We start from the raw sequence: 115,343 nt of genomic DNA, 5'->3' as shown, positions 1-115,343 counted from the left end.
TTTGGTTTTAAAATAAATGGTTTCATTGTTCCAAAGAATTCGACTTCTACTTCATCATTATCAATGGCTTTTAATGCGTCCATCATATATTTTGAGTTGAATGATATTTTCAAGTTGCCACCTTCAACATCACTTGCTTCTACTTCTTCTTTCACCGTACCAATTTCTGGTGATGTTGATGATAATTCTACTAATTCATTACCCGTACTTAGTTTAATAACGTTATTACCACCTTCACGTGCTAATAATGACGCACGATCAATAGCATGATAAAAATCACCGTTGTTAATGCCTAATTTTATTTCGTAGTTTTCAGGGAACAAACGTGATGTGTCTGGATAATGCCCTTCTAATAGACGTGAAATAAAGTTGACATTGCCGACTTTAAATAACACTTGGTTAGACGCAAAGAAAATATCAATATCTTCATCGCTGTCACTCATGATCTTATTTAATTCTGATAATGCTTTACCAGGAATGATGACATTTTTGTTTTCACAATCATCTTCTAAACCAACTTTTCTTACAGCCAAGCGGTGTGAGTCAGTTGCTGTGCATATTAATTCATTTTCTTGTATAAGCCAGTTTACACCAGTAAGTACCGGGCGTGTTTCTGAGGTGGACACTGCAAAGTTTGTTTGCGCAATAATGTTTTTCAATACTTTTACCGATAATTGAATTGCATCATCACGGGACACTTCTGGTAATAATGGATATTGATCTGAATCTAAACCACTCAAATTAAATTCAGAATGACCTGATGTAATAAGTGTTTGGAATTGATCATTTGTAGATAATTTAACTTCTTTACCTGGAAGTTTTTTAATTATATCAACAAAGAAACGACCAGGGAGTACAACTGAACCTGTTTCAGATATCGTAACTATGTCTTCACCATCTACTTGTTTGGGAATAGTGATTTCGATAGATATTTCTGAGTCAGAACCTGTTAGTATCACTTCGTTGTCTTTAGCATCAATTTTTATACCTGTAAGTATAGGTAATGTTGTTCTTGGGGAGATGGCTTTTAAAGTGTCATTTAATTGATTTATAAAATAATCTCTTCTAATTGTGAATTCCATCTGTAATTTAAACTCCTTCCAGTCGTTTATATATAAATTATATATGTTTTAAAACCGTAGTAATAGTAGTAGGGCCTGTGAATTAGTGGATAACACGGAAAATGCTACTGTTGCCAAGTTTTTAATGGTGTGGATAACTTGTGCACTGTGTGTATTACTTTTACACATTATCCACAATTAACTATTTTTTCCACATTGTACTATTCCTCAAATTTACTACTTTCAATCTGTTATAACACAGTTTTTTTAAGGATTACGAATTTCTTTTTCTAAGTTTTCTACTTCTTGTTTAAATGTTGGATCATTTTTTATATCAGTACTAATTTTTTCATGAGCGTGAATGACAGTTGTATGATCACGGCCACCGAATTCTTCACCGATTTTTGGTAATGAAAAATCCGTTAATTCTCTGGATAAATACATAGCGATTTGACGTGGATATGCGATAGATTTAGTACGTTTCTTCGCACTAAAGTCCTCGATACGCACACTATAATATTCGCCTACAACTTTTTGAATATCTTGGATTGTAATTTTTTTCGATTTTGGTGCTTGTATAATATCTTTTAAAGCTGCAGCCGTCAGTTCAGTAGTAATAGGCTGCCCTTGTAGTTTTGAAAATGCAAGCACACGCGTAAGTGCGCCTTCTAATTCACGAATGTTTGATTGAATTTGATTCGCAATATAAGTTAAAGCTTCGATTGGAATATCTAAATTCTCTTCTTCAATTTTCTTTTGCAAAATTGCCATTCGTGTTTCATAGTCAGGAGGCGTAATATCAACGATTAAGCCCCATTCGAAGCGTGAACGTAAACGGTCTTCTAACTTAGCGATTTCCTTCGGTGGACGATCACTTGAAATAACAATTTGCTTATTAGCTTGATGTAATTCATTGAACGTATGGAAAAACTCTTCTTGTGTTTGTTCTTTATTTTGAATGAATTGTATATCATCAATCAATAAAATATCGATGCTGCGGTATTTCTCTCGGAATTGTTCCCCTTTATTATCACGAATTGATTTAATAAATTCATTCGTGAATTTTTCACTAGAAGTATAAATGACTTTGGCGTCGGGTTTATTGGCTAACACATAATGACCAATAGCATGCATAAGATGCGTTTTTCCTAATCCTACACCACCATAAATAAATAGTGGATTATAAGCTTGGGCTGGTGCTTCAGCTACGGCAAGGCTTGCTGCATGAGGGAATCTATTGCCCGGCCCAATTACGAAAGTATCAAATGTATTATGCGTATTGAATTGTTCTCCATTCACTTCAGCTACATTCGTACTTGATTCATCAAGTGCCTTTGTTGGTTCTGGTTCACTCTGCGTTTGGAGATTTTCAAGTTGATCCTCTGAGTAAAATACAGGTGTAATTTCATGGCCAATAGCTTTATATAATAAGGATTCGATAATTTGAGCATAATGCGTTTTCAACCAATCGGCAACAAACGGATTATCGGTAATTACTATGGCTTCATTGTTTCGTAATGAATAAAGTTTGGTATCTTTTAGAAAAGTTTTATAACTTACTTCACTAATTTCTTCTTGAGCTAGCGTAAGTACTTTTTCCCAGATTTCTTGTTCTGACATATTAACTACTCCATCTTTCACTAAAATTTTTGACTTATACACAAAAATAACACATGTGAATAACTATAATCACAGGGTGTTAATAATTATCCACAAGTTAATAACAATCAGTGGATAACTTAGATTAATTTCATTGTTATACACAGCATTTTTCGGTAAATCTACTAAATGCAACCCTTTATGTATCAATAATTAGCTGACTTATCCACATAATTATACGTTTTAACAGGTTAAGATGTCAAATGACTGTGAATATGTTTGTAAATCTGCGAATGGGTTGTGAATATAGATAATATTATCCACAATTTTGAACAAATAAACTGTGTATAAGTGGATAAGTTGCGAAGTTTTTAATTATAACAGAAAAAAGGCATTTTGGGGAGTTGGGAAATAATTTATATGAATTGTATGGAAAATGTATAATGATGTTCGTCTTTTGAATTGCTAGTAAAATCGGAGGCATATTGTTCGGATTTGGCGCCAATTACATAATAAGAAAGTCAAATAAATTTCATATTTCTTCACTATATGAGTAAATTGGTGCTTGCTTTATAAATTAGAATTTGTTATATTTTAGTAGTTGCTTGAATTATGACTAGAAAATAATTGAGTTAAATCAAGACTTATTAGCAGAAACGTATACTAAAATTTATCTATATAATCGTTTAGATAACTGAATAAAGATGGAGGTGTTTTTGCATGGTAAAACGTACTTATCAACCAAATAAACGTAAACATAGTAAAGTTCATGGTTTCAGAAAACGCATGAGCACTAGCAATGGCCGCAAAGTTCTAGCGCGTCGTCGTCGTAAAGGCCGTAAAGTTTTATCTGCATAAGATCACTGACTCATCAGTGGTCTTTTTTTTGGTTTTAAATCACTTTTTGGAGACGTAAAGTTAATTGTAATGTTAAACAATCTTAATGATTTGAAGCTGATAGCAATACACATTAAAATTAACCATTATATAGAAGAAATACGTCTGGATGAGGAAATGGATAACAGATAGGCGAGTGATATGACGTGGAGAAACAGTACCGCATTAAAAAAAATAAAGATTTTCAATTTGTTTATAAAAAAGGTAAATCAGTGGCAAACAGACAGTTTGTTGTTTATACCAAACCGAATAAAACATTAACGCATTTTAGATTAGGGATAAGCGTATCTAAGAAAATTGGTAATGCCGTCGTTAGAAATCGAATTAAGCGTGGCGTTAGAGAAACGTTTAAAGTACATAAAGACGATATTATAGCAACAGAAATTATTGTTATCGCGAGGCAACCTGCCAAAGATATGTCAGCACTGCAAATTCAAGCAAGTTTGGAACACGTCTTAAAAATTGCGAAAGTATTCAATAAGCGTATTCGATAGGGTAGGGGAAGGTAATATTTAGACGTACGTTAGCCTTACCTCAGACAAACGGAAGACTGAATTGTGAAAAATGTAATACAAGATGTTAGCTTTTTCAGCTCAAAGTCTTTACAATATTATAATGATAATTTTAGTTACAAGGAGGCGAGATGGATGATGGAATTAGACACGATTACTAGTATATCAACCCCAATGGGGGAAGGTGCGATTGGTATTGTGCGCTTATCAGGTGCACAAGCTGTAGACATTGCGGATAAATTATATAAAGGTAAGCGTCCATTAGCTGAAGTCCAATCACATACAATTAATTATGGTCATATCATTGATCCAGAAACAAATGAAGTAGTAGAAGAAGTTATGGTATCTGTATTACGTGCACCTAAGACATTTACACGTGAAGATATTATTGAAATCAACTGTCATGGCGGTATTTTAACCATTAACCGTGTCTTAGAATTAACGATGACACATGGTGCACGCATGGCAGAGCCTGGTGAATTCACGAAGCGTGCATTTTTAAATGGGCGTATTGATTTATCTCAAGCAGAAGCAGTAATGGACTTTATTCGTTCTAAAACTGATCGTGCTTCGAAAGTTGCGATGAATCAAATAGAAGGTCGCTTAAGTGATATGATTAAACGACAGCGTCAATCCATTCTCGAAATCCTTGCACAAGTAGAAGTAAATATTGATTACCCGGAATATGATGATGTAGAAGATGCTACGACTGAATTTTTATTAAAACAGTCAACAGACATTAAGGCTGAAATTAATAAATTACTGGATACAGGGACACAAGGTAAAATTATGCGTGAAGGTCTATCCACAGTAATAGTAGGTAAACCAAATGTTGGTAAGTCATCGATGTTAAATAATTTAATTCAAGATAATAAAGCTATTGTCACGGAAGTTGCGGGTACGACACGTGATACTTTAGAAGAGTACGTCAATGTAAGAGGCGTCCCATTACGCCTAGTGGATACTGCAGGTATTAGAGATACCGAAGACATCGTGGAGCGTATTGGTGTTGAACGTTCTCGTAAAGCATTGAGCGAAGCGGATTTAGTATTATTCGTCTTAAACTATAACGAAGCTTTAACTGAAGAAGATAGAAAGCTTTATGAAGTCATTAAAAATGAAGATGCGGTTGTCATCGTGAATAAGATGGACTTGGAACAACATTTAGATTTAAGCGAAGTTCAAGCTATGATTGGTGATATGCCACTGATTCAAACATCAATGTTAAAACAAGAAGGTATTGATCAGTTGGAAATCCAAATTAGAGATTTATTCTTTGGTGGCGACGTACAAAACCAAGATATGACGTATGTATCTAACTCACGACATATCTCACTGTTAAAGCAGGCTAGAAATGCCATTCAAGATGCAATAGATGCAGCAGAGTCTGGTGTGCCAATGGATATGGTACAGATTGATTTAACACGCACATGGGAAATTTTAGGTGAAATTATCGGAGAATCCGCTAGTGATGAACTTATAGATCAACTATTTAGTCAGTTCTGTTTAGGAAAATAAAAGGAGGAAATAATTATGGCTCAAAAATATGATGTCATTGTAATCGGAGCCGGACATGCTGGAATTGAAGCTGGTTTAGCTTCTGCAAGACGTGGTGCTAAAACGTTAATGTTAACAATTAACTTGGATAATATTGCATTTATGCCTTGTAATCCATCTGTAGGTGGTCCTGCGAAAGGGATTGTAGTTCGTGAAATAGATGCTTTAGGTGGTCAAATGGCTAAAGCAATCGATAAAACACACATTCAAATGCGTATGTTAAATACAGGTAAAGGACCTGCAGTAAGAGCGTTAAGAGCACAAGCAGATAAAGTATTGTATCAACAAGAAATGAAACGTGTTTTAGAAGAAGAAGATAACTTAGACGTTATGCAAGGCATGGTCGATGAATTAATTATCGAAGACGACGTAATTAAGGGTGTACGTACGAATATTCAATCGGAATATTATGCAGAAGCAGTTATTGTTACGACAGGTACATTTTTACGTGGCGAAATCATTTTAGGAAACATGAAATATTCAAGTGGTCCAAACCATCAATTACCATCTGTCACACTTGCAGATAATTTAAGAGGTCTTGGCTTTGACGTTGTGAGATTCAAAACAGGAACACCACCACGTGTTAACGCTAAAACTATAGATTATGACAAAACAGAAATCCAACCCGGTGATGACGTTGGCAGAGCGTTCAGTTTCGAAACTACAGAATATATTTTAGATCAACTTCCATGTTGGTTAACATATACTAATGAATCCACGCATAAAGTTATCGATGACAACTTACATTTATCAGCGATGTACTCAGGTATGATTAAAGGTACAGGTCCAAGATATTGTCCATCTATTGAAGATAAATTCGTACGTTTTAACGATAAACCACGCCATCAATTATTCTTAGAACCAGAAGGACGCAATACCAATGAAGTTTACGTGCAAGGCTTATCTACAAGCTTACCAGAACACGTACAACGTCAAATGTTAGAAACAATTCCTGGTTTAGAAAAAGCAGATATGATGCGTGCGGGTTATGCGATTGAATATGATGCGATTGTGCCAACACAGTTATGGCCGACATTAGAAACTAAAAAAATTAAAAACCTATATACTGCAGGTCAAATCAACGGTACTTCAGGTTATGAAGAAGCGGCTGGTCAAGGTATTATGGCTGGTATTAACGCTGCAGGACGTGTCTTAGGTAAAGAGGAAACAATTTTAAGCCGTTCAGATGCCTACATCGGTGTATTAATTGATGACCTTGTAACTAAAGGTACTAATGAACCTTACCGTCTATTAACATCACGTGCTGAATATCGTTTGTTGTTACGTCACGATAACGCGGACTTACGTCTTACAGATTTAGGTCATGAATTAGGTATGGTGTCAGAAGAACGCTATGCACGATTTAATGAAAAACGTGATTTAATTAAAGCAGAACAAGAGCGTTTAGCTAATATTCGTATTAAACCACATCAACGTGTGCAAGACATTATCGAAGCACAAGGTGGTTCTATTCTTAAAGATGGTATTCTCGCAATAGAATTATTACGTCGTCCTGAAATGACATATGATATTATCTTAGACATTTTGGAAGAAAGTCACAAATTACCTGAAGATGTATCAGAACAAGTGGAAATTCAAACGAAATATGAAGGTTATATCAATAAATCATTACAACAAGTTGAAAAAGTAAAACGTATGGAAGAAAAGAAAATACCTGAGGATCTAGATTATACTAAGGTAGACAGTCTTGCTACAGAAGCACGTGAAAAATTAATTGAAGTTAAGCCTTTAAATATTGCGCAAGCTTCACGTATTTCTGGTGTTAATCCAGCAGATATTTCCATCTTGTTAGTATATTTAGAGCAAGGGAAAATCCAAAAGGTGGAGCAATAATATGAGTGTGACATGGTTAACTGAGCAGCTAAGTGAACATGGCATTACCTTAACAGCTAAGCAACAACAACAATTTCAAACGTATTATGATATGCTAGTGTCTTGGAATGACAAAATGAATTTAACAAGTATTACTGAAGAACATGATGTGTATTTAAAGCATTTCTATGACTCCATAGCACCAAGTTTTTATGCAGACTTTCAACAAGATTATAGTATTTGTGATGTCGGTGCAGGTGCAGGTTTTCCAAGTATTCCATTAAAAATTATCTATCCAGAATTACAAGTAACAATTGTCGATTCATTGAATAAACGTATTCAGTTTTTAAATCAATTAGCTGATAATTTAGGATTGGAAAACGTAAGCTTTGTTCACGACCGTGCGGAAACGTTTGGCAAGGGAGACTACAGGGAGTCATATGACATTGTGACGGCACGTGCCGTTGCGCGTTTATCTGTCCTTAGTGAACTATGTATACCACTAGTGAAAAAAGGCGGTCGATTTATCGCTTTAAAATCGGCTAAAGGTGATGAAGAATTAGAAGACGCTAAATTTGGCATCGGTGTATTTGGTGGAAAATTAGAACAGCTAATTTCTTATGAATTGCCCGAAGAAGCGGGCGAACGCCAAATGATGATTATTGAAAAGCGTAGCTTAACACCGAAAAAATATCCAAGAAAACCAGGGACACCAAATAAAGCACCGTTACTTGAAAAGTAAAAACAGACAATTAATTTAGAGGGAGCGCATGAATCATGAAAAAACCTTTTTCTAAATTATTTGGTTTAAAGAATAAAGACGACATCATTGGTTATATCGAAGAAGATTATAATAATAGCGTAGAATCAATCCACGTGGAGCGTATCGTACCTAACCGTTATCAACCAAGACAAGTATTTGAGCCAAATAAGATAAAAGAACTTGCAGAATCAATAGAAGAGCACGGGTTACTTCAACCAATCGTAGTACGTCCAATCGAAGAAGATATGTTTGAAATTATTGCAGGTGAGCGTCGTTTTAGAGCGCTCCAGTCATTGCAACAAACGCATGCAGATGTGATTATTCGTGCATTGGATGATGAAGAAACAGCAGTAGTAGCACTTATCGAAAATATCCAACGTGAAAACTTATCGGTGATTGAAGAAGCGGAAGCCTATAAAAAATTGTTAGATATTGGTGATACTACGCAAAGTGAACTTGCAAAAAGTGTAGGAAAAAGCCAAAGCTTTGTTGCTAATAAATTACGTTTATTAAAATTGGCGCCTCAAGTCATTGTACGCTTACGCGAAGGCAAAATTACAGAACGTCATGCACGTGCTATGCTAAGTTTATCAGAGGCTGAACAAGAAGAATTGGTTGAAATCGTTATTGCGCAACAACTTAATGTCAAACAGACAGAAGCACGTGTGAAACAGCAAATGGGTCCAGAAAAAGTCAAAGCTCAAACTTTCCAATTTGCTAAAGATTTAACACAGGCACGTGAAGAAGTTGGGAAAAGTATTGAAGCCATCGAGCAAACAGGAATCCACGTGGAACAAAAAACAAAAGATCATGACGATTATTACGAAATAAAAATTAAACTTTATAAAAGGTAACGGTTAAAAGAGTATGGAGGATAAACACTCCTCGCTCAAAATAAGAGGTTGGAACGAATCGATCGTGTCCCAACCTCTTATTTTATATTTGGCTGTTTTTATACACGCTTTCCGCGGGCACTGCCTTAGCCTGTAGTTTGTGGCTAGTGCTTTTTCCTCAGGAGTCGCTCCAAATCACTGCCAATCGTATATAAAAAATTTTGTGATATATGTTAAATAGTGGTTATAATATTGAATCAATTGATAAGCGAACTGGAATTTTGATCGTGCATGCTTGCCTGGGGTATGGTTCGAACATATAGTCTCTCACTCATATGATTCCCCCGGGCGTCAGCACGTTACAAAATCGGTACAACATGTATTTAGTTATTCAAAAACAATGTCGATTCGTATAATTGATCAATGAACTTGTTAACGATAAAATCATACTTGTATGTTGGAATTGCACTACAGACAATATGGTTCACTATGTTCGTTATCCAATAACCTTTCATGTACAATGCCAAAGCAGACAACGGATTATTTTCTGGGAAATAATTTTAATGGTGTGGTGTTCAAATACATTGAGGTTTTTAAGTCATGACCTTTGAGCTGTTGTACCAATTCGTTTGTTACATAACATAGCAGGATGCATATTTTTAACTACTGTTGCAATTTCAATAAATTATCATTGGTTATCTTAGGTTTTATATAATATTAAAATATAATTTACATAGAATATATCAACTTAATATAGGATTAATTTAATGTTGCTAGAATGGTGATGTGAGACCTAATACGATTTCTTGGAGGAGAATATAGATGATACAGAAAAAGCACCAATCGACTGCATTACGTGCTGCAACGAGTTTTGTTTTATTATTTAGTCTTATTATTAGCCCTGAAACATCAACAGCAAATGCGTCAGCAAACACAGAACCCAATGCTACATCGCAGCAACAAAGCAATAATAAAATCAAATTATTAGATAGTAAACCTGAGGTTGCGGACATACCAAAACATAATAAACCCAACCGTATTATTACTAATATTAATGGTAATCCACAATCAGAAATGGGATTTAGTTGGTATACATCAGATAAATTTGAAGATGCTAAAGTATGGGTATCAGAATCGAAAAACTTTAAAGATGCTAAAACAGTTGATGCCAAAGCTAAAAAAGTAAATTCTAAATATCTTGAAAGAGATAAACATGGTAACATCATTTTCAAAGATATTGCCAAAAATGATGAAGGCGAACCAATTAAAAATAAAGACGGCAAAGAAAAGGTTAACGGCTATTATACTGATAAGCATGCTAGTGGTCCGGAATGGTTGAGTGGCGATAAACATGGTAAAACAGATTTAATAAGCGAACCGGAATATACATATAAAGCACAAGCCAAGGACTTAAAACCGAATACAAAATACTACTATAAAGTAGGTAGCGAGTCGGGTAAACAAAGTCAAATCGGACAATTTAAAACTGCAGGAGATAAAGGTGACCCATTTAGCTTCGTGCAATATACAGATACACAAAATGCCTTTTGGAATGAAAATGTAAGAAATGAAGCAATGTTTGGAGCAGACACATTAAAAAATGCGATTAAGACTGCTGGCGAGCCTAGTTTTGCACTGCACACAGGAGATTTTGTAGAAACAGCAGAAGTTGAAGATGAATGGAAAGATTTATATAAACAATCACGTCCATCGTTTATGTCATTGCCAGTAGTTGCTACAGCAGGTAACCATGATGAATATGCATTAAGCGAAGAGGATGAAAAATTATTAACTAAATTCAATGAGCATGTAAACGTACCGAAAGAAAATGATGCTATCAATGGAGGATCTTATTATTCATTTGATTATAACGGTGCGCACATGGTAGTTGCCAACACAAATGACAACAAGAAATCAAAAGATAATCCAGATGAAAAAGCAATTGGTAAGGAACAAATGGAATGGATTAAGAAAGATATCAAAAAAGCAAGAGAGAATGGAGCAAACTGGGTAGTGTTAAACTTACACAAACCAATGTACTCTAAATCATATCACGCATTATCAGATGAAGATGTGAAAAAGATTAGAGCAGAATTAACAAAACAAATAGATGACTTAGATATTGATTTAGTGTTACAAGGTCATGACCACGTCTTATCACGTACACATCCGCTAGAACATACATCGACTAAGAATAGCTTTGTTAACGCGAAAAAAGAAGATACTAAACAAGTAGTTGGTGAAGACAACGTGCCTTATTATGATAATCCGAAAGGCTCAGTTTATGTATTACCAAATACAGGTGGTACGAAAGAATATGACAGTATTTATGATCGTTCACTAGAACATATTAAAAAGGTAAGACCAGAACTAAGTTGGTTAACTGAAAAAGATTTAGAACACTATAATAGTTTATTCAAAGTAGGTAAACAGCCACAAGAATCAGAAGCCTTTAATGATAGTCACTCAAATAATCGTGATTCATCTGCTCAAAACTTCTCTGTTTATGAAGTAGAAGATAATACATTAAAAGTTAAAATATATCAATTGAGTGGTGACATTAGTAAAGGTGAGCAACGGAATATTGAATTAGTAGATGAATTTGGTATTCAAAAAGACGATAAATAATTAAACCAAATGAGGCTAGGACAAATTAACTATGTCCCAGCCTCTGATTGGTTTCTTTGGAAAAAGAGGTGTGATATAAAATGAAACAGACAATTAAAGGTGTCATACTGATCACACTAACTGGCATGTTGTTGGCGAGCTGTAGTAATGACAAGCAAGCAACTGAACAATCAACCGATAAAGTTGCCCATTCACAATCCACGCAACAAGATAAAAAAGCTAATGATTCCGTTAGTGATGAAGATAAACAAGCAATAAAAAAACAACTATTAACATGGCTCTCTGAACATGAAAAGGACAACGGAAAAGCCGTATCTAACCGTTATTTTGGTAGTGGTAGCATGTCAGACGGAGATTGGTATGCAGGAACTGAAGATGGTGAGATTCAAGTGAGTAATAGAGGTGAACCAGGACCTAAAGCTTTTGATGTGCATACAGTGACTGGAGCAGTAACGTATACTTCTAACGAAGGTACAACAGGCAAAGATACAGCTGCTAACAATTTATCAAATATCGAAGGCTATAACACAGTAGCGGATACCGACAAACCAATAACAAAATACCTATTTGCAGATAATGGTAAAGTCTATAAATATCAGTTTACAGGTGCTGAGGATGTCACATTATCATCAGGCTTTGCCCCTAAAGACCATACTGATAAAGACCCGAACTTAAGCCCAAATCAAATGTTCAAAGTTAGTGAAGATAAAGCACTTAACAACTATTACAAAAAGTTATTAACTAAATATAACAATGAATAAATAAAACAATAGCGCTAAAATAAAGATATAAAACTTTAGTTTTAGCGCTATTTATTGTTGAATGTGTAAGCAACATCAATAGTGACATGTATTATTTAACAGTAGCAATATTATAATTATTGATGTTCTAAATTCCATTGTTTGATAAAATTATAAAATGCTTTAACTACTGTATTATTTAAATACTGCTCTTTTAAAATCATATCAGTATTCCTGATAATGTAATGTCCCTGGTGATCCAAACAAGGAATAGTGAACAAGTCATCATGAGCGTCTAACAAGATATCAGGAAGTATAGTAAAACCTAATCCATTGAGTACAAACTGTTTACTGGTTTCCATGTTATCTACTTTAATTGTGACAGTAGAAGGTTCGATAAAATGCCCCATCCACCAGTCATCTATCAATCTATTTAGAGAAGTATCGGTATTATAGTAAACACGTGGTAAATTGGGTAAATCCTCCAAATCAATAGGGTATTTAGATACAACATAAAGCTTATCCGTCATCAGATGTATCTTTTTGGATGAAAAGCTGTAATCCCCCCGTAAAATGCCAACTTGTGAAGTATCATTATGTACGGAACGGAAGACTTCTTCACTCCACCCTGTATTAACATCGAACTCAACTAAAGGGAATTGACGACTAAATTCTGATAGTATCTCCGGTAAGCGATAGCGTGAAAAGATGCTAGATGCGCTTAAGCGCAAGACACCTTGAACTTTATTTTCTTGATTGAGTAAATCTTCTTTAATTTGCTGATTTTTTTTAAGCATTGAAGCGGCATAATTCACTAGCATTTCACCCGGAGAAGTGAAAACGACACCTTTTTTATTTCGATGAATAATCTTGACGTTAAACTCCTCTTCCAATTTATTAATTCGATAAGTAACTGCCGGTTGAGAGGTTCTCAGCACTTTACTCGTTTTCGTGATATTTTTATATTTAAATAACTCACATAATATTTCCCAATCTATACTATCCATAGTGATACACCTCATTATTAATTATTCATAAAATAAATTTATGCTTCAACATAAAAAAACAATATTTTATTTATCGTTTGTTCACTTATATACTCTATATAAGTTATCTGAATATTTCAACAAAATAGAGGAGGGGCTATGAGTGGACAAAGACAATGTAAGAATACCTTGTGTACTTATGAGAGGTGGTACTAGTAGAGGGTTAATCTTCAAAGACATAGATTTACCTGTAGATCAATACACACGAGAACAAGTGATTTTAAAAGTATATGGTAGTTCAGCAAATGGTCAAATTGATGGTATTGGTGGAGGTACATCAGTTACTAGTAAAGTAGCGATTGTTGGTAAAAGTGATACGCAAAATTGTGATATCTATTATACTTTTGGGCAAGTAAGTATTAATGAACAAGAAATAGATTATAATGTTACGTGTGGCAATATGGCTTCAGCAGTTGGTTTATATGCAGTAGAAGAAGGTTTAGTTGAGCGCCATGAAGGTGAAACAACAGTGAAAATATTTAATACTAATACGAATAAATTAATGGAAGTAGATATACCAGTAGTAGAAGGTGCAGTAGAACATAAGGGTGATTTTGCTATTGCAGGTGTAGAGGGTACGGGTGCTAAAATAACGGTCAGCTTTTTAGATTCAACAGGTGCTTTTACGGGTCATTTATTTCCAACAGGTAACTTAGTTGATAAAATTGAAGCGAATGACACCGTATATGAAGTCAGTATATTAGATACAGGTAATATTGTAGCATTTGTGAAAGCTAGTGATTTTGGGCTTCGGGGATGTGAATTAGCAGCAACTATTAATAAACCGACAATTTCCCAAAAAATTGAAGCATTGCGTGTGCAAGTAGGTATTTTACTAGGTATGTTTCACGAAGAACAACAGATTAATCCTCAAGTGTCAGCATTACCTAAAATTACTCTAATTAGTGAACCTCAAAACTACGAAACTGAATTAGGGACATATAATAATAAAGAAGATGTAGATATTGTTGGAAGATATATGTCGATGGGGAAACTACATCCATCATTTGCGGTAAGTGGTTCAATTTGTTTAGCCACTGCAACGAAAATTTCAGGGACAATTCCACATGCAGTCGCGAGATCAACACAAGCGAATACCATAAGAATTGGGCATCCTAGTGGTAGCATTTCAGCTGAAGTTTTTTTAGAAAAAAATGAAAGCGATTACAAATTGATTAAAGGCGGTACTGGACGCACGGCGCGTAGAATTATGGAAGGCACAGTAGTTATCCCAGCGTATTTAATTAGGTAGGAGTGAAGATATGATTAAAAAGAGTCCAATTTTACTTATTATTTTAACGATAATACTAGCAGGATGCAGTGCAAAAGGAGAGTCACAAAATGAGCAACAATCGATTGCTGATTTTCCTAATCAAACGGTTAATGTAGTTATTCCATTTGGTGAAGGAAGTGCCAGTGATGCATTTGTTAGGCAATATGCAAAGATTATGACAGAGCATTCTGATGCGAACTTCCAACCCATTAATAAAAATGGCAGTGGTGGGTTGTTAGGTATGTTGTATAGCTACCAGCAAAAAAATGATGGTTACACTATTTTAGAAGTTACACCGTCACAAATTATTTCAGATACATTAGATAAAAGTAAAGACGTTAAATTGTTAGATGACTTCGAACCATTGGCTCAAATTCAAAGCGATATTTATGTTTTATCTGTGGCGGAAAATAGTTCTATTAAAGATTACGACGACTTAATTGCTAAAGGAAAATCAGGCACATTGTCAATAGGTGGCGTAAGTCCAGCAGGGTTAGATGATTTTGCTATTAGTGATTTTGAACAAAAAGCTAATATTGATACAGAATTTATTCCGTATAGTTCTGGATCAGAAGTTAAAGCTGCGGCATTAGGTGGGGAAGTAGATGTGTATTTAGACAAGGTAGGTAATGTAGTAGATTATGTTAAATCGAAAAAAGTACGACCACTCGTTATTTTTAATAACAAGAGAATCTCTGAAATAGAAGAATTTAAACAAGTGCCATCAACTAAAGAAAAAGGCTTAGACGTCAATATAGGTTCTTGGAGAGGTTTTGTTATTAAAAAAGGTGCTCCAGACGAAGTGAAACAAAAATTAAGCAAACAATTAAAAGATGCCTATGAAACTGATGATTATAAAACATATGCCAAAAATAATTTAGTTGATATTGGAGAAGGTTACCTTGGACCAGACGAATTCGGTAAAAAGTTAGAAACTGAATACGATAAGTTCGAAACAATTTCCAAAGATTTAAATATTAATTAAGTTTGGCAAGGGGGGATTACATGGGAAGCATTTTATTTAGTTTAGCGTTATTGATAATTTGTTTATATTTTTTACTTAACTCAATTAGTTTGGAAGATTTAAGAGCAGTAGATCCAATAGGGGCAGCAGGGATACCTACTTTTATCTTATTTTTCTTAGTAGTGTTACTAACATATTCTTTAATAGCAGAAATTGTGAAGTATCGAAAACATAGTGAACAAGCTGATGATAAACCTATAATAAACAAAGCAACCCTTAAAATTGCAGGTCTGATTGTAGGAATTGTAATTTTTATTTTAGTACTTAATAAAGCAGGTTTTTTATTATCAAGTTTGTTTTTAACACCAATATTACTGTTGATTTTAGGCGCACAAGGCAAAATACAAATTATTAGTTTTTCATTGATTATTCCAATATTCTTCGCGTTTTTATTCGGTAATGTATTAAGTATTCCACTGCCTAAAGGGATAGGGTTATTTTTCGAAATTAGTAATTTTTTTTATTAAAGAATTGAGGTGATTAGATGCATTTAGATTTATTAAAAGATTCGTTTTTGACAATATTAGAACCAACTAATTTAATGTTAGTGATTTTAGGATTACTTGTAGGTATTTTCTTAGGAGCGCTACCAGGTATAGGGTCTTCTATGGCAATAGTCTTGGCATTACCTTTTACTTATTTTTTAGATGTGGTACCTGCTATAGCGTTATTGGCTACCATTTATGTAGGTTCCGCTTATGGTGGTTCTATTACAGCTATACTGTTTAATACACCAGGTACTCCGGAAGCTGTGGCTACTACATTTGATGGTTATCCGATGACTCAAAAAGGACAGTCTAAAAAGGCACTTGGTTTAGCTATTAGTGCATCAGCTTTTGGAGGCATTTTCGCTGTATTAATAATGATGTTTTTATCGCCAGTTTTATCACAATTAGCATTTAAGATTCACTCATCAGAATACTTTGCACTTGCCTTATTAGGGATGACTGTAATTTCGTCATTAGGAACTAACAATAAAGTTAAAGCTATTGCTTCAGGTTTATTAGGTATTTTCATCTCAACAGTCGGTATTGATCCATTAACAGCGACCGATAGATTTACCTTTAATACGATAGAATTGATGAATGGGATAGATTATATACCTATCATGATTGGAGCATTTGCTTTAGGTGAAGTCTTTTCTCAGTTAACAGCTAAAGATCCACACAATATTGAGAATACATCAACTAAATCAACTGGTGTCTTCAAAATTAAAGAATTCTTTGTTTATAAGTGGGCAGCGGCAAAATCAGCTGTAATCGGCACTTTGATAGGTATATTACCTGGAACAGGTGGCGCTATTGCCTCTTTTGTTAGTTATGGTGTCACTATGAAAACTGACAAAAATCCAGCTGAATTTGGTAAAGGGAAGCCGGAAGGGGTAGTAGCCCCAGAAACAGCAAATAATGCAGCTGCAGCTGGTTCGATGATTCCCACTTTAATACTCGGTATTCCAGGTAGTGCAACAACAGCTGTTATTTTAGCAGCTTTAGTATTACAAGGTGTTCAACCAGGACCACAATTATTATCGGATCAACCAATATTATTATACGCTATCTTATTAGCAATGTTATTTGCGAGTATTATGACTTTTATCGCTGGTCGTGCAGGTATTCAAATATTTTCATTATTATTAAAAGCACCATACAGTATTATTGCAACATTTATAATTATGTTGTCTTTAATAGGTGCTTATGCAACAAATAATGACTTACTCAACATTTGGATTATGTTATTATTTGGTGTAGTAGGATACTTGATGAAAGTATATAATTTTTCTATCGCTTCTTTAATTTTAGGTATTGTATTAGGACCACTTATGGAGACTTCATTAAGAAGACATTTACTATTAAATAATGGAGATTATTTCTCATTATTACATTCACCTATTACAGTAGTGATTTTACTTATTAGTGTCTTAGTTATTGTAGTGCCTATCATAACGAATAAAATTCAAACAAAACCTTAAAAAATAAACATACAACACAATAGGGCAAACTCATCTTAAGAGGTTGTCCTATTGTTATTATTTGTTGCATAAAATATTTATTTAAGATTCACGTAACATATTATTTTTAATAAAATTATGCTTTTTATACTCTTCAGTTAATAATTGGCCTTCATTTGAGACATAAGAAAAATGGTCATCGAACGTCGATACTGTTGTGGGAAAGAGCCAGTATAGTTTTCCTTGTTCAAATGATGCATTGTTAGTGATACATAAGTATCTACACTCAGAAATTTTCATAGTTGACGCCTCTTTTAATTCAATGTAATCGGTAGTTATTTAATAATATTATTGTGAAAGACAAAGTTTGGTTCAGCACCTAAAATAATTAAGAACATTTGAGGGTAGTCCACGTTGTGTAAGTTCAACATCATATTTTTAAATAATATAAAATTTTGTTCTGCTTTAACTTTTTCGACTTCTTGTTCATATAAAGCTAACACAGATTCTCTAATTAAAGTAGGTCTATTATTTTGGACAAGTTCAGCATCGTTGGAAAACATAAGTAATCCTAAATATTTATAATGAATACTTAATTGTCTTGTTAAACTAGCGATATATTCTAATTTTGCGTAAATATGCGGCGCTTCATTGTGCAACTGTTCTAAATTTGATTTTACTTGTTTAAGTTCATCCATTTCACTAATCATTTTACACACTCCTCTAATTCCCATGGTTTTTTAATATTAAGTGAAGCAATCATCGATTTACTTTGTAGGCGTTTCATCTTACGAATATTTGCGCGATTTTCACCATCGCTAAATAACAAATGTTCTTCTGCAGTTTGAGGTTTGATTTTTGGAACTTTAATAGGGCGTTTATTTTCATCCAAGGCAACAAAAGTAAGGAAAGCTATTGCCGCAATTTTTCGTTCTGCAGTAATCATGTCTTCAGCAATGACTTTACAAAAAATTTCCATAGATTTTTCACCAGTGTATACTACGCTAGACTCTACACAAACTGAATCAGATTGTGTAATAGGATGTAAAAACTCTACTGAATCTGTGGAAGCAGTGACACATTCTTTCACACGTGCATGTCTTCTAGCTGATAACGTAGCATTGTTATCAATTTTTTTCATTAATACGCCACCAAACAATGTGTTGTAATTGTTTAAATCGTTAATTAACACTTGATCTGTACTGACAATTTTACTATCACTCGGATATTTATAATTCTCCATCAAAAAACTCCCATTTCTATAATTTTTACAAGTTAAATTATAGTTTGGGAGTACATAAATATAAAATATCCTTTTTTTATAAGGGTATAAATTTTGTGAATGCCTTTATACTTTAAGGATTCAGTAAGTAGTTTTCTTGGATATATTTAATCCAATCTTTAGTTAAAGAGTCTACGATGATATCTTTGCGCCAAATGATAGCGAGTTCCCATTTCATTGTGGCATCAGTGATTTCTATTGCTTGCAAATGCGTATCTAATAATTGCAAGATGCCTTCGGGTAGTATACAAACACCCATATTAGTTAATAACATTTCCTCTATAAAACTCCACTGTGACGTCTCGAAAATAATATTAGGATTAAAGCCGTAATTGCGACACGTTTCTTTAATTTTGTCATTTAAAAAGAAATCAGAATTAAATAAGATGAACTCTTCATCTGCCAATTCATCAATATTCACTGTTTGATGTTGGGCTAACCGATGATCTTTATGAACGACTAATTTTAATTTTTCTTCAATAAAAGAGAAGGTATTGAAATTTTTATTATTAGTAGGTAATACCGTAATACCCATGTCTAGATCTCCATAATACACATCATGCTCAATCGTTTTACTACCACTTTCAAATAATTGAAAGGTGACATTCGGATACGTTTCATGAAATTGGGAAATCAGATGAATGAGTCTGCGGATGTTGATAATGGCTGGAATTCCAATTTTTAAATGTCCGGTTTTTAATTCTAATAAATTACGTAATTCATTAGGAATATTATCATACATTTTTAGCATTTCTTTGCATTGAAAAAAGAAAGCTTCACCAGCGTCAGTTAAATAAATTTGATTTTTATATCTGTTAAATAACGTAACGTCCAGCTCAGCTTCCAATAATTTTATAGTGTTACTAATCGTAGGTTGTGTAACAAATAGTTCCGTTGCGGCCTTCGTCATACTCTTTTGTTTTACAACTTCTACAAAGTATTCCATGTGTCTAAGTTCCATAAGCGCACCCTCTATCTCTATTATTACTTATCTTAGTCAAATGCTTTTCAAGTTTATAATTATTGAGTATAGCATAAGCTAAATAATAACAGATTTAAAGGAAAGTTTTGTGATGTCGTTAACAAAAAATACTGGGCAGTCAATGTGTAGTACTAACTATTTCAACACAATGATGTACTTGTTGACAGTTTGGACAAGTTAAATTACGTGTCTTGGGTGTATGTTTAGCAAACATCCATGGTAAAATTCTTGGTTTAAATTCTGTGTGACAGTGCGGACACATATACATTACCGAGTTGTAGAAGCGGTTAGTAAGTTGAATGGCACAAATAACGCCTAAAAGTAAGGCTATGATAAACGGGAGATAACTTTTCATGACAACACTAATTGATAAACCTACAACTTGAATTAAAGTGCCTATAGCACCAGTAACAAATAATTTTTTGTATAACTTCTGGGTATTTTTATTGTTGGCCAAAATAGTTTCAATGACATTTATTTTAGGTAATGGAGAAGTAGAAGACTCCGTAATCATACTTTTAACTTGTTTCATATGTTTAATTTTTTTCTGAGTTTCCGCTATTTTTTGTTCATCCTGTATGATTTTTTGCTCTAATAGCAAATGAACAGCTTTCATATCATGATTATTAATTAATAGTGTTTTAATATCTTTTAAACTAAAGCCCATATCTTTGAGTGTGAGTATCGTTTTTAACCGTTCAACTTCGTTATCAGTATAAATTCTGTAATTATTATCTTTGATATAGGCTGGTTTAAGTAGGTCTTTTTTATCATAATATTGTAAAGTCCGAGTTGATATAGAACATAGTTTAGCTAATTCACCTGTTAAATATTGTGTCATTGGTTCACCTCCTTACTTCTGTTATAAACTATAACGTTAAGTCAGGGTCAATATTATTCCACAATTTGTAGCATTAAAGTTTAGAAATAAATAAACAAAACAATAGTATTAGACGGTAGGTAGCGTTACCGCTAATAACAAAATTTAATTTACTGATAGATTCGTCACAATAGCATCTCTGAGAAATTGCGCACCACCTGTAACAAATCGCTCATAGTAAGCAGTGAAAGCTGCGTCATGAATATAGAGCTCTGCTAAGCCTATGTGCGCTTCTGTAGAATAGCTTGGCCAAGTATATAGTAACCATTGTTTGTGTGTTGCTACAAGTTCTTGTGCTACCGCAGACGAGGGATCACCTGTTTGGTAGGCTTGTTGTAATAAATCGCCTATACGTTGTTCTAAATTTTTAAAATCATCATACTGTGCTTTAGACATATTTTTAAACTTCTTGTTACTGTTGTCGATAACCTCATCACCATATTTGTTTCTAATTTCGTCTCCATAATTTTGTTCATTTTGTGAAATTACATGTTCTTTAAAACCTTCGAATTTTTCTTGATCAGACATTGTAGTCACTCCTTTTTTAGTTGCTATTGTTTTTTCAATCGTTGTTAACATAGTGTCGAGACGGTTACGTTTGCGCAACAATTTGTCATAGTGTTCCTCTAAAGCTATCGTTTGGTCAAATGAAGGCTGGTTGATAATAGTACTAATATCCTTTAAGGGGACCTCTAATTCACGGTAAAATATAATTTGTTGTAGTAAATCTACTTCGTGTTGTGTATAAACTCTATAACCAGAATCGTTAATATCATGTGGTTTCAACAAGCCAATTTCATCATAATAACGTAGCGTTCTCGTACTGACTCCTGATAGATTTGCCAAATTACTAATGGTATATTCCATTTTGTTTCACCTCCACAATGCCTACTATAATGCTTGACGTTACGTGAACCTCAAGTAAAAATCATAATAATTTTAAAATATCAGTAAATCCTTGTCATACAAAGTGAATAATAGCTATTTATCGTTTATTATGTAGCAACTCTTAACGTTATTAAATTAATAATTTAAATTTTAAAAATATTTCGATTAAATATATAATTTGTTTATAAAATATGGTAATTTAAATATATATTAAATAAATTAAAACATATTTGGTAGTAATTTTATGATCAAGCATTAGTTTTATAAAAAATTATATAAATGGAGTGCATAGTATGGAGCGATTTAAGTCTTTTATGAATAAGTATAAATGGTTTGTGATTGGTGGTGTAGTAGCACTAATTATAATAATTGTTGTAGCGACATTACTCGTAAAAAATCATAAGATTGATGTAGAGGATGACGTAAAAGTTAGTTTTAATGGTTATAATAAGACAGGGACAGCCGAAATTACAGATGATTCTTATGAAAAAATCATGAACAAACTTCAAGTAAAAGCGTTGAAACAAGCAGGTTTTAAAAATAAAGAAGTATTAAATATGATTGAAAATAACGAAACTGATGACTTAGATGAAGATGATTTTAATTATGAAGAGCAACAACAAGCGAGAACAGCTGGGAAAATTTTGGAACATGTTAACTTAGACATACATAATGGGGAAGAATTAAAAAATAAAGATAAAGTTACTGTGAAATTGACTATCGACAAAGGTATTTCGAAAGACTATAAGTTAAAAGTAAAAGAATTTACTAAAAGCTTTAAAGCACATGGTTTGAAAGAACCAGAAAATATTGAAGCAAAAGATTTATTTACAGCATTAAAACCTAAATTTACAGGTGTAAATGGTGCAGGTTCACTGAATTTAATTAGTAAAGATTTGCCTAAATCATTACAAGAATTATCAATATCTAACTATGATTTTACAGTAGCTAATAATGGAAATTTAAGTAATGGTGATGAAGTAAAACTTAAAATACCACAAAGCCTTATTGATGATATCAATGAGAGTGGATCGAGCACATTTTCTGGTAAGTCCACTCAAAATATTAAAGTTAAAGGGCTTAAAAATATTAGTAATTTAGATAATATTAATGAGTTAATCGATAAAAATAATACATTAATTGATAAAGAGTATGAAAGTGATGAATATACTAAATACAACACTGAAAATTTAGGTAATTATTATAAAATACAAGCAGATACAGCGGATGAATATTCATTTGGTGAGGAAGAAGACGAAAGTAGTGAAAAGGTGTCTCCAGTATCTGAAGTTGAACCTACGTATGTGTCATTAATTACGGCCGTTAAGGTTACTAAAACAGGAAAGTATTCTGACCCAGATGTCTCTTACACTTACCAAGGTTATAATAACTATCAGTTAGAAGATAATAGATTGGTAAAAGATGATATGACTGATAAAATGTCGATGACGAGTTCAAAAGATAAGCAGGATGAATTAAACAACGATCTTAAATCAGATGGTTTCAAAGAAATTAAATAAGTTTGTTGTCCCCTAATTTTGTAGGCAGTTTTGTGCACGCTTTCCGCGGGCACTGCCTCAGCCTGTGGTCTTCGGCTAGTGCTATTCCCGCAGGAGTCGGCCCAAAGCACTGCCAATATTATAGAAAAGCTCTTAGGAGAATTAATATCTAAGGTTTATTTACTGACAATACGACAAGAGGCTACCGGTATAGTCCCTAACTTTGTATGCAGTTTTTTGTGCACGCTTTCCACGGGCACTGCCTTAGCCTGTAGTCTTTGGCAAGTGCTATTCCCGCAGGAGTTGGCCCAAAGCACTGCCAATATAACAGAGATTGGGACTAAGCAATAATGTCCCAGTCTCTTTTTATTAGCTAAGTAACTCAAAATTAAAATATCTATGTTCATATTCAATGCATTAGCTATATCTTGTCTACTTAGGAAAGTGTTTTAGAGTAAAAATAAGCAACGAATGGACAGTTTTATATTAAGTTTATACACTGTAAGTTACCTCAAAATATATCCCATGCTGTAGTTAGTCACAGTCATGAAAATAATATTATTTTAACTTTATTTTCTTTAATCTTGAATAATAAAGTTATAGTTTCTCTGTTTGGTGGTATAACAATGATTAATAGCAGTTTTAGTCAATATTTATTAACGGAGGGATTACTTGAAACAATTTGCTGTGACATATGATAATACGTTACTTATATTGTCGAAAGAGCAAGGACAATATCGAATAGAAGCTAATTTTGAAGGTGCTAATCCATTAGCAGTTGCGCAAGATCCACTGGACCATTCTATTTTATATTGTGGTACTTTTGATAGAGGATTATGGAAGAGCTCAGACTTAGGTGCGTCTTGGGAACCGATAGGGACACGTTTTAAACATCATGATGCATTTACCGAAAATGATATTCATATGACGCATATTACGTCATTAGCAGCATTTAATTTAACTGGCGGTCAAAGTATTTTACTCGTTGGTACAGAACCGAGTGCCTTGTTTGCGTCTTATGATCAAGGTGAGTCGTTTGAATTAGTTACAGATTTTAGTGATATTCCTGGTAAAGCACAGTGGTTTTTCCCACCTAGAGCACATACGCATCATGTGAAGTGGTTAACGAGTAATATTAAAAAGCCACAAAATATTTACGGCACCATTGAAGCAGGCGGGATGGTTAATTCTACAGATTATGGCAAAACTTGGTCTGCGCCTAATAGTACAGAGGCACCAGTAGATATTCATGTTTTACGTGTACATCCCAAGTATCCTAATCAATTATATGGTGTGTGTGGAGATGCCTTTTTAGAAGGTGGTCGCAGTACGTTTGTCTATAGTGAAGATTATGGCGCAACATGGTCAGATTTTAATGCAGGCATCGAACATAATTATGGTTTCGGTTTGGCGGTAAATTCGGAAAGGGATCATAATTTTGTTATTGCGACGTCTAATTCACCTTATAATGCACACCATTATGGTGAGGATACTTTTTCTACACTATATTATGTAGACAATAGTGAGCAATGGACTGAAGTAACAGCTGGTTTGCCGGAACGAGAAGGTACTATAGTGTCTGCAGTGTCAGAAAGTATGGGCATTTTTTATGTAGCGAATAACAAAGGTATTTTCTATTCTGAGGATGGAGGACAACAATGGTCCCCACTAAATATAAGTTGGCCGGAAGACTTGACGCATCAACACGCTCATCAAATCATCTGGCTAGATTATTAAGTTGATGTTTATAAATAAAAAAGCGCCAAGTACAGTTATTGTGTACTTGGCGCTTTTAATATATTACTAGCTTTTCAATAATGTGAAAACATTGTTATGCAACTAGGACAGTGATTTAGAAATATCATATATAATACCAAAAGACTACGACATTGAGTAGAAAAAGAATAAGCGCTGGTAGTGCTTTAGTAAATGGAAAGTCTTTGTTAAAGATTAAAGATAATGCTGCTACAAACATAGTACAGCCCAATAAAATACTCCCAAAAAGGGCACTGGGAACGAAAAATATTCCAATTAGTAGCGCTAGGCCACCTACAAATTAAAAATACCAGTAATTTGATTAAAAATCTTTGGGTAGCCAAGTCGTTCAAACTCCTGGCTCATAGTACCAGACAATATTTTGACCCCTGTCATGAGGAAAAAGATCCCAACTACGATTTGTAAAATAATTATAATAATATGCATAAAACCCACTCCCTTTCTATTGTATCTAATAACCAAAGGCTGTTGTGGACAGTGACATGTGTTATTCACCTCTATTATATGCCTAATGAACGATTAAACAAAATGAATCAGGCTATTATATTGAATACTAAAAGCATACGTGACATAATTAATAAATTAGATTTAATACTTAGACGATCATTAAAGTAAATGGATCATTCGTATCATGGACAGTGTATTATTAAAGGAAAAGAATCAGTCAATTGGTAGCAAAAATAACGGGGTAGCAATTTAAGCTCGCCATTCGTTAGTAACCCAATTTTGTTTTAGGATATTGTAAGTATAACTATATTTTCAGAAATTCTATTTCAGCTGTATTGATTATTATAAAATCAATACAGCTGTTGTAGTTTTTGATTTTATAATATCAACGACCGTAGCCTTAAGGAGGGAACATATGAAAACTATAACTAAAAGTTTCAGAATAATGAGTCAAATTTTAATAATAATATGTATTACATATCTAGGCAACATAATCCAAAAAGCCCTCCATCTTCCAATTGCTAGCAGTATTGTTGGACTAGTTATCTTCTTTTTACTTTTAAAATTTAAAGTAATACCTGAAAAATGGATAGATAAAGGGGCTAATTTTCTTTTAACAACAATGATATTTTTCTTTATACCTTCAGTAGTAGGATTAATGGATGTGGTATCAATATTCGATATGCATTTTATCCTATTCTTTGCTTTAATCATCGTTAGTACATTTGTTGTTGCTATTATTTCAGGCTATGTAGCAGAAATAATGCTATCAAAATCTAAAAAAAGAGGTGAACATCAGTAAATGGTAGTATTAAAAGCTATTTTCATGATTTTGTTGACCGTTCTTACGTACATAATTTCTAGAAAGCTACAAATCAAATATAAAAATCCTTTGCTTAATCCATCACTTATATCAGCTATACTTATTATCACTATCCTTGTACTGCTAAACTTAGATTACTCTGACTATATGGCAGGGGGCAAATGGATAAACTATATGTTGAATTGCACAGTAGTGTCTCTTGCTTTGCCATTATATAAGTACTGGGAAACTATAAAAAGACATGCCAAAGTAATCTTTACTAGTGTACTTGTATCAACGCTTATTAACTTTTTTCTTATTTATTTAACGTTAAAAGTTTTTGGCTATTCAAAAGAAATTATAGTTACATTATTACCTAAATCTATAACAGCAGCTGTAGGTTTACAAGTTTCACATCAACTCGGTGGTATTGATGCAATAGCAGTAATGTTTATCACCTTTACTGGAATAATCGGAAGTATGTTTGGAGAGTACTTTATCAATATATTTAAGTTTAAAAATTCTATTGCTCGAGGACTATTCTATGGCAACTCAGCACATGGTTTTGGTACAGCAAAAGCTTTTGAATTTGATATAGAAGATGGTACGTTCAGTTCTATAGGAATGATACTTACTGCGGTTTTAAGTTCAATTATAATTCCGATATTGGTCTTAATATTGTATTGATGTAAGTCTATGCTAGAAATTCTTGTTCACATCAAAAATCCCCTCACTACTCGCAATAGTGAGGGGATTGGTGTATCTATGCTAGTTCCTTGTTAAATAAATTATAACATCTTGATAGGTTATAAGGTAAAATTACAATTTAATAACTTTATAGTATTTAAGAAATATATTTGTTACTCTTTACATGATGTGATGGATATGAAAACGATTTCCTATGATTATGGAAGCTTCGTCCGTTTTGTTGTTTTCTGGAGCTTAAACTGCTGCATCTTTGATTATTTTTTCTACTGCAATTAGAAGCATATACAGATCACTTACAAGTTTTATCTGATGCCGAAAGATAATATTAATACTTAATTATCCAACTCCTCAACTTCACAGAAAAGGGTTTTGTGTTAATAAAGATAAAATAAAAGTTATAGGAAGGTGAACATTATTAATTATCCCAAGTCGATACGTCGCTCTGTTTATTTATGGTATTTCGCAATAATTGCTGCTACGTTTGAATTAGTTTTAGTATTAATGCAATTTATGCTTGAAAATAGTGAAGAAACGGTAGGGAGCATTGTTATTAATATTATTCTCAGATTATTACTTTTTATCATTTTAATCTTAATTATTCGTCAATTACTTTATGCAAAAAATTGGGCAAGAATTGTTTTGACGATATTGTTAGGTGTTTTTGGCATATTATCAATGATTGTCTCTCCAATACAGTGGATGCTTAATAACAATGTATTATCATTTTTTGAAAATATAAATTTATTTACATTGTTGTTTACAATTAGCAGAATACTTCATATCATATTTGTTGTTAGCGCTATTATTTTCATGTATTCACGTGAGGCTAATGAATTTTTTAAGAAAAAGACTTAAATTCAGATTAGTGTTATTTTCACAACAATTTAAGTATCGAGAGTTTTAAAATACTTCTGCGTAACTCAATATAGCGGAAGAACATAGGATTCAAAAGATTCAGATGGTATAATATTGAGGTCGCCTATCTCTCAGGCGTCAATTGACGTAGAGGGGAGGTGCATACGTAATGACCGACATCTTTGTAACCATCATGACCACAGCAGCAAGTGGTTGCATCGTTGCTTTGTTTGCGAACTGGCTACGCAAACGCAATGATAAATAGGCGACTAGCCACACCAAAAAATCCCCTCACTACTGGCATAGTGAGGGGATTTGGTGCATACATGCACGACATCTTTGTTAATTAAATTATAACACCATAGTGGGTAGGAATGCAAAATTAGTTTTATCTTAATTTTTTTATATAAATAAAATTTTCAGAGTATGTTTGGTGCTGTTATTACTTTCATATGAAAATAAAAGTAATATTATTTTTAGTGGTGTAATTTATGAATTTATAATTTACGTTGAGAAATTACCTCTTATGAAGTTATTTTTAAACTTTTTCTTTATAGTTTGTAAGAATATTATGATTAAAATATTTTTAGATGTAAAATAACAACTAATAGGTAACTGTCTATTACTTTTATTTATATTATAATCATATTTTTTTGAGAAGGGTGGCAATTTAATGAGTATTGAGCAAATATTAAACCATGAAATGCAATTATCTAATTATCAGTTACAATCACTTAAGATGCTCTCATATAAGCAAGAAGAAATTATTCAGTATTTATATCGAGTGGAAGATAATTATCCCTATATTCAGTATAATTTTAATGATAGCAAAAACACTGTGTCTATGGATAAATACAAGAGTTATGAAAATGATATAAGACAAGATTTAATTGATCAACTTTTCGATTGCAATCTAACAAATAAATGTTTTAATATAGCCAAATTCATAATTTTAAATCTTGATAATAAAGGTTTTTTTGACATTGACAAAAAGTCATTTTGCAACCAAAAAAATATTTCTTTAGTAGAATTTCAATCTATTAAAGAAATAATACAAAATTTGTTACCTATTGGATGTGGAAGCGAAAATACTTTTGATTTTATTTCATTTCAATTACAAAAAAAAGGGTTATGGGATAACATGTTATTCGAACTATTTCGAAATCATCTTGAAGATATTGCTAATGAAAAATTTAATTTCCTTAGTAATTATGATGTTTCATATGAATCATTTGTAAACTATTTATCTTGTATTAAGGATCAAGAAATTTTTCCTTATCTTGAATCTAACGCTTTGCAAAATATTATTCCAGAAGCATATGTAACTATAAATAATAGAGAATTTACAATCAAAATGAATGATCAATATATAAATGCTTTATCGTTAGATGAAAGTGTTCCAGTCCATGATAAAATTTATAAACAAAGTGAAAATAAGTTTAATTTTTTAAAAACAATGCTCTCAAAGCGCTCTGAAACATTATATAAAATAATTAATATGATTATTACTGTTCAATATGAGGGAATTCTCTATAATAATAAATTAAAATACAGTCCTTTAACTCAAAATATGGTTGCAGAAAATATCAATGTACATCCTTCCACTATTAGTCGTGGGATTCATTCTCGCTATATAAAGATTAATCATACTTTGTATAAATTATCTGATTTATTTGTCCAACCATATAATTCTACTATCTCAACGTACCATATTAAAAATAAGATTAAAGAACTAATTAAAAATGAACCTTTTCTAAACCCTTTTTCTGATGATACCCTTGTTTCTTATTTAAAAGGAGAGGATATATTTATTTCTAGAAGAACTGTTGCAAAATATCGTAAGGAATTGCAAATTAAAAATTGTAATCAACGTCGGGAAATATACAAAGAAAAAGATGAAAAAAAATAGGAGGGGACACCCCTCCTATTTTTTATCTATAATTTGACCCATACAAATTTAACTTCTGTATAATTATTTAACGCGTAAGTTCCCATTTCTCTACCAATACCTGATTGCTTGTAACCACCAAATGCTGCAGCTGGGTCTTCTAAGTTATAATCATTTATCCAAACAGTTCCTGCCTCTAGTTGATTTGTTACATTAATTGCTCTTTGAATATCTTTTGTCCATACTGCCGCAGCTAAACCATATTCACTATCATTAGCTCTTTCCACTACTTCTTGTTCTGTTTCAAACGGTAATATACATGCTACAGGTCCGAAAATTTCTTCTTGAACAATACGCATATCATCTGTTAAGTCGGTGAACACAGTAGGGGGTACAAAATATCCTTTACTATCTTCTAGAGGTTGTTGGTAGGCTATGGTGCCACCTTCCTTTACTCCTATATCTATATATTCTTCAACACGTTGTTGCTGTTTGCGTGAAATTAATGGTCCCATATCTGTATCTTTTTCAGTGCCAGATCCGATTTTAATTTGTTTTGTTTGCTCAATAAATTTTTCAATAAACTCTTTATAAATCGAAGATTGTACAAATATTCTAGTACCAGCACTACAATTCTGTCCATGATTATACATTACTCCATCAACCGCAGTTGTTGCTGCTTCAGACAAATCAGCGTCTTCAAATATAATATTAGCCGATTTTCCTCCTAATTCTAAAGTAATATTCTTAATTGTATCTGCAGCTTTTTTCATTATCCCTTTTCCTGTTTCCGTAGATCCTGTAAAAGCAATTTTACGTATTTTAGGATGAGTTGAAATTGCTTCTCCTGTTACTAGCCCTCTACCCGGAACCACATTAACAACACCTTCAGGTATACCTGCCTCTTTAATTAATTGTGCAGCATACAATAATGATAAAGGAGTTTGTTCTGCCGGTTTTATCAAAATTGTACATCCAGTTGCAAGAGCCGCCCCCATTTTCCAAGAAGCCATGTTCAATGGAAAATTCCACGGAATAATTTGTCCTACAACGCCTATAGGTTCATGTACTGAATAATTAAAATACTTGGGACTTATTGGTGTCGTCTGACCTAATACTTTAGTAGCCCAACCTGCATAATATCTAAATTGATTAATTGCACCTGGTATGTCATCTGTAAGAGCAATTTCATATGACTTGCCATTATCTAAAGCTTCTAAATATGCTAACTCTTCTTTATTTTCTTCTAATAAATCCGTGAATTTGATGATTAGATCACTTCGTTCTTGTGCAGTTAATTGACTCCATTCACCTTTAAAAGCTTTTTCAGCACATTCAACTGCATAATCGATATCTTTTGAATTCGCTTCTGAAACTCGGGTGATGAGTGTGTCATCTGCTGGATTATATACATCAAAAGTGTTTTTATTTTCACTATTTACGTAAACGTTATTGATGAATAATCCGATATCATCTTTGATAAATTTTTGTACTTTTGCTGGCATTTTGACTGTTTTTGTCATGCTATTCCTCCTAATTTAAAATTGAAATAATTGATTCTAGTTTGTTTTTTTCTTCTGTGTTTAAGTTTCTTCTTGGTGGTCTACTAGGCCCTCCATTTAACCCTTTAATTTCCATACCTGCTTTGACAATTTGTACGTATTTTCCGCTATCTTCTATAAATTGCAATAATGGTAAGAGTTTTTTATATGTTTCATGTGCCGAATTAAAATCTTTTGACTGTATTTTTTCATATAACTCTTTGGTTAAATTCGGAGCTAAATTTCCTGCAACTGAGACCCAGCCTTGAGCTCCCATTACAAAAGACTCAAACGCTAAATCATCACTACCACAGAATAAGGTTAAATTATTACCTGTAGCGTAATGTATATCTCTTAATTTTTGAATAGAACCACTAGATTCTTTTAAATGTGTAATATTTCTTACGTTATTACCTAAATCAATTAATGTATCTTGACCTATATCTATCCCTGTAGTAAAAGGATTATTATAAATCATGATTGGTAACGACGTACTATCAGCAATATCTTTGAATTGATGATAAATTTCTTCATCGGTAGGATGTGCATAATATGAGTTTATAACTAATACACCATCTGCCCCTAAATTTTCAGCAGATTGTGTTAAACGAATAGCATCATTTGTATATTCACTTGCCGTTCCAACAATAATAGGAAAAGCACCATTTACAGTTGATAGAACCGTTTTAATTATTTCTTCTTTTTCCTCTTCTGTTAATGAAACAAACTCGCCTGTGCTCCCATTTATTACAAGTCCAGAGACTTTTTGGTTAATAAAGTAATTAACATTTTCTTTTAAACCTTCATAATTTATTTCAAAATTTTCTTTCATAGGTGTTATGACAACTGGATATACCCCTTTGAATTTTTTCATTTTCATTTCTCCTTTAGTATTTTATTTTTTAATTAATAATATTTTTATCTGCATCTTTAGTTTCAATTTTGAGATTCTTATAACTCTCTTTTTCACTGTAATAACTATCAGTTTTCCATATAAACCTTCCTTTAAAACCGAAAATAATAGAAATAATAAGAACTACAAAGCTATACCATAAGAAGGGTAAATAGTGCATGGTAGATATACCTAAAGTGGTAGCCATAAATACTCCACCATCGGACCATGGGATCATTGGGGTAGTAACTGTACCACCTGCCTCTGAATTTCTAGATAATACGGTACGCTTAATTTTTAACTTGTCATAGTTTTTTTCAGTCATCTTTGTTGCTGTAAGTAATGATACATATGCAGCACCGCCAAAGAAGTTACCAAATATTCCTGCTAGTAAAGTCGTTAAAGTTAAACGCCCTGAATTATAAGCCCAATCACTAAATATATTACTTATTTTTTGAGTAACACCAATTACTTCCATTAACCCTCCAATACCTAAGGCAATAATTACGAGTAATACTGTCTCGAGCATGAAGGTTATACCTCCACGATTTAATAAGTTATCAATAAATGAGATGCCAGAAGAAATATCATTACCTCTGTATAATATTTTTATACTTTCCACGAAAGGGATACCTTGGAACCAAAAAGCCCAAAATGCTCCCATTAAACTTCCGAATAATATTACTGGAACAGATGGCACTTTTAAGGCCAATAGAATTATAACTATTATTAAAGGCACAGCCATCCACCCTGAAATATTAAATTGATCAGATAATTGTCCCATCGCTTTTTCAGCTTGCGCTAAACTGCCTTCTTTACTGTTCACTGTAAAATTAGCTATTCCAAATAGAATTAAAGTAATAATGACACTTGGTATAGAGACGAATGACATTGATTTGATGTGGTCAAACAAATCTACTCTAGATAATGAAGCTGTCATAACTGTTGTATCAGATAGTGGCGACATTTTGTCCCCTACATAACACCCTGAAATAACGGCTCCTGCCACAAGTGGAAGAGGCAATCCAAAGCTGGTGCCAATTCCTATCATCGCAATGCCCGCTGTTCCTGCTGATCCAAAAGATGTACCAGTAGCCAAGGAAGTTATAATACATATAATAAATGCTGTAACAAGAAAGAACGTTGGACTTATGATATGCAATCCTGCGTAAATAATGCTTGGTACAATGCCGCTAGCAATCCATGTACCTATTAATGCTCCAATTGAAATCATTACTAGTATTGCTTCCATTCCCTCATATATACCTTTACATAGACCTGATTGAAGTTGGTTATAGGAGTAACCTATTTTTAAGCCAACTATAATAATAATGAACCAAATAAGTAATAACGCTATTTGAATTGGTAACCCTAAATAAATTACTATTACAAACATAGTTACAATAAATGCTATAAGTATAAATATGATTTCTTTTCCTGTTGGTAATCTGTAATTATTATCCATTTTCCCCCACCCTTTAGTTTAAGGTCATTGTAAAATGAACCCTTTTTTAAATGGATCTGTTTCAGACATATAAAATTGACTAAAGCTACTTAATGATGCCTCTAAAACAAATTTTTTATCCTGAATTTTTATAAGTTGATTTGTCATAGTACGTAAATTAGATATATTATCGAAACGATGATAGATTATAGAATACGCCGCTGAATCTGGCAGCCTAACAATTTGATCGCTATGCATAATTAAGACACGATGTGTTTTGCTATCAAAATATATATAATTTTCAATATCATTTTGCTGATGGTGTTTTTGATATGCATCATATATTCCCAATATTTTTTGTATGTTCATCGATTTTAAATCTAGAGTTTTAACAAACCCGTAAAGCTTACTATCAACTTTATAAATATCCATTTCTTCTTTTTCTTTAACTAACTCCACAGAAGACACTTTAACTTCCATGTTTTTATCTTCCACTGAATGATTCGTATATAAGCCGTTTACTTCTATATTAAAATTGATATTTGCATTCACTACATTCTGTAACATAAAACGTGTGGCTTTTGAAATTGTTTCTAATTGTACTGAATGTCCAAGAGGCTGAAACGTTACAACTTCACATTTGTCGCCTTTAATAGAGTAAACACAAAATAATAAATATGGATGACCCCTAGGCTCGTGATACATTGCTGATAATTTTGAAATGTTTTGTTTCATCCAATCCATACTTAACTTTTGGTTAGAAGTAGTTTTAAGTTGTTCAAAAGAAACAAATCTAAATAAACCACCCATTACTTCACAATCATAGCTTGTACATATCAATTGAGTGTTCATTTTATAAACCTCCTATATTAAGTTAATGGCGGGATAAATAAGTAACTATCTTCCTTCGCTTTTTCACTGTAATAAAAATCATGTTTCCCCATTGGCCAAGCCCTACCCGAAATACTAACGTCAATATATTCATATCCATTCACAACTGTATTATTTAGCACGATTCCTTTAAAAACAGAACCTATAATACTTTCATGTAAAAATTCATCTCCTTTTTTAAGTTCTTTTTTATAAACAAGCGTAGCCATTTTAGCTGATGTACCTGTCCCGCAAGGAGATCTATCAATACCACCTGGTGGAACAATAACTGTGTTTTTAAAATTAATATCCTTATGAGTCACTTTTTTAGATGAAAACTCAATATGTGTTAAACCTTTAATAAACGATTTTTCTGGATGCTGAACGTTATATTTTTCATTAATTTGATTTCTAATCTCTATAGCTTTTTTAACAATATAGCTGCTATTTTCAGGTTTTAATTCAATACCTAATTGGTCAGCATCTATAATGCCGTAAAAATTTCCTCCATAACTAATATCGATAAAAATTTTACCTAGCGTTGCATGTTCGATATTTACAGTTTTCAAATAAAAGCTCGGGACGTTCTTAAAACTAACTTCCTTAACTTCTCCATCTTCTATTTTAGTTTCTGTTTTTACCAAACCTGCAGGAGTATCAATATTAATTCTCGTTATAGGATCAACTTTTTCAACGAAACCAAGCTCAATCAGCGCAGTACAAAACCCAATCGTATCGTGACCACACATAGGTAAGTAACCACCTGTCTCTATATAAATAGCACCAAAATCAGCTTCCTTATTGCAAGGTTCTACCATGATAGTTCCGCTCATTACTTCATGACCTCTTGGCTCGTTCATTAAAAATCTGCGATAGTGATCATAATGTAACTTCATATATTGCATTTTTTCAGCTACTGTATCCCCTATCATTTTAGGTATTCCGCTCAAAACTGTCCGAGTAGGGTTTCCTCCAGTATGTGTATCAAATGTTGAAAACAAACGGTCATATTTCATAATTAAACCTCCTTAAAACGATTCACTGATAAAGGAGAAATATCAATTTCTGTTTCTTTGTCTGAAATAAGTTGTTCTATAAATAAGCCCGTAATAGAAGACAACCCGATACCGTCCCCTTCATGTCCTGCAGCGACATAAAATCCTTCAACTTCTGTTTCGCTAACAATTGGTAAATGGTCCTCTGTAAAAGGTCTTAATCCAGAATAAGTTCTTATTAAACTCATATCTTTTAATTTAGGATAAAAATGAATTGCTCTCTGTGCGATTAACCGATTTACCTTTGAATTAACTTTTTTATCATATCCATTAAATTCTCTGCTTGAGCCAATAAGAAAATTTTGACTTTCTGTGGGCTCAAATACTAAAGCAATACCGTAATCCTCCATCTCTTTAGATACTTGTCGTTCTCCCCCAAATTTGGACATCAGATAGCCAAATTCCATTACTTTTCTAATTCCAACCGTTTCATTCCTAGATGCTACTAAAATCTGCCCTTTTCTTGGATAAATGGGAATATGAACATCTAGCATACTTCCTATTTCAGAAGCATATATACCACATGCGTTGACCACTTTATTAGCGTAAAAAGAATGATTGGTAGTTTGAATATAAAAAGTTTCATTACTTTTACTTATGTTCTTCACATGTTCATATTCATAAACTTTTAAGCCATGTTGTTTAGCAGTTTCAATAAAACTATAGGTGAGCATATAGGGATTAACCGTCGAGTCTGTAGAACATTCCAAACCTCCCAATAAATGATCTGAAAAATACTTAGACTCATTTTTTATATCCTGTTTATCCAACATTTTAAAATCTAATCCGTAGTCTCGTTGTTGTTGAACCCATTGTTCTGCAGCCTGCATCTCCTTTTCAGTTTCACAGACTAATATACTTCCGGGTTTCCGATACTCAAAAGGTAGAATCAATTCTTTTCTCAATTCGTGAATCAACTTTTGACTTCGTAAAGTCATTTGACTATCAAACCCTGGCGTTTTATCAATCGCTAAAATATTTCCATCACAATGGGATGAAGTTAAAGAAGCAATTTCTTTACTTTCAATCAAACCGACATCATATCCAGCTTTTGATAAAAAATAACTAATACTTGCGCCTATAATTCCGCCACCGATTATAAGTACCTCGTGATTTATATCATTCAAATAATATCCCTCCTTTACTAATTCTATAAGCAATTTATATGCCAAAAAGAAAATAAAAGAATTTTGGTAAAGCGCTTTCATAAGTGTTAAGTTTTATATAGTATTTATTATTTTTTTACACTGGAGGAAAATACTATTGAATAAATCAGAATTAGAAGCATTAGTTGAAGTATTACTTAACATTAGTCATCAAAGCTACACCATTATTGATAAAGAGGGACGAGTAGTTTATTGGAGTATGGAAGCATCTAATATATTTCAAATATCAAATGAAGATATTATAGGAAAATCCATTAATCAATTTTTTGAAAAAAAGGATTTAATTATTTTAGAATCATTAAAAAAAGCGAAGCCCTACCAAAAAGAAGAACATTACGCTGGTAATAATAAATACGTTAATATCATTTCAAAACCAATCATTTGCAACAATGAAGTAGTTGGGGCCATTGTTACAGAATTAGATGTAAGTGACCAAGTATATAACCGTAACAAAATAAAACAATTTGAAAACCAAATTTCAGTACTGGAACGTCAAATTTCAGAATACAATGATCATGGTTCGTTTAGTTCAATTATTGGTAACAGTAGTAACATGACCCGTGTAAAATATTTAATAAAAAAAGCTGCACAATCTGAGGTTAATACATTAATTACTGGAGAAAGCGGAGTTGGAAAGGAGTTATTTTCACGTAGTATACATGACTTTAGTAAACGATTTAAACAACCTTTTGTAACTGTTAATTGTGGAACTATACCTGCCAACCTTTTCGAGAGTGAAATGTTTGGCTATGAAAAAGGAGCGTTTAGCGGTGCCAACCAAAAAGGAAAAGAGGGACTGATTGAACAGGCGGATAAAGGCACACTTTTCCTAGATGAAATTGCTGATATGCCCCTTGAAATGCAAGTTAAATTACTTAGAATGATTCAAGAAAAAAAATTTTATCGTGTTGGAGGCACCACAGAACGCTCTATTGATGTACGTATTGTTGCAGCTACAAATAAAAACTTAATAGATGAAGTACAAAAAGGGACATTTAGAGAAGATTTATTTTATAGACTTAACGTAGTAAATATTGAAATTCCACCTTTACGAGATAGAAAAGAAGATATAGAAACACTTTCATATCACTTTTATCAACTATCTAAACGAAATTACGAAATCAAACTACAACCCATTCCTTTGACTTTAATGCAAAAATTCAAACACTACAACTGGCCTGGTAACGTTCGTGAATTACAAAATATCATTGAAAGGTTAATTATTTTTTCAGAAGACGGAGATTTTCAAGAATACATTTTTGATGATTATGCTAATTTCGAAAAGAACAATTATTCAAAATCTATTGAAATAGAGGGCAGTTTATCAGAAAAGTTAAAATACTATGAAGGTGAAATTATAAAAAAAATTTATAAAGAGTGTGATTATAATAAAAAGGCAACAGCAGTAAAATTGGGTATTTCTAGACCGACTTTATATGCAAAATTAACTTATTACAATATTACTTAAATAGTTTGGCATCAAATTTGCTTATATATTTATAAATCAGTAAATGAGGTGTTACTTATGGAAGATATAGTAATTTGTCGTTGTGAAAATGTAACTTTAAAACACATATTAAAAACAGTAGAAAAATATGATAGTAGTGTTAGAGAAACTAAATTACGTACGCGCGCAGGTATGGGATTTTGTGGTGGAAGAACATGTAAAAATCATATCGATAAGATTATAAATAAAGGTAAAAAAATAAATACTGAATTTACAACAATGAAAGTTCAACCTCCCGTGCGCCCTGTTACGTTTGGAGAGTTAGGAGGCAGCGAAGATGACTAAGCGTATTTATAACCATCCTTTATTGAAAAATATTGAAACTGAAACTGTGGAAATGTTTTACAACCATCATCCCCTAACATGTCACGTTGGGGAAAGTGTAGCAAGTTGTCTATTAGCCAATGATATACGTACAATTCGTCATCATGAAGATGATAATTCTCCAAGAGGTATATTTTGTAATATAGGACATTGTTTTGAATGCCGAGCAGAGATTGATGGGAAAAAGAATATTAGAACATGTCTTACACCAGTACAAGAAGGAATGTCTGTGATAAGTGGCCACTCCCTTCCTCATGATGTGAGAGAATGGAGTGAAAACCATGTTTGATGTAATTATAATAGGTGCTGGTCCTGCTGGTGCATCGGCTGCGCGAATTCTTATGAAGGAAAAAAAGGTGCTGTTATTAGACGAATATTACCGTATAGGTGGGAGATTAATAGGTCAACTCTATGAGGATAATAACGGAGATGTTTGGAATGGATATGAAAAAGCAGAAACACTATCTGGTGCGTTACATCACCCTAACTTAACTGTGAAGTTATCCACGAGCGTTACTAATATTGAAAAACCAAAAGAATATTATATTATTAATACCACCAGTGGCAATTTTAAAGCTAAATATTTGCTAGTGTGTACTGGCGCTCAAGAATTAGCGCCAGCTTTACCTGGAAGTACATTACCAGGTGTTATGACCGTGGGGGCAGCACAAGTTCTAACAAATGTTCAACGTGTTGCTCCAGGTAATAAAGGAGCTATTATAGGTATAAATGTCTTAAGCAGCGCCATTTTATCTGAACTACATATGGCTGATATAGAAGTTAAAATCATGTCTCTACCATATTGTAACGAAGTAAATTTTCAGGATGCTATTCCTCAAAATGTATTTAAAAAATTATTGAATATCTCACATATGGCGCCTAGCTTTTTTATAAAATTAAGTACGAAATTATTGAAAATTATGCCCCAAATTCAACCTTTAGCTTTTAAACTTATTCCTAAAAAAGGTATAAAGCTTTTTAATACATCTGTACATTTAAAAAAAGCAGTTGTATCTATTAATGGTAAAGAAAAGGTAGAATCTATTACATTAAAAAATGTAGATAAAGATGGCAACGTAATTTCAAATAAAGAAGAGATTATCCCTATAGATTTTGTATGTTTGTCTGGAGGTTTAACGCCTTTATCTGAGCTTCTTGGATTATTAAATGTATCATTTACTTATGTAGAAAGTTTAGGAGGGTTTATTCCACTGCACAATGATGCCATGGAGACTGAAATAAATAATCTGTATATAGCTGGAAATATAACAGGTATTGAAGGAGCTATGGTGGCTATGAAACAAGGAGAAATAGCTGCTTATCAGATATTAGGTTGCGCTGATAAAGTGAAATCAGTCCAAAATGAACTTTTACAAGAGCGTCGCGAAGCGACGATACAATTCCATGAATGTATCGAAGAAGGACGAAATTATATTAATGATATATGGAAGTCTTCTGAGACTATCTAATTTTTATTTACTAATACTTTGTCTATCTAAATTTGACAATGTTGTACTCCTTACTGATTGGATTATCCTATACATCATACCAGTTAATGAGGAATAAGATCCTTTTCAAGTAATTCGATAACACATGGATAGAATAAATTCTAAAATCTTCGAGGGGATTTAGTAATTACGAGAAGTTGTTACTTCATTTGAGGAATAAAGTTATTATCAATCCATTATTTTATAAGTATATGAAAAAATTTAAAGATGGCTTTATGTAAATCAATTGAAAAGACAGAAACTTTATTAGAAAAAGGGGGAACTAAAATGACTCAACATAATGAAATTATTAAATGCGCAGAAAAATATCAATTACACATACAACCTCAAACAATAGCATTGAATGAATCAGGACTCGATTTCCAAGTTGCATTCGGAGAAGATGAACACGGAGTAGAATGGGTTTTGAGACTACCAAGGAGACCTGACGTTTATAAACGTACAAAATCTGAAAAACAAACAGTAGATTTCTTACAAAAAAATGTTTCTTTTGAAGTGCCGAAGTGGAAAATACACGAACAAGACCTTATTGCTTATCCAAAACTTACAGGACAACCCGCAGCAACGATAGATCCAGAACTACAAGATTATGTGTGGGAAATTGAACATAAACCAGTACCAGAAAACTTTATTAACACATTAGCTGAAACACTTGTAGACTTACACAACATACCAGAAGAAAACATTTCTGCACAGCATATAAAAATTAAAAACATACAAGAAGTAAAAGATGACTTTCAAAGAAGAATGAATAAAGTTAAAGAAACTTATGGTGTAGCAGATGACTTATGGAATAGGTGGCAACGATGGTTAGAAAATGATGAACTATGGCCACGGCATGCGACCATGATTCATGGAGACTTACATCCAGGACATATCATGGTAGATAATCAAGCAAACGTTACAGGCCTCATAGACTGGACCGAAGCAATTCACTCAGATCCATCAATGGACTTTATGGGACACCATCGTGTATTCGACGACGCAGGATTGGAGCAACTCATAACAGCATATGGTAAAGCTGGAGGAGAAACCTGGCCACGAATGAAAGAGCATATTATAGAACTCAATGCTGTATTTCCAATGTTTATTGCTGAATTTGCGATGGAATCAGGAGAAGCGGCATATGAAAAAATGGCATTAAAAGAGTTAGGTATGGAAAAGTAGAAATTATCAAAATATATAATTTGTGTTATTTTACATCATGGTCTATAATATTTAGTGATTAATCAATAAATATTATAGAGGTGTTTTATGAAAAATAATAATAGCGCAAAAAGAGAGCAAGAAATCTTAGAGGCTAGCTTAAAAGCATTTGCTGAAAATGGTTATTATAAGACAACTACAGCTCATATAGCCACAATAGCTAATATTTCACAACCATATGTGTTCAAGTTTTTTAAAACAAAAGAAGAATTGTTTATAGCTTCTTTAAATCAAGCATTTGATAGAATTATACAAAGCTTTAAAAATATTGAATCGACAAAAGAGAACATTGTAGAAGATATGATTGATGTTTATGAAAATATTTCTACAACATACCCTAATGAGGTTTGCATTCAAGTCGTCGCGCTTTCTGTAACAGAAGAAAACATACAACAAACTGTCAGAACGGGACTATTAAATATTAGAAGTTATGTATTGGATAGATTTATAGCTGAAGGTGTAAGTGAAGCAGAAAATGAAGTAACTACTTTCTTATCAAGAGGTATACTGTGCAACATCTCACGATTTATCAATGCTCCAGAATTGATTGATCGTAGTATAAATTGATAACTACTTTATGTAGTTATTTATTTTTAAATTTTATTTATTGATTAATCACTAAATTAAAAGGGCGTGTTTATAATGAAAAAAGCTATCGTTTTAGGTGCAACTGGTGGTACAGGAGAAGCTGTTGTTTCGGAATTATTACGTCGAAATATAGAAGTTATTGCTTTTGGTCGTTCAAAAAATAAATTGCAAAATTTAATTTCAAAATATAATAATACAAATCTTTCTTATGCTTTAGGGGATATATTTAATTACCAATCAATTGAAAATGCATCTGTAGATGTTGATATTATCTTTCAATGTGCAAACGTACCTTATCAAGAAATGGAAGAAAAGTTACCCATCATTGGTAATAATGTAATGAAAGTAGCTGATAAGTTATCAAAAAAAATCGTCATCGTTGATGGGATATATGTTTATGGTCATCAATCTGCGATAGGTGATGAAAATCATCCCAAATTGCCACATACAAAAAAAGGAAAAATACGTCTTCAATTTGAAAATTTAATATTTGATAGTAACAAATGGAAAAAAGCGAAACCGTTAATTGTGAGATTGCCAGATTATTTTGGACCGAGCTCTCAAAATTCATATTTACAACCTACAATAAATGGTGTTTTAAACGATAAAAATACTATATTTATCGGTAATTTGAAAACACCGCGTGAGTATATATATTTACCAGATGCAGCTAAAATGATTGTGAATATTGCTGAAAAAGACGATGCTTATGGTGAAAATTGGAATATACCAGGAGGAAATCCTATATCTGGAAAAGAAATTATTCATTTGGCTCGTAAAATTACTAAATATAAAAAAGCAATAATACCATTAAATAAGACAATGATATTTTTAATGGGAATATTTAATCCTTTTATGAGAGAAATTACTGAAATGATGTATATCACGAAGGATGGCTTTATTTTAAATAATCAAAAATATAAAGACCGAGTTGGTCCAATTATAAAAACTGATTTTGAACAAGCTTTAAAAGAAACATTAAGTCATAATGGCAAAAATAAAGTATAAAAATAAGTACAAATCTTTTCATTTGTTCCCTTCAAACTGTCGATAAAGTCTCTGACTTTGTTGGCAGTTTTTGTGCTCGCTTTCTAAGGACTCTGACTTAGCCTGTAGTCTTCGGTTAGTGTTATTCCCATAAAAAACTGCAAGTATTGTGATATAGCCAATATATATAATATGCATCAGTATCAAGCACCTCTTAATTTAAATAACATTCAATTGGATTGTTTTTCATTACTTCGACAAAAACAATGATTTATTTTATAGTAAATAATTTTCTGCACTAAATTGTTCAACAAATTAAAATGTTTTCGAATGTATTACATGATAATTTCTAAAAAATTACAATTTCGTTGTAATGAGTGATTTTTAATAATATTTAGTGCTTTTTATATCAAAAATTGATAATATATTTATTCGTAAGTTATTAAGTAGCGATAGTATTGTTTAAAGGAACATATATAATATTTATAAATTGTACCAGCGCACAAATGTCAGACGCTATGAATTTTTAATGGCACTGACCAATTCACATATATGTAAGATAATGACCCAACATGTTAACTAGGTGCAACCAGTAGTGGTTGTCATACAGAGTTTCCTTTAAAAATAGATGAATCATGAAATGTTTCAGCATTAATCATGCTATATCACACTTAATATCAAAAATGACAAAGTAAGAGGTATAAAAATGATTAAAGCAACAATGCAAGATCAAGAAAATGATAAGTATTTACTACAAATTGTAGATGCACATGTAATGAAGCGCATAACGAAAGACACACAAGAAAGCGTGTACTGCTGTTTATATCAAAGTGATATGTTGACGTTACACGCGCTAACTTCGTATACTAATGAACTAAAGGTAACAAAAGATTACATTGGAGCGGCTAACATCAATTCGACACTAACAGCTATGGGTAATGGTTATTACCAAGCAACAGTGGCATTATTTAGCCAGTCAGCACAAGAGTTACGTCATGCAACAGAACATTTAACATTACTAGATGTCACTACAGCACGTAATTATATGTTAACAGCATAAACTATAGTTACATTAGCCTATAATAAGTGAACACGAATAGAGCAAGGTTTGAGACCAACGTATAATATTGGTTTCTACCTTGCTTTTTATTTTTTTATAATGCTAAAAGTTAATACATCATAATTTTAAAATGCAATTTAAATATGGAATCATCTTAATAATAGGTTGTAAAATTATGTTTTTCCGATATGATTATTTTTAAAAGTAAATTATGATCTAGCGATTAAATAGATGTAAGTTAAGAGGGTGGGGAGTCTTGCAGAAAAAACGAATGAAACTGAGTACAACAATTATTATCTTAGTAGGTATTGTTGTATTATCGGCGCTAGTGGTGACGAGTATTTTAATTAGCAATACCGTCCGAGAGGCTGTGCGACATACTGCAGAGGAAAAATCTCAAGTTGTTTCACGGACGATTGCGCATTCTGAAATTGTAAAATCTGGTTTGCAACATCAACAAGATGAACAGAAAATTCAAGAGTATACGTCTGAAATTCAATCAGTGACAGACGTGAGTTTTATAGTAGTCATGGATATGAATGGTATACGTAAATCACATCCTAAGCCTGAGCGTATTGGCAAGAAATTTCAAGGTGGAGATGAATATCCTGTATTACATGGTCGTGCTAGTATGTCAGAATCGAAAGGAACACTTGGCAAATCATTGCGCTCATTTACACCGATTTATGATGGTGATGAACAAATTGGTGCTGTAGCAGTAGGGATACCAATGGAAAATGTGAATGAAGCCTTTGCCAATGCTAACCGTGATATAATTTTAGGTGCTATTTTTGGCATTTTAGTAGGTATTGTCGGTGCAATTTTATTATCACGTTATATTAAAAAGATACTTCACGGCTTGGAGCCATCGGGCATTGCTCAATTGTTAGGGGAGCGTAATACTATGTTGCAATCTGTACATGAAGGCATTGTGGCTGTGAACCGTGATGGTCGTATCAACTTAGTTAATAAGTCAGCGCAAGATATCTTTAATAAAGCAGGGTTGCCTTCAGATCCAATAGGAATGCCTATTACAGATTATATGGATTCGACACAGTTGCCTACAGTACTAGAAACAGGTAAACCAGAACACGATGAAGAACAAAATATTAATGGATTGAAAATTTTAGTCAATCGGGTTCCCCTCTATGTCAATAATGAAATTGTGGGTGCAATATCTACATTTAGAGATAAGACAGAGATGGACCAGTTATCTCAACAATTAGTGGGCGTGCAAACATATGCGGAAACACTACGTGCGCAATCGCATGAATTTCGTAACCGACTACATGTTATTCAAGGTATGTTGCAAATGGAAAATTATGACGACTTACAGTTGTATATTAATGATATTGTAGAACATGGGTCAGAAGAAGATGATAATATTGCGACACATATTAAAGATGCGGCATTAGCTGGTTTTCTTATTGGAAAATTAAGTTTAGCACGGGAACAGAACATTACTTTAACGATTATAAATAAAACGGTAATTCCAGAGCCCCAGCATTCCTATTTAACGCATGAAATCATTACAATTGTAGGAAATTTAATAGATAATAGTATGGATTCACTCGCAACTGTTAGCACCAAATTAATTGATGTACAATTGAAATACGATTTAGAATATCTTTATATTGATGTGATTGATTCTGGCAAAGGTTTGAGTGAAGAAATGAAACAGAAAATCTTTGAAAAAGGTTATTCCACAAAAGGTAACCATAGAGGATACGGGCTGTATCTCGTGAAGCAAAGTATCGATAAAGTACAAGGGAATATTACGATAACAACACCAGAACATGCTGGTACGATGTTTTCAGTGACGATTCCTTATCCGGAAAGAAGGCGTGAACAATGATTCGAGTATTAATTGTAGAAGACGATCCCATGGTCGCACAATTAAACAAACAATTTTTAGCTAAAATTGAAGGCTATACGCTAGTAGCTATGGCGAATAGTGTGGCAGAGGCACGTGAACGGTTAACTACAGAAGTAATTGATTTAGTTCTTTTAGATGTTTATATGCCAGAAGAGGATGGCTTAGCGTTGTTAAGTGATATTCGTGCGCAACAACTACCAACGGATGCGATATTAATAACGGCAGCTACCGATGTGACTCAAGTACAAACAGCTTTACGCTATGGTGCAGTCGATTACTTAATAAAACCATTTGAATTTGAGCGCTTTAAAACAGCATTAAATAAATATAAGCAACATTATGATTTGTTACATGGTCAACAGTCTATATCACAGACGTCATTAGATCGTCAGTTATTGTCACAAACCCAAACACCAGATAATACGCAAGCCAACTTACCTAAAGGGTTAACGCAAAAAACATTACAAGCGATTATTAATAAAGTAAATGATTCTGGAGAACGTGCTTTCTCTACTGATGAAATTGCGGAAATGGCAAATATTTCACGTGTATCTGTACGTAAATATTTAAAATTTCTAGCTGATATAGAAGTATTAGAAGAATCAATGACATACGGTATCGGTAGACCGGTCTATTTATATACATTTAATAAAGAGAATATGTATATCGTACAACAATATTTACAATAGTTTTGAATGCCAAGTAACAATGGTAAACAGTGTTCTGTAGAGCGCAATAATTGTGTTCAGAAATAATAAGTAGAGCAAATGATAGCGCTTTTTTTAATTACAAAAAGATTATTAAACTTTCATAAACTAGGCTTCCCCCTTATTTCGCATTAGGATGAATATATGTTAAATGAGGGGGATTATTATGATTTCAAAAAGTGAAATGAAAGCGGTTTCTTCTGGGCTGGGAGACAGAGATGCAAGCTTATGGACGAAAATAACACAGCTTAAAGTGGGCGTAGTGCCATTACCATTATATATAACGTTAGCAATTATTATTTATGCAGCATCTGTTTATAATACTTTGCCACCAGATATGATTGGTGGTTTTGCAGTTATTATGATTATTGGGATTTTACTCGGCGATTTAGGTTTGAAAATTCCTATTTTAAAAGATATTGGTGGACCGGCCATTTTAGCCTTATTGATTCCATCTATATTAGTATTTTTAAATGTAATTAATCCGGCTACGATGAAAGCTGTAACGACATTAATGAAAACATCGAATTTTTTATATTTGTACATTTCGTGTTTAGTGGTCGGTAGTATTTTAGGTATGAATGGCAAAATGTTAATTCAAGGCTTCACGCGTATGTTTGTGCCATTAATTGTAGGTACAGCATCATCAATTATCGTTGGTATCGGCGTCGGTTTTTTATTCGGTTATGATGTCATGCACACTTTATTTTACATCATCGTACCTATCATTGGCGGTGGCATTGGTGAAGGGATCTTACCTTTATCGTTAGCGTACTCGTCTATTTTAGGTGAGTCAGCTGAGTCATTTGTAGGTCAAATGATCCCCGCAGCAGTCATTGGTAATATTGTTGCTGTGGTATCGGCAGGTTTAATGATGAGATTAGGCGAAAAAAACAAAGCATTGTCAGGCAACGGGACTTTAGTTAAATCTGACGGTAAAAATGATTTAACGGCAGAAACGCAAAATGAAAAGAAACCAATCGACTTTGGCTTAATGGGTGCAGGTTTACTTATCGCATGTAGTTTCTTTATTTTCGGTGGGTTAGCAGAAAAATTTATAGGTATACCAGGTCCGGTTATTATGATATTACTTGCAACATTTATTAAATGTTTACAATTGATGCCACAGAAAATGGAAGACGGTGCGCATCATTTATATAAATTTGTTTCTACAAGTTTGACGTGGCCGCTTATGGTTGGTTTAGGTATGTTATATATTCCACTGGAAGATGTCGTGAAAATTGTAACACCAGCCTATGCTATTATTTGTGCTTCAGTCGTTATTACGATGGTAAGTTCAGGTTATTTTGTCGGAAAATTAATGAATATGTATCCTGTAGACGCAGCGATTGTTACAGGTTGTCACAGTGGTTTAGGCGGTACTGGTGATGTAGCTATTTTATCAGCATCAAGACGTATGTCCTTAATGCCATTTGCGCAAGTAGCTACACGTATTGGCGGGGTTTCCACAGTTATTGGCGCATCATTATTATTAAAACTTTTAAATTAATTAAGAAAATAGAACAATAAGGAGTATTAAAATGACTACACACACATATAAAGCAGAAGCACTTGCACTACATGAACAATACGCAGGTAAAATAGAAGTCGCGAGTAAAATTGAAGTCAATAGCGAAGAAGATTTAAGCGTTGTTTATACCCCAGGTGTGTCGGAAGTCTGTAAAGCAATTGCTGCAGATGAAACGAAAGTAAACAAGTTAACATCGAGAGGCAAAATGATTGGTGTTGTAACAGATGGTACAGCTGTTTTAGGTTTAGGAAATATTGGTCCGAAAGCCGCATTGCCAGTAATGGAAGGGAAAAGTATTTTATTTAAATCTTTTGCAGGCTTAGATGCTTTTCCAATTTGCCTTGATACAACAAATACCGAAGAAATTATTGCTATGGTAAAAGCGTTACAACCTAATTTTGCAGGCATTAACTTAGAAGATATTGCAGCCCCACGATGCTTTGAAATTGAAGCACGCTTAAAAGAAGAATTAGATATTCCAGTCTTCCATGATGATCAACACGGTACAGCAATCGTTGTGTTAGCCGCATTACTCAATGCTAGTAAAGTAGTAAAGAAACAACATGATGACTTAAAAATTGTTATTAATGGGGCAGGATCCGCAGGTATTGCTATAGCTCGATTATTATTAGCTGCAGGCTACAACAATATTTCATTAGTGAGCTTAGAAGGTGTAGTGTGTGAAGGTGCAGACTGGATGAACCCAGCCCAACAAGACATTGCAACACAGACAAACAGTGCGCATATACAAGGTGATTTAAATGATGTCATTGTCCAAGCGGATGTCTTTATCGGTGTATCGGGACCTAACGCTTTATCATCAGCACACATCGCTACAATGAATGAGAATCCAATTATTTTGGCTTTAGCCAATCCAGTGCCGGAAATATATCCCGAAGATGCTCGTGCTGCAGGTGCCACAGTTATCGGAACAGGACGCTCAGATTATCCAAATCAAATTAATAATCTACTCGCTTTCCCGGGTATCTTTAAAGGTATTTTACAAGCACAGAAAAAAGATATTACGATGGCAGCAAAAGTAGCAGCAGCTCATGCAATTGCTGAAGTAATTGCCCCATCAGAATTAACTGTCGATTACGTTATTCCTAGCGCGTTAAATCCTAATGTAGTAGATGCGGTGGCAGATGCTGTAGAAGCGGCCGTGACAGAAGATCAAGCTGTGACAATGAACTAAATCTAGTAATAATACAAACTTATAACGGCACTAAAAAGTACCTTAGATTAAAGTACTTTCAGACTGTCGACAAAGTCTCAGACTTTGTTGGCAGTTTTTTTGTGCACGATTTCCGCTACAAAATCAGCTAATATAAGCACGCAGCATAAATAGTTTCATACGGGAGTATATCAATAAATTAATTCCTAACATTGTGCATTTCAATAAGTTATGATTAAATTAAAGAAAACGCTTTCAATAGAAATGAGGGGGATTATTTACTATGATTACTTTTATTGTATCGATCATTTTGCTAGTGGTAGGTTATTTCACATATGGTAAATACATTGATAAGATGTTTGGTCCTAATAAAGAGCGACCTACACCAGCCTATGATCAACGTGATAATGTTGACTATTTACCGATGAAAACGTCGTCGAATTCATTAATACAATTGCTGAATATTGCAGGGGTTGGACCTATTTTCGGTCCAATTATGGGAGCATTGTATGGTCCAGTAGCATTTATTTGGATTGTAGTGGGATGTATTTTTGCCGGTGCAGTTCACGATTATTTAACAGGTATGATTTCTATTCGTAACAAAGGGGCACATTTACCTGAATTAGCAGGGAAGTTTTTAGGTAAGGTCATGAAGCACTTTGTTAATATCTTCTCAATATTATTGTTATTACTGACAGGTACAGTTTTTGTGACAAGTCCGGCATTATTATTACATAACTTAATGGATGGTCGTATTGCTTTAGGCATTATTATCTTTGTGATATTTGTTTATTATGTATTATCGACAATCTTACCAATTGATAAGATTATAGGTCGTGTTTATCCAATTTTTGGAGCCTTATTATTAATTAGTGCGGTAGGTATTGGCTTTAGATTGGTTCAAACGGGGGCACCGATTCCAGAAATAAACATTCAAAATATGCATCCAGATGGCGCACCAATCTTCCCGTTATTATTCTTTACAATTACATGTGGGGCCTTATCTGGTTTCCATGCGACACAAACACCGATTATTTCTAGAACAACAAATAAAGAGAAAAATGGTCGTTTTATCTTTTATGGCATGATGATTGCAGAAGGTATCATCGCTATGATTTGGGCTGCTGCTGGTATGAGTTTATTTAATGGTTACAGTGGTTTACAAGATGTCTTAGCACGTGGTGAAGCGGCATTAGTTGTAAGTGAAGCGTCGCATTTATTATTAGGTTCAGTATTTGGTACGATTGCTGTTCTGGGCGTTATTATCTTACCAATTACGAGTGGTGATACGTCATTTAGAAGTGCGCGTATGATTATTGCTGATTATTTAAATATAGGGCAAAGTAAAATTATGAAACGTATATGGGTGGCGACTCCATTGTTTGTTATCAGCTTTGGTTTAACGCAAGTAGATTTTACTATATTATGGCGCTATTTCTCATGGGCGAACCAAACGACTGCCGTTGTAGCATTATGGGTAGGTGCAATGTATTTACTATTAGCTAAGAAAAACTTTTGGGTGGCAGCTATCCCAGCTACATTTATGACATGGAATATTTTCGTCTATATTTTAAGTCAAAAAATCGGGTTAGGGTTAGACTTAACATTAAGTTATTATCTTGGCTTTGGTTTAACGTTATTATGGATTATTTACTTCGTCTACCAATATAAACAAACGGTAGCGCAAACGTCATTTGAATTAGATCATCAAATACCATATGGTCAAAATACTGTGTCGTCTTAATCGTTGAATAAATAGCTAAAGAGCCTAACTCTAAGTAGGGTTAGGCTCTTTAAGTATGTCTACAGGAAGTCTAAAAGATAAGTAGTAGACATCCATTTTTAAGTTAAGCTGTAATGTTTCACGCTAAACAATAACAGTTTTTAATCACTTATATAGATTACTGACAGATGGCGTCGGTCAAAAATATAATTTCCTAAAAAGCTTGTGTCGTCGCACTTCGGCAAGGATGACTACAATTGAAATATGGCTAGGTCGAATTAATAATGTCTCAAACTTATTTGGGGTTAACACTTTTGTTGGTGAAGTCCAAATTCATAATAACAACCCCAGTAATAACCACGACGATACCGATAACATTGACGACCGATAAAATTTCATTGAAAAAAAGTGCACCAATCAATGTAGTGCCAGCTGTACCTAACGCAGCCCAAATACTATATGCTTTGCTTAAAGGTAATGTTTTTAAAGAAAATAATAAAAAGATAAATGCGATACCGAAGCTAATAATTAATATTATGCTTGGAATGACATTGGTGAATCCTGAGGATAACTTCAACATTGAAGTACCAAAAATTTCAAAACCAATAGATAATAATAAATAAAGATAACCTTGCATGTACAATACCTCCTTAAAGCCTCAACAGTATGAGTCCGATAATAAGTAACATCAAACCAATTATCGTTTGACGTTGAATACGTTCTTTAAAAATAATAAAACCTACTGCCGCTGTTAAAGCAGTACCAATACCACTCCAAGCTGCATAAGTAAAACTAAGTGGAATCGACATTACTGTTAAAGACAAAAAATAAAATGCTAAAAGATAGCCGACAATGACACCAAGAACAGATAGTTTCTTGCGTGATATTGCGCTAAATTTTAACATCGTGGAACCGAAAATTTCAGAAATAATGGCACCTGCTAAATAAATAATTCCCATCACTTATTCCTCCTGAGCGAGTGAATTTAACATATCGAATATAATACGTTCTATATGAGCCATTTGTGCGGTATCAGCTTCTTCATACATGATAGTAAACCATAAACCATCACTCATTAAACGTAATTTTAAGATTTCATCAGGATCTCCTTGATCTTGAGCAAAGCGTGCTGACCATTGTTGCACCACTTTTTGCCATAATCGTAAGCTGTTTTTGTCTTCCTGCGAAGATATAAGCACAGCAGTTAATTGAGCGTTTGATGATTGACGTAAATAATCTAGCGTAGTTAATACATAAGCACGGGTAAATACATAATTCCCAGACAACTTGGAGATATGATGTTCTATACTTTGTTCAAAATCTGCAATAGCCATTTCATTCATTTTTTGAATTAATGTGTCTTTATTATTGAAGTGATATAAGACACCACCTTTAGTGATATTAGCTTTTTTAGCTAAGTAATCCATTGTTAATTTTTGCATACCTTCTTCTTGAATAATTGTAGCTGCATGCTGTAATAATTCTTGTTTTTTATTCATCACGATACCTCATTAATGTTTACTATACTGACCGTTCAGTAAAGTAAATTTAACATAGAATAATTAAGTACGCAATTTTACATGTTAAAGGACGATTGAGTTTAAGTTTTGAATGTGTGAAGAAACTTTATATACAAAAAGCCAAGTAAACACTTCTTATATGAGTGCTTACTTGGCTTTTTAAGTGCGTTTTATGTTGTTGATGATGATAGTTCGCGGCACATTTTAGGGATAAGGAAGAGATCGATGATCAGCCATATCCATAAGATAAATAGCAAACCATACCCAATGAAGATAGGTGATGTAACCCAACCAGTAAGGCCTAGTCCTACTTGCCAAATGGCGGTATTAAATTTTCGTCCATAAAACCGATGTGCCCCTAATTGACCAAAAAAGAACCAAAGTATGTATGCGATGATGAGTTTATTACGTTCGACTAAAGTATTCGACTGTGTATCTACTTCTGACATTAAGTGAAATCCTCCTTGATAACTCATAGTATTTATTATATTGACTGTTTTAACACTATAAAACATTAAAATAGGGGCGAGCTAGAAATCACTAGTTGTAGTGTGAATTCCTATGCTCGTCCCTGTAATGATGACTATAGAGCAAAATGTTGCTATAGCAATTGCTCAAGGTCATATATAATGAAATAGAAAGGGTAGAATGTTGTAGTAAAGGGCTCAATTTTTACTACACAAGTTCAAATGTAAATGGCTAGTTTACTTTACTTGTTTGGCTCAAGGTTTGATCGCGAATGCACGCACGGGAAACCCAGGTGCATTTTTGGGTTTGGGGCTAATCGTATAAATGATTGCACCCCTAGTTGGGAGTTGATCTAAGTTAGTTAACAGCTCGATTTGATACGTGTCTTGACCAAGGACATAACGCTCTCCTCTAATATCTCCATATTTAGCGACATCTACAGAAGCGTCTGTATCAAAGGTTTCGTGACCGATGGCTTTAATGTTACGTGTTTCAAAGAGAAACTGTAATGCATCAAGGCCCCAACCTGGTAAATGTAATTGTCCGTCACTATCTTTATTTTCAAACTGTTCGATATTGGGCCAACGTTTAGACCAATCTGTACGTAAGGCGACAAAAGTATGCGGTTCAATTGTGCCATGTACTTGTTCCCATTGTAATATATGGTCTTTGGTAACGATAAAATCTGCATCTTGTGCAACTGCTTCGGAAAAGTCTAAAACAATTAATGGCAATACTAATTCTTTAAGTTCTAATTCTTCCAAGTAACGTTGGTGTGGCACAAAATGGATGGGAGCATCGATATGAGTACCATACTGCGTCACGAGATTCCAACGTTGTACAAAAAAGCCATGATCTTCGATGTTATATAATGTAGAAACTTCGGCTTTTTCAAACTCACTAAAGCGTGGGCTATGCTCATCAAAGGTGTGTGTTAAATCTACCCACTCTGTTTGTTTTAACTGTTCTAGTTGGTCCCATAATGGATATTGTGTCATTGTATCAATGCTCCTTTACTTAATTAAACTGTTGCTGGATCTTTAGATTCGCGTAATTTTTCTACTGAATTGACTAATACAGTTAAGGCTTCACGTACTTCATCTTCTTTACGTGTTTTCAATCCACAGTCAGGGTTAACCCAGAATAATGAACGATCGATTTCTTGCAATGCACGGTGGATTGCAGTTGTGATTTCATCTTCTGTTGGAATACGTGGGCTGTGAATATCGTATACGCCTAAACCAATACCTAAATCGTAAGTGATGTCTTCAAAGTCTTTAATTAAATCACCATGACTTCTAGATGTTTCAATAGAAATAACATCAGCATCTAAATCATAGATGGCATGAATGATTTGTCCGAATTGAGAATAACACATATGTGTATGAATTTGTGTTGCATCTGCCACAGATGATGTAGATAGTTTGAATGAATGAACAGCTTTGTCTAAATAATCTGCATGGTATTCAGAACGTAATGGTAATCCTTCACGTAATGCAGGTTCATCGACTTGAACAATTTTAATGCCTGCTGCTTCTAATGCTAAAACTTCTTCGTTAATAGCTAAAGCAATTTGGTCTTGGACATCTTCACGTGGTAAATCGACGCGTTCAAATGACCAGTTCAAAATCGTAACCGGACCTGTCAGCATACCTTTTACTGGTTTGTCAGTTAAATTTTGGGCATATACTGTTTCTTTGACAGTTAATGGTTCTGTCCATTTTACATCTCCGTAAATAATTGGTGGCTTCACGGCACGAGAACCATAAGACTGTACCCAACCAAATTTAGTTACTAAGAACCCTTGTAATTTTTCACCGAAGAATTCAACCATGTCATTACGCTCAAATTCACCATGAACAAGCACATCTAAACCGATATCTTCTTGAATTTTGATCCAACGTGCAATTTCATCTTGTAAAAATGTTTTATATGCTTCGTCAGAGATACGGTTGTTTTTCCAATCAGCACGTTGTTTACGCACTTCAGTTGATTGTGGGAAAGAACCGATTGTAGTTGTTGGTAAATCTGGTAAGTTGAGTTGTGCGTCTTGTTGTTTTTTACGTTCTGCAAATGGTGATTGACGTGTATCACGCACTTGTGAAAAGTCATATTCTAGATTTTTAAACGCTTGGTTTTGGAAACGTTCATAACGTGCTTTTAACACATCAAATTTGTCAGAATCATTGTCATTGATTACACGTTTTAATGCATCGAGCTCATCTAATTTCTCAGTAGCGAAGCTTAAGCCTTCAGCAATCGTTTCATCTAAAGTTTCATCATCTAATGAAACTGGAACGTGTAGTAATGATGCTGATGGTTGCACCACTAATTCGGATGTATAGTTTTGTAGTGTTTCAATTAAGTCTTTTTTAGCGGCAATATCGGCAGCCCAAACGTTACGGCCATCAATAATTCCAGCGTAAATGGCTTTATCTTGGTCTAAATCACCAGATTTAAGTTGCTCTAAGTTGTAACCACGGTCGTGGACGAAATCTAACCCAAAACCTTTAACAGGTAAAGTATTTAAAAACTTAATATTCGCACGTTCAAAATATGTTTGAATTACTAATTTGCTAGCAACTCCTGCTTCAGCGAAATAATCATAAGCTTGTTTAGTAATATTTTCGAAATCTGCACTTGCATCTGTCACAAGGACTGGCTCATCAATTTGAATATATTCAGCGCCAGCATCTACAAGTGATTGTAATACTTCTTTATATAATGGTAGTAACGTTTGAACTTTTTCTTCAAATGTTTGGTTGCCACCTTTTGATAGTTGAACAAATGTAATAGGGCCAACAATAACAGGATGCGCATTAACATTTAATGATTGGGCATAATTAAAACGTTCTAATAAAACATTGTGATTTAATTTTGGTTCAGCGTTATCCCACTCAGGAACAATGTAATGGTAGTTCGTGTTAAACCATTTAATTAAAGCACTCGCTACGTGTTCTTTATTACCTCGGGCAATGTCGAATAACAGATCATTATTAACTTCACGTCCTTGGAAGCGTTCCGGAATTATATTGAAGAGTAATGATGTATCTAAAATGTGATCGTATAATGAGAAATCACCGACTGGAATACTATCTAAATTATAATTTTTTTGCAGTAGTAAATTTTCTTTGTGTAAGTCTGTTAATTGTTGATTTAACTCTGCTTCAGAAATTTTGTTAGACCAGTAACTTTCGATTGTCTTTTTCCATTCTCTTTTTCTACCTAACCTTGGGAAACCTAAATTTGATGTTTTAATTGTCATAATATTGCCTCCTGTTTTGTTGAAGTGATGGTTTTCGAGTATGCTGCTAGTTCTAAAGAAAAATCTACACGTTGGAAGGGTGTAATCAGATATAAGCCGTTGAAATATTCATGTACAGTGTCGATAAGCTCTTTGCATATTGAAATGCTGAGCTCGCGTGTCTTTTCTTTATCGTTTTTAACTGCTTCAAATTGAGTTAATATTTCTTCAGATAGTTTTATGCCAGGTACTTCGTTGTGTAAAAACAACGCGTTGTTATAACTGGTGATTGGCATAATACCAATAAAGAAAGGTACATTTAAATGCTTTGTTGCTTCATATACTGCTTTGATTTTTTCTTTACTATAAACGGGTTGGGTAATGAAGTAATTCATTCCGCTATCGATTTTCTTCTCTAAACGTCGAATAGCCCCGTCTAGTTTACGTACGTTAGGATCAAATGCTCCTGCGATGTTGAAGTTCGTTGCTTGCTTCAGCGCATCACCATCAGTATTGATTCCTTGATTAAAACGTTGTGCGATTTCTGTTAATCCTTTGGAGTTCACATCAAAAACATTCATGGCACCGGGAAGGTTACCAATTTTTGAAGGATCACCAGTAATGGTTAATATTTCGTCGACGCCAATGAGTGACAGACCGAGTAAATGAGATTGTAAACCTATAAGGTTACGGTCACGACAGGTAATGTGTACTAACGGTTCAATATTATAATTTTGCTTGATTAGACTAGCTGCCGCGATGTTGCTGATGCGGACAGTAGCTAAGGAATTATCAGCTAACGTTACCGCATCTATATCGGCGTCATCTAATTTTTTGATATTTCTGAAAAATAAGCTTGTATCGAGATGTTTGGGTGTATCTAATTCAACAATAATAGTTGGACGTTGTTTCACTTTAGTAGTTAAATTAACTTTGGAACTTGTCGTTGTTGTTTTAGTTTGGTGTTTAGTTATAGGAATAATATCTTTATGTGTAACAGGTTTTAAGTCTTTAATAGATGACTTAATAAATTTAATATGTTCGGGTGTTGTACCACAACAACCACCGATCAGGCGAACGCCTTCATTTATTAATTTTTGAGCGACGCTACCAAAATATTCAGCGTTATCACTATATTTAAATTCACTGTTATCGATATCTAATAGACTCGCGTTTGGATAACAAGATAAGTAACCGTCATCCGGTAATTCAATATGTGAAAAAGATTGCTGCATATGGTGAGGTCCATGATGACAATTTAATCCTACAACATCGGCGCCACTGGCTTTAAGTTGTTGTAATGCGCTATTGATTTCTGAACCATCACGTAAATAATTGGTATTAGAAGCTGTTAGTTGAGCGACGATAGGAATATCATATTTACGACGTGTCGCTTGAATGATATTTGTTAGTTCTTCTAAATCATAATACGTCTCGAAGAGTAAACCATCAACGCCAGCTTCTACTAAAGTATCGACTTGAATGCCTGTATGGTATTGGATGGCAGATAAGCTTAAGTCCTCTTGGCGCACACCTCGAAAGCCGCCAACGGTACCTAAGATATACGTATCATCATTGGCAGCCTGTTGAGCAATTTTAACGGCAGCCTGATGTATGTCCTTCACTTTATGTTCTAATCCGTAAGCTTTGAGCTTCTCGAAATTAGCTCCATACGTATTGGTCTGAATAATGTCAGCGCCAGCATCTATATATGAACGATGAATATGTTCGACTTTTTCTGGATGGCTGAGATTATATGCTTCAGGACAAGTATCTAAGCCTTCAGAATAAAGTATTGTTCCCATCGCGCCGTCAGCGATGAGTATGTTGTGTTTGAGTGCTTGTAACAGTTGAGTCATTAAAAGCCTCCTTAAATGCGTAGTTAAAGTCAGCGATAAGTTCATCTGGGTCTTCTAGACCAACACTTAGTCTAAACAGACCAAAGGTAATATTGCGTGCTTCACGTACATCTTGAGGCACTGCTGCGTGTGACATTGTGGCTGGGTGTGACAAGATCGTTTCAACACCGCCTAGACTGACTGAAACAAGTGGTAGTGACAATGCGTCTACAAAAGTTTGTGCTTTATTTTCATCTTTTAAACGGAAACCGAGCACAGCACCGCCATGTTTAGCTTGTGCTAAATGTGTCTCATTATGTCCCGGGTAATAAACTTCTGCGACTTCATCGCGTTCTGATAAGAATGTAACTAATTGTTGCGCGTTACTTACAGATTGATTAAAGCGTACAGGTAAAGTTTTTAAATGTTTAGCCAATGTCCAACTATCTTGTGCAGATAAGGCATTACCTGTACCGTTTTGTAATAAGTACAACGCATCTGCGACAGCTTTATTATTAGTAATAGCGACTCCAGCAATAATATCGCTATGACCACCTAAAAATTTAGTAGCACTGTGAACAACGATATCTGCACCTAATGTCAATGGAGATTGTCCTAGTGGTGTCATAAAGGTATTGTCAACTGCTACTAGTAAATCACGTGCTTGTGCTAATTGAGCAACTGCTTTAATATCAGTGATTTTAAATAGTGGGTTGGATGGTGTTTCTAAATAAATCAATTTAGTTTGTGACTCAATTGCATCTTCAATTGCCGTAACGTCTGTTGTATCTACAGTAGTGAATCGTATATTAAAGCGTGTTAAAATTTGTTCTGTTAAACGGAACGTACCTCCGTATACATCATCAGGTAAAATGACGTGATCGCCACTATTAAGCGTGAGTAAGACTGATGAAATAGCAGCAATACCTGAAGCATAAGCAAAGGCGTAGTCAGCACCTTCAAGTTTAGCTAGTTTTTCTTCTAATAAATTACGGTTAGGATTGCCACTGCGTGCATAATCATATGTTGTATCGCCACCTAGTACTTGTTGATGGAACGTTGATGAATCATATAATGGTGGGTTTGCTGAATCATAGTCCTGTCCACGGTGTGCATCATATATTACTTCTGTTTCTTTTGATAAAGTCATGAAATCACTCCTACTTTAGATTTTTCTAATGCTTGAATAATATCTGCTTCGATATCTTCATAGTTTTCAACGCCAATAGATAAACGGATTAAATATTCGTCAATGCCACGTTTATCTTTTTCTACATCGGGCATATCAACATGTGTTTGTGTATATGGGAAGGTAATCAATGTCTCAGTACCACCTAAGCTTTCTGCGAAGATACAAACATCAATGTTTTCTAAAAATTTGGCAACGCTATAGTCTTTGTGTAAACGTAAACTCATCATACCGGTGCGGCCGCTGTATAATACTTCAGAGATTGATGATAACGTCGAACATCGCTCTGCAAGTCGTTTGGCATTTTCTTCTGAACGATCTAAGCGTAAATGTAATGTTTTTAGACCTCGTTGTAATAAATAACTATCGATCGGTGATAATGTCGCTCCAATCATATTGTGTAAGGCGTTAAAGTCTTCAGCGAGTTGTGGGTCTTTAACTGTTACGATGCCTCCTAAGACGTCGTTATGACCTCCGATATATTTAGTACCTGAATGTAAAACAATGTCTGCACCTTCCTCTAATGGTGTTGAAAGATAAGGTGTTAAGAACGTATTATCAATAATAGTTAACAAGTTACGCTCTTGGCTTAAAATATAGTAAGGTTCAAGGTCGACCTCTAACATTAAAGGATTTGATATTGGTTCAATAAAAAGTGCACGTGTTTGTGGTGTTAGTGCTTGTTGTACTTCTTCGTAATTTAAAAAGTCGACATATTTAAATTTCACGCCATATTGTTGTTCATAAAAATCAAATAGTCTAAATGTACCTCCGTACAAATCAAAAGATACGAGCACCTCATCTCCTGGTTTGAAAATATTACAAACGAGTTGAATTGCTGCCATACCGCTAGACGTTGCAAAGGAAGCTATACCGCGTTCTAATTTAGCAAACGCTTCTTCAAATGCTGAACGTGTAGGGTTTTTCGTTCTTGTATAATCAAAACCCGTCGATTCTCCCAAATGCGGATGCTGATATGCAGTTGATAAATAAATAGGGTTGGCGATAGAGCCAGTAACATCTTGTGTTAATGCGATTTGAGCCAATTCAGTATTTTTCATAATATATAACCTCCTAAAAAATAAAAAAGCTTCCGTCCTTTAGACCCGAAAAATTCGGATATAAAGGACGAAAGCTTGCTTCGTGGTACCACCTTAGTTTGTTGTTTTATTGCTAAAACAACCTTATCCAGTACGCTAACAGTTGATGCATCGACATTTTGAATCTATAGAAGATTTCAAAACAATGGAAATTAATTCCAGTTTGGCATGTAACTGATGTTAATACTGTATCGCTATAACGGGCGATCCCGATGATGCCTCATATTGGCATCAGCACTCAAAGGCCATTTTCAAACTTGCTTTCTGTGTCTTCTTTCAGCAACTGAAGACTCTCTGTGCCAGCAGGGTTAGTTCTACTTTCCTTATTACTGTGTTTAGCTATTTGTTTTAACTGATAAATCATAGCTTACACATTAAAAGAAATTTTGTCAACAACTTTTCTGAAAATTTAGATTAACGAGATTATTTTGATATTAGAATAAAAAGGCTAATCTGCGCTAGTATAAATATTTCTACTTGTTCTCACGTATAAAAATTCATAAAATAACAGTAAAGCTGTTAGAAAGGTAGGTGAATATCATCGCACAGACAGAAGACAACCGTTTAATTACTACCCAGGATGAAGAGGTGCAACATATTGCACTAGATCAAATTAAAGCCAATCCATACCAACCCCGAAAAACATTTGATGATACTAAATTAGATGATTTAGCGGGTTCTATTCGACAACACGGCATTCTACAACCAATTGTCTTACGGCAAACTATAAAAGGCTATCATATTGTAGTAGGTGAACGCAGATTTCGTGCATCACAACGTGTGGGTCTGACAACGATTCCTGCTATTGTCAAAACAATGACAGATGAAGATATGATGGAACTTGCGATTATTGAAAACTTACAGCGCGAAGACTTGAACGCAATTGAAGAAGCTGAAAGCTATCGTAAATTAATGGATGACCTACAATTAACACAACAAGAAGTTGCGACACGCTTAAGTAAATCGAGACCGTATATTGCTAATATGTTACGTTTACTTAATTTACCAACTGAAATCATGCGAATGATTCGCGATGAACAACTTTCGGGAGCACATGGACGTACACTATTAGCTGTTAAAGATAAGCGCACAATGAATAAAATGGCGCAGCAAGCCTACGAGGAGTCTTGGAGCGTACGTTATTTAGAGGATTGTATCAATTCAGCAAAAAATAGCAAGACATCAAAACAAGCTTCAACGAGTAAGAAAAAGCCCAAGTTTATTCAACAACAAGAACGGCAATTAAGAGACCAATATGGCTCAAAGGTGAATATTTCTACCGTGAATAAAAAAGGGCACATCACATTTGAATTTACTTCCGAGGAAGAATTTAAGCAATTGATACAACAACTTAATGCCCAATATCGAAAATAAGCATAGTATCTTTGCAGTCATGCATTATGAAGTAGTAGTCAAACACTTGTTAACGGTGTAATGGTAATAAATAGGACAAATATCAGCAATATAAAAAGCGCGTGCCTTAAGAGAAGGCGACGCGCTTTTATAATACGTTTTAATTATTAAGATTAACCTTTTAGAGAAATTGAGTTTACTCTGAGTGTCAGCAACACATTCATGATTTGTTAACTCCTTAACTCGTAATATAATCGCCGCCATTCACGTGAATAACTTGTCCAGTAATGTAAGAGCTATCAGCGTAAGAAGCCAAGAAAACATATGCAGGTGCTAGCTCTGCTGGCTGTCCTCGTCTCCCCATCGGTGTGTCATCACCTTGGTGTTCGACTTTGTCTTGGCTAAAAGTTGCAGGGATGAGTGGCGTATAAATAGGACCAGGAGCTACAGCGTTGACCCGTATCCCTTTTTCAACCAAGCTTGTAGCAAGTGAACGTGTAAATGCTACGATTGCGCCTTTAGTGGCAGCGTAATCTATTAAATGACCGGAACCACGATAAGCTGTCACACTCGTTGTATTAATTATAGCATCGCCTGATGAGAGGTGAGGTTCAGCTGCTTGAGATAAAAACATCATACCAAAAATATTAGTCTCAAATGTTTCTTTAATTTGCTCCGGTGTGATGTCAGCAAAGTGATCTTGTGGGAATTGGACACCACCATTATTTACTAAAATGTTGAGTTGGCCGAAATCGGTAATTACTTGTTGAATTAATGCTTGAGAGTCAGCTACGCTTTTTAAATCATGTGCATATGCTTTAGCTGTCACTCCAAAAGATTTAATATAAGCAACAATGTCATCAGCATCGCTATGCTCGTCATAATAACCTATGGCGACATGAGCACCTTCTTTAGCATAAAGCGTTGCTATCGCACGACCAATACCAGAATCGCCCCCAGTAATGAGTGCGACTTTACCTTGTAATTTTCTGCCTGCTTGATAGTCATCAAATTCAGAAATGGGTTTCGGCTGCATATCTTTTTCGATACCAGGTTGACGCTGTTGTACGTATCCTTTTATTTCTTTATGAAAATCAACTAAGTTCATAAAGCACCTCCAAAAGTGTCATTATTAATCCGATACCACCTGTAGTACAAATGAAACTTAGTTACAATTATTATATTGCTATTCAAACAAAAAGGAGATTAGTATCGTGAAATACTAATCTCCCGTCTGTTATGAGTTTAAAACATCGCCTTACATCAAATCGTGATATTAGAGTTAGTTTGAAGTGTGACGATGTTTATTGAATGCGTAAACTAATTAATAGTAATACCAATTTTATAAGGTTGTTTACCTATTATAAATCTGAAAATATGGAATTCCCTTAAAATAACATAAGCAATCAAGTGTTTTCGCGTAAAAGCTACTATTATAACGATATTTTAGTTAAGCTTGTGATGAAGCAGAAAAGCTCAATCTTGGAATGAACGTTTCAAAGTGAACATTTTCTTGTGGTATATCTAATGTTTGTAGTTGCATAATCATTGAATTTAGGAACGAATTACCACCACAGATGTAAATTTCAGTGTTTGCATCTACATACTCTTGTAATTGTTTAGAATCGATAAAGCCATCAACATCTCTAAAATGAGTTTTGAATTCACCTTGTGCGACAGAGTTATTAATGTCGTTCAATTCTTGTTCAAATGCTACATTATTGTCATTAGATGTAACTTGAATAAATGTAGCTGCTAATTGTTTATTTGCTGCTTCGCGGTACATTGATACTAAAGGTGTCACTCCTACACCAGAACCTAAGAATAATTGTTTATTCTTGTTATTGGCTAAACCGAAACCACCAACCGGTGCCGATATATTTAAAGTATCACCAATAGTTACTTCATCATGTAAAATTGTTGAAACTTCACCTTCATGACCTTCAGTTACATCGCGTCTTACACCAAATGTTAAATAGTTTGTATCACCATCAACAATAGAATAATGACGTTTAGCTCTGTACGGTAATTTGTCACTGGCTACGTCAACCGTAATATATTGACCAGGTATAAACTGACTTAAATCTATATTTTCTGATGTAATTGTGAATGATTTTATGATCTCTGTTTGTTCTTTAATGTCTGTGACTTTGAATGGCTGGAAGCCGTCCCAAGCCATGTTACTGTAAACTTCTTGTTCTAAACCGATAAATGCATCTGCAATTGCTTGATATGCTTTGCCCCACGTTTGGATAACTTCACTATCATCTGTCAATCCAGTCACTTCTTTAATAGCCCATAATAAATTTTCTCCAACAATGGGATAGTGTTCCGGTTTTACTTGTAAAGCGCAGTGTTTATATACTACTGGCATAATAGCAGGAACGATAGGTGACAAATCATCGATATTATCGGCAGCTGCTAAAACGGCCATAGCTAGTGCTGAAGATTGTAAACCTTTTTTCTGGTTTGTTTGGTTAAAAACATTTTTTAATTCTGGATGTGTTTCAAATAAGCGTTTATAAAATTTCGAGGTAATTGTTTGTCCTTCTTCTTTTAGTAAAGGTACCGTGTCTTTAATAGTACTAATTTCTTTTTGAGTTAACATAATATGACCTCCTTATTTATCTAACTTAATTATTAAACTATTGTATTAATTGTTCAAGTAAATAAAAGGAAAGTCATAAAGGATTCAAAATTTTAAATTGTGCGTATTTCATCACATTATTTTAACTGAGTAGTTAATGATAATATTAAGATATTAGTAGTCGATAGTATAAGTTCTGAAATAGGGAGTGGTTGTATGAAAATTGCATTAACGCCTAATACATATGGCTTTCGTTTGAAAGGTGATTTTCAAGAAACAGTAGCAGGATTACAAACGACAGGTTATGAAATTAGACAACATCATGATTATCGGTGGGATGGGTTACAACGCGCTGAACAAGATGTTTATATTTTTCAATATACGTTAAGTGGGAAGGGCGCAATACGAATTGGTCAACAACAGTTTTCATTAAGACAAGGTGATGCCTTTTTTGTCAAAGTCCCTAGTGATCATTGTTATTATTTACCATATGAATCTGAACAATGGGAGTTTTTGTACTTTACAATCTATGGCAATATGGCAGCAACACTCTATGAAAAAATACAAGGAAATGCAGCACCCATTTTACAGTTGCCACTCCATGCAGCACCAATACAATTTATCATTGAAACACTAGAAAAAATAGAAAATATAGGTATACATCACGGTTACGAATCTTCTGCGCGTGCTTATACGTTTGTGATGAAATGTCTGGAGTATTTAGAATACGGTGAACAATTGGAGACAGCAGATGACTCACCAATTAATAAAGCAATACGGTACATAGAAAAATATTATTATGAAGATTTATCGTTAGATGATGTTGTAGCGGTGACCCAACTTTCTAAATATTATTTTACCAGGCAGTTTAATGCCGCGATGAAAGTAACACCTATACAGTATTTAACTCAAATACGTATACGTGTTAGCGTCCAATTATTAATAACAAGTGAATTATCAGTGTCTGAGATTGCTAATCAAGTAGGATTTAGGTCTAGTAATTATTTTAGTAAAGTATTTAAAAAATTAATTGGTGTAACACCTGGTAGTTATCGTAAGTATAATAAAGTGATGCCAGTAGATAAATTATTCATTGATTAATAGAGCAATATTTTACTCTTTTCAAAAAAATTTACGATTGATAGATATCAGAATTTTCACTAATCTAAATATAAGATATTGTAATTACAGTAAATGAATACAAGAAATAAAAGGTTTAAGTACTGTAAAAGCAATTTATGAAATCGCAATATTAAACTTATATTTAGGGGGCGGTAATATGAAGAAAATTACGTTTTTAGGTGCAGGTAGTACCGTGTTTGCTAAGAATGTATTAGGTGATTGTATGACTGTTGAGGCATTACAAGATTTTGAATTTGCGTTATATGACATAGACGAACAACGTTTAGAAGATTCTGAACAGATGTTAAACAACTTAAAAAGCAGTTTAAATGCTAGCGTCACAGTACGTGCTTATCATAACCGCAAAGAAGCTTTACGAGATGCTAAATATGTTATTAATGCTATTCAAGTTGGTGGATATGATCCAGCTACTATTACAGATTTTGAGATTCCTAAACAGTACGGTTTACGTCAAACCATTGCTGATACATTAGGTATTGGAGGTATTTTCCGTAATTTAAGAACGATTCCAGTCATGCAAGCATTTGCGCAAGATATGAAAGAAGTGTGTCCAGATGCCTGGTTTTTAAATTACACAAATCCGATGGCCGTGTTAACAAACATTATGCTGCAAGAAGGGATCAAAACAGTTGGCTTATGCCACAGTGTTCAAGTTTGTGCCAATGATTTATTAACATCGTTGGATATGCCAACAGATGGAATTCAGCATAAAATAGCGGGCATCAATCACATGGCATGGTTGCTTGAAATTACTCGTAATGGTAAAGATTTATACCCAGAAATTAAACAACGAGCGAAAGCAAAACAGCAACAGTCACATGACGATATGGTGCGCTTCGAACTCATGGATAAATTTGGTTATTATATTACTGAGTCTTCGGAACATAATGCGGAATATCATCCTTATTTTATTAAAAGCCAATATCCAGAATTGATAGAGCGTTTCAATATACCATTGGATGAATATCCACGGCGCTGTGTCAATCAAATATCAGAATGGGAAAAAATGCGTGATGATATGGTGAATAATAAAAATTTAGAGCATGAACGTTCACATGAATATGGTTCGTATATCATTGAAGCAATGGAAACCAATCAACCGTTTAAAATTGGAGGAAATGTATTAAACACCGGTGGTTTAATTAGTAATTTACCAGAGAATGCTGTAGTAGAAGTGCCGTGTTTAGTGGATAGTAGTGGTATTGCACCGACTTATATTGGTCCGTTACCAGAACAACTTGCAGCATTAAATAGAACCAATATTAACACGCAATTATTAACTATTGAAGCGGCATTGACGCAGAAAAAAGAAAAAATATATCAAGCAGCAATGTTAGATCCTCATACTGCAGCAGAATTATCAATCGATGACATTATTGCACTATGTGATGATTTAATTACAGCTCATGGCGATTGGTTACCAAAGTTCGACTAATATCAGCGAGAGCTTTGAACAGGTACACAAAGAACTATTATGTCTAGCTTTAACATTGTTAAAGCTAGTAGAACTTAAGGGGTGGTTTTTTGGATAGACAAGTAACCCGAAAAGCAAAGTATTCTTTTGGTATTGGTGCTTTTGGTAAAGACTTAGTAGTAGGTCTAACGGGGACCTTCTTAATGTTTTATTTTACGGATGTACTAGGGGTGGCGGCAAGTTTTGTAGGCACGCTGTTTTTTGTCGCACGTATTTGGGATGCAATTAATGATCCGGTTATGGGTATGATTGTAGATAAAACTAAAACCAAATGGGGCAAATTTAGGCCGTGGTTAGTTATTGGTACTATTATTAATGCGGTGATAACCATTATTCTATTTAGCGATTTTGGATTGTCTGGCACAAGTCTGTATATATATGTTTCAGTGTTTTATATTTTGTGGGGGATGACTTATACGATGATGGATGTGCCATATTGGTCTTGGTTACCTAATTTAACTAACGATCCAACAGAACGAGAGGAAGTATCTATCATTCCTCGTGTGTTTGCTAGTTTAGCCAATATGATTGTTGGTACTGCAGGTTTAACAGTTGTAGCATTTTTTGCTCACCACTTTGGAGGCGGAGAGCAATCTGTAGGTTTCTTTATTATGACAGTCATCATTGCTATCGTATTTATCATTGCAATCATAATAACTGTACGTAATGTTTATGAAGCGCCGACAAATATTGATACAGGCATTACATTGCGTTTTAAAGATATTTGGCGTATTTTATTCATGAATAAAGAGCTACTCGCTTATATCGGTATTTTAGTAACTTTCTTTTTAAGTATTCAATTACTAGGCAATGTCGCAATATATTATTTTAGTTATGTGGCAGAATCTAAGGCATTGTTTGCACTGTATAATGGTGTAGGCTTTGTAGAAATCCTTGCATTATTGATGTTTCCTAAATTAGCAAAATGGCTGTCACGTGAACATGTGTTTCCGATAGCAGCAGTATCATTATCCATAGGCTTAATCATTTTTTTAATTGCAAGCTATGTATCGCCCTCTGCTGTGATACCAGTCATAATAGGGACAATATTTATTAAAACAGGTACTGGATTTATTATGGGCATTATTACTGTATCGATTGCAGATGTTATTGATTATAGTGAATTGAAATTTGGTCAAAGGAATGAAAGTGTTATTACATCAACTCAAACGTTCTTGATGAAAACTGCTATGGCAGTAGCGGCACTATTTACCGGATGGGGATTAGACTTATTTGGTTATCAAGCTGGTCAACAGCAAAGTGACTTTACGAAAAATGGTTTACGTATCATCATGATTGCATTACCTATAATCAGCGTCTTTTTAAGTTACCTCATTTACCGATTCAGTTATCATTTGAAAGGTGCGTACATTCAAGATGTTGTAAATGTCTTAAATGTTAAAAAGCGACAAATTAAATAATATGACTAACAAGAGACTGGGACAATATTGATTGTCCTAGTCTTTTTTCATATTGGCAGTAGCTGACTGCATTGAAAATGCGCTTCAAATCAAGCTTGTTTCAAGGCTAGTCAACCTTGCCGGAGTGGGAAGACGAAATCATTTTTTCAAAAACAGATTTCTGTCCCACTCCCTTTACTATGAAAGAGCTATGTATTATTTTGTTGGTCTATCAAGTACTAATAAGTACTAATAAGTACTTAGCAAGTAAGCATTAAAATATAGATAGAAGTAAGTGGAAATATAAGCGTTATAAAAATGTTAGCTATTTTCTGTCGGTTACTGTAGGGTAGCCTTAGCGTTGTCTGACTTCAGACTACCGGTAGTGATGCTTTGCTATTTTTAGCTGAATTACAGCAACTGCACCGTTGCCAATGCAAACGGTGCAGGAGGATTAACTTTCTTTATTTTCAAAGTCTTCTTGTTTGTTATTATCAAAGAAAGATGAAAATTTATCTTTAATATCATCTAACTTGTTATTTACTTTATCGAGCTCTTCTTGCATTTGATCACTGTTGCCATTTTCTTGTTGATCTTTAGCTTGTTCTAAGTTGTTTACAGCACTTTGATATTTATCGGCTAAATTTTCTGTCGTGGATGAATCAGCTTCTTGTTTAAGACTATCTACTTTATCTTGTAATGATTGCAGTTTAGATTCTGTTTCATCATTTCCATTACTTATATCATCTTTAATTGTTTGGATTTGGCTTTCAATTTTACTATTTTGATGTTCGAAATTAACATTTTCACCTTGGCCAGCATCGTTTTGGTTTTGATTATCAGTTTGTGCTTGCTCTGTTTGATTTTGTTGTCCGTCATCACGTGAGTTGAAAAATGCTGTTACGGCAAAAACACCTACGATAAGTAACAAAATAATAGCACTTAAACCGAGCCACGTATTTTTACGTTTGGTTTTTTTATTTTCTTCCAGTAATTGTAATTCTCGTTCTCGATCGCGTTGATTATAATGGGCTTCTGATTTTAAGTGATTCGGATCATGTGAATCATGCGCATAGGATTGTTGGTATTTTTGGATACGACTATAAGGGCTGTATAATACTTCTCCAAAGATATCGTACTGTTGCTCGTCCGTAACACTATGTGTGTTTAAATCAGTATTAACCTTACCGTGTTTATCTAATGCAATAATAGTTCCATCGTCTTCGATCTTTAAAATTTTAGGATATTCGTTAAAGTTATTATTACGCTGCATCATCTTCACCCTCATCTTCTAGTTAAAAATTACTACCATAGTAAGCTATACCCAAATTGTTCTATGTTATAAATAGTAAAAGGATACTTAACATAAAAATAATAAAAGCTGACTTAAATTAAATTAACGTACTTTATTATATTTTTATCCATATTTTGAGTGAGGTCGTCATCAGAAATAATGAAATCCAATTCAGCCAAACCACTTATTTTAGCTGTTACAACTTTGCCTACTAATAAGTTGTAAATACAATAAAAGCTACAAGACATAGTGCTATTATAAAAAAACTAATACCGATAAATATCGAATGTTTGTTGAATGCTACTATACCGAAGCAAATAAAAGTGACGCTTAAGCAAAGCATAGCTATAAAGTGTGGAAATTGTAAGATGTTGAATGAAATACTTAAATTTAAAAGAAAGCTTAGGATCCCTAAAGATAAAAATATTCTCTCAATAAAAGTGAAAGTTATAGGGGCTTCATATAATATACTCCTTCTATAAATTTTTAAACTACTATAACACAAGTAGTATAATAAATTGAATTTCATGTTTTTGTAGTCAATATATTATAGATAAAATTATATTCATTCTGTATCTATAACTCTAAATATATTATGCAAATATAATTTAAAGTGTTTTATTTTATATTGGCATTGTGGTATATTTATAAAAAAAGTTACTTTTCGCTAATGAAAGGTAACTTTTTTTATAAATGTAAGAAAGCGCTTACGTATAGGGGGATGTAACATGGAAGAATCAAGTACGTTGTTAACTATAGTGGGTTTATTGATTATTATTTCAATAGTCACTTTGTTAATCATTAAAAAGATAAGTCCAGTAGTAGGAATGATACTTATTCCTATCGTTGGTGCATTATTAATTGGTCATGGGTTTGGGGATATTTGAAAATATGTGGATTCCGGAATTGACCAAGTTTTTAATGTTGCTATTATGTTTATTTTCGCTATTATTTATTTTGGTATTATTTCTGATAGCGGATTATTTAGACCATTTGTAAAAGTAATGATTAAATTTACGCGAGGGAATGTTATTATTGTGGCTGTTGTGACCGCATTAATTGGAACATGTGCACAGTTAGATGGTGCAGGAGCGACAACATTTTTATTAGCAATACCCGCATTATTACCTTTATATCGTGCACTAAAAATGAGTCCGTATTTATTAGTATTGTTGTTAGCCCTAAGTGCTGCAATCATTAATATGGTTCCGTGGGGTGGCCCAATGGCTAGGACAGCGTCAGTTATTGGCGTCGACAATATTAATGACCTGTGGTATCAAGTCATTCCATTACAATTAATCGGTATTGTGTTAGTCGTATTATTTGCAATGTTCCTAGGTATGCGAGAAAAAAGAAAAATTGCCCGTACTTATAGTGATATGGATAGGGAAAAAGTAGATATTCAAAGTATTGTTGAGGGTTATGAGCAACAACAAAACGAAAATTCTCCTATTATAGGTGAAGCGGCTAAACATAAATATATTTTATGGCTTAATTTAATTTTAACTATAATTATTGTCGCTATGATGCTCTTAGATATAGTGCCACCTGAGTTGGCGTTTATGATTGGTGTGGCGATTGCACTACCGCTTAACTTTAGAAATGTAGACTATCAAATGGAACGTATACGTGCCCATGCACCGAATGCCTTAATGATGGCAGCAGTAATCTTAGCAGCAGGTGTGTTTTTAGGTATTTTAAATGAAACGGGAATGTTAAAAGCCATAGCATTATCGTTAATTACGATATTACCAACAGCTGTCGGACCATACTTACATATTATAGTTGGTATGTTAGGTGTACCTTTAGATTTATTAACTAGTACAGATGCATATTATTTTGCAATATTACCAATTGTAGAGTCTACTGCAGGCCAGTTTAATGTGCCTACAGAATCTACAGCTTTTGCACTGATGATTGGAAATGTTATCGGTACGTTTGTGAGTCCATTTGCACCAGCAGTTTGGTTAGCAGTTGGTCTTGCTGAAATTAATATGGGTAAATATATTAAATACGCCTTTTTCTGGGTGTGGGGATTCTCAATTATAATGTTAATTATCGCAATTTGCTTAGGTATTGTAACGATTTAGTTTAGATTATAGTCTTAATATATTATTATTGATAATTTTATAAAAAAGCTGGGACATGTATGAACTTGTCCCAGCTTTTAATTGTATCGACTATAAAGTTACAATTGTACTTCTTCTTATGCATACATAGTAATAGACAGACTTTATAAGTGTGTGTCTTGAAGCTGTTTGTTGCTCTCTGTGAGTTGATTTTTATCTTATGGTGTATCTTTGTTTATTGCAGCCATTTGTTGAGAGAAATGCTCAAAAGTGATTTCATTTTTACCCATCGCCGCCAATTGAAGATACATCTGCTCGTTTTTACTATAGGTCTCTTTATACAAAGTGGATAAAAGTGATGCTTCATTTGGTAATGGTGACAACACATCTTTGAGTTGTGAAAATGCATGATAATAACGTATACCAAAAATTCTTTGGGAACGCGCGTTAATGTGTATACCATCTGGGTTAGGGCGTAATCCTTGTCCAGTTACGAAATAGCAGTATGGATCTGAGTTGCTCACTGATTGTATAATTTGATTGATTTCTTGGTATTGTGTTGCACTTTGGCCGAAACCAGATTGTCCTAAATAATCTCCTAGACCACCGACAATAAAGGGGAGGTCAGGTTGATCTAATGCATGACGCATATGTGCGATAAATTGTTGCAATTTCTCTTGGTAGTTTTGGTATTTATCATTATTACTATCATTTTCGCCTTGATGCCATAACACGCCAATGAGTTCACTTGTTTCCATTGCAAATTGTGCTTCAGATATGGCGTGTCGCGTCAATATTTGATCAGGTGCCCAGTCGTCAATAGAGGTGCCACCATCTGCGCAAGGGATGAGTCCTAATGTTTCGTTTGGATGTTCGTCAACCCATAACTGTGCAAATGAAGCGGCAGGACCGATACCAGCAACTGCTCTATCTTGATGAATAGGCTCTTCCATAAATTGCCAACGACCATTTTTTAATACTTTAATGTGTTCATTAATGATAGGTTCTACATCTGTAATAAATCCACGTCCTGCCATATTAGACTGCCCGACTAATAAGATTGATTTCATCGACGTTCACTCCTTTGGTTAGTATACACAACTATAGTATATGGTAATTTAAATATACAATGTTTACGAATGTAAAGGATTTTGTGTGCGATGCTTTATCGCATAGTTGATTCTTGCTATAATAGGCGAGTATGTTTTAGCACACGTTGGATATTTTAGTCTCAGGGGAGTGTTAATTTAAAACCCAAGTTGGAGTTGCAACTGAACGAAAACACGTACAATAGACAGTAACATTAAGTCAGGGAGGACATAGCATTGAATCAAATTAAAAGCGTATTAGCATCTTTGTTTGAACCTTTAACCAAAGTTGAGACGTATCAAACCTTAATATCTAACATTATTATGGTAGTAATATATATTGTCGTTGCTTGGTTTGCGATACGTATTATTAATAAAGTGATAGAACAATTTTTTAAAGTGCAAAACAAAGGCAGAAATGCCAATAAAAAACGCTCACAGACATTAATTTCACTAGTACAAAATATTGCTTCATATGTAGTATGGTTTATAGTCATTACTACTATTCTTAGTAAGTTTGGTATTAGCGTAGAAGGTATAATTGCCAGTGCTGGTGTTGTTGGTTTAGCTGTTGGTTTTGGTGCGCAAACAATTGTTAAAGACATCATTACTGGGTTCTTTATTATTTTTGAAAACCAATTTGATGTTGGCGATTATGTTAAAATTAATAGTGCCGGAACAACTGTAGCTGAAGGAACTGTAAAAGCAATTGGATTACGTTCAACGCGTATTAATACGATAAGTGGCGAATTAACAATCTTACCAAACGGTAGTATGGGAGAGATTACTAACTTTTCAGTATCAAATGGTACAGCGATTGTGATGATGCCTGTGGCAATTGATGAAGATATAGATCGTGTGGAAACATTATTAAATGAATTATTTACTTCAATGCGTTCTAAATATTACTTATTCATTACTACTCCAGAATTCGTAGGTGTCGATTCCATTACGAGAGATGAAGTATTGATTCGTATTTCAGCAGAAACGATACCTGGTGAAGGCTTCTCAGGTGCGCGTATTTTACGTAAAGAAATTCAACAATTTTTCAAATTAAAAGGTATTAAAACACCGCAACCAGCCATGGTACAATATGACTCGAGTAACCCAAATCAAGCACAATAACTTCGGAGGTGTGACAGAATGACAGCTAAATACGGTCTGAATGATATAGTAGAAATGAAAAAGCAACATGCATGTGGTACGAATCGTTTTAAAATCATTCGTATGGGCGCAGACATCCGAATTAAATGTGAAAATTGTCAACGCAGTATTATGATTCCTAGACAAACGTTCAATAAAAAATTAAAAAAAGTACTTGAGTCTCATCAAGTAACTGATGAAAAGGAGAATGACTAATGGCTTTAACAGCAGGTATCGTAGGCTTACCTAACGTAGGGAAATCTACTCTATTTAATGCAATTACAAAGGCTGGCGCATTGGCAGCTAACTACCCATTCGCAACAATCGACCCTAACGTAGGTATTGTAGAAGTACCGGATAATAGATTGAATGTATTAACAGAGATGGTACAACCTAAAAAGACTATACCAACTACATTTGAATTCACTGATATTGCAGGTATCGTGAAAGGTGCTTCAAAAGGTGAAGGATTAGGGAATAAATTCTTATCTCATATTCGCGAAGTTGATGCAATATGCCAAGTAGTGCGTGCTTTTGATGATGATAATGTTACGCACGTTTCTGGACGTGTAGATCCTATTGATGACATTGAAGTTATTAATATGGAATTAATTTTAGCTGATTTAGAATCAGTGGAAAAACGTTTGCCGAAACTTGAGAAAATGGCAAGACAAAAAGACAAAAATGCAGTTAATGAAGTACGTATATTAACTACAGTAAAAGAAGCATTAGAAGAAGGTCGTCCAGTACGTAGTTTAGAATTTAATGAAGAAGACCAAAAATATATTAACCAAGCACAATTATTAACGTCAAAAGATATGTTATATATCGCCAATGTTGGTGAAGACGAAATTGGTGACGAAGATAATGAAAAAGTTAAGGCTATCCGTGAATACGCAAGTAAAGAAGGATCAGAAGTTATTGTAATCAGTGCTAAAATCGAAGAAGAAATTGCTACATTAGATGATGATGATAGAGCAATGTTCCTTGAAGATTTAGGTATCGAGGAACCAGGTTTAGATATTTTAATACGTACAACATATAATCTATTAGGCTTAGCAACATATTTCACAGCAGGTGTTGAAGAAGTACGTGCCTGGACCTTTAAGACGGGAATGACAGCACCACAATGTGCGGGCATCATCCATACAGATTTTGAACGCGGGTTCATCCGTGCAGAAGTAACGAGTTATGATGACTATGTAGAATTTAATGGTGAGCATGGTGCCAAAGAAGCGGGTAAACAACGTTTAGAAGGTAAAGATTACATCATGCAAGACGGTGACGTTGTTCACTTTAGATTCAACGTATAAAATTTTCAAAAGTTCCTGATTATGTCAGGAGCTTTTTTAATATCAAAGTACATAAAACACCTCCCAAGTTGCAATAGTGAAATGGGAGGTGTTGTTGTAGTGGTATTATTTTGGAGTGTTTACGACGTGAACCATTCGCTGCTGACACCAGACGAGATATAATTGGCATCGACTTTTTGATCTAATTCTTCAGAATAATGTTCATCGGTGTATTGCCATAAGGCATGATTCGTAGATGGTTGTTGCTCATTATAATTAGCCAACCAAACACCATCATAATTATTAGGTGCTTGTGGAACATTTTCATTGATAAAGTTTTCGTATGAATAGAAAAGTACTTTATGATTTCCTGCTAGGCTTTTCATTTCATCGTACCAAGCTTTAGTACTTTGCTCCACGCCACCAGAAGTGACACTATTTTCTTCTAAATCATTGACATAAAATTCAGCTTTGGGTGCACGGTTGTGAAGTGTTCGAGCTTCATAGCGTGCATCGTCTGGATTTTCATACATACTATATGAATAGACGCCAAAATCTAAATTATATTTATCGAGTAGTGCTGAATTATGTTCGAGTGCAGCATCTTCAGTTTCAGAACCGTATTGGGCACGAATGATAATGAAGTCATAGTTTGCTTTCAATGCTTTAACTTGATTGGCAGTTAACTCTCCTTGCCATTCAGAAATGTCTAAAACGCGATTGTCGCTTTTTGCTCCGCCTGCTTCTCGTGTCACACTGTTATTTTGTGTTGCCGTTGGATGTTCTTTGAGATAGTTTTCATATCCAGCGCCCATTGTGCCACGATGTGATGAATCTTCGTCGGCCGCATAAACTGTCGCACTAGCGAGTGGTGCACTGGCTAGCACTGTTGTTGCGACGATGCTTTTTTTCAAAAACGAAATCATAAAAGTACTCCTTTAGTTTGCTATAGTGAATTGTTGAATATGTAATTAATGGTGTCATAAATTTCTGACAAAGCTCATGCTAAAATAATTAGATTTTTTTCGCAACCTTACTTCGTACAAGATTAAAGTGTAAAGAAAATTAATTAATTCAGAAATAAAATAATCGTTATTAACAGCAAGAATATATTAATTCAAGTAGATTGTCACCTTTCGTATTATTGTAAATTGTAAAAGCTTATGCTATAATTCTTGATTGTGAGTAATGAAAATTATTCCTTGCCTATTGTTTTTATTGATAGGCCGTATAGACCACAAGGAGGTGCAATTATAAAATGAGAACATATGAAATTATGTACATCGTTCGTCCAAATATTGAAGAAGATGCTAAGAAAGCAGTAGTTGAGCGTTTCAACGGTATTTTAGCTTCAAACGGATCAGAAGTCCTAGAAGCAAAAGATCAAGGTAAACGTCGTTTAGCTTATGAAATCAACGATTTCACTGAAGGTTACTACAACTTAGTTCGTATTCAAACAGAAGGTAATGAAGCTACAGACGAATTCCAACGTTTGGCTAAAATCTCTGACGATATTATTCGTTACATCGTTATCCGTGAAGACGAAGATAAGACAAGAAAATAATTGGGGGCGCTTAAATGATAAACAGAGTTGTTTTAGTAGGTCGTTTAACAAAGGATCCAGAATATAGAACAACACCCTCAGGCGTGAGCGTTGCGACTTTTACTTTAGCAGTAAATCGTACGTTTACAAATGCGCAAGGGGAACGCGAAGCAGATTTCATTAACTGTGTAGTTTTTAGAAAACAAGCAGAAAATGTGAATAATTACTTATCAAAAGGTAGTTTAGCTGGCGTTGACGGTCGCATACAATCACGTAACTATGAAAACCAAGAAGGGCGTCGTGTGTTTGTCACTGAAGTTGTTTGTGACAGCGTTCAATTCCTTGAACCGAAAAATCAAAACCAACGTCACAATCAGTCTTCTGGTAATAATTTCCAAGATTATGGACAAGGTTTTGGTGGTCAACAAGCAGGTCAAAACACGTCATCTTATCAAAATAATAACAACAACAATTCATCAAACTCAGGTCAATCTGATAATCCTTTTGCGAATGCAAATGGACCGATTGATATCAGTGATGATGACTTACCGTTCTAAGCTCTGTATTTTGTGTGAATTTACAAGAGCGATAAATTAAAAGATTTTTAAAGTGTGAAAAATTGCATTATCGTGTGTGTAAATTGTGTGTAAAGTAATGCAATTTAAAGCGTATGTCTTCAGTGTGTGAAGATATACGCTTTTTTTGTGCTCAAATTGCTCTTCATTTAATAAAAGAACTATTGTACGAGTTTTAGTAGCAATGTCGCGTCATTAAAATTATGAATATTCAGATAGAAAGTTACATATTATATCACTTATAAAACGTGGCTGGACTTAATAAATTTTAACACAAATTATATGCAATTTTAATAAAATTAACAAAACATTCATATGCAAACATTTTAGAAATTAAAAGTTTTAAAAAACACAAAACAGGATAATTATTATTATATCTTAATGTATTATGTTTTATTAATGATTTGAAAAGATGTTAAAAGAATATTAATATTGAAGATGTATCCAATTGATAGGAGGCTTATTAAAATAGATGGAAACAAAATTATTGTCTTATGCACAAAATGAAATACTACAGATTGAACAGTACTACGAAAACACAAGTATAAATAATATTGTAGGAATTATGCACATGCGTAATGGACTGGAATACGATGAAATCAATGTCGCGTTTAATGCATTGGTCCAAAGTCATGATAGTTTTAGATTACAAGTGACACGAAAAGATGGTGAATATAAACAGTATTTAACAGATTTTGAATATCGGGACTATCCGTATTTAGATTTCTTCGAAGACGAAGTCGGTTACAATAAATGGCGTAATGAAACAGCGAGAAAAAATATCTTTGAGTTAGATGAACAGTTATTTAAATGCGTCTTACTTAGATTTCCAGAAGGTCATAATGGGCTATTTTTATTACAACACCATTTAATAAGTGATGGTTGGAGTATGACACTTGCTGTGAATTTTTTGATACGAAAGTTAGCGGGCAAAAATACAGAGGAAGATGCACGTGCCTCGTATTTAGATACAATCGCAACTGAAACAAAATATGAACAATCTCCTCGTTTTAATAAAGATAAACAATTTTGGCTAGAAAAGCTTGAAAATTTTGAAAATAATACCCTATTTGAAAAGACAACATTGGATAGTGCAGTAGGTAAGCGTCGAAGCTTTAGCTTATCAAACGCAGACACAAAACGAATTAAAGATTTTTGTGAAAATAATCAAATAAGTATTAGTAATTTATATTCCTCAGTGATGCTTATTTTAAAATATAAACAAACGTTGTCACAGACAAATTCCGTTGGTTTACTCATACATAATAGAGATAGTAAAAAAGAAAAGATTTCTACTGGAGTCTATTCAAGAGTATTACCAATGATTGTGGAAGTCGACAAAGATCTATCAATCACAGAGTATTTAAATAAAATAAAACTAGAAACGTTTAATCTACTTAAACATAGAAAATATCCGTATGATTATATTGTCGAAGATAGCGGTAACAAAAAAGGTTTGTTGGATTGCTTCGTGTCTTTCCAAAATACACAATATAATACGGAATTTATTGAAGATGGCTTTTCGGATGAATGGTTAGATTCAGGGACGAATAACGCACCGTTAAGTTTAAATATCAGTAATAGAAGTAGTAAAAATGGTTTGGATATTGATTATGATTACCAAATTGATGCTTTGAATGATCGAGAAGTATGTCAATTGCACGATACTATTCAAAATGTTTTGAATAGTATGATAAATAATCCGGAACAAAAAATTAGTGATATTGAAATTGTGACACCGGAAGAAAAACAACAAATTTTACACACTTTTAATGATACTGCGAGAGCGTTAGATAATAGTCAAACATTTGTAGAACGCTTTGAAAGACAGGTTGCGCTAACACCAACGAAAACTGCCATCACTTATGAAGGTACGAGTTTATCATATAATGAGTTAAATGAACGTGCGAACCAGTTGGCAGTAAAATTACGTGATGCCAATATTAAACCCAATGATTTTGTAGGCATTATGACCAATCGATGTTTAGAAATGATGATTGGTATTTATGGCATTTTAAAAGCTGGAGGTGCTTATGTACCTATTGATCCGAATAATCCTAGTGAGCGTATTAATTATATTTTAGAGGACAGTCAACCTAAGGTGTTGTTAACGGATCGATCCATCGATGAGGCAATTACTTATAATGGACATGTGATTGATTTAACAACGGATAGTACTTTATCGTCGCTACCAACAGAAAATTTACCCCATGTGACTCAAGTTTCAGACTTAATGTATGTCATTTATACATCTGGTACAACTGGGAAACCTAAAGGCGTGATGGTACCTTATAAAGGTGTAATCAATCGCTTGAATTGGATGATTGATGAGTTTAACGTAAGTGAACAAGAAAAAGTGTTGTTTAAAACACCATTTACATTTGATGTATCCGTTTGGGAAATTTTTGGTTGGGCTATGGTCGGAGGTCAAGCAGTATTATTACCTTCAGGTGAAGAAAGTAATCCGGCAAAAATTACAAAACTTATTGAACAACATGATATTACGATGGTTCACTTTGTGCCATCAATGTTAAGTGTCTTTATTGATTTTATTAAAGCGTCTGACAATGTCGCAGCTATATCTTCAGTGAATAATGTTTTGGCGAGTGGTGAAGCGTTGAAAACTGAACACGTTAATCGTTTCAATGAGCGTATTGGTAGTCCTAATGAGACGTTGCTTATCGATTTATACGGACCAACTGAAACATCTATAGAAGTTATTTATTACCCATGTCACGCCGATAAAATCTATGACACAATACCTATCGGTAAGCCTATTGCCAATATTCAAGCTTTAATTTTGAATGAAGATAATAATTTATTAGGTATTGGTGTAGCAGGCGAGCTGTGTATAGGTGGAGTTGGAGTCACAGATGGTTATTTAAACCGTCCTGAATTAACAGCCGAACAATTTATCGATAATCCTTATGGTGAAGGTAAATTATATCGAACAGGCGATTTAGCTAAATGGAGCGAAGATGGCAATATAGAGTACATCGGACGTATCGATGAACAAGTAAAAATACGTGGTTATCGTATTGAGCTTGGGGAAATCGAAAGTTTATTACGACAAATGGATAATGTATCGGATGTTGCAGTAGTGGCCAAGCCAGTTCAAGGTTCTGAGTTGGCAATTTGTGCTTATTTGGCGTCTGAAGAGGCACTTGATTTTAATAGTACTAAGTCACTTTTAGCGAAAAAGTTACCGGAATATATGATTCCGTCCTACATGATGCAATTAGAACAATTACCAGTAACAGCTAACGGTAAATTAAATAAAAAAGCATTGCCTGACATTAAAATAGAAACAAAAACGTATGTTGCACCATCGACGGATATGGAGGCTGAAATAGCCAAAACTTTTGCTCAAGTGTTGAATGCACCGCAAGTTAGTGTGCAAGATAGTTTCTTTGAAATTGGTGGACATTCTTTAAGAGCAATTAGTGTAATTAATGATATAGAAAGTCGTATGGGTATACGATTACCATTAAAAGCTATCTTTGAACATCCAAGTGTAGCGCAATTAGCCACAGTCGTTGAAGCGCAAGCCAAAGAGACTGCAGGACATGACATTCCACAAGCTACAGACAAACCTTATTATCTGACGTCATCACCACAAAAACGACTTTATGTGTTACATGAGATGACGGATAGTCCAACGGCTTATAATATGCCAAGTATGTTAGAAATACGTGGGGATGTTGATATCACACGTGTACAAGAGGCTTTCCAAACACTGGTTAATAGACACGAAGCGTTAAGAACACATTTTGAGACGATAGACGGCGAACCAGTACAAGTCATTGAAGAACAAGCGACGATTAGCGTAGATTACGAAGTAGCACATACTGAAGATTATGATAGTTTGTTAACGGCTTTTGTACGTCCATTTAATTTAGCACAAGCACCGTTACTGAGAGTGAAAATCGTTAAATGTGCAGAACAGCGTTTTATTTTATTATTTGATATGCATCATATTATTTCTGATGGTTTATCAATTAATATTATCATCAAAGAATTTTCAGCACTTTATCAAGGTTATGCATTAGAAGAATTAAAAGTGCAATACAAAGATTATAGTGAATGGATGCACACACGTGATTTAACGAGTCAACGTACTTATTGGTTAGAACAATTTAAAGAGGAAGCACCCGTTTTAGATTTACCTTATGACCATGCTAGACCGAATAAACAAAATTTTGATGGGCGTTCTATTACAGTGCGTATGCCTGATGAAACACGTAGTGCTATTAGTCAGTTAGCGCAAACAACAGGCAGTACAGATTATATGATTTTACTAACGTCATTCATGGTATTATTACACAAATATAGTCGCCAAGAAGATGTGGTGATCGGTAGTCCAATTTCCGGACGTACACACAAAGATACTGAAAATATGTTAGGGATGTTTGTTAATACATTAGCTATGCGTGGTTATCCTGAACGTAATAAATCCTTTAACCAATTGTTGTCTGAAACGAAAGATGCATCTATAAAAGCGTTTGATAATCAAGAATACCCACTTGAAGCTTTAGTAGATGAAATTGTAGAAAAACGTGATTTAACGCGAAATCCGTTGTTTGATGTCTTATTTACGTTACAAAATAATGAACAACAAAAATTAGAAATCAATAATTGGGCGATTGAACCTAAGGCGGCTACACATACAGATGCGAAGTTTGATTTGAGTATGACTATAGAAGATGGTGAACACTATGATGTGTCATTAGAATATGCGAGTGAATTATTTGAAGAGGCAACGATTCAACGTATGCTTGGGCACTTCTTCGAAATTTTAGGTAATATCACGACAAATCCTGAACAAAAAATTAGTGACATTAACATAGTTACAGAGTCAGAAAAAACGACAATTTTTAATGATTTTAACGACACACAAGTTAACTTAAATAATACACAAACATTTGTCGAACGCTTTGAAGCACAAGTGGCGAAAACACCTGAACAAACTGCAATTATGTATGAAGACGCAAGCTTAACGTATCGTGAATTAAACGAACGTGCGAATCAATTAGCGCGTGTGTTACGAGCACAAGGTGTAGCAGCAAATCATTTAGTTGGTTTAATGACAAACCGTCGTTTAGAAATGATGATTGGTATATACGGTATTTTAAAAGCTGGTGGTGCCTACGTGCCAGTGGATCCTAACTATCCTAGTGATCGTGTGAATTATATTTTAGGAGATAGCCAACCGGACGTCTTATTAACAGATCATAATTTAGACGCTTCGATTGATTATGACCAACAAGTTATTAATTTAACAGATTCAGCTGTATATGAGAACCAAGCTAAAACAAATCTACCACATGCCACTGATGTGACAGACTTAATGTATGTCATTTATACGTCGGGCACAACAGGTAAGCCGAAAGGTGTAATGGTACCATACAAAGGTGTTATGAATCGCCTGAATTGGATGATAGATAAATATCACTTCAGTGCGCATGATACTGTGTTATTTAAAACACCATTTACGTTTGATGTGTCGGTATGGGAAATCTTTGGTTGGGCAATGGTTGGTGGTCAAGCTGTACTACTACCTTCAGGTGAAGAAAGTAATCCAGAAAAAATTACCGCACTCTTAGAACATCATCTGATTACAATGGTACACTTTGTACCGTCAATGCTTGGGGTCTTTATCGACTTCATTAAAAATACGAATAAGCAACAAGCTATCGCTTCAGTTAATCACGTACTCGCAAGTGGTGAAGCGTTAAAACCAGAACAAGTAAATCAATTTAACACGATTATTGGTACACCAAATAATACTTTGTTACTTGATTTATATGGTCCGACAGAAGCATCAATTGAGGTTATTTATTACCCATGTCATGCTGGACAAGCGTATGACACTATTCCAATCGGTAAGCCGATTGCTAACATTCAAGCATATATTATGAATGAAGATAATAACTTAATGGGGATCGGTGTTCCCGGCGAGTTATGTATCGGTGGTGTAGGTGTCACAGATGGTTATTTAAATAGACCTGATTTAACGCAAGAAAAATTTATAGATAATCCATTTGGTGAAGGTAAATTGTACCGTACCGGTGATTTAGCGAAGTGGAGTGCAGAAGGTAATGTTGAATATCTTGGACGTATTGACGAACAAGTGAAAATCCGTGGTTATCGTATTGAACTTGGTGAAATCGAAAGTACTTTAGGTCAAATCGACGGGATTTCGGATGTAGCTGTCATCGCCAAAGCAGTAGTTGGTGACGAATTATCAATTTGTGCATATCTAGTGTCAGATGATGCGATTGATATAGAAACGATTAAAGCAACACTTGGGCAAAAGCTACCAAGTTATATGGTACCGACTTTTATGACGCAACTTGAACAATTGCCTGTAACAGCCAATGGTAAATTAAATAAAAAAGCATTACCAGATATTAAAGTAGAAACAAAGGCTTATGTTGCACCAACAACACCAGAAGAAGCAAGTATCACTCAGGCTTTTGAAACTGTTTTACATTTAGAACAAGTCAGTGTATATGATGATTTCTTTGAAATTGGCGGACATTCATTAAAAGCAATAAGTGTAGTCAATGAAATTGAAAGCCATCTAGGGGTAAGACTGCCACTTAAAGCAATTTTTGAGAATCCTACTGCAGCCCAACTTGCAAAAGTAGTGCTTAATAGTAGTGACAACGCCCATACTCAAGCGATTGCTCCGGCTGAACAGAAAGCACATTACTATGCATCATCACCACAGAAACGTTTATATGTGTTAAATGAAATGGTATCTGGTCAAACAGCATACAATATGCCGAGCATTTTAGAAATTCATGGGAACGTTGATGTAGAGCGTGTACAAGAGGCATTCCAAGCGTTAATTGATCGTCATGAATCATTACGCACACACTTCGAGGCAATCGATGGAGAACCAGTACAAATTATTAATGAGCAAGCAGAAATCACAGTGGATTATGAAGAAAATGCTAACCCCGATTATGATGCTTTATTAGAGGATTTTGTAAAACCATTTGATTTAGCGCAAGCACCATTGTTACGTGTGAAAATTGTGAAACAAGCAGAGCAACATTATATTTTACTCTTTGATATGCACCATATTATTTCAGATGGTTTTTCTATTAATTTAATTATGAAAGAATTCTCTGCATTATATCAAAACCAAGCATTAGCACCATTGACAGTACAATATAAAGATTATAGTGAGTGGATGCACAATCGCGATATGAGCGCACAACGTGCTTTCTGGTTAGCTCAATTTGAAGAAGAAGCACCAGTACTTGATTTGCCTTACGATCGTGCACGTCCAAATAAACAAAGCTTTGTTGGTGGGACAGTCTCAGTGGATGTGCCAGCGAAAATCACTCAAGACATCCATCATTTAGCACAAGAAACAAGTAGTACTGATTATATGATTTTATTATCATCATTTATGGTGTTACTACACAAATATAGTCGTCAAGAAGATATCGTCATCGGTAGTCCAATTTCAGGACGGACACATAAAGATACTGAAAGTATGTTAGGAATGTTCGTTAATACGTTAGCAATGCGTGGCTATCCAACACGACAAAAAACATTTAATCAATTATTGGCCGAACTCAAAGAAACGTCGTTACAAGCATTTGATAATCAAGAGTATCCACTTGAAGAGTTGGTAGATGAAATTGTGGAAAAACGTGACTTAACACGTAATCCATTATTCGACGTACTATTCACACTACAAAATAATGACAAACAGAGCATAGACATTGAAGATTGGAACATTGAAACTAAAGAAGCAACAAACACCAATGCGAAATTTGATTTGAATATGACTATCGAAGAAGGCGACACGTATAAAGTGTTATTAGAATACGGTCAAGAGTTGTTTGATGCTGAAACAGTGCAACGTATGCTCGGACATTACATGGAAATCTTAAAAAATGTTACGCAAAATCCACAACTTAATATTGGAGAAATTGAAATTATTACCGCAGCAGAACAAACTGAAATCTTTGAAGTCTTTAATGATACGGCTGAATCGTTGAATAATTCGCAAACGTTTGTAGAACGATTTGAAGCACAAGTGGCACAAACACCACAACAGACGGCAATTACGTATGAAGGAGAAAGTTTAACGTATAGTGAGTTAAACTCAAGAGCGAATCAACTTGCATATCGTTTACGTAAATTAGGCGTACAGCCAGATGATCTTGTAGGTCTTATGACATATCGCCGTTTAGAGATGATGGTTGGTATTTTCGGTATCTTAAAAGCAGGTGGCGCTTATGTGCCAGTCGATCCAAATTATCCAGTTGAGCGTATTGAGTTCATGTTAGAAGATAGTCAACCAGACGTCTTATTAACAGACCATACACTTAATAGTGAATTAGCTTATGATAATACTGTTATTGACCTATTAACTACAGATTTAACTACATTACCAAAAGATAATTTACCGCATGTCACAGATGTGTCGAACCTTATGTATGTAATTTATACATCTGGTACAACTGGCAAACCTAAAGGTGTCCTTGTACCATACGAAGGTGTCCTTAATCGCCTGAATTGGATGATTGATAAATATAATTTCGATGAAAGTGACATTATATTATTCAAAACACCATTTACATTCGACGTATCAGTGTGGGAAATTTTCAGTTGGGCAATGGTTGGTGGCCAAGCTGTACTACTTCCGAGTGGTGAAGAAGTGAATCCAGAGAAGATTATGAACTTAATTCATGATCATCATGTGACAATGGTTCACTTTGTGCCTTCAATGTTAGGTGGCTTTATCGATTACATTAAATCGACGGACAATGTACCTAGCTTAGCATCATTAGAAACATTGTTAGCAACAGGTGAAGCGCTTAAACCTGTACTTGCAAATGAATTTAACACTGTAATTGGAAAAAGAAATAATACATTACTCGTCGACTTGTATGGACCAACAGAAGCATCGATTGAGATGTTACACTATCCTGTCCCTCATGGTAAGACACATGAAGTGATACCAATTGGTAATCCAATTGCAAACGTACACGCACATGTGATAAATGAAGATAATAAGTTGATGGGTATCGGTGTTCCGGGAGAACTATGTATTAGCGGTATCGCTGTAACAAGAGGCTATTTAAATCGCCCTGAATTAACTGCTGAAAAATTCATTGATAATCCATTTGGCGACGGTAAACTTTACCGTACTGGTGACTTAGCAAAATGGCGTGGCGACGGAATGGTGGAATACTTAGGTCGTATGGATGAACAAGTGAAAATCCGTGGCTATCGTATTGAACTGGGAGAAATTGAAAGTGTCTTAGGTAAAATGAGTGCAATTACTAATGTTGCAGTTGTTGCTAAACCAATGGCTGGTTCTGATTTAGCGCTATGTGCGTATCTCGTTGCCGAAGAAACATTAGATTTTGAAGCTATTAAAGTAGCATTAAATCAGCAATTACCAGAATATATGGTGCCAGCTTATATGATGCAATTAGATGCGTTACCAGTAACAGTAAATGGTAAGTTGAATAAGAAAGCATTACCAGAAATTGAAGTCGAAAGTGCTACTTATATTGAACCAAGCAATGATATGGAAACTACAGTCGCTGAAGCGTTTGAAACAGTATTGGACAGAGAACGCGTGAGCATTCAGGACAGTTTCTTTGAAATTGGCGGAGATTCAATTAAAGCTATTAAATTAACGTCGCTACTCTCTAAATCATATAATATTTCTATTAAAGATATTTTCGAATTACAGACCGTTGAAAGTATTAGTAAAGCATTAATCGAACGTGCAGATACTAATATTATGGCTAAATTGAGTGCTTTAAAAGAAGTAACAGTAGAGCATGAACATCGTTTCAGCAGCGACTTTATGAAAGAAGTAAATGACTACAAAGAGAAAAGTGCTCAGCAATATCAAGCTATTGATAAAACTGCGGTTAAACGAGATAAAAAAGTATTGTTAACAGGTGCTACAGGGTACTTTGGTATTCATGTCTTAAAAGATTTACTTGCGCGCACAGATTTTACTATTTATGTCATGGTGCGTAATAGTAATGAGTTAAGTGGTGAATCAAAACTTAACAATAATTGGCAGTATTACTTCAATGCTCAATTGAATTCAGCAGATACTAGTCGTATTCATTTAGTGGAAGGTAATATTGAAGCGGATGGCCTAGGCTTTGCAACGCAAACTTATGATTATTTAGCAAACAACATCGATATTATTATTAATGCTGCAGCTAATGTTAATCACTTTGCCACGGAAGCTTCGTCTTATGACACGAATGTTAATGCAATAAATAATATAGTTGATTTTGCCAAAGACCAAAAACTAAAAGAAATCCATCATATGTCAACGATGTCTATTGCTTCTGGTCATATCGAAGACAAAAAACAAGTGACGTTCTCGGAAGATGATATTGATTTAGGCCAAAAACCGAATAACGTATATTTAGATGGGAAAATTGAAGCTGAAAAACGCTTAGTAGCATATCGTGACGAAGGTGTAGAAACGAATATTTACCGTTTAGGTAATTTACAATGTGATTCTGAAACAGGTATTTTCCAAAAAAATGAAGAAAATAATGCCTTTTATAGTATTATCAAATCATTTAAAAAGTTACAAAAATTCCCTAACTTAGCACATGATGATGTTGATTTCACACCTGTTGATCAAGCAGCACAAGCGTGCAACAAGTTGATTTTAAATAATCAACTACGCAACGAAACGCACCATATTTATAACAATCAATTATTATCATTGAAAACTTTGATGGACGTCTATAACGACAACAATCATCGTATTGATGATATTCAGTGGAATGACTTTATGGATTACTTGATGCAGTGTATCGAACAAGGTGTAATGAGTGATGAAATCAATGACTTCTTATTACACACTGGTATTTTAGATAATACATTGTTTAACAAATCACATTTTGAAATCTTAGATTATAAAACAAACTTCGTGTTAGAACGATTAGATTTCCAATGGAAACCAACTAGTACAGAGACATTAGAGAAAATGATTAACCATCCTAAAAATAATTTTTAACAGTTAGGTAAGTGTTTAATAGTCGTACCATTTAACATGCGATGATTACACTGAAGATTTGGGTTACGTGTCGTTGTAATCATTTATGTAAGAGCATGCCGGAATTCACCAGTTGGATTCTGAGATGCTCTTGCATTTACATAATTTACTTAATGGGATGTGTCAGCATGGACGTAACAATTTACGTATTGAACACGAGTAATGCCGAGTATCAACATAAACAATATCAGCGATGGTACTCTCAACAATTTAAGCACTTTTGTATTGCTCAACATACAGGTTGTAATATGAAAGATATTACTTTGCATCGAGGCGAATATGGTAAACCGTTAATCACTACACCATCCCAATACTACTTTAATACTTCCCATACTAGTGGTTATTCTGTATGTATTGTGAGTGATTATAATGTTGGTGTAGATATCGAGAAAATAGCACCCATTGATTTATCAATTCCAGATAAATATTTTGCTGTAGAAGAAGCCCACTATATTAGAGCAGGTCGCATTGAGCAACAATTACTACGATTTTATGAACTCTGGACATTAAAAGAATGTTATTTAAAGTTAATTGGTACAGGATTGTATAAATCATTAGATTCATTTGCGATTGTGCCAGGCCATAACAACTATAGTATCAAAGATGATATGGCAACTCGGCCTGATCAACTATCAGTCTTTTCTCGGCAATTTAATAGAGATTATAGGTTGTCTATCATTATGGACACAGCAACAGCTAGCACTTTAAATGTCGAAATAACAAATATCACGCCAACATTTAACAAAGATTTTATACTTTAAGGGGTTGAGTATATGGTAAAAACAACATTATTTTGTATTCCATTTGCAGGAGGCAATAAGTCATTATATTATCCATTGAAGGATAAACTCCCAAGTGATATCATCTTAAAACCCTTAGAATTACCTGGTCGAGGTGAACGGTTAATAGAAGAACCATTAGAAGAAATTGAAGATATGGTGGATGATTTAGTAAAACAAATCATGCAAGAACGACCGGAAAAATTTATCATATTGGGTTATAGTTTAGGGACAATTTTAGCTTACGAAATATATTTTAAACTTTCAGAAATAGGTTATACGGCACCACAACATATGATTTTATGTGCATGTGAGCCAATAGGTTATACAGAGCGCAATAATAACATTGAGCATATGAATGATCTAGAATTTAAACGCTTCATCCAAAATAAAGGTGGGACACCGGAAGAAGTGCTAAATCATGAGGAGTTATGGGATTTAGTGAAGCCATCACTAAAAAATGACTTTTTAGCTATTGATAATTACCACAATAGTCAACATGAAGACAAAGTAGAGACGACATTGTCTGTATTTGTCGGTGAAAACGATGATATAGCAACTGACACTGTCTATAAATGGTCGGAATTGACGGAAGCCGCAGTAGATTACAAATTTTTCCATGGGGACCACTTCTTTATTAATAATTCGTATGATCAACTGAGCGAGGAAATTAAAGCGCTTATTAATTAACTTCGCATTGATAAATGTAATTACCATAAAAATCTACTATCATTTATATTTTCCAATACAACGTATTGACAAATGACAGGCTATTTTATATTATTGATAGTGCACATATACACACACACAAGATTTTGCCGATACTTCACACATATCTATAAAAAATCTTTTAATAATAATAGAAATGATAACTAACAATCACAACACACACATAGTGATTGATAAACATTCTAATAATTGAGCGTATAAAAAACAAATTATCGTAAAAGGAGGCAGTTAACCATGGCAGGTGGACCAAGAAGAGGCGGACGTCGTCGTAAAAAAGTTTGTTATTTCACAGCAAATGGTATTACACACATCGACTATAAAGACACAGAATTATTAAAACGTTTTATTTCTGAGCGTGGTAAAATTTTACCTCGTCGTGTAACAGGCACTTCAGCTAAATATCAACGTATGTTGACTATCGCTATCAAACGTGCTCGTCATATGGCATTATTACCATATGTTAAAGAAGAACAATAATAAATATTGTATCTGCAAAACCCTCTAGTAAACAGACTAGAGGGTTTTTTGTGTTTTATTTGGAGATTTTATCTATTACATCATTGTTGGATAAGTCTAATATAAAATCCGAATGTTTTAATAAATCGTTATTTATTTTTTTGGTGCCTATTTTAACTAGTTTAATTTGAATACCATCTCTTCTTGCTTGTTTTAATGCAGGGATAAAATCAGCATCTCCAGTAACCATATATATTCTATCTACTATATTGTTATTTGATAGCCAGGCAACATCTAAACCAATCTTTATATCTACACCTTTTTGTTAGAAATCAGGTGTGAAATCATCATCAGTTAACTTTGAAGTGTCTTTAATTATACCTTTTCTAATTTTTTCTAGAACTGGATTTTTTAGTTTCCAACCTCTAAAGAAAGTGTCCCCAAGCCTCATAGCAACAAAATCTTTGTTTGATAATTCGGTGATAAGGTTACTGGAATATTTATTAATTTGAGATTCTGAAAAATTTATTTTATCTTTTGAAATGGGTTTGTCTACAGTTTGTTTATTTGGGCTACCTTGATAATAAAAAATTCTAAAAAGTTCTTCGTCATTTGAATTAATAAGATTAGTTAAAAAATTATATTGATCTTCTAGGTTTGGATATTGTGTAGAAGATTGTGCATCTCTTATTCTATGTAATAAAAATTGTCCATCAACTATTATTGCTACTTTTTTCATGACTATCCCCTTTTATAAAAAAAGCCCTGCCCAAGTATATTAAATGGCAGAGCTACAGGTATTTTAGTATTTTTATAGGTCTGTATTCGTGACCTTATGCTAAATATAATACATCTCAGTTTAAATATAGTCAATTCTAACTATCAATCTTTTCTAACTTCTTTATCATATCCCTACGGTATCATTATCTTCTTTATTATCATTTCCAATTAGTGAACTGTCCAAAATTTGGAAACCATTCTTGAGTACATATGCGTAACAACTCACAGGTGATATAATAATGAAGTCGCCTATTCCTCAGGCGTCAAGTTGACGTAGAGAGGAGGTGTATAAAGTGATACTTATTTTCGTTCACATCATAGGGCCAGTCATTAGTGGCTGTGCCATCGCGTACTTTACTTATTGGCTAAGTAAACGCAATAAAAACTAGGCGACCTTAAGCCACACCAACAAAAATCCCCTCACTATGACAGTAGTGAGGGGATTGGTGTATAAGTGAATACTTATTTTCGTTACGCATATTATAACACCATAGTGGATGGGAATGCAAAAATAGTTAACTGAGATATTTCTGTATTTCTTAATTAGCCTTATACCTAATATGATTTTGTTTCTTTTTCACTACAATTACTCTTCTTAGTTAAGATTTTCTTTGATAAGTACATATAAGCAGTTAACATTAGAAAAGCTACAAAGAAAATAGTAATAGCAAGTGCAATTGTGAAGTTATTAATAAACTTAACTATAACTATCAAAACAAAACCAATAGATATAAAATCAATAAAACTATGTATTTGAACTTTTCCTTTTTTATAATACTTAGGAATATCTTCTTCAAAACCAAAATAAATATTGATTAGTATATCGTATGTAGCTTTCATTGAAGTACCAAAGAATAATGTTGCTAGTGTTAATACTAAAGGGTTCATATATTCCACATCATTAGGTAAATTATCTATGTAATTATAAACAAAAAAATATAGTATAAATACTAGAATAAAGAAAGCCCAATTGAATACACTTATAACTTTCTTCTCCTTATTCTTTTCCGTATTACTCATATGTATATCTACCTCTCTATATAATTAAGTTAATTAGTATTATACATATTCATATACTTGCTATCACGTAACTCTAAAAAAATATAATAGATATAGTATAGTTTTCACCTATCTTATCTCTTAACATTTAACTATAGAGTATACTCCCAATGTAAATAGGACTATACAAAAAGTAACAACACTTGCAATTATTATAACACTTGATGTGAAGAGCCCTAGAAAGAAAAATGATTTATTACAATGTATTAGTAGAATAAAAATTTTGTACTGGCACTTTAATAAATCTATACATAGTATTACACCTCTCACGTTACAGATAATGTGAGAGGTGTAATCAAATATGAAAAGATCAAATTCGTATTTTTAAAACTACAAACATTAGCATATTTAATTAAAATAGCATCATGATTTCAATCTTTGTTTGGCTGAATGTATGTGTTTATTTACTTTTACTGGCTGTTCAACTTTTCCTAAACCAAAGTCTGGCATATTAATATAAATATTTTCATATGCTTGAGCTTTGACGTTATACGTTTCATGATAAAATCCAACAGCATCATTATTTTGAGTACGTTTCATAAATTTTTTCCAAGCTTTAAGATGATTGGGCATTTTTGAATAGGTGAGTAGTTTGTCATTCGATTCCCAATATTGCACTACTATATTTCCACGATATTTAAAAAACATTTCGAAAGACAAGCAGCCCAGTGATTTATCACTCATTAATTCTTTCATCATTGGTGGCATAGCTAAAAAGACTGGTAGCCATTTGTGAACTGCGAACCATTTGTTGACACGCATGCCTATAAGAAATACAGTTACATCGTTATGCGGTAAAACAGTGTATCTACCATTATTCATACTAATCAGTCCTTTGCTTTTTTAGTTGTTTATTAATAGCTTCAATATCTTTTTGATTTTTAGTATTAAGTATTTTCCAAATCACTACATAAATCACTACAAATATTATAATGAATATTACAATAGCTGAGATTTTGAAAGGAAACCAACCAGCTAGTATTGCTAAAGGAAAGAAGATAAAAAGCATGATGATAAAGTGAAGCATGGTGGTTTTTACTCGTGTATATCGCAAATGTGAAAAGACTAAACTGCTCGTGCTGAAAGTAATACCTAACAATATCCAAATCACTACAGCTATAATAAATGTTTGGATTTCAGTTAAGTGTTCATTGTAGATTTCCCCCATAAAAGAATGCGGATTGACTGGGTCATAGCTACCATCAGCAAAGATAAGTGAAAATATTATAGAGATTAAAACCCCTAGTGCAATGCCCATAGTACTTCCCATCAATAAACGTTTCATAATTTTAATGCCTCCTTAATAGACTTTAAATATCTTCTGGAAGAATACGTAGAGTCATTGTTGGTAAATATAATTTCGATAATGCCGTTTTTATTTAAAACTAAGTGATCGATAAACATTGTATTGATAATTTCAGATTTAGATATTTGTAAAAAATGACTTGCTAAATGTTCTTTAACTTTATAAAGTCGTTCATTTAAAATAAAAGTACCTTTTAATGTATAAATTTTTAATAACCTATTTTCAAAACGAAAACTATATATATCGTGTTGCGCAATAAAATAAATATCATTGTTGAGATCACGAACTTGGTAACTTGGCTGATTATAAAAATCATTAATGAGAGTCAATAATTTATCGATATCATGGTTGTGTTTATTACATGTAATGAGCAATTCATCGTGTGTCATTTGTTCACTATAGTCAACTTGAATTTTCAATTCCGTCTCCCCCTTAAAGTAAGTTAATCAAATTTATAACAAAATTACTATAGCAATTGAACAAGTGGTGCACTATACAAGCTAAGTGGTATGGTGATGTAGTTCTGATTCATTGTGTAGTGGTTAACAATAGTACGTAATTAAAAGTATGAGGTTCGTACATATGAGTAGCTGAAATGTAATGGTGACAAGTTGTACGATAAAAGTGGATTGTGTGAAAAAGCACGATATAATTAATGGTGTCGCTTTTAAATAAGGTGTAGACAATAAAGAATATTTCCCAAGAAATAACAAAAGCTACACCTAAGTATAGTGTTATAACTAGGTGTAGCTTTTGTGCTCACAATATCAGAAGGGCACATTTTAGCGATTGTATTCACTACGCAGTAAGCTGAAAACATAGCTATCTGAATATGAGCCGTTTAATTTTTCATTTTGTCTAAGAATGCCTTCTTGTGTAAAACCAAGTTTTTTAGGAATATTTTGGCTTTTCGTGTTTTGCGTTGCAGTGCTGATTTCAATACGATTAAGCTTTAATTCTGTAAAACAATAATCTATTAAAAATTGTGTGCATTCAGTCATGATAGCTAACTTTTGGTAGTCTTGATGTAGGTAATAACCAATTGAGGTAGTTTCATTTAACCAATTTATATAATGTAAACCGATGACACCTACTAATTTATCGTTATACCAAATGCCACAATGAAAGCCATCATGTGCAACGAATTGTTGTAATGCTGATTTAATAAATTGTTTCGTATCATCACTGCTTTTCGTTAAATTAACAAATGGTAACCATTCAGCCAAGTATGTACGAGATTCATCGACGACATTAAATAAAGCTTGAGTGTCGGATTCTTCTAATATTTTTAAACTTAATTGCTTATTAATATATGTTTTGAACATTGTACCCCTCGTTTCATCTGCATTGTATTGTTTCAGTTTACACTAAATTGTTATAGTGGTGAACAGGCGTAGGTGTAATTTGGATAAATTAAAAATTGTGAACATATAGGTACTCATGTACAATTAATTTCAAATCCAGTATACATAGAGGGTGATGTTAATGAAAAAAGTTGTTGTTATGGGTTCTTCTGGTTCAGGAAAATCTACTTTGTGTCGCACATTAGCTAGCGAATTGCAATTACCGCTATATCACTTAGATGTGCTTTTTTGGAAGCCTCAATGGATAATGACAAGTGAGGATGAACAAGAAGAAATATTACAAAACATCATACCCAAACAATCATGGATTATAGATGGTAGTTATAGTGCTTGTTTAGCAGAGCGACTAAGCGCAGCAGATACTGTTATTTTTTTAGATTTGCCTCGTAAAATTTGCCTTTTTAGAATAGCTAAAAGATTATTGCAAAATTTAGGTAAGACACGAAAAGATATGGGTGAAGGATGTAAAGAAAGATTTAATCTAGAGTTTATTAAGTACATTTGGGATTATCCAAAAAAGCGTAAACCGTACATTTTAAACACAATAAAGCAAACAGTAAATCAGCAAAATGTCCATATTTTAACGAGTCCAGCTGCAGTTAAAGCGTTTATAGTTGCTAAGAAAATTGAGAATGAGAGGGAGAATTAACATGAATATCGTCGTTTATTGTGGTGCGAGTAAAGGAAACAAACAAGAATATGAAGACAGTGCGGTTCGATTAGGCGAATGGATAGCTAAAAATAATCACACTTTAGTATTTGGAGGGGGCAATGCAGGCTTAATGGGTACTGTAGCCAATACAGTAATACAACATCACGGCAAGACAATTGGAGTTATGCCTACATTTTTACAAGAGCGAGAATTAGCACATGATCAATTAGATGAACTTATTATTGTAGACAGTATGTCAGTAAGAAAAGAAACGATGTTAGCAAAAGGAGATGTTTGTATTGCCTTACCCGGAGGCCCAGGTACATTAGAAGAAATTACAGAAGTCGTTTCATGGACAAGAGTAGGCCAGAATAACAATCCTTGTATTTTCTTTAACACTGATAATTATTACGATTTGATCCAACAATTCTACGATCAAATGGTTACGAACGCATTTTTAACACAAGAAGATAGGGATAAGATTTTATTTTCTGATGCTTTTGATGAAATTGAAGACTTTATTGCGAATTATAAATCGCCGACAGTAAGAACGTACTAGCTATAGTAAACAATTTTGAATGAAAGTTTTACTGTGAAATTAACAGACATCATTTTACTTTTGGCACACTAATTATTACTGTTTATTGGTGGAACGTTTACAATCAACAGAATATCCAGTATTTTTAAAGTTACAATTGATCAGCGTGCTGTTCAATTGTGTGTATCTCTTTTTTATATTGTACGTATTTTTAATAGTCTGAGCACTCTGAAGAGAATGCTCTCAAAACGTAAACAAACCCTTCGCTAATTAATGCGAAGGGTTTATTTGATAGCGAATAAACTTTGAATAAATAATCTGGGCAGTACTTTTGGCAGACTCCTACGGAAATAGCACTCACCGAAGTCTACAGGATAAGGCAGTGCCCGTGGAAAGGCGTGCACCAAAAAACTGACAACAAAGTCGAAAATTGACTGTGAGCACCTTGAAAAGAGTGTTCTTATTTTATTAATCTTTTTAATAAAACTTTACGAAAATGAAAACTAAGTGACACTAAAACATTGCAACATATATGATATATTAAAAATTGAATAGACAACTATTTATTACTTTTAACAATATGATTGAATCACATTATTACAATGAAAAGAGAACTACTTTTACGTCTTTAATGTGTAGTCATTTAATTTAAAAGTGATTAGAATACGCTTTGTCTATCACTACTAGAAACAAAAAATAAAGTGCTAATAAAATTTTATTTGGTAACGCATTAAATTCATTACATATAGGTATAAAAACGTAATATAGTTTTATACTCATGTAATAGTGTAGCTTATGTCACTGTGTTATGGTTTATTAGGAATTTAGTTAATAAAAAAAATAAACAATTAATTATAAAATTATTTATTTGAAAGGAAACTATTATGACTAAGGTTGTTACATATACATGTCTATTGATTGCTGTAATGTTAGTGTACGTCGTTGTGCAGAGTAATGGTAATACTGCAAAAGCAACAGCAAAAGTAACACATACAGAAGCAATGGACTATGCGGAATCATTAGAAGGAAAAGGCTGGGACTATGACAATGAATATGGTTGGCAATGTTTTGATTTAGTAAACATGCAATGGGATTATTTGTTTGGTCATGGCTTGGAAGGGGATTATGCTAAAGACATCCCAACGGAAAATAATTTTGATGGTGAAGCAACAGTACATAAAAGTACAGAAGGGTTTAAAGCACAAAAAGGCGATATCGTAGTTTTTAATGAAAATTACGGTGGGGGCGCTGGTCACACGGCAATTGTCACAAATGGTAATGAAGATGGTAACTATCAAAAGTTTGAATCTTTAGATCAAAACTGGGAAGGCAAAGGTGCTGAAAAAGAAGAAGTCGCACATAGAGTAGTTCATGATTATGAAAGTGAAATGTGGTTTATTCGCCCGGAATATAAATAATAAAAGGGTTAATGACAAAATTAAGTTAATGATTTTATTTAGGAAAATTTTAAATTTAATTGATCATTTACTTGACTTTACATTAAATTTACATTAAATTAAATATAGACAATAATTCTATCTATTTTTGGGGCGAGTGCTATCTAGTACTCGTCCTTTTTTATGCGTATTACTATCTAAAGACGCATGATTGAACTAAGTTTGATATAGTTATAGTCATCGTTATTTTGTGGTGCTACATAGTATTAATCATTGAACAAATTGTGTGAATTTTATTAAGAATCAGAAATTAAGTTGCACAATTCATAAGTGTAAGTTTATAATTAACAAGAGGTCTATAAGTGTAATAGGCCTCACTGCTCAGACAACAACCGGGATAAGTATATAATTTTATATACTTACCTCTTCTATGTTAGCTATAAAACAGAAAAGTTCCTCAAAATATAAAAATAAAGTTATTGTATTGTGTTGTTAGTTTTGCTATGCTTAACTTTGAAGATACACATTAGTTGTATTTTCGCCCTTTTGGCCGCCTTCGGGTGGCTTTTTTTATTTGTAACAAAAAATAATTGTATATATATCAAAAAAAGCGTTGCAAAAGTAAGTTTGCAATATATATAATATTGTTAGAATCAGTTTTTTGAATACTCTCTCTTTTCACTGATTCTAATAACAAACTATTGTAAGTCTTGGGGCAGGTACAAGAGTGCTTGCCTTTTTAGTTATAGGAGTAGATTGAGATGAAGAGCTATATGTATAGTATTCTTAAAAGTATAGTTTTGGCATTATGTATTTTTCTATTCATGATAGTAATTTGTGGTATAGAGGATTGGCTAGGTATTACTATTTTTTCTATACTAATAATGATTACCAGTTGTATATCAAATATTGTGGAAGCTAAACATAAAAGCAAACATAATTAGAGGATAGAAATGACAGACGCGATGGCGTCTTTTTTTAATTTTGGTGAAAAGTTAATGATTAAAAGTGAGCGGGTATAGTATGATTGACTAAGAAATGTAAATTAAGGAGAGGAATTATATGTTGATAACAGCAATAGTTTTCATCATTGTGGGGCTGATTTTATTAATCGTAGGTAAAAAAACCTCTCAACAAAGATCAGGTAAAAAACAAAGTTTCATCAGTTTTGGGGTAGTCTGTATTGTACTTGGTGTTTTCGCACTTGTAGGACAAATTATTAATGTTACTTTGGATAAGTAGTATGAATTATGAAGCGTCCGGGATATAAATAGCTCTGATTATAAAATAAACCTTACACTAGGCAAGCATGAACAATTAAAATCATAAAATTAACTATAAGCGGACCAATCCTTAATATAGATTGGTCCGCTTATTTTGAGTATGGGGATTTATGTCTTGTGCTCTTTTATAGTTAATTATTTTTTAGCTTGCTCGCCAGCTTTAATGCCTTGGCTTACGGCTTCAGCAAAATCATACATGTCCTGTCGATAATTGTTAGTGTTTTCGCGAGACTCTAAATCGGTATCATCGTCTTCAAAAAAAGATTCCCGCAACCCTTTGGAAATTTCTAATTGCACGCCAGATTTCGATTCATTTTTATTAATGATATTATCGCCGGAATTACCATTTATCATCTCCGGACTATGCGTTGCATTAAAACCTTTGTCTTCTAATTCTTGCTTTATTGCTTTGGCCATTTTTGTATCTTTGCCACCAACGTAAACAATTTCTTTACTTTCATCAACGCCGTGAATAGATATAGCCTCTTCTGATTTTTCAATAATATCAAGTAGTTTGGGTTCATCAAAATTCGTAGAAGTTATGTGTAAGCTTCGATTGTTTGAAGGTAGTAATCCTTCAAAACTGTAGAGTCCAAAGCTTCCTTTTTTGGCAATTAATTTCGCTAGTTCTGAAGTTCCTGGTTCTATACTGCCACCATGAATAGCGGTTATTAAAATATTGTCATCTGTGTCTTTGACATTGATTTGCCAATCTTTACCTTCTTTTGTGTCAGCTTTTAAAGCTGCAAAGTTATCATAAATATCGTTATTATTAGTGTTTTGTTGTTTCGTAATATAAAACCAATATAAGCCACTTAAAAATACTACAATAATAATAAATAGAATTACATAATACAATTTGCCATATAATTTCTTAAAGTGTTTCATACTAACTCCTTTAATCATACAATCCCATAGTGTTTATTACACTATGCAAACTGTATTTTACAATATCAAGCAAGTTATTACCATTTCTAGTTCTTAAAGGGGTATAAATAAAATATAAATATAATTCAATAATTAGGGAATAAGCAACTAATTAAACAGTTACATAATTAAATATAAATGTTGTTGCTAGTGAATAAAGTGATAGTACTTACGAAAATGATAAGAGGGTGGGATGAAAGATGAAAAGAATTTCCATTAATTTTTCTAAGGCTCACAAGAATTTATTACGTGCTAAGCTAGAATATGCTAAATGGCCTGTGCAGTTAGATGAGGACATTAATAATGGTATTTCTATTGAGCAAGTCAAGGAACTCACAGATTATTGGTTGAATGTATATGATTGGTCGAGTTTAGAGCGTCATTTAAATCAGTTTAATCATTATGAAACAGAAGTAGCAGGACAGCATCTGCATTTTATTTATGAACATGGTAAAACCGAACGTCGTATTCCATTGTTATTATTACATGGTTGGCCAGATAGTATTTTACGCTATACGAAAGTGATTGATAGTTTGACTCAAGGCTTTACGCTTAATGGTGAAAAAGTATCTTATGATGTCATTATCCCTTCATTACCAGGGTTTGGCTTTTCTAAATTCCAACATGGTGTAAGCAATGAAGAGATTGCTGAAATTTTAGTACAACTGATGAAACAAGCAGTGGGGGATCGTCCTTTTATAATATCTGGTGGGGATGTAGGTTCAAGTGTCGCACGATATATGGCTTCACAAAGTCCACAAGCGTTGTTAGGACTACATTTAACTGATGTAGGAATCATACGACCATTATTGAAGAAAACACATAGTCTTTCATTAGAAGAGGCTGATTACCAAGAACGTGCGCAAACGTTTTTTGAAACTGAAACAGGCTATATGGAAATTCAAGCGACTAAACCACAAACACTATCATTTGGTATTTCAGATTCTCCTGTGGGTTTGTTGGCTTGGTTAGGTGAAAAATATTGGGCATGGAGTGGTAAAGATCAAAATGGAGACAGTTTACTTTCACCGGAAGACATGATTCACCTTGTGTATTTATATTGGGAGACGAATTGTGCTGCTACAGCTGCCAATGTTTATTTGGAAAATGCGACTAAATTATTACCATTAGCGAACTTAACTGTGGCGACCGGTATTTCATTATTTGAACAAGATGTCATGTTACCGCCGACGACTTATGTGAAAGAACATTATAATTTGACATACTTACACGAAGTAGCACAAGGTGGACATTTCACTGCAATGGAAGTACCTAAACTTTTTGTGAATGAAATTATGGCATTTACTCGGACTGTATGGACAGAATAGCAAAAGACCTTGAGTCAATTTTCTTTCTTAAGCGCACTATTAATATATAAATGAACGCTCAAGTGTTTTATACTACTGAGCGTTCAATTGTTGGGATTAAGTTGTGTAGCTAAGTAAAAGTACAATGATTATTTAACTCGTGGCATTGCTTGCTCAATTATTAATTATCTTTAACAGCAAAATAGTTATCTTCATAGTCTGAGAAGTTGAATACTCTTCCCATAGGTAATGTCATTATTTCACCTACATTAACCCCTTGTTCTGTTAGCGATTGATAGAGATGGTCAAAGTCATTTGTAGAAAAAATTAATGACGGTGTCGTTGTACTGACTCCCATATCCATAGCATCTACTTTCGCTTTGTCTTGTAAAACAATAAGCGTTTGCGCTTGAGTATTTGGTTGTAGCTTAACGACACGCATCTCCATTTCTTCTGTATCTTCAACTACAGTGAAATTTAAATGTTCAGTCCAAAATTGTATTGCTTTGTTATGGTCATAGACATAAATCATAATTTCTGCCACGTGATTTAACATTGCCACATCTCCTTTAGTAATGTTGTATTAATACAGTGTAAGTATACACATTCGTGATACGGCGTACTCATGTCGCTGATTGATAGTGATGTTTGAAATAAGATAAAAACGTTAATAACTTATACTGTGTAAATAACTCTTAACAGATTGGGGAATTTTATGGATATTGTAACGAAAATGACGATTGCTGCACCTGCAGAACGTATTTTTGAAGCGTTTGTGGATAAGGATGAAATTGGAGGATTTTGGTTTTCTTCTAGCTCAGAGTCGTGGTCAGAAGGAAAAGAAATAACGTTAATATATGTAGAGTATAACGCTGAAGTAACTATCAATATTACGGAGTTAGTACCTAATCAATATATTACATTTACTTGGGGCGACAAAACTGTAACGATTACTTTTACCGAACAAGATGGTGCAACATTAGTAACAACTACGGAAAATGGTTTTGATTCGGATGAACTAGAGGTTATGTTAGAGCAAAAAGAAGGATGGGTTTACATGTTAAGTTGCTTAAAAGCATATATAGAACATGGCGTTAAAATTAGAGCGGCATTACAGTAAGAATAAAGGAGTTAGTTAAACATGAAAATTGTAGCAACAAGTATTTTTGTAGAAGACCAAGAACGAGCACGTGATTTTTATACCGAAAAATTAGGGTTTGAATTAAAACATGATATAGATATGGGCGATGCGAAATGGTTAACTGTGACTGAACCCAAAAGTAACAATCCAGTAGAAATTGTTTTAGAACCTAATGCGCATCCTGTCGCGAAAAACTACCAATTAGGTTTGTTTAATGACGGCATTCCAGTTACGATGTTTGCGACTTCTAATCTAGCTGAAGAGTATGAGGCATTAGTAGCAAGAGGTGTGCAATTTACTACTGAGCCTAAAGAAGTTGAGGGTATTAATCTAGCAGTTTTTGATGATACATGTGGCAACTTAATTCAATTAATTGAACAATAAAAAGAGTTAGAGACATTCAGAGCTCTGACTAAAAAATTAACGCCAATTTCTAGCGCGATAAACTAGAAATTGGCGTTTTCTTTATTCGGAATTACAATAGCAATTTACTTCGATAGTGTAAGAGGAGTTGTGTTGTATTTTTACACAAATCACTTTGTAACGTGCAGCAGCTAGAGAAACTATATGTTTGAATTATAGTTATAGGCAAGCATACACAACGGTCAAAATCGTAAACTTTTTATTTTGAGAATTCGCTCCTTTGTTTTATATCCAGTTGGAGTACAGTGTGTAAATCATGCAATGTTATTATGCTAAATGGCAATCAGTGCTAATAAAGTAGCTATTCTATCGCGGATATTTTATTAATTTTATCAAAAGAATCAGCATAAAAACCAAAGTCCAAACGATCTAATGGAGCATATCGCATGGAGACTTTGCCGACGACATCTTCTTTTTCAATTAAGCCTAATGAGCTACGACTATCTTTGCTAATTGCACGATTGTCACCGAGCACTAAATACTTACCTTTAGGAATAGTTTGTTGCTGTTTAGCATGTTCGATATCTGCAGTATCAAAATCTTCAGTAAGTTGATTGCCAATTTTATGTTGCTTATTATAGTTGAGGTAAGGTTCTTTAACATACTGATTGTTAATATATAAGCGATCGTTTTTATAACGTACTTTATCACCAGGCATACCGATTAATCGTTTGATATAATCTTTGTCTTTAGTAGCATGGAAAACAATAACATCGCCACGACTAAAACTATCCATAGAAATGGAGAATTTGTTGATAAGTAAGCGATCATTATTTTTAAATGTTGGATACATCGAATCGCCGTTGACGTGATATTTGCTAAAAATAAATGTCGTAACTATCCAAGCAATACTAATTCCGATAACAATTGCAATAAGCCATTCTATGACATTTTTACGCATGATGAAATAACCTCGATTTTAATATAGTATTATTAAATAATATTACCAAAAATAATAAATAACTTAAATTAATATATAAACAGTTTGAAGCGTAAGATATATTATTTTGACGATTTGTATATAAGTGCAAAGTTACTATGCTAAAAAGTGACAGTGAAGGTTAATGATAACGCGCAATAATGCGCTGCATTTGGTGTAAATAACTCTTTTTTAATTGCTCAGGATAGATAATGTCGACGTGTGTACCAAGAGACATTAAATAATGAGTCATGTAGTCTAATTCATCTATATTATAGCCGCCTACGATGTAGGGAGAACCGTCAATATATTGTAATTCCATATTAGGGTAGTGGTTTTTAGTAAATAATTCGACGCCAAAGGTTGAGAGTTTACATTTGAATGGAATATCGTGATATGTATCTTCGTATTGTGTTTGAAATTCGGCCAAAGTACTTCGTGCATAACTAGGGTGATCAGTAGTGTTAGCCTGTAGTTCTAAAATGCAATCGCAACGATAGATTCCCCACGTTTCACTTGGTATATCTAACGCACTACAAAACCAGACTCCATTACGATAAAATAACTCATACACTTGAATGTCGGTTTCTATACATTGGTATTGGTTGTAGCTAATATGTAAAGTGTATTCGTGAATAATCGAGTCTAAAATGTCGGACAGATAAAGCGTTTGTTGCTGTGTTGAAGCGTTATAATATTGAATAAAATTTAGAACAGTGGAAATTTCACTTTTTAATTGAGTTGGTATCGTGTGGTACAGTTTTTCTCTAATTTGTTTGTATGATTTTTCGAAAGGTGTACTAGACAACAAATCTAATGATTTTAAAGCGAAAAAAATGGCTAGCATTTCGTTGCTATTAAAGTATATTGGAGTTAATAAATTTTGAGATAAAATTTTATAACCACCATAACGGCCATTTTCTACATATAGACTTAAGCCCATTGCTTCCAAATCATTGATATCTCTGAGGGCTGTACTTTTGGAAATATTAAACTCAGACATTAGTTCTTTTAGATGAAAACTATGTTTTTGACTTAAGTATATTAACTCTTGATTTAAGCGTTCAGATTTTTTCATAATTTCTCCTTTCAAAGGTTTCGTTATTTGACACCATTGAGCGATATACTTAATTTATTAAGTTTAAAGGAGTATGTTAAATGAAAACGTTAATTATTAATGCCCATCCCGATTATCAAAATGAAACAACTTTCTCTGCTAAGCTACAACAGTTATTTTTGCAGCATTATCAAACCATCTGTCCAGCTGAAGAAGTAGAGATCTTAAATTTATATCAAACTGAAATTCCTCGTATTGAAACGACGCAACTATTAAAAATATGGGAAAAAGAAGGCCAGCAGCAAGAAATGACACGTGATGAACAAAAAATTGCGCAACGCTCGAAAGCATTAATAGCGCAATTTAAAGCCCATCATCGTATTGTTATTGTGACACCAATGCACAATTTTAATATTACTTCTCGGTTGAAAGATTATATGGATAATATATTAGTACCGCGACAAACCTTTAAATATACTGATACGGGTTCAGTAGGTTTAATGACTGATGACTATCAAGCATTGCTACTTCAAGCAAGTGGTTCGGTGTACACTAATGATGATCGTTATACAGCTTTAGAATTTTCATATCATTACTTGAAAGGTATGTTTGAAGAAATAATGGGATTTGATGCTTTGCATATTGTGCGTGCCCAAGGTACTGCTACGACAGATGAAGCAACTGTAATGCAACAAGCAGCAAATGACTTAACAACACCACTATCTACTATGTATAATATATAAATATAGCGTGCGTAACTAAGCTTTATTAAAGTGATGTTACGCATTTTTATGCTCTTTGATGAATTATTAAAGATATATATGTTATTGTATATAATTATTATGATTATTTGTAGTCTAGTTTACATTTGACGATTTTAATAGTAAAATGATGATTCCGGCTTTATTTACTGAATTTTCTAACTATTAAGTTAATTTTAGTAATGCCAAAATTTCATTGTTAAAGGCAATGTTATTTCAAAAGAGAATGAAAAGTAAAGTAATAAATTAAGAAAGAGGCGAGATGTGAATATGACAGAAAATAGTAATTTAGTATCTTCTACACAAGAAATTATAGAAGAAGCTTTACATAATTTAGGTTTTGATAACGGTATGTTTGATTTAATAAAAGAACCATTAAGATTTCTAGAGGTACGAATTCCAGTGAAAATGGATGATGGTACTGTAAAAACATTTACAGGTTACCGTTCACAACATAATGATGCTGTTGGACCAACGAAAGGTGGTATTCGTTTCCACCCAGATGTTACTAAAGAGGAAGTAAAAGCACTTTCTATGTGGATGACTTTGAAAAGTGGTATTGTCGATTTACCTTACGGCGGTGGTAAAGGTGCAATTATTTGTGATCCACGTCAATTAAGTCAATTAGAATTAGAACGTTTATCTCGTGGTTACGTTCGTGCAATTTCTCAGTTTGTGGGGCCAGATAGTGATATTCCAGCACCAGATGTTTATACAAATGCACAAATAATGTCGTGGATGATGGATGAATATAGTAAAATCAGTCGAGCGAATGCATTTGGATTTATTACTGGTAAGCCAGTTGCGCTTGGCGGTTCTGAAGGAAGAGAACAAGCTACTGCATTAGGTGCTGTAATTACTATAGAAGAAGCAATTAAACGTTTGGGACGTGACATTAAAGGTGCACGAGTTGTAGTGCAAGGTTTTGGTAATGCTGGTAGTTTTATAGCAAAGATTTTGTACGATAAAGGTGCTAAAATTGTCGGCGTTTCTGAAAGTTTAGCTGGTGTATATGATGCGAATGGACTAGACATTGATCGTTTAATAGAATTGCGTGCTGAACATGGACGCTTTACTAATGTGATTGATGATACTATTTCTAATGATGAATTGTTAGAAGTAGATTGTGACATTTTAGTTCCAGCAGCTATTGCGAATCAAATTACAATTGATAATGCACATAAAATTAAAGCAAGTATCATTGCAGAAGCTGCGAATGGACCAACAACTAAAGAAGCAACACGTATTTTAACTGAACGAAATGTGTTATTAATACCGGATGTGTTAGCTAGTGCTGGCGGTGTTACAGTATCTTATTTCGAATGGGTGCAAAATAAGCAAGGACTATATTGGTCTGAAAAAGAAGTTAACGAACGCTTACGTGTGAAGATGGTAGAAGCATTCAACACGATTTATGACTTAGCACAAGATCGTAATATTGACATGCGCTTAGCGGCTTATGTTATAGGTGTGAAGCGTACTGCTGAAGCAACACGTTTCCGTGGCTGGGCATAAACAAATGTCTTAAAACCTATATTGTGTTTATAATTACATATAAACACAATATAGGTTTTTTATTATTGCCCTTAATAACATAAGTGGCTTCTCTATATATAATGAAATTTTGATACACTTGTAGGTAATAACTAAACGTAAGGAGAGACGAGGATGAATTTAGATGCGTTTGGCATAGGTGACACATATACTACGCAAAGCTATACAGTAACAGAAGCAGATATTATGGAATTTGCACAAATGTATGATCCGCAATATATGCATATTGATAAAAACAAAGCAGCAGATACGCGCTTTAAAGGTATCATTGCTTCGGGCATCCATACATTGGCATTGACTTTTAAATTATGGGTAGAAGAAGGTAAATATGGTTCAGAAGTTATAGCAGGAACTGAAATGAATAATGTTAAATTTATGAAACCTGTTTATCCTGATGATCGCCTATATGTCATAGTGGAAGTCATCGATAAAACTCATATGAAAGAGACTACGGGGAGACTGACGGTTGCGTTAAATACTTATAATCAAAATGAGCAGAAGGTATTTGCAGGTGAAGTGACGGCCTTAATGCATCGTTAAATATTAATAAATATAGGCAGCTGCTTAGTCGAAGCATTGTAGTATGATGTTGGTGGCTATGTGTTCTTAATAATCAAAACAAGGTATGAAAATAGAGCTGGGACATTAATCATGTTCCAGCTCTAAGTGTTGTTGGTTAGTGTAAATATTTAAATAATCAGTTGCGATACAGTAGTGCATAATTAATAAATATTTGTCTGCGTAAATTCTTAAAGTTAATCGAGCTGATGTATTGCATGACGTGCTGCTTGTGCAACTAACTCATCTTGTGGTTGTGCGTCTTGTTGCTGATGTTTCGTAAAGACGACTAAAACAATTGGCTTAGTTTGATGTTTTGGATATATGAGGGCAACATCATTACGTGTACCATAAGTTGTACCCTGACCACTTTTGTCGCCTACTTTATAACTGTCTGGAACACCTTTTTTGATTAAACTATCGCCTGTTTCATTATTAAACATTAAATTTTGTAAGAACTTGCGTTGTTGTGGTGCAACTGCATCAGTTGTTAACAGCTGTTGTAAACTATGGGCAGTAGCACGAGGTGTTGATGTATCTGCTGTACTTTGAGGGTCATAGTTGTTTAACTCAGGTTCGTAACGTTGTGGGTTTGTTGTTGTATCTCCGAGTGCTTGTAAACGAGACGAAATTTGATCCAGACCACCGAGTTGCTCCATTATGATATTGCTAGCAGTATTGTCACTCTGTAACATAGCAGCGGAAATGAGTTGACGTAGGGTCATTGTTTTTCCAACATATTGTTCAGTAACAGGTGAATATGCCACGATATCTGACTCTTTTATAGTGACAGTCTTGTTTAATGCTTCAGGAGAACTTTGTTGTAATAATAAACCACTTGTAATGGCTTTAAATGTTGATGCATAAGCAAAACGGGTATCAGCGTTGTGCGAATAAGTTTGTCCAGTAGCAGTATTAATGCCATAAACACCTACTGTGGCATCATTTTTATGTTCTAATTTAGTTAAACCTTGCGCTGAAGCAGTAGCAGTTGTGTAAGCGAAGCAAACACAGAGTAAGACAAAGATAGTAAAAAACTTTTTCATAGTTACCTCCTAAATATTACAAATGTAATCTTCATGAATGATTATATTACACTTGTAATATTTAAGTCAAGCAAGTATCATGGGAAATAATGAAAGAGGTGAATGTGCGAGTGTTGAAATTTGTAATATTGAGTACATTAAGTGCGGTAATAGTTTATGCTTTTTTATATTTATTTAAAGCGATATGTACGAAATACTGTCATAGCACTATAAGCTATAAAATGTGGTATTTAGTTTACGTAGCGATGTTTATACCATTATTACCTCAACAATGGATTAGAGGATTAGTGAGCTCGCACAAACAGGGTGATGTTGGTCAATCTGCAACTACAACAGGAGCAACGAGTACACCCAATGCTTGGTCGCAAACAAAAGATTATACTTTAAATACAACGCAAATGAATTGGGAAGCTATTACGTGGCTTGTAACGATATTGTGGCTTATAGGCGTGTTTTTAGGGATTGTGTATTTTGTGCGTGGCTGTTTACAACTGCGCAATTTGGTGCGCTCAACAGTATCGATTAGCGTGGGTGAAAGTTTAAATATAGTAAAGTTACACAGTGCTCATAAACGCATATCTGTAGTAGAGAGTCCTCTAGTGGAAACGCCTGTTTCATTTTGGTGGGGAGGTTATTGGATTATTATACCGACCAATATGGATCAACGCTTTAGTGCACAAGCATGCAAATATATGATGCTACATGAACTAGCGCATATTCAACGCAAAGACCCCTTACATGTATTGTTTATTAACTTATTAACTAAATGTTTTTGGTTTAATCCCATACTTTATTATGTGCGTCGCCATATGAAAAAAGAATGTGAATTGATTGCAGACCAAAAAGTATTAACTCAATTGCAACCAGCAGAGTATAAATTATATGGACAGACACTTATTGCTAGTACAATGTCTAGAGTACAAAAAGAGAACAGTATCTATGTTCAGTCATTCAGTGGAAAAAAAGTAGAACTAAAACAAAGAATATTGCAAATCAAAAATTTTCATAAACAGACACACCGCCGTTTGCTTTTGATGATAGGTGTAGTACTATGTTCTAGTTTATTAATAGTCCAAATACCTTTAGTAGGCGCACAAGAAAATGCTAATGGACGTTACACGAAGGCATTAGATAATTTAAGACACATAGATGAACATGAACATTTTCGCCAGTTAGAAGGTTCATTTGTATTATTTGATCAACAACGACAACAGTACGCTGTTTATAATGAGTCAGGTAGTAGAGAACGCTTTGCACCAGATTCGACTTTCAAAATATATTTAGCACTTTTTGGATTAGATCAAAAGAAAATATCAGCACAACAATCTACAAAGCAGTGGCAAGGGGAGTCATACCCTTTTGCAGAATGGGAACGTGACCAAGATGTACAGAGTGCTATGCGTTATTCAGTGAATTGGTACTTCGAGAAACTGAATCAACAGGTAGGAAACACAGAAGTGCGTAAATATTTACAAGCGTTAAATTATGGTAATGAAACCTTAAGTAATGCATCCGCTTATTGGCAAGAAGACGCCCTTAAAGTGTCTAATTTAGAACAAGTGAAACTTTTAGCAACGGTAAAACAACAACAGTTAGACTTTCGCGCAAGTGATGTTGCTTATTTAGATACATTGCTACATGAACAAGACTATCAAAAAGCGCAACTCTATGGGAAAACAGGTACTGGTAAAGTAAATGGCAAACTACAAAATGGTTGGTATACAGGATATGTGACAACAGCTAATAACACATATTACTTTTCAACACATGTACATGGAGCAGCAAATGCATCAGGAACACAAGCTAAAGCTATAAGTAAGGCTATTTTGAAGGAGAGAGGAATAATTAATGACTGAGAAAGCACCTGATATTTCAAATGCAGAGTGGGAAATTATTAATGTCTTATGGACACAGTCCCCCTTATCTGCGAATCATATTATTGAGCAAGTACAACAGTCTAAAGCGTGGAATGAAAAGACGATACGTACATTAATTACGCGTTTATATAAAAAAGGACTGTTATCTAGGGAAAAACAAGATGGCGTTTATCAGTACACACCAACAGTGGAGGAAGATTATATGAAATATGAAAAAACTAAAACGTTAGTTAATCAACTCTATGGTGGTGATGTGAAATCCCTAGTATTAAATTTCGTTGAACAAAAAGAATTAAATGAACAAGACCTTCAAGAATTACATGATTTATTGGAAGACCTTGATAAATGATAAGTTGTTGACGTGTAATACTGATGCGTAACTATAAATGTTTTAGTAGAAAGTGTAAGATGGAGAAGCAGCAATTAGTAAGTAGAAGAGGTGAGTTATGTTTTTAGCTTGGAATGAAATCAAACGCAATAAATTAAAATTCAGTTTGATCATTGGTGTGTTAATTATGATAAGTTATTTACTGTTTTTATTATCGGGTTTAGCCAATGGCTTAATGAATATGAATAGAGAAGGCATAGATAAATGGCATGCTGACGCTATTATTTTAAATAAAGATGCAAATCAAACAGTGGAACAATCGTTGTTTAACGCAGATGATGTGAAAGGTACGTATGATAAACAAACGACATTGAAACAGACAGGTGTTATTGCGTCTAATGGTGATGTCGAAGAAAATGCATTGCTTTTTGGTGTGACAAAAAATAGTTTTCTAATGCCTGATTTGATTGATGGCCGTCAAGCCACAGCCGATAATGAGGTTGTTGCTGATGAAACATTGAAAACAAAAGGCTTTCAAATTGATGATACTTTAACGTTATCGCAATCGGACGAAAAATTGAAAATAGTTGGTTTTACTGAAAGTGCTAAATACAATGCTTCACCAGTACTATTTACGAATAATAATACAATAGCAAATATCAATACGAAATTACAAAATGACCAAACTAATGCAGTCGTCGTTAAAGATGATAACTGGTCGTCACAGCAACTAGAGAATGATAAAGAAGCGGTGTCTATAGATAACTTCATTGAACAATTGCCAGGCTATCAAGCACAAAACTTAACATTAAACTTTATGATTACGTTTTTATTTGTTATTTCTGCTACTGTTATTGGCATTTTCCTTTATGTTATTACATTACAAAAAACGCATTTGTTTGGTGTTTTAAAAGCACAAGGATTTACGAATAGTTACTTGGCACAAGTAGTAGTAGCACAAACGTTTATATTAGCTTGTATCGGCACGGTTATAGGTTTAGGATTAACGTTACTAACGAGTCTCTTTCTACCTGAAGCGGTACCGGTGAAGTTTGAAGTTTTAACGTTACTCATTTTTGGCATCGTCTTAATTTTAGTATCATTACTAGGTAGTTTGTTTTCAATTTTATCTATTAGAAAAATTGACCCATTAAAAGCGATTGGGTAATAGGAGGATACAGTATGCTAATTTGTGAGAATGTCTCGAAATCATTTAAAGATGGCAATCAGATAATAGAAGCGGTCAAACCTACTAGTATTACGTTTCAACAAGGAGAATTAAATGCCATTGTTGGCCCATCTGGTTCTGGTAAAAGTACGTTTTTAACTATAGTAGGTGCTTTACAAACACCGACATCTGGAGAAGTTACTATTCAAAATCAAGCTATTTCTATGATGAATCAAAAACAACTTGCACGTACACGGTTACAAGAAATTGGATTTATTTTACAAGCGACGAATTTGGTGCCCTTTTTAGATGTGAGTCAACAGTTCAAATTATTACGTAAACAAAAACAAGAGGTTATGTCTCAAAGTGAATATAACAACCTGATGACTCAGTTGGGGTTAACAGGCGTGCAACACAAATTACCAAGCGACATCTCAGGTGGTCAAAAACAACGTGTAGCTATAGCCAAAGCCTTGTACACTAAACCATCCGTAATTTTAGCTGACGAACCAACAGCAGCTTTAGATACCGAAAATGCGATTGCTGTCATGGAGATTTTACAGCAACAAGTGAAAGCACTGAATAAAACTTGTATTGTTGTGACACATGATGAGCGCTTAACAGAGTATTGTGATCACGTCTATCATATGGAGGACGGCGTACTTACAGAAAAGTAAGGTACTAGGAAATACTTTTCTGTGGAATAGCCTTGTATTCTGGACTTTTAATTTAATGACAAACAATAATTAAGTGTTCCGGACATAAATATACCTGACTAAAAATAAACGTCAATTTCTATTGAGAAAATATAGAAATTGACGTTTATTTTAGTTTTATAAAATTTTGTATACTTAATGATATTAAGAAATAACCAAGTTCTTGGTTAACTTATTGTACTAATTTTTTAGCGTGCTGACGCCCGAAGGGAAATAGTGTGAGAATACATGCTAAGGCAGTGCCCGCGGAATGCGTGCACAGAAACTGCCAACAAAGTCAGAGACTTTATAGACAGTCTTAAACAAAGTCTAAATTCAATTTCACATCGACTTTATGTGATAATTGTCATTTGATTTATATAACATAATAAACACTATCGATTTCAATTCATAAATTATAATATTGGCAGTGATTTGGGGCGACTCCTGCGGGAAGAGCACTAGCCGAAGACTACATGCTAAGGCAGTGCCCGCGAAATGCGTGCACAAAAATTGCCAACAAAGTCAGAGACTTTATATATCTTGTTATAGATGTCATTACAATAATAAACGAATTATATTATTAATAATGATTATGCTAACAATTAACACAATAATACTCGACACTTTATTCAACAGTAAGATGTATTTACCAGTCTTATCTATTGAGCCTAGTAATTTTCCCAGTATAGCTAGTAAGATAAACCATAACCACGATACAAGAATAGTAGCCAGACTAAATAATAGTTTATCTGAGCCAGTATAGACTGATGCGCTAGTGCCAATTACACCAATAGTATCCATGATGGCATGTGGATTCAATAATGATACGGATAGCGCAAATCCTATTTGTTTTTTAGCTGACATTGAGTGTTGTTGAGCCAAATTATTTGGTTGTTCATGCCAAAGTGACCAAGCCATATAAAATAAAAATACCAAGCCGATAATATAGATAACTAATTGTAATGCAGGTAAAGACATTAAAACTAACGAAACGCCCAAAATCGCTAAGATAATAAGTAACGTATCACAAAGACCCGCAGTGACGATGACAGGCATGGCATGTATTAATTTGCGATGGTTTGCCCCTTGATTAAAAACAAAGACATTCTGTGCACCTAAGGGTAAAATGAGCCCTAAAGCGAGTAAAAAGCCGTGTAGTATAGGTTGTAACATAACATGCCTCTACTTTCATGAAGTATTTTAAAACGATATAAACCAACCAGATTGGATGGTTGTAGCTATAATGGAATGTGAATTATTGCTAATATGGTTTTATGATACAATAACTATTACTTAAATAAACCAACCAGTTGTGAATTAAAATCCCAACCAAGGGAGAGTGTAAAATGAAGCAAGCAAAGTATCAATATATTGTCGATGATATTTTAACGCAAATGACTGACAATAGCTTACGGCCAGGAGATAAATTACCTAGTCAACGTGTACTTGCGCAACAGTATCGAGTTAATCGTTCTACAATCATAGAAGCATTTGATATTTTGGAAAGTTACGGTGCAATAGATCGTATCGAAAAACGTGGTGTCTACGTTTCGCAGTACAAATGGAATCAATTTGTTAAAGATAATATACGGTGGCATGATTATTTTGGCCATAGCAGGTCACAAAATAATCAATATTATATTCGCAAAATTAATGAGTTAGAATTTGATACACACTTAATACGCACAGGAACTGGTGAATTAGCACCAGAATTAATCCCTAATGATTTGTTTAAAGAGATAATCGCACAAGATGTGGAAGGCGCGTTAACAACTAATTACGAACCACCGAAAGGGAAATTAGCTTTACGTCATGCTGTTGTCGAGCATTTGGCACGCAAAGGCATTAGTTGTAATGTTGAGCAAATTTGTATCGTGTCAGGTGCGTTACAAGGGTTGAAGTTAATTGCCGATGGTTTATTAGTACCACAGTCTAAAGTATTAATTGAAACCCCATCGTATATTAATTCTGTGCATACGTGGCATAGTATGAAAGCAAAGATGTTACCGATACAAATAGAAACGATAGAACAACATATTAATCATATTTTTCGTGCAAATAGTGAGTATAAGCATAGTATATTTTACTGTATTCCAACGTTACATAATCCTACACAACATACGTATAGTAAGACACAAAAGCAAAAAATTATTAATCAATGCCAACAACAAGGTATACCTATCGTTGAAGATGATGTGTATGGTGATTTATGGTTTGAGGGTGACAGACCGTTACCAATGAAGGCGCTCGACAATAACGATAATGTATTATATTTAGGAAGTTTATCCAAAACGGTAAGTCCTGGTTTGCGTGTAGGTTGGATTGTCGGTGATGAGCGTGTCATTAGTCATTTAGCAGATTTGAAAATGCAAAATGACTATGGTGCCAGCTCTATAGCACAATTTATCGCCCAAAAGTGGTTAACAGAACCTAAATATTATCATAATCATTTAATACAATTACGGCAGACATTACAGCGTAAAAGTGCACATTTTATGCAATGTTTAGAAACATATCTAGCTGATTGTGGTACATGGCAACAACCTCAAGGCTCTTTTTATATTTGGTTTCAGTTGACGGTACCTATAGATATGAAAACACTATTCAACCAAGCGCTTGAGCAAGGCTTAATTATTTATCCAGGTGAAATTTATGACAATGAAGCCAAACAATATTTACGTTTTTCTTACGCTTATATTGCTGAACAAGATATGGAGCCAGCCATTCAATGTTTGGCAGAATTGATAATGCAGCATCAACATTAAGGGCAAATGACCTATTTTGTGAAAATGAGGAGCTCCATGTTGACTGTTCTTTTTACTATTATTTGAAAAATGATATTTTATACTGTCAAGAGGCTAGGACAATATTGATTCGTCCTAGTCTATTTTCATATGGGCAGTAGCTGACTGTATTGAAAATGCGCTTCAAACCAAGCTTTTTTCAATGCTAGTCATCCTTGCCA

103 protein-coding genes, 1 pseudogene and 1 other annotated feature (1 of these 105 only partly in view) are annotated in these 115,343 nt (G+C 33.9%); of the genes and pseudogenes, 62 read left to right on the top strand and 42 right to left on the bottom strand.

Annotation, left to right across the window (positions count from 1 at the left end):
• Both dnaN and dnaA read right to left on the bottom strand, forming a co-directional pair.
• On the bottom strand, positions 1 to 1,082 hold the 5' portion of the coding sequence (gene dnaN, locus CD036_RS11060; RefSeq protein ID WP_103388667.1) for a DNA polymerase III subunit beta. 49 nt of this gene lie to the left of the window's left edge; 1,082 of the gene's 1,131 nt are visible here — the first part of the coding sequence; its start codon is at positions 1,080 to 1,082; its stop codon lies beyond the left edge, outside the window.
• Positions 1,083 to 1,328: 246 nt separating this feature from the next.
• Positions 1,329 to 2,681, bottom strand: a complete 1,353-nt coding sequence (dnaA, locus tag CD036_RS11055) for a chromosomal replication initiator protein DnaA (protein ID WP_103388666.1) — start codon at positions 2,679 to 2,681, stop codon at positions 1,329 to 1,331.
• 699 nt (positions 2,682 to 3,380) lie between these two features.
• On the opposite strand from dnaA, the gene rpmH reads away from it, so the two are divergent.
• The 8 genes from rpmH (at position 3,381) to CD036_RS11015 (ending at position 12,444) form a co-directional block, all read left to right on the top strand.
• On the top strand, positions 3,381 to 3,518 hold the full coding sequence (gene rpmH / locus CD036_RS11050) for a 50S ribosomal protein L34 (RefSeq protein WP_002510608.1): 138 nt from the start codon (positions 3,381 to 3,383) through the stop codon (positions 3,516 to 3,518).
• A 185-nt stretch (positions 3,519 to 3,703) separates the two neighbouring features.
• A complete protein-coding gene (rnpA, locus tag CD036_RS11045) occupies positions 3,704 to 4,051 on the top strand; it encodes a ribonuclease P protein component (protein ID WP_103388665.1) in 348 nt (115 codons plus the stop codon).
• 156 nt (positions 4,052 to 4,207) lie between these two features.
• Entirely contained in the window at positions 4,208 to 5,587 is a 1,380-nt protein-coding gene (gene mnmE / locus CD036_RS11040) for a tRNA uridine-5-carboxymethylaminomethyl(34) synthesis GTPase MnmE (protein ID WP_031266697.1), read from the top strand.
• Between the two features lie 15 nt (positions 5,588 to 5,602).
• Positions 5,603 to 7,480, top strand: coding sequence for a tRNA uridine-5-carboxymethylaminomethyl(34) synthesis enzyme MnmG (mnmG, locus tag CD036_RS11035; protein WP_103388664.1), 1,878 nt, complete (start codon positions 5,603 to 5,605; stop codon positions 7,478 to 7,480).
• A gap of 1 nt (position 7,481) precedes the next feature.
• A complete protein-coding gene (rsmG, locus tag CD036_RS11030; RefSeq protein ID WP_103388663.1) occupies positions 7,482 to 8,201 on the top strand; it encodes a 16S rRNA (guanine(527)-N(7))-methyltransferase RsmG in 720 nt (239 codons plus the stop codon).
• A 35-nt stretch (positions 8,202 to 8,236) separates the two neighbouring features.
• Positions 8,237 to 9,076 carry a ParB/RepB/Spo0J family partition protein gene (locus CD036_RS11025; RefSeq protein ID WP_103388662.1) on the top strand — a complete coding sequence of 280 codons (840 nt, stop codon included), beginning with the start codon at positions 8,237 to 8,239 and terminating at the stop codon, positions 9,074 to 9,076.
• An 801-nt stretch (positions 9,077 to 9,877) separates the two neighbouring features.
• Complete coding sequence (locus tag CD036_RS11020; protein ID WP_021459413.1) at positions 9,878 to 11,683, top strand: purple acid phosphatase family protein; 1,806 nt, start codon at positions 9,878 to 9,880, stop codon at positions 11,681 to 11,683.
• Positions 11,684 to 11,763: 80 nt separating this feature from the next.
• Entirely contained in the window at positions 11,764 to 12,444 is a 681-nt protein-coding gene (locus CD036_RS11015) for a hypothetical protein (RefSeq protein WP_103388661.1), read from the top strand.
• A gap of 116 nt (positions 12,445 to 12,560) precedes the next feature.
• Here the strand turns inward: CD036_RS11015 and CD036_RS11010 are convergent, their stop codons facing one another.
• Positions 12,561 to 13,430, bottom strand: coding sequence for a LysR family transcriptional regulator (locus CD036_RS11010; protein WP_172606431.1), 870 nt, complete (start codon positions 13,428 to 13,430; stop codon positions 12,561 to 12,563).
• A gap of 142 nt (positions 13,431 to 13,572) precedes the next feature.
• On the opposite strand from CD036_RS11010, the gene CD036_RS11005 reads away from it, so the two are divergent.
• From CD036_RS11005 to CD036_RS10990, 4 genes are read left to right on the top strand one after another with little or no spacing between them, the layout of a single operon-like run.
• On the top strand, positions 13,573 to 14,721 hold the full coding sequence (locus tag CD036_RS11005; protein WP_103388659.1) for a 2-methylaconitate cis-trans isomerase PrpF family protein: 1,149 nt from the start codon (positions 13,573 to 13,575) through the stop codon (positions 14,719 to 14,721).
• 10 nt (positions 14,722 to 14,731) lie between these two features.
• Positions 14,732 to 15,727 carry a Bug family tripartite tricarboxylate transporter substrate binding protein gene (locus tag CD036_RS11000; protein ID WP_103388658.1) on the top strand — a complete coding sequence of 332 codons (996 nt, stop codon included), beginning with the start codon at positions 14,732 to 14,734 and terminating at the stop codon, positions 15,725 to 15,727.
• A 20-nt stretch (positions 15,728 to 15,747) separates the two neighbouring features.
• Positions 15,748 to 16,233, top strand: a complete 486-nt coding sequence (locus CD036_RS10995) for a tripartite tricarboxylate transporter TctB family protein (protein ID WP_103388657.1) — start codon at positions 15,748 to 15,750, stop codon at positions 16,231 to 16,233.
• Positions 16,234 to 16,250: 17 nt separating this feature from the next.
• Positions 16,251 to 17,735, top strand: coding sequence for a tripartite tricarboxylate transporter permease (locus CD036_RS10990; protein WP_103388656.1), 1,485 nt, complete (start codon positions 16,251 to 16,253; stop codon positions 17,733 to 17,735).
• An 81-nt stretch (positions 17,736 to 17,816) separates the two neighbouring features.
• Here the strand turns inward: CD036_RS10990 and CD036_RS10985 are convergent, their stop codons facing one another.
• The 6 genes from CD036_RS10985 to CD036_RS10960 all read right to left on the bottom strand — a co-directional run bounded on the left by CD036_RS10985 (position 17,817) and on the right by CD036_RS10960 (position 21,725).
• A complete protein-coding gene (locus CD036_RS10985; RefSeq protein ID WP_103388655.1) occupies positions 17,817 to 18,014 on the bottom strand; it encodes a hypothetical protein in 198 nt (65 codons plus the stop codon).
• A gap of 35 nt (positions 18,015 to 18,049) precedes the next feature.
• Positions 18,050 to 18,424, bottom strand: a complete 375-nt coding sequence (locus CD036_RS10980) for a hypothetical protein (protein WP_002510600.1) — start codon at positions 18,422 to 18,424, stop codon at positions 18,050 to 18,052.
• Complete coding sequence (locus tag CD036_RS10975) at positions 18,421 to 18,957, bottom strand: acyl-CoA thioesterase (RefSeq protein WP_002510599.1); 537 nt, start codon at positions 18,955 to 18,957, stop codon at positions 18,421 to 18,423. The genes CD036_RS10980 and CD036_RS10975 overlap by 4 nt, the downstream gene beginning before the upstream one ends.
• Before the next feature lie 112 nt (positions 18,958 to 19,069).
• Positions 19,070 to 19,957, bottom strand: a complete 888-nt coding sequence (gene cidR, locus CD036_RS10970) for a cidABC operon transcriptional activator CidR (protein WP_103388654.1) — start codon at positions 19,955 to 19,957, stop codon at positions 19,070 to 19,072.
• Positions 19,958 to 20,096: 139 nt separating this feature from the next.
• The gene (locus tag CD036_RS10965) at positions 20,097 to 20,819 is read right to left on the bottom strand and encodes a MerR family transcriptional regulator (protein WP_002510597.1); all 723 of its coding nucleotides are present in this window, start codon (positions 20,817 to 20,819) and stop codon (positions 20,097 to 20,099) included.
• Between the two features lie 144 nt (positions 20,820 to 20,963).
• Entirely contained in the window at positions 20,964 to 21,725 is a 762-nt protein-coding gene (locus CD036_RS10960; RefSeq protein WP_103388653.1) for a MerR family transcriptional regulator, read from the bottom strand.
• Between the two features lie 314 nt (positions 21,726 to 22,039).
• On the opposite strand from CD036_RS10960, the gene CD036_RS10955 reads away from it, so the two are divergent.
• From CD036_RS10955 to CD036_RS10925, 7 genes are all read left to right on the top strand, one after another.
• Positions 22,040 to 23,266 (top strand): hypothetical protein, encoded by a 1,227-nt coding sequence (locus tag CD036_RS10955; RefSeq protein ID WP_103388652.1) that lies wholly within the window; start codon positions 22,040 to 22,042, stop codon positions 23,264 to 23,266.
• Positions 23,267 to 23,917: 651 nt separating this feature from the next.
• A complete protein-coding gene (locus CD036_RS10950) occupies positions 23,918 to 24,982 on the top strand; it encodes a WD40/YVTN/BNR-like repeat-containing protein (protein WP_103388651.1) in 1,065 nt (354 codons plus the stop codon).
• A gap of 901 nt (positions 24,983 to 25,883) precedes the next feature.
• Positions 25,884 to 26,270: a CidA/LrgA family protein gene (locus tag CD036_RS10940; RefSeq protein ID WP_103388650.1), complete on the top strand. Its 387-nt coding sequence runs from the start codon at positions 25,884 to 25,886 to the stop codon at positions 26,268 to 26,270.
• Positions 26,271 to 26,957, top strand: coding sequence for an LrgB family protein (locus CD036_RS10935; RefSeq protein WP_103388649.1), 687 nt, complete (start codon positions 26,271 to 26,273; stop codon positions 26,955 to 26,957).
• A gap of 426 nt (positions 26,958 to 27,383) precedes the next feature.
• Positions 27,384 to 27,833 carry a hypothetical protein gene (locus tag CD036_RS10930; RefSeq protein WP_021459402.1) on the top strand — a complete coding sequence of 150 codons (450 nt, stop codon included), beginning with the start codon at positions 27,384 to 27,386 and terminating at the stop codon, positions 27,831 to 27,833.
• Between the two features lie 169 nt (positions 27,834 to 28,002).
• A complete protein-coding gene (locus CD036_RS13055) occupies positions 28,003 to 28,098 on the top strand; it encodes a type I toxin-antitoxin system Fst family toxin (protein ID WP_107373678.1) in 96 nt (31 codons plus the stop codon).
• A gap of 408 nt (positions 28,099 to 28,506) precedes the next feature.
• The gene (locus CD036_RS10925; RefSeq protein WP_021459401.1) at positions 28,507 to 29,742 is read left to right on the top strand and encodes an RNA polymerase factor sigma-54; all 1,236 of its coding nucleotides are present in this window, start codon (positions 28,507 to 28,509) and stop codon (positions 29,740 to 29,742) included.
• Between the two features lie 26 nt (positions 29,743 to 29,768).
• Here the strand turns inward: CD036_RS10925 and CD036_RS10920 are convergent, their stop codons facing one another.
• From CD036_RS10920 to CD036_RS10895, 6 genes are read right to left on the bottom strand one after another with little or no spacing between them, the layout of a single operon-like run.
• Positions 29,769 to 31,244, bottom strand: coding sequence for an aldehyde dehydrogenase family protein (locus CD036_RS10920; protein WP_103388648.1), 1,476 nt, complete (start codon positions 31,242 to 31,244; stop codon positions 29,769 to 29,771).
• Positions 31,245 to 31,254: 10 nt separating this feature from the next.
• Positions 31,255 to 32,136, bottom strand: a complete 882-nt coding sequence (dapA, locus tag CD036_RS10915) for a 4-hydroxy-tetrahydrodipicolinate synthase (RefSeq protein WP_103388647.1) — start codon at positions 32,134 to 32,136, stop codon at positions 31,255 to 31,257.
• A 28-nt stretch (positions 32,137 to 32,164) separates the two neighbouring features.
• The gene (gene nhaC / locus CD036_RS10910) at positions 32,165 to 33,619 is read right to left on the bottom strand and encodes a Na+/H+ antiporter NhaC (RefSeq protein WP_103388646.1); all 1,455 of its coding nucleotides are present in this window, start codon (positions 33,617 to 33,619) and stop codon (positions 32,165 to 32,167) included.
• A gap of 24 nt (positions 33,620 to 33,643) precedes the next feature.
• The gene (locus CD036_RS10905) at positions 33,644 to 34,450 is read right to left on the bottom strand and encodes a hypothetical protein (protein WP_103388645.1); all 807 of its coding nucleotides are present in this window, start codon (positions 34,448 to 34,450) and stop codon (positions 33,644 to 33,646) included.
• Positions 34,451 to 34,467: 17 nt separating this feature from the next.
• Positions 34,468 to 35,484 carry a proline racemase family protein gene (locus CD036_RS10900; RefSeq protein ID WP_103388644.1) on the bottom strand — a complete coding sequence of 339 codons (1,017 nt, stop codon included), beginning with the start codon at positions 35,482 to 35,484 and terminating at the stop codon, positions 34,468 to 34,470.
• Between the two features lie 2 nt (positions 35,485 to 35,486).
• The gene (locus CD036_RS10895; protein ID WP_244913821.1) at positions 35,487 to 36,650 is read right to left on the bottom strand and encodes an NAD(P)/FAD-dependent oxidoreductase; all 1,164 of its coding nucleotides are present in this window, start codon (positions 36,648 to 36,650) and stop codon (positions 35,487 to 35,489) included.
• A 136-nt stretch (positions 36,651 to 36,786) separates the two neighbouring features.
• Here CD036_RS10895 and CD036_RS10890 point away from each other — a divergent pair, with 136 nt between their 5' ends.
• The 13 genes from CD036_RS10890 to CD036_RS10830 all read left to right on the top strand — a co-directional run bounded on the left by CD036_RS10890 (position 36,787) and on the right by CD036_RS10830 (position 50,901).
• Positions 36,787 to 38,157 (top strand): sigma-54 interaction domain-containing protein, encoded by a 1,371-nt coding sequence (locus CD036_RS10890; protein WP_103388642.1) that lies wholly within the window; start codon positions 36,787 to 36,789, stop codon positions 38,155 to 38,157.
• A 57-nt stretch (positions 38,158 to 38,214) separates the two neighbouring features.
• A complete protein-coding gene (locus CD036_RS10885; protein ID WP_021459393.1) occupies positions 38,215 to 38,481 on the top strand; it encodes a (2Fe-2S)-binding protein in 267 nt (88 codons plus the stop codon).
• Entirely contained in the window at positions 38,474 to 38,809 is a 336-nt protein-coding gene (locus tag CD036_RS10880) for a (2Fe-2S)-binding protein (protein ID WP_021459392.1), read from the top strand. The genes CD036_RS10885 and CD036_RS10880 overlap by 8 nt, the downstream gene beginning before the upstream one ends.
• Positions 38,802 to 39,989, top strand: coding sequence for an NAD(P)/FAD-dependent oxidoreductase (locus CD036_RS10875; protein WP_103388641.1), 1,188 nt, complete (start codon positions 38,802 to 38,804; stop codon positions 39,987 to 39,989). Before CD036_RS10880 ends, CD036_RS10875 begins: the two co-directional genes overlap by 8 nt.
• 306 nt (positions 39,990 to 40,295) lie before the next feature.
• On the top strand, positions 40,296 to 41,195 hold the full coding sequence (locus CD036_RS10870) for an Mph(C) family macrolide 2'-phosphotransferase (protein ID WP_103388640.1): 900 nt from the start codon (positions 40,296 to 40,298) through the stop codon (positions 41,193 to 41,195).
• A gap of 87 nt (positions 41,196 to 41,282) precedes the next feature.
• Positions 41,283 to 41,801 (top strand): TetR/AcrR family transcriptional regulator, encoded by a 519-nt coding sequence (locus tag CD036_RS10865; RefSeq protein WP_103388639.1) that lies wholly within the window; start codon positions 41,283 to 41,285, stop codon positions 41,799 to 41,801.
• A gap of 75 nt (positions 41,802 to 41,876) precedes the next feature.
• The gene (locus CD036_RS10860) at positions 41,877 to 42,830 is read left to right on the top strand and encodes an SDR family NAD(P)-dependent oxidoreductase (RefSeq protein WP_103388638.1); all 954 of its coding nucleotides are present in this window, start codon (positions 41,877 to 41,879) and stop codon (positions 42,828 to 42,830) included.
• A gap of 685 nt (positions 42,831 to 43,515) precedes the next feature.
• Complete coding sequence (locus CD036_RS10855; RefSeq protein ID WP_103388637.1) at positions 43,516 to 43,869, top strand: hypothetical protein; 354 nt, start codon at positions 43,516 to 43,518, stop codon at positions 43,867 to 43,869.
• Between the two features lie 256 nt (positions 43,870 to 44,125).
• Positions 44,126 to 45,724, top strand: a complete 1,599-nt coding sequence (gene dcuS, locus CD036_RS10850; RefSeq protein ID WP_172606430.1) for a DcuS/MalK family sensor histidine kinase — start codon at positions 44,126 to 44,128, stop codon at positions 45,722 to 45,724.
• On the top strand, positions 45,721 to 46,434 hold the full coding sequence (locus CD036_RS10845) for a response regulator (RefSeq protein ID WP_002509676.1): 714 nt from the start codon (positions 45,721 to 45,723) through the stop codon (positions 46,432 to 46,434). Before dcuS ends, CD036_RS10845 begins: the two co-directional genes overlap by 4 nt.
• Before the next feature lie 184 nt (positions 46,435 to 46,618).
• Positions 46,619 to 47,962 carry a 2-hydroxycarboxylate transporter family protein gene (locus tag CD036_RS10840; RefSeq protein ID WP_103388636.1) on the top strand — a complete coding sequence of 448 codons (1,344 nt, stop codon included), beginning with the start codon at positions 46,619 to 46,621 and terminating at the stop codon, positions 47,960 to 47,962.
• Between the two features lie 31 nt (positions 47,963 to 47,993).
• Entirely contained in the window at positions 47,994 to 49,178 is a 1,185-nt protein-coding gene (locus CD036_RS10835) for an NAD(P)-dependent malic enzyme (protein ID WP_103388635.1), read from the top strand.
• 262 nt (positions 49,179 to 49,440) lie between these two features.
• Positions 49,441 to 50,901, top strand: a complete 1,461-nt coding sequence (locus CD036_RS10830; protein ID WP_103388634.1) for a carbon starvation CstA family protein — start codon at positions 49,441 to 49,443, stop codon at positions 50,899 to 50,901.
• A 274-nt stretch (positions 50,902 to 51,175) separates the two neighbouring features.
• Here CD036_RS10830 and CD036_RS10825 read toward each other — a convergent pair whose 3' ends face one another.
• The 9 genes from CD036_RS10825 to CD036_RS10785 all read right to left on the bottom strand — a co-directional run bounded on the left by CD036_RS10825 (position 51,176) and on the right by CD036_RS10785 (position 60,200).
• Entirely contained in the window at positions 51,176 to 51,517 is a 342-nt protein-coding gene (locus CD036_RS10825) for a DMT family transporter (RefSeq protein ID WP_103388633.1), read from the bottom strand.
• Positions 51,518 to 51,530: 13 nt separating this feature from the next.
• Positions 51,531 to 51,842 (bottom strand): DMT family transporter, encoded by a 312-nt coding sequence (locus CD036_RS10820; RefSeq protein ID WP_276330037.1) that lies wholly within the window; start codon positions 51,840 to 51,842, stop codon positions 51,531 to 51,533.
• Complete coding sequence (locus CD036_RS10815; protein ID WP_103388631.1) at positions 51,843 to 52,379, bottom strand: TetR/AcrR family transcriptional regulator; 537 nt, start codon at positions 52,377 to 52,379, stop codon at positions 51,843 to 51,845.
• A 191-nt stretch (positions 52,380 to 52,570) separates the two neighbouring features.
• Entirely contained in the window at positions 52,571 to 52,849 is a 279-nt protein-coding gene (locus tag CD036_RS10810) for a TM2 domain-containing protein (RefSeq protein ID WP_002509669.1), read from the bottom strand.
• A 273-nt stretch (positions 52,850 to 53,122) separates the two neighbouring features.
• Positions 53,123 to 53,866, bottom strand: a complete 744-nt coding sequence (locus CD036_RS10805) for a cyclase family protein (protein WP_103388630.1) — start codon at positions 53,864 to 53,866, stop codon at positions 53,123 to 53,125.
• Between the two features lie 23 nt (positions 53,867 to 53,889).
• Positions 53,890 to 56,136 carry a 5-methyltetrahydropteroyltriglutamate--homocysteine S-methyltransferase gene (gene metE / locus CD036_RS10800; RefSeq protein ID WP_103388629.1) on the bottom strand — a complete coding sequence of 749 codons (2,247 nt, stop codon included), beginning with the start codon at positions 56,134 to 56,136 and terminating at the stop codon, positions 53,890 to 53,892.
• A complete protein-coding gene (locus CD036_RS10795) occupies positions 56,130 to 57,971 on the bottom strand; it encodes a bifunctional homocysteine S-methyltransferase/methylenetetrahydrofolate reductase (protein ID WP_002509666.1) in 1,842 nt (613 codons plus the stop codon). The genes metE and CD036_RS10795 overlap by 7 nt, the downstream gene beginning before the upstream one ends.
• Positions 57,925 to 59,100, bottom strand: coding sequence for a cystathionine beta-lyase MetC (metC, locus tag CD036_RS10790; RefSeq protein ID WP_103388628.1), 1,176 nt, complete (start codon positions 59,098 to 59,100; stop codon positions 57,925 to 57,927). Before metC ends, CD036_RS10795 begins: the two co-directional genes overlap by 47 nt.
• Positions 59,097 to 60,200 (bottom strand): PLP-dependent transferase, encoded by a 1,104-nt coding sequence (locus CD036_RS10785; RefSeq protein WP_103388627.1) that lies wholly within the window; start codon positions 60,198 to 60,200, stop codon positions 59,097 to 59,099. The genes metC and CD036_RS10785 overlap by 4 nt, the downstream gene beginning before the upstream one ends.
• A gap of 60 nt (positions 60,201 to 60,260) precedes the next feature.
• Positions 60,261 to 60,578: a binding site (T-box leader), on the bottom strand.
• Between the two features lie 201 nt (positions 60,579 to 60,779).
• Here CD036_RS10785 and CD036_RS10775 point away from each other — a divergent pair.
• Complete coding sequence (locus tag CD036_RS10775) at positions 60,780 to 61,613, top strand: ParB/RepB/Spo0J family partition protein (RefSeq protein ID WP_103388719.1); 834 nt, start codon at positions 60,780 to 60,782, stop codon at positions 61,611 to 61,613.
• A 217-nt stretch (positions 61,614 to 61,830) separates the two neighbouring features.
• Here CD036_RS10775 and CD036_RS10770 read toward each other — a convergent pair whose 3' ends face one another.
• Positions 61,831 to 62,700, bottom strand: a complete 870-nt coding sequence (locus tag CD036_RS10770) for an SDR family oxidoreductase (RefSeq protein WP_103388626.1) — start codon at positions 62,698 to 62,700, stop codon at positions 61,831 to 61,833.
• Between the two features lie 342 nt (positions 62,701 to 63,042).
• Complete coding sequence (locus CD036_RS10765; protein WP_103388625.1) at positions 63,043 to 64,200, bottom strand: globin domain-containing protein; 1,158 nt, start codon at positions 64,198 to 64,200, stop codon at positions 63,043 to 63,045.
• A 195-nt stretch (positions 64,201 to 64,395) separates the two neighbouring features.
• On the opposite strand from CD036_RS10765, the gene CD036_RS10760 reads away from it, so the two are divergent.
• The 3 genes from CD036_RS10760 (at position 64,396) to melB (ending at position 68,217) form a co-directional block, all read left to right on the top strand.
• Positions 64,396 to 65,280 carry an AraC family transcriptional regulator gene (locus CD036_RS10760; protein WP_103388624.1) on the top strand — a complete coding sequence of 295 codons (885 nt, stop codon included), beginning with the start codon at positions 64,396 to 64,398 and terminating at the stop codon, positions 65,278 to 65,280.
• Between the two features lie 178 nt (positions 65,281 to 65,458).
• On the top strand, positions 65,459 to 66,757 hold the full coding sequence (locus tag CD036_RS10755; protein WP_021459374.1) for an alpha-glucosidase/alpha-galactosidase: 1,299 nt from the start codon (positions 65,459 to 65,461) through the stop codon (positions 66,755 to 66,757).
• A gap of 89 nt (positions 66,758 to 66,846) precedes the next feature.
• Positions 66,847 to 68,217: a melibiose:sodium transporter MelB gene (melB, locus tag CD036_RS10750; protein WP_103388623.1), complete on the top strand. Its 1,371-nt coding sequence runs from the start codon at positions 66,847 to 66,849 to the stop codon at positions 68,215 to 68,217.
• Between the two features lie 433 nt (positions 68,218 to 68,650).
• Here the strand turns inward: melB and CD036_RS10745 are convergent, their stop codons facing one another.
• Positions 68,651 to 69,472: a hypothetical protein gene (locus tag CD036_RS10745; protein WP_232158767.1), complete on the bottom strand. Its 822-nt coding sequence runs from the start codon at positions 69,470 to 69,472 to the stop codon at positions 68,651 to 68,653.
• 746 nt (positions 69,473 to 70,218) lie between these two features.
• Between CD036_RS10745 and CD036_RS10740 the strand changes: the two are divergent.
• Positions 70,219 to 71,580, top strand: a pseudogene (locus CD036_RS10740) (CitMHS family transporter).
• 197 nt (positions 71,581 to 71,777) lie between these two features.
• On the opposite strand, the gene CD036_RS10735 reads toward CD036_RS10740, so the two are convergent.
• A complete protein-coding gene (locus CD036_RS10735) occupies positions 71,778 to 72,629 on the bottom strand; it encodes a sialate O-acetylesterase (protein ID WP_103388622.1) in 852 nt (283 codons plus the stop codon).
• Positions 72,630 to 72,884: 255 nt separating this feature from the next.
• On the opposite strand from CD036_RS10735, the gene CD036_RS10730 reads away from it, so the two are divergent.
• From CD036_RS10730 to ychF, 3 genes are read left to right on the top strand one after another with little or no spacing between them, the layout of a single operon-like run.
• The gene (locus CD036_RS10730; protein ID WP_002509655.1) at positions 72,885 to 73,772 is read left to right on the top strand and encodes a mechanosensitive ion channel family protein; all 888 of its coding nucleotides are present in this window, start codon (positions 72,885 to 72,887) and stop codon (positions 73,770 to 73,772) included.
• Positions 73,773 to 73,790: 18 nt separating this feature from the next.
• Positions 73,791 to 74,006: a DUF951 domain-containing protein gene (locus tag CD036_RS10725; protein ID WP_002509654.1), complete on the top strand. Its 216-nt coding sequence runs from the start codon at positions 73,791 to 73,793 to the stop codon at positions 74,004 to 74,006.
• The gene (gene ychF / locus CD036_RS10720) at positions 74,006 to 75,103 is read left to right on the top strand and encodes a redox-regulated ATPase YchF (RefSeq protein ID WP_002509653.1); all 1,098 of its coding nucleotides are present in this window, start codon (positions 74,006 to 74,008) and stop codon (positions 75,101 to 75,103) included. Before CD036_RS10725 ends, ychF begins: the two co-directional genes overlap by 1 nt.
• A gap of 119 nt (positions 75,104 to 75,222) precedes the next feature.
• Here ychF and CD036_RS10715 read toward each other — a convergent pair whose 3' ends face one another.
• A complete protein-coding gene (locus CD036_RS10715; protein ID WP_002509652.1) occupies positions 75,223 to 76,008 on the bottom strand; it encodes a GH25 family lysozyme in 786 nt (261 codons plus the stop codon).
• A 332-nt stretch (positions 76,009 to 76,340) separates the two neighbouring features.
• Between CD036_RS10715 and rpsF the strand changes: the two genes are divergently transcribed.
• The 6 genes from rpsF to rpsR all read left to right on the top strand — a co-directional run bounded on the left by rpsF (position 76,341) and on the right by rpsR (position 90,256).
• A complete protein-coding gene (gene rpsF, locus CD036_RS10710) occupies positions 76,341 to 76,646 on the top strand; it encodes a 30S ribosomal protein S6 (protein ID WP_002509651.1) in 306 nt (101 codons plus the stop codon).
• Positions 76,647 to 76,660: 14 nt separating this feature from the next.
• The gene (gene ssb / locus CD036_RS10705; RefSeq protein ID WP_002509650.1) at positions 76,661 to 77,182 is read left to right on the top strand and encodes a single-stranded DNA-binding protein; all 522 of its coding nucleotides are present in this window, start codon (positions 76,661 to 76,663) and stop codon (positions 77,180 to 77,182) included.
• 490 nt (positions 77,183 to 77,672) lie between these two features.
• Positions 77,673 to 88,232 carry a non-ribosomal peptide synthetase gene (locus CD036_RS10700; protein WP_103388621.1) on the top strand — a complete coding sequence of 3,520 codons (10,560 nt, stop codon included), beginning with the start codon at positions 77,673 to 77,675 and terminating at the stop codon, positions 88,230 to 88,232.
• 167 nt (positions 88,233 to 88,399) lie between these two features.
• Positions 88,400 to 89,032 carry a 4'-phosphopantetheinyl transferase family protein gene (locus tag CD036_RS10695; RefSeq protein ID WP_002509647.1) on the top strand — a complete coding sequence of 211 codons (633 nt, stop codon included), beginning with the start codon at positions 88,400 to 88,402 and terminating at the stop codon, positions 89,030 to 89,032.
• Positions 89,033 to 89,044: 12 nt separating this feature from the next.
• A complete protein-coding gene (locus tag CD036_RS10690; protein ID WP_002509646.1) occupies positions 89,045 to 89,740 on the top strand; it encodes a thioesterase II family protein in 696 nt (231 codons plus the stop codon).
• Positions 89,741 to 90,013: 273 nt separating this feature from the next.
• On the top strand, positions 90,014 to 90,256 hold the full coding sequence (gene rpsR / locus CD036_RS10685) for a 30S ribosomal protein S18 (RefSeq protein WP_002464877.1): 243 nt from the start codon (positions 90,014 to 90,016) through the stop codon (positions 90,254 to 90,256).
• Positions 90,257 to 90,311: 55 nt separating this feature from the next.
• On the opposite strand, the gene CD036_RS10680 is transcribed toward rpsR, so the two are convergent.
• Together CD036_RS10680 and CD036_RS10675 are read right to left on the bottom strand one after the other, a co-directional pair.
• On the bottom strand, positions 90,312 to 90,545 hold the full coding sequence (locus CD036_RS10680) for an NYN domain-containing protein (RefSeq protein WP_083848127.1): 234 nt from the start codon (positions 90,543 to 90,545) through the stop codon (positions 90,312 to 90,314).
• A gap of 15 nt (positions 90,546 to 90,560) precedes the next feature.
• On the bottom strand, positions 90,561 to 90,974 hold the full coding sequence (locus CD036_RS10675; protein WP_103388620.1) for a hypothetical protein: 414 nt from the start codon (positions 90,972 to 90,974) through the stop codon (positions 90,561 to 90,563).
• Positions 90,975 to 91,308: 334 nt separating this feature from the next.
• Between CD036_RS10675 and CD036_RS13050 the strand changes: the two genes are divergently transcribed.
• Positions 91,309 to 91,404 (top strand): type I toxin-antitoxin system Fst family toxin, encoded by a 96-nt coding sequence (locus tag CD036_RS13050; protein WP_107373825.1) that lies wholly within the window; start codon positions 91,309 to 91,311, stop codon positions 91,402 to 91,404.
• A 166-nt stretch (positions 91,405 to 91,570) separates the two neighbouring features.
• Here the strand turns inward: CD036_RS13050 and CD036_RS10670 are convergent, their stop codons facing one another.
• The 5 genes from CD036_RS10670 to CD036_RS10650 form a co-directional block, all read right to left on the bottom strand.
• The gene (locus CD036_RS10670; protein ID WP_021459357.1) at positions 91,571 to 92,035 is read right to left on the bottom strand and encodes a hypothetical protein; all 465 of its coding nucleotides are present in this window, start codon (positions 92,033 to 92,035) and stop codon (positions 91,571 to 91,573) included.
• Between the two features lie 402 nt (positions 92,036 to 92,437).
• The gene (locus tag CD036_RS10665; RefSeq protein WP_002509642.1) at positions 92,438 to 92,896 is read right to left on the bottom strand and encodes a DUF4188 domain-containing protein; all 459 of its coding nucleotides are present in this window, start codon (positions 92,894 to 92,896) and stop codon (positions 92,438 to 92,440) included.
• Position 92,897: 1 nt separating this feature from the next.
• Positions 92,898 to 93,359 (bottom strand): DUF3021 domain-containing protein, encoded by a 462-nt coding sequence (locus CD036_RS10660; RefSeq protein WP_103388619.1) that lies wholly within the window; start codon positions 93,357 to 93,359, stop codon positions 92,898 to 92,900.
• On the bottom strand, positions 93,356 to 93,799 hold the full coding sequence (locus CD036_RS10655; RefSeq protein WP_002509640.1) for a LytTR family DNA-binding domain-containing protein: 444 nt from the start codon (positions 93,797 to 93,799) through the stop codon (positions 93,356 to 93,358). Before CD036_RS10655 ends, CD036_RS10660 begins: the two co-directional genes overlap by 4 nt.
• Before the next feature lie 363 nt (positions 93,800 to 94,162).
• Entirely contained in the window at positions 94,163 to 94,705 is a 543-nt protein-coding gene (locus CD036_RS10650) for a GNAT family N-acetyltransferase (protein WP_103388618.1), read from the bottom strand.
• Between the two features lie 160 nt (positions 94,706 to 94,865).
• On the opposite strand from CD036_RS10650, the gene CD036_RS10645 reads away from it, so the two are divergent.
• The 4 genes from CD036_RS10645 (at position 94,866) to CD036_RS10625 (ending at position 98,573) form a co-directional block, all read left to right on the top strand.
• Complete coding sequence (locus CD036_RS10645; protein WP_021459356.1) at positions 94,866 to 95,393, top strand: DNA topology modulation protein; 528 nt, start codon at positions 94,866 to 94,868, stop codon at positions 95,391 to 95,393.
• A 1-nt stretch (position 95,394) separates the two neighbouring features.
• A complete protein-coding gene (locus tag CD036_RS10640; RefSeq protein ID WP_002509637.1) occupies positions 95,395 to 95,955 on the top strand; it encodes an LOG family protein in 561 nt (186 codons plus the stop codon).
• Between the two features lie 863 nt (positions 95,956 to 96,818).
• Positions 96,819 to 97,352: a CHAP domain-containing protein gene (locus CD036_RS10635; RefSeq protein ID WP_021459355.1), complete on the top strand. Its 534-nt coding sequence runs from the start codon at positions 96,819 to 96,821 to the stop codon at positions 97,350 to 97,352.
• Positions 97,353 to 98,393: 1,041 nt separating this feature from the next.
• The gene (locus tag CD036_RS10625; protein WP_021459354.1) at positions 98,394 to 98,573 is read left to right on the top strand and encodes a hypothetical protein; all 180 of its coding nucleotides are present in this window, start codon (positions 98,394 to 98,396) and stop codon (positions 98,571 to 98,573) included.
• A gap of 176 nt (positions 98,574 to 98,749) precedes the next feature.
• Here the strand turns inward: CD036_RS10625 and CD036_RS10620 are convergent, their stop codons facing one another.
• Entirely contained in the window at positions 98,750 to 99,502 is a 753-nt protein-coding gene (locus CD036_RS10620) for a poly-gamma-glutamate hydrolase family protein (RefSeq protein ID WP_021459353.1), read from the bottom strand.
• 239 nt (positions 99,503 to 99,741) lie between these two features.
• On the opposite strand from CD036_RS10620, the gene CD036_RS10615 reads away from it, so the two are divergent.
• Positions 99,742 to 100,869: an epoxide hydrolase family protein gene (locus CD036_RS10615; RefSeq protein ID WP_002509633.1), complete on the top strand. Its 1,128-nt coding sequence runs from the start codon at positions 99,742 to 99,744 to the stop codon at positions 100,867 to 100,869.
• A gap of 160 nt (positions 100,870 to 101,029) precedes the next feature.
• Here the strand turns inward: CD036_RS10615 and CD036_RS10610 are convergent, their stop codons facing one another.
• Entirely contained in the window at positions 101,030 to 101,404 is a 375-nt protein-coding gene (locus CD036_RS10610; protein WP_002509632.1) for a VOC family protein, read from the bottom strand.
• 159 nt (positions 101,405 to 101,563) lie between these two features.
• Here CD036_RS10610 and CD036_RS10605 point away from each other — a divergent pair, with 159 nt between their 5' ends.
• Positions 101,564 to 101,968 (top strand): SRPBCC domain-containing protein, encoded by a 405-nt coding sequence (locus CD036_RS10605; protein ID WP_002509631.1) that lies wholly within the window; start codon positions 101,564 to 101,566, stop codon positions 101,966 to 101,968.
• A 21-nt stretch (positions 101,969 to 101,989) separates the two neighbouring features.
• A complete protein-coding gene (locus tag CD036_RS10600) occupies positions 101,990 to 102,373 on the top strand; it encodes a VOC family protein (RefSeq protein WP_002509630.1) in 384 nt (127 codons plus the stop codon).
• 340 nt (positions 102,374 to 102,713) lie between these two features.
• Here CD036_RS10600 and lepB read toward each other — a convergent pair whose 3' ends face one another.
• Positions 102,714 to 103,313 (bottom strand): signal peptidase I, encoded by a 600-nt coding sequence (lepB, locus tag CD036_RS10595; protein ID WP_103388617.1) that lies wholly within the window; start codon positions 103,311 to 103,313, stop codon positions 102,714 to 102,716.
• A gap of 160 nt (positions 103,314 to 103,473) precedes the next feature.
• Positions 103,474 to 104,409 (bottom strand): helix-turn-helix transcriptional regulator, encoded by a 936-nt coding sequence (locus CD036_RS10590; RefSeq protein WP_103388616.1) that lies wholly within the window; start codon positions 104,407 to 104,409, stop codon positions 103,474 to 103,476.
• Between the two features lie 80 nt (positions 104,410 to 104,489).
• Here CD036_RS10590 and CD036_RS10585 point away from each other — a divergent pair, with 80 nt between their 5' ends.
• The 3 genes from CD036_RS10585 to CD036_RS10575 all read left to right on the top strand — a co-directional run bounded on the left by CD036_RS10585 (position 104,490) and on the right by CD036_RS10575 (position 107,243).
• A complete protein-coding gene (locus CD036_RS10585; RefSeq protein WP_021459347.1) occupies positions 104,490 to 105,131 on the top strand; it encodes an FMN-dependent NADH-azoreductase in 642 nt (213 codons plus the stop codon).
• A gap of 288 nt (positions 105,132 to 105,419) precedes the next feature.
• On the top strand, positions 105,420 to 106,664 hold the full coding sequence (locus CD036_RS10580; RefSeq protein WP_103388717.1) for a Glu/Leu/Phe/Val family dehydrogenase: 1,245 nt from the start codon (positions 105,420 to 105,422) through the stop codon (positions 106,662 to 106,664).
• 153 nt (positions 106,665 to 106,817) lie between these two features.
• Positions 106,818 to 107,243: a MaoC family dehydratase gene (locus CD036_RS10575; protein WP_002509625.1), complete on the top strand. Its 426-nt coding sequence runs from the start codon at positions 106,818 to 106,820 to the stop codon at positions 107,241 to 107,243.
• 215 nt (positions 107,244 to 107,458) lie between these two features.
• On the opposite strand, the gene CD036_RS10570 is transcribed toward CD036_RS10575, so the two are convergent.
• Positions 107,459 to 108,307: a class A beta-lactamase ARL-3 gene (locus CD036_RS10570; RefSeq protein WP_087587935.1), complete on the bottom strand. Its 849-nt coding sequence runs from the start codon at positions 108,305 to 108,307 to the stop codon at positions 107,459 to 107,461.
• Between the two features lie 89 nt (positions 108,308 to 108,396).
• On the opposite strand from CD036_RS10570, the gene CD036_RS10565 reads away from it, so the two are divergent.
• From CD036_RS10565 to CD036_RS10550, 4 genes are all read left to right on the top strand, one after another.
• On the top strand, positions 108,397 to 110,163 hold the full coding sequence (locus CD036_RS10565) for a BlaR1 family beta-lactam sensor/signal transducer (protein ID WP_103388615.1): 1,767 nt from the start codon (positions 108,397 to 108,399) through the stop codon (positions 110,161 to 110,163).
• Entirely contained in the window at positions 110,156 to 110,533 is a 378-nt protein-coding gene (locus CD036_RS10560; RefSeq protein WP_002509622.1) for a BlaI/MecI/CopY family transcriptional regulator, read from the top strand. Before CD036_RS10565 ends, CD036_RS10560 begins: the two co-directional genes overlap by 8 nt.
• A gap of 97 nt (positions 110,534 to 110,630) precedes the next feature.
• Positions 110,631 to 111,680 carry an ABC transporter permease gene (locus tag CD036_RS10555; RefSeq protein WP_021459344.1) on the top strand — a complete coding sequence of 350 codons (1,050 nt, stop codon included), beginning with the start codon at positions 110,631 to 110,633 and terminating at the stop codon, positions 111,678 to 111,680.
• Positions 111,681 to 111,694: 14 nt separating this feature from the next.
• Complete coding sequence (locus CD036_RS10550) at positions 111,695 to 112,357, top strand: ABC transporter ATP-binding protein (RefSeq protein WP_002509620.1); 663 nt, start codon at positions 111,695 to 111,697, stop codon at positions 112,355 to 112,357.
• 576 nt (positions 112,358 to 112,933) lie between these two features.
• Here the strand turns inward: CD036_RS10550 and CD036_RS10545 are convergent.
• On the bottom strand, positions 112,934 to 113,551 hold the full coding sequence (locus CD036_RS10545) for a LysE/ArgO family amino acid transporter (protein WP_103388614.1): 618 nt from the start codon (positions 113,549 to 113,551) through the stop codon (positions 112,934 to 112,936).
• Positions 113,552 to 113,724: 173 nt separating this feature from the next.
• Here CD036_RS10545 and CD036_RS10540 point away from each other — a divergent pair, with 173 nt between their 5' ends.
• Entirely contained in the window at positions 113,725 to 115,143 is a 1,419-nt protein-coding gene (locus CD036_RS10540) for an aminotransferase-like domain-containing protein (protein WP_103388613.1), read from the top strand.
• Positions 115,144 to 115,343 lie beyond the last annotated feature (200 nt).

It is taken from the genome of Staphylococcus arlettae, assembly GCF_002902345.1.
In the GTDB taxonomy this organism is placed as follows: domain Bacteria; phylum Bacillota; class Bacilli; order Staphylococcales; family Staphylococcaceae; genus Staphylococcus; species Staphylococcus arlettae.
The sequence above is the reverse complement of the archived record's forward strand: the minus strand, read 5'-3'. Positions and strand labels throughout refer to the sequence as shown.

Excerpts from the sequence above, each read along its gene's own strand:
- CD036_RS10885 (WP_021459393.1), top strand. The coding sequence starts at position 38,215 with ATGGAAGATATAGTAATTTGTCGTTGTGAAAATGTAACTTTAAAACAC.
- dapA (WP_103388647.1), bottom strand. The coding sequence starts at position 32,136 with ATGAAAAAATTCAAAGGGGTATATCCAGTTGTCATAACACCTATGAAA.
- CD036_RS10570 (WP_087587935.1), bottom strand. The coding sequence starts at position 108,307 with ATGAAAAAGTTTTTTACTATCTTTGTCTTACTCTGTGTTTGCTTCGCT.
- metC (WP_103388628.1), bottom strand. The coding sequence starts at position 59,100 with ATGACTTTATCAAAAGAAACAGAAGTAATATATGATGCACACCGTGGA.
- CD036_RS11000 (WP_103388658.1), top strand. The coding sequence starts at position 14,732 with ATGATTAAAAAGAGTCCAATTTTACTTATTATTTTAACGATAATACTA.
- CD036_RS10855 (WP_103388637.1), top strand. The coding sequence starts at position 43,516 with ATGATTAAAGCAACAATGCAAGATCAAGAAAATGATAAGTATTTACTA.
- rpsF (WP_002509651.1), top strand. The coding sequence starts at position 76,341 with ATGAGAACATATGAAATTATGTACATCGTTCGTCCAAATATTGAAGAA.
- CD036_RS10990 (WP_103388656.1), top strand. The coding sequence starts at position 16,251 with ATGCATTTAGATTTATTAAAAGATTCGTTTTTGACAATATTAGAACCA.
- CD036_RS13055 (WP_107373678.1), top strand. The coding sequence starts at position 28,003 with ATGACCGACATCTTTGTAACCATCATGACCACAGCAGCAAGTGGTTGC.
- CD036_RS10865 (WP_103388639.1), top strand. The coding sequence starts at position 41,283 with ATGAAAAATAATAATAGCGCAAAAAGAGAGCAAGAAATCTTAGAGGCT.
- CD036_RS10965 (WP_002510597.1), bottom strand. The coding sequence starts at position 20,819 with ATGACACAATATTTAACAGGTGAATTAGCTAAACTATGTTCTATATCA.
- CD036_RS10575 (WP_002509625.1), top strand. The coding sequence starts at position 106,818 with ATGAATTTAGATGCGTTTGGCATAGGTGACACATATACTACGCAAAGC.
- CD036_RS10550 (WP_002509620.1), top strand. The coding sequence starts at position 111,695 with ATGCTAATTTGTGAGAATGTCTCGAAATCATTTAAAGATGGCAATCAG.
- mnmG (WP_103388664.1), top strand. The coding sequence starts at position 5,603 with ATGGCTCAAAAATATGATGTCATTGTAATCGGAGCCGGACATGCTGGA.
- CD036_RS10815 (WP_103388631.1), bottom strand. The coding sequence starts at position 52,379 with ATGAATAAAAAACAAGAATTATTACAGCATGCAGCTACAATTATTCAA.
- CD036_RS10810 (WP_002509669.1), bottom strand. The coding sequence starts at position 52,849 with ATGTCAGAAGTAGATACACAGTCGAATACTTTAGTCGAACGTAATAAA.
- CD036_RS10660 (WP_103388619.1), bottom strand. The coding sequence starts at position 93,359 with ATGAAACGTTTATTGATGGGAAGTACTATGGGCATTGCACTAGGGGTT.
- CD036_RS10835 (WP_103388635.1), top strand. The coding sequence starts at position 47,994 with ATGACTACACACACATATAAAGCAGAAGCACTTGCACTACATGAACAA.
- lepB (WP_103388617.1), bottom strand. The coding sequence starts at position 103,313 with ATGCGTAAAAATGTCATAGAATGGCTTATTGCAATTGTTATCGGAATT.
- CD036_RS10615 (WP_002509633.1), top strand. The coding sequence starts at position 99,742 with ATGAAAAGAATTTCCATTAATTTTTCTAAGGCTCACAAGAATTTATTA.
- CD036_RS10580 (WP_103388717.1), top strand. The coding sequence starts at position 105,420 with ATGACAGAAAATAGTAATTTAGTATCTTCTACACAAGAAATTATAGAA.
- CD036_RS10905 (WP_103388645.1), bottom strand. The coding sequence starts at position 34,450 with ATGAACACTCAATTGATATGTACAAGCTATGATTGTGAAGTAATGGGT.
- CD036_RS10875 (WP_103388641.1), top strand. The coding sequence starts at position 38,802 with ATGTTTGATGTAATTATAATAGGTGCTGGTCCTGCTGGTGCATCGGCT.
- CD036_RS10975 (WP_002510599.1), bottom strand. The coding sequence starts at position 18,957 with ATGGAGAATTATAAATATCCGAGTGATAGTAAAATTGTCAGTACAGAT.
- CD036_RS10860 (WP_103388638.1), top strand. The coding sequence starts at position 41,877 with ATGAAAAAAGCTATCGTTTTAGGTGCAACTGGTGGTACAGGAGAAGCT.
- CD036_RS10555 (WP_021459344.1), top strand. The coding sequence starts at position 110,631 with ATGTTTTTAGCTTGGAATGAAATCAAACGCAATAAATTAAAATTCAGT.
- CD036_RS10925 (WP_021459401.1), top strand. The coding sequence starts at position 28,507 with ATGAGTATTGAGCAAATATTAAACCATGAAATGCAATTATCTAATTAT.
- CD036_RS10600 (WP_002509630.1), top strand. The coding sequence starts at position 101,990 with ATGAAAATTGTAGCAACAAGTATTTTTGTAGAAGACCAAGAACGAGCA.
- CD036_RS10755 (WP_021459374.1), top strand. The coding sequence starts at position 65,459 with ATGAAGAAAATTACGTTTTTAGGTGCAGGTAGTACCGTGTTTGCTAAG.
- ychF (WP_002509653.1), top strand. The coding sequence starts at position 74,006 with ATGGCTTTAACAGCAGGTATCGTAGGCTTACCTAACGTAGGGAAATCT.
- CD036_RS10980 (WP_002510600.1), bottom strand. The coding sequence starts at position 18,424 with ATGATTAGTGAAATGGATGAACTTAAACAAGTAAAATCAAATTTAGAA.
- CD036_RS10745 (WP_232158767.1), bottom strand. The coding sequence starts at position 69,472 with ATGATGCAGCGTAATAATAACTTTAACGAATATCCTAAAATTTTAAAG.
- CD036_RS10650 (WP_103388618.1), bottom strand. The coding sequence starts at position 94,705 with ATGTTCAAAACATATATTAATAAGCAATTAAGTTTAAAAATATTAGAA.
- CD036_RS10670 (WP_021459357.1), bottom strand. The coding sequence starts at position 92,035 with ATGAGTAATACGGAAAAGAATAAGGAGAAGAAAGTTATAAGTGTATTC.
- CD036_RS11010 (WP_172606431.1), bottom strand. The coding sequence starts at position 13,430 with ATGGATAGTATAGATTGGGAAATATTATGTGAGTTATTTAAATATAAA.
- CD036_RS10840 (WP_103388636.1), top strand. The coding sequence starts at position 46,619 with ATGATTTCAAAAAGTGAAATGAAAGCGGTTTCTTCTGGGCTGGGAGAC.
- CD036_RS10540 (WP_103388613.1), top strand. The coding sequence starts at position 113,725 with ATGAAGCAAGCAAAGTATCAATATATTGTCGATGATATTTTAACGCAA.
- CD036_RS10715 (WP_002509652.1), bottom strand. The coding sequence starts at position 76,008 with ATGATTTCGTTTTTGAAAAAAAGCATCGTCGCAACAACAGTGCTAGCC.
- rpsR (WP_002464877.1), top strand. The coding sequence starts at position 90,014 with ATGGCAGGTGGACCAAGAAGAGGCGGACGTCGTCGTAAAAAAGTTTGT.
- CD036_RS10700 (WP_103388621.1), top strand. The coding sequence starts at position 77,673 with ATGGAAACAAAATTATTGTCTTATGCACAAAATGAAATACTACAGATT.
- CD036_RS10590 (WP_103388616.1), bottom strand. The coding sequence starts at position 104,409 with ATGAAAAAATCTGAACGCTTAAATCAAGAGTTAATATACTTAAGTCAA.
- CD036_RS10565 (WP_103388615.1), top strand. The coding sequence starts at position 108,397 with ATGAAAGAGGTGAATGTGCGAGTGTTGAAATTTGTAATATTGAGTACA.
- CD036_RS10560 (WP_002509622.1), top strand. The coding sequence starts at position 110,156 with ATGACTGAGAAAGCACCTGATATTTCAAATGCAGAGTGGGAAATTATT.
- CD036_RS10845 (WP_002509676.1), top strand. The coding sequence starts at position 45,721 with ATGATTCGAGTATTAATTGTAGAAGACGATCCCATGGTCGCACAATTA.
- CD036_RS10870 (WP_103388640.1), top strand. The coding sequence starts at position 40,296 with ATGACTCAACATAATGAAATTATTAAATGCGCAGAAAAATATCAATTA.
- rsmG (WP_103388663.1), top strand. The coding sequence starts at position 7,482 with ATGAGTGTGACATGGTTAACTGAGCAGCTAAGTGAACATGGCATTACC.
- CD036_RS11025 (WP_103388662.1), top strand. The coding sequence starts at position 8,237 with ATGAAAAAACCTTTTTCTAAATTATTTGGTTTAAAGAATAAAGACGAC.
- CD036_RS10610 (WP_002509632.1), bottom strand. The coding sequence starts at position 101,404 with ATGTTAAATCACGTGGCAGAAATTATGATTTATGTCTATGACCATAAC.
- nhaC (WP_103388646.1), bottom strand. The coding sequence starts at position 33,619 with ATGGATAATAATTACAGATTACCAACAGGAAAAGAAATCATATTTATA.
- CD036_RS11020 (WP_021459413.1), top strand. The coding sequence starts at position 9,878 with ATGATACAGAAAAAGCACCAATCGACTGCATTACGTGCTGCAACGAGT.
- CD036_RS10760 (WP_103388624.1), top strand. The coding sequence starts at position 64,396 with ATGAAAATTGCATTAACGCCTAATACATATGGCTTTCGTTTGAAAGGT.
- CD036_RS10955 (WP_103388652.1), top strand. The coding sequence starts at position 22,040 with ATGGAGCGATTTAAGTCTTTTATGAATAAGTATAAATGGTTTGTGATT.
- CD036_RS10830 (WP_103388634.1), top strand. The coding sequence starts at position 49,441 with ATGATTACTTTTATTGTATCGATCATTTTGCTAGTGGTAGGTTATTTC.
- CD036_RS10995 (WP_103388657.1), top strand. The coding sequence starts at position 15,748 with ATGGGAAGCATTTTATTTAGTTTAGCGTTATTGATAATTTGTTTATAT.
- CD036_RS10900 (WP_103388644.1), bottom strand. The coding sequence starts at position 35,484 with ATGAAATATGACCGTTTGTTTTCAACATTTGATACACATACTGGAGGA.
- CD036_RS10635 (WP_021459355.1), top strand. The coding sequence starts at position 96,819 with ATGACTAAGGTTGTTACATATACATGTCTATTGATTGCTGTAATGTTA.
- cidR (WP_103388654.1), bottom strand. The coding sequence starts at position 19,957 with ATGGAACTTAGACACATGGAATACTTTGTAGAAGTTGTAAAACAAAAG.
- CD036_RS10675 (WP_103388620.1), bottom strand. The coding sequence starts at position 90,974 with ATGAAAAAAGTAGCAATAATAGTTGATGGACAATTTTTATTACATAGA.
- rpmH (WP_002510608.1), top strand. The coding sequence starts at position 3,381 with ATGGTAAAACGTACTTATCAACCAAATAAACGTAAACATAGTAAAGTT.
- CD036_RS10645 (WP_021459356.1), top strand. The coding sequence starts at position 94,866 with ATGAAAAAAGTTGTTGTTATGGGTTCTTCTGGTTCAGGAAAATCTACT.
- CD036_RS10960 (WP_103388653.1), bottom strand. The coding sequence starts at position 21,725 with ATGGAATATACCATTAGTAATTTGGCAAATCTATCAGGAGTCAGTACG.
- CD036_RS10795 (WP_002509666.1), bottom strand. The coding sequence starts at position 57,971 with ATGACTCAACTGTTACAAGCACTCAAACACAACATACTCATCGCTGAC.
- CD036_RS10605 (WP_002509631.1), top strand. The coding sequence starts at position 101,564 with ATGGATATTGTAACGAAAATGACGATTGCTGCACCTGCAGAACGTATT.
- CD036_RS10640 (WP_002509637.1), top strand. The coding sequence starts at position 95,395 with ATGAATATCGTCGTTTATTGTGGTGCGAGTAAAGGAAACAAACAAGAA.
- CD036_RS10695 (WP_002509647.1), top strand. The coding sequence starts at position 88,400 with ATGGACGTAACAATTTACGTATTGAACACGAGTAATGCCGAGTATCAA.
- CD036_RS10620 (WP_021459353.1), bottom strand. The coding sequence starts at position 99,502 with ATGAAACACTTTAAGAAATTATATGGCAAATTGTATTATGTAATTCTA.
- CD036_RS10665 (WP_002509642.1), bottom strand. The coding sequence starts at position 92,896 with ATGAATAATGGTAGATACACTGTTTTACCGCATAACGATGTAACTGTA.
- CD036_RS10935 (WP_103388649.1), top strand. The coding sequence starts at position 26,271 with ATGGTAGTATTAAAAGCTATTTTCATGATTTTGTTGACCGTTCTTACG.
- CD036_RS10785 (WP_103388627.1), bottom strand. The coding sequence starts at position 60,200 with ATGAAAAATACTGAATTGGCTCAAATCGCATTAACACAAGATGTTACT.
- CD036_RS10940 (WP_103388650.1), top strand. The coding sequence starts at position 25,884 with ATGAAAACTATAACTAAAAGTTTCAGAATAATGAGTCAAATTTTAATA.
- CD036_RS10985 (WP_103388655.1), bottom strand. The coding sequence starts at position 18,014 with ATGAAAATTTCTGAGTGTAGATACTTATGTATCACTAACAATGCATCA.
- CD036_RS10690 (WP_002509646.1), top strand. The coding sequence starts at position 89,045 with ATGGTAAAAACAACATTATTTTGTATTCCATTTGCAGGAGGCAATAAG.
- CD036_RS10545 (WP_103388614.1), bottom strand. The coding sequence starts at position 113,551 with ATGTTACAACCTATACTACACGGCTTTTTACTCGCTTTAGGGCTCATT.
- CD036_RS10625 (WP_021459354.1), top strand. The coding sequence starts at position 98,394 with ATGTTGATAACAGCAATAGTTTTCATCATTGTGGGGCTGATTTTATTA.
- CD036_RS11015 (WP_103388661.1), top strand. The coding sequence starts at position 11,764 with ATGAAACAGACAATTAAAGGTGTCATACTGATCACACTAACTGGCATG.
- mnmE (WP_031266697.1), top strand. The coding sequence starts at position 4,208 with ATGGAATTAGACACGATTACTAGTATATCAACCCCAATGGGGGAAGGT.
- CD036_RS10770 (WP_103388626.1), bottom strand. The coding sequence starts at position 62,700 with ATGAACTTAGTTGATTTTCATAAAGAAATAAAAGGATACGTACAACAG.
- ssb (WP_002509650.1), top strand. The coding sequence starts at position 76,661 with ATGATAAACAGAGTTGTTTTAGTAGGTCGTTTAACAAAGGATCCAGAA.
- CD036_RS10825 (WP_103388633.1), bottom strand. The coding sequence starts at position 51,517 with ATGCAAGGTTATCTTTATTTATTATTATCTATTGGTTTTGAAATTTTT.
- CD036_RS10805 (WP_103388630.1), bottom strand. The coding sequence starts at position 53,866 with ATGACACAATATCCATTATGGGACCAACTAGAACAGTTAAAACAAACA.
- CD036_RS10880 (WP_021459392.1), top strand. The coding sequence starts at position 38,474 with ATGACTAAGCGTATTTATAACCATCCTTTATTGAAAAATATTGAAACT.
- CD036_RS10585 (WP_021459347.1), top strand. The coding sequence starts at position 104,490 with ATGAAAACGTTAATTATTAATGCCCATCCCGATTATCAAAATGAAACA.
- dnaA (WP_103388666.1), bottom strand. The coding sequence starts at position 2,681 with ATGTCAGAACAAGAAATCTGGGAAAAAGTACTTACGCTAGCTCAAGAA.
- CD036_RS10920 (WP_103388648.1), bottom strand. The coding sequence starts at position 31,244 with ATGACAAAAACAGTCAAAATGCCAGCAAAAGTACAAAAATTTATCAAA.
- CD036_RS10735 (WP_103388622.1), bottom strand. The coding sequence starts at position 72,629 with ATGAAATCAATCTTATTAGTCGGGCAGTCTAATATGGCAGGACGTGGA.
- CD036_RS10725 (WP_002509654.1), top strand. The coding sequence starts at position 73,791 with ATGACAGCTAAATACGGTCTGAATGATATAGTAGAAATGAAAAAGCAA.
- CD036_RS10765 (WP_103388625.1), bottom strand. The coding sequence starts at position 64,200 with ATGTTAACTCAAAAAGAAATTAGTACTATTAAAGACACGGTACCTTTA.